General features: G+C 66.2%; 94 protein-coding genes and 3 pseudogenes (2 of these 97 cut by a window edge). 35 read left to right on the top strand and 62 right to left on the bottom strand.

Annotated features, from left to right (window positions below; all coding sequences use genetic code 11):
* From AC1RCO_RS06675 to AC1RCO_RS06640, 8 genes are all read left to right on the top strand, one after another.
* Positions 1-141, top strand: the 3' end of a protein-coding gene (locus AC1RCO_RS06675) for an ExbD/TolR family protein (RefSeq protein ID WP_011061113.1). It extends 285 nt beyond the left edge of the window; only the last 141 of its 426 coding nucleotides appear in the window; the start codon falls outside the window, past its left edge; the stop codon is at positions 139-141.
* A 3-nt stretch (positions 142-144) separates the two neighbouring features.
* Entirely contained in the window at positions 145-861 is a 717-nt protein-coding gene (locus AC1RCO_RS06670; RefSeq protein ID WP_011061114.1) for an energy transducer TonB family protein, read from the top strand.
* A 40-nt stretch (positions 862-901) separates the two neighbouring features.
* Positions 902-2,596, top strand: a complete 1,695-nt coding sequence (locus AC1RCO_RS06665; RefSeq protein ID WP_492617547.1) for a putative porin — start codon at positions 902-904, stop codon at positions 2,594-2,596.
* A gap of 17 nt (positions 2,597-2,613) precedes the next feature.
* Positions 2,614-3,261, top strand: coding sequence for a DNA repair protein (locus AC1RCO_RS06660; protein WP_236203334.1), 648 nt, complete (start codon positions 2,614-2,616; stop codon positions 3,259-3,261).
* Positions 3,262-3,281: 20 nt separating this feature from the next.
* Positions 3,282-3,767 (top strand): YbjN domain-containing protein, encoded by a 486-nt coding sequence (locus AC1RCO_RS06655; RefSeq protein ID WP_011061117.1) that lies wholly within the window; start codon positions 3,282-3,284, stop codon positions 3,765-3,767.
* Positions 3,764-4,720 (top strand): peptidylprolyl isomerase, encoded by a 957-nt coding sequence (locus AC1RCO_RS06650; RefSeq protein ID WP_123430849.1) that lies wholly within the window; start codon positions 3,764-3,766, stop codon positions 4,718-4,720. Before AC1RCO_RS06655 ends, AC1RCO_RS06650 begins: the two co-directional genes overlap by 4 nt.
* A gap of 174 nt (positions 4,721-4,894) precedes the next feature.
* Positions 4,895-5,872, top strand: a complete 978-nt coding sequence (locus AC1RCO_RS06645; RefSeq protein WP_011061119.1) for a LysR family transcriptional regulator — start codon at positions 4,895-4,897, stop codon at positions 5,870-5,872.
* A 580-nt stretch (positions 5,873-6,452) separates the two neighbouring features.
* Positions 6,453-6,965: a GNAT family N-acetyltransferase gene (locus AC1RCO_RS06640; protein ID WP_011061120.1), complete on the top strand. Its 513-nt coding sequence runs from the start codon at positions 6,453-6,455 to the stop codon at positions 6,963-6,965.
* Positions 6,966-7,099: 134 nt separating this feature from the next.
* Here the strand turns inward: AC1RCO_RS06640 and AC1RCO_RS06635 are convergent, their stop codons facing one another.
* On the bottom strand, positions 7,100-7,792 hold the full coding sequence (locus tag AC1RCO_RS06635; RefSeq protein ID WP_065363958.1) for an aspartate/glutamate racemase family protein: 693 nt from the start codon (positions 7,790-7,792) through the stop codon (positions 7,100-7,102).
* A gap of 78 nt (positions 7,793-7,870) precedes the next feature.
* On the opposite strand from AC1RCO_RS06635, the gene AC1RCO_RS06630 reads away from it, so the two are divergent.
* Positions 7,871-8,659, top strand: a complete 789-nt coding sequence (locus AC1RCO_RS06630; protein ID WP_492617546.1) for a helix-turn-helix domain-containing protein — start codon at positions 7,871-7,873, stop codon at positions 8,657-8,659.
* Between the two features lie 183 nt (positions 8,660-8,842).
* The gene (locus tag AC1RCO_RS06625) at positions 8,843-9,334 is read left to right on the top strand and encodes an SET domain-containing protein (RefSeq protein ID WP_015635490.1); all 492 of its coding nucleotides are present in this window, start codon (positions 8,843-8,845) and stop codon (positions 9,332-9,334) included.
* Positions 9,335-9,472: 138 nt separating this feature from the next.
* On the opposite strand, the gene AC1RCO_RS06620 is transcribed toward AC1RCO_RS06625, so the two are convergent.
* A complete protein-coding gene (locus AC1RCO_RS06620) occupies positions 9,473-9,691 on the bottom strand; it encodes a hypothetical protein (RefSeq protein WP_011061124.1) in 219 nt (72 codons plus the stop codon).
* 62 nt (positions 9,692-9,753) lie between these two features.
* Positions 9,754-11,181, bottom strand: a complete 1,428-nt coding sequence (gene ccoN, locus AC1RCO_RS06615; RefSeq protein ID WP_011061125.1) for a cytochrome-c oxidase, cbb3-type subunit I — start codon at positions 11,179-11,181, stop codon at positions 9,754-9,756.
* Between the two features lie 267 nt (positions 11,182-11,448).
* Between ccoN and AC1RCO_RS06610 the strand changes: the two genes are divergently transcribed.
* The gene (locus AC1RCO_RS06610; RefSeq protein WP_492617545.1) at positions 11,449-13,122 is read left to right on the top strand and encodes a nitrite/sulfite reductase; all 1,674 of its coding nucleotides are present in this window, start codon (positions 11,449-11,451) and stop codon (positions 13,120-13,122) included.
* Positions 13,119-13,613 (top strand): DUF934 domain-containing protein, encoded by a 495-nt coding sequence (locus tag AC1RCO_RS06605; RefSeq protein ID WP_011061127.1) that lies wholly within the window; start codon positions 13,119-13,121, stop codon positions 13,611-13,613. Before AC1RCO_RS06610 ends, AC1RCO_RS06605 begins: the two co-directional genes overlap by 4 nt.
* A gap of 139 nt (positions 13,614-13,752) precedes the next feature.
* On the opposite strand, the gene AC1RCO_RS06600 is transcribed toward AC1RCO_RS06605, so the two are convergent.
* Positions 13,753-16,110 carry a tetratricopeptide repeat protein gene (locus AC1RCO_RS06600; protein ID WP_492617544.1) on the bottom strand — a complete coding sequence of 786 codons (2,358 nt, stop codon included), beginning with the start codon at positions 16,108-16,110 and terminating at the stop codon, positions 13,753-13,755.
* A 212-nt stretch (positions 16,111-16,322) separates the two neighbouring features.
* Here AC1RCO_RS06600 and AC1RCO_RS06595 point away from each other — a divergent pair, with 212 nt between their 5' ends.
* Positions 16,323-16,994, top strand: coding sequence for a DUF3313 domain-containing protein (locus AC1RCO_RS06595; protein WP_011061129.1), 672 nt, complete (start codon positions 16,323-16,325; stop codon positions 16,992-16,994).
* Positions 16,995-17,047: 53 nt separating this feature from the next.
* Here AC1RCO_RS06595 and AC1RCO_RS06590 read toward each other — a convergent pair whose 3' ends face one another.
* The 18 genes from AC1RCO_RS06590 to AC1RCO_RS06505 all read right to left on the bottom strand — a co-directional run bounded on the left by AC1RCO_RS06590 (position 17,048) and on the right by AC1RCO_RS06505 (position 38,801).
* On the bottom strand, positions 17,048-18,025 hold the full coding sequence (locus AC1RCO_RS06590; RefSeq protein WP_019095210.1) for a DUF3829 domain-containing protein: 978 nt from the start codon (positions 18,023-18,025) through the stop codon (positions 17,048-17,050).
* The gene (locus AC1RCO_RS06585) at positions 18,022-19,659 is read right to left on the bottom strand and encodes a molecular chaperone DnaJ (protein ID WP_492617543.1); all 1,638 of its coding nucleotides are present in this window, start codon (positions 19,657-19,659) and stop codon (positions 18,022-18,024) included. Before AC1RCO_RS06585 ends, AC1RCO_RS06590 begins: the two co-directional genes overlap by 4 nt.
* Before the next feature lie 125 nt (positions 19,660-19,784).
* Positions 19,785-22,292, bottom strand: a complete 2,508-nt coding sequence (locus AC1RCO_RS06580) for a spermidine synthase (protein ID WP_492617542.1) — start codon at positions 22,290-22,292, stop codon at positions 19,785-19,787.
* Between the two features lie 270 nt (positions 22,293-22,562).
* Entirely contained in the window at positions 22,563-24,149 is a 1,587-nt protein-coding gene (locus AC1RCO_RS06575; protein WP_011061132.1) for an arylsulfatase, read from the bottom strand.
* Positions 24,150-24,238: 89 nt separating this feature from the next.
* A complete protein-coding gene (locus AC1RCO_RS06570; protein ID WP_103290287.1) occupies positions 24,239-25,264 on the bottom strand; it encodes an HAD family hydrolase in 1,026 nt (341 codons plus the stop codon).
* Positions 25,261-26,589, bottom strand: coding sequence for a BatD family protein (locus tag AC1RCO_RS06565; protein ID WP_492617541.1), 1,329 nt, complete (start codon positions 26,587-26,589; stop codon positions 25,261-25,263). Before AC1RCO_RS06565 ends, AC1RCO_RS06570 begins: the two co-directional genes overlap by 4 nt.
* Positions 26,586-28,178: a VWA domain-containing protein gene (locus AC1RCO_RS06560; protein WP_492617540.1), complete on the bottom strand. Its 1,593-nt coding sequence runs from the start codon at positions 28,176-28,178 to the stop codon at positions 26,586-26,588. Before AC1RCO_RS06560 ends, AC1RCO_RS06565 begins: the two co-directional genes overlap by 4 nt.
* Position 28,179: 1 nt before the next feature.
* Positions 28,180-29,178: a vWA domain-containing protein gene (locus AC1RCO_RS06555; RefSeq protein WP_492617539.1), complete on the bottom strand. Its 999-nt coding sequence runs from the start codon at positions 29,176-29,178 to the stop codon at positions 28,180-28,182.
* Positions 29,165-29,743 (bottom strand): DUF4381 domain-containing protein, encoded by a 579-nt coding sequence (locus tag AC1RCO_RS06550; RefSeq protein WP_492617538.1) that lies wholly within the window; start codon positions 29,741-29,743, stop codon positions 29,165-29,167. Before AC1RCO_RS06550 ends, AC1RCO_RS06555 begins: the two co-directional genes overlap by 14 nt.
* A complete protein-coding gene (locus AC1RCO_RS06545; protein ID WP_401399964.1) occupies positions 29,740-30,690 on the bottom strand; it encodes a DUF58 domain-containing protein in 951 nt (316 codons plus the stop codon). The genes AC1RCO_RS06550 and AC1RCO_RS06545 overlap by 4 nt, the downstream gene beginning before the upstream one ends.
* 11 nt (positions 30,691-30,701) lie before the next feature.
* Positions 30,702-31,682, bottom strand: coding sequence for an AAA family ATPase (locus tag AC1RCO_RS06540; RefSeq protein WP_072441949.1), 981 nt, complete (start codon positions 31,680-31,682; stop codon positions 30,702-30,704).
* A gap of 23 nt (positions 31,683-31,705) precedes the next feature.
* Positions 31,706-32,290, bottom strand: a complete 585-nt coding sequence (locus tag AC1RCO_RS06535; RefSeq protein WP_492617537.1) for a hypothetical protein — start codon at positions 32,288-32,290, stop codon at positions 31,706-31,708.
* Entirely contained in the window at positions 32,287-33,060 is a 774-nt protein-coding gene (locus AC1RCO_RS06530; protein WP_342403802.1) for a DUF2092 domain-containing protein, read from the bottom strand. Before AC1RCO_RS06530 ends, AC1RCO_RS06535 begins: the two co-directional genes overlap by 4 nt.
* A 12-nt stretch (positions 33,061-33,072) precedes the next feature.
* Positions 33,073-34,113: a transporter family protein gene (locus AC1RCO_RS06525; RefSeq protein ID WP_019095219.1), complete on the bottom strand. Its 1,041-nt coding sequence runs from the start codon at positions 34,111-34,113 to the stop codon at positions 33,073-33,075.
* 10 nt (positions 34,114-34,123) lie between these two features.
* The gene (locus AC1RCO_RS06520; RefSeq protein ID WP_492617536.1) at positions 34,124-35,077 is read right to left on the bottom strand and encodes a SphA family protein; all 954 of its coding nucleotides are present in this window, start codon (positions 35,075-35,077) and stop codon (positions 34,124-34,126) included.
* Between the two features lie 12 nt (positions 35,078-35,089).
* Positions 35,090-36,487, bottom strand: coding sequence for a DUF1254 domain-containing protein (locus AC1RCO_RS06515; protein WP_492617608.1), 1,398 nt, complete (start codon positions 36,485-36,487; stop codon positions 35,090-35,092).
* 55 nt (positions 36,488-36,542) lie between these two features.
* Entirely contained in the window at positions 36,543-38,000 is a 1,458-nt protein-coding gene (locus AC1RCO_RS06510; RefSeq protein ID WP_011061144.1) for a DUF1254 domain-containing protein, read from the bottom strand.
* 9 nt (positions 38,001-38,009) lie between these two features.
* Positions 38,010-38,801 (bottom strand): hypothetical protein, encoded by a 792-nt coding sequence (locus tag AC1RCO_RS06505; RefSeq protein WP_072441943.1) that lies wholly within the window; start codon positions 38,799-38,801, stop codon positions 38,010-38,012.
* 398 nt (positions 38,802-39,199) lie between these two features.
* Between AC1RCO_RS06505 and AC1RCO_RS06500 the strand changes: the two genes are divergently transcribed.
* From AC1RCO_RS06500 to AC1RCO_RS06460, 9 genes are all read left to right on the top strand, one after another.
* Positions 39,200-39,643 carry an SRPBCC family protein gene (locus AC1RCO_RS06500; protein WP_220224338.1) on the top strand — a complete coding sequence of 148 codons (444 nt, stop codon included), beginning with the start codon at positions 39,200-39,202 and terminating at the stop codon, positions 39,641-39,643.
* Positions 39,644-39,686: 43 nt separating this feature from the next.
* A complete protein-coding gene (locus AC1RCO_RS06495) occupies positions 39,687-40,370 on the top strand; it encodes a type 1 glutamine amidotransferase domain-containing protein (RefSeq protein ID WP_019095224.1) in 684 nt (227 codons plus the stop codon).
* A 653-nt stretch (positions 40,371-41,023) separates the two neighbouring features.
* Positions 41,024-41,524, top strand: a complete 501-nt coding sequence (tpx, locus tag AC1RCO_RS06490) for a thiol peroxidase (protein WP_011061148.1) — start codon at positions 41,024-41,026, stop codon at positions 41,522-41,524.
* 177 nt (positions 41,525-41,701) lie between these two features.
* Entirely contained in the window at positions 41,702-43,021 is a 1,320-nt protein-coding gene (locus AC1RCO_RS06485) for an MdtA/MuxA family multidrug efflux RND transporter periplasmic adaptor subunit (protein ID WP_053151414.1), read from the top strand.
* The gene (locus AC1RCO_RS06480) at positions 43,018-46,116 is read left to right on the top strand and encodes an MdtB/MuxB family multidrug efflux RND transporter permease subunit (RefSeq protein WP_492617535.1); all 3,099 of its coding nucleotides are present in this window, start codon (positions 43,018-43,020) and stop codon (positions 46,114-46,116) included. The genes AC1RCO_RS06485 and AC1RCO_RS06480 overlap by 4 nt, the downstream gene beginning before the upstream one ends.
* 37 nt (positions 46,117-46,153) lie before the next feature.
* A complete protein-coding gene (locus tag AC1RCO_RS06475; protein WP_019095226.1) occupies positions 46,154-49,261 on the top strand; it encodes an efflux RND transporter permease subunit in 3,108 nt (1,035 codons plus the stop codon).
* The gene (locus AC1RCO_RS06470) at positions 49,258-50,751 is read left to right on the top strand and encodes an efflux transporter outer membrane subunit (protein WP_019095227.1); all 1,494 of its coding nucleotides are present in this window, start codon (positions 49,258-49,260) and stop codon (positions 50,749-50,751) included. Before AC1RCO_RS06475 ends, AC1RCO_RS06470 begins: the two co-directional genes overlap by 4 nt.
* Positions 50,752-51,018: 267 nt before the next feature.
* Positions 51,019-53,094, top strand: coding sequence for a putative bifunctional diguanylate cyclase/phosphodiesterase (locus tag AC1RCO_RS06465; protein WP_065363983.1), 2,076 nt, complete (start codon positions 51,019-51,021; stop codon positions 53,092-53,094).
* A 208-nt stretch (positions 53,095-53,302) separates the two neighbouring features.
* Positions 53,303-54,049 carry an SDR family oxidoreductase gene (locus tag AC1RCO_RS06460; protein ID WP_015635506.1) on the top strand — a complete coding sequence of 249 codons (747 nt, stop codon included), beginning with the start codon at positions 53,303-53,305 and terminating at the stop codon, positions 54,047-54,049.
* A 225-nt stretch (positions 54,050-54,274) separates the two neighbouring features.
* Here AC1RCO_RS06460 and AC1RCO_RS06455 read toward each other — a convergent pair whose 3' ends face one another.
* The 6 genes from AC1RCO_RS06455 to AC1RCO_RS06430 form a co-directional block, all read right to left on the bottom strand.
* The gene (locus tag AC1RCO_RS06455) at positions 54,275-54,829 is read right to left on the bottom strand and encodes a hypothetical protein (RefSeq protein WP_220224339.1); all 555 of its coding nucleotides are present in this window, start codon (positions 54,827-54,829) and stop codon (positions 54,275-54,277) included.
* Between the two features lie 58 nt (positions 54,830-54,887).
* On the bottom strand, positions 54,888-55,670 hold the full coding sequence (locus AC1RCO_RS06450) for a PoNe immunity protein domain-containing protein (RefSeq protein WP_492617534.1): 783 nt from the start codon (positions 55,668-55,670) through the stop codon (positions 54,888-54,890).
* A 14-nt stretch (positions 55,671-55,684) separates the two neighbouring features.
* The gene (locus tag AC1RCO_RS06445) at positions 55,685-56,740 is read right to left on the bottom strand and encodes a hypothetical protein (protein WP_492617533.1); all 1,056 of its coding nucleotides are present in this window, start codon (positions 56,738-56,740) and stop codon (positions 55,685-55,687) included.
* Positions 56,741-57,035: 295 nt separating this feature from the next.
* Positions 57,036-58,445, bottom strand: a complete 1,410-nt coding sequence (mapR, locus tag AC1RCO_RS06440) for a GntR family transcriptional regulator MpaR (RefSeq protein WP_011061157.1) — start codon at positions 58,443-58,445, stop codon at positions 57,036-57,038.
* Between the two features lie 157 nt (positions 58,446-58,602).
* On the bottom strand, positions 58,603-60,018 hold the full coding sequence (gene ccoG, locus AC1RCO_RS06435) for a cytochrome c oxidase accessory protein CcoG (protein ID WP_011061158.1): 1,416 nt from the start codon (positions 60,016-60,018) through the stop codon (positions 58,603-58,605).
* 208 nt (positions 60,019-60,226) lie between these two features.
* Positions 60,227-60,460 (bottom strand): DUF3203 family protein, encoded by a 234-nt coding sequence (locus tag AC1RCO_RS06430; RefSeq protein WP_011061159.1) that lies wholly within the window; start codon positions 60,458-60,460, stop codon positions 60,227-60,229.
* Between the two features lie 265 nt (positions 60,461-60,725).
* On the opposite strand from AC1RCO_RS06430, the gene AC1RCO_RS06425 reads away from it, so the two are divergent.
* Positions 60,726-61,229: an MgtC/SapB family protein gene (locus tag AC1RCO_RS06425; protein ID WP_011061160.1), complete on the top strand. Its 504-nt coding sequence runs from the start codon at positions 60,726-60,728 to the stop codon at positions 61,227-61,229.
* Between the two features lie 57 nt (positions 61,230-61,286).
* Here the strand turns inward: AC1RCO_RS06425 and AC1RCO_RS06420 are convergent, their stop codons facing one another.
* Entirely contained in the window at positions 61,287-61,451 is a 165-nt protein-coding gene (locus AC1RCO_RS06420) for a hypothetical protein (protein WP_019095231.1), read from the bottom strand.
* A gap of 201 nt (positions 61,452-61,652) precedes the next feature.
* Between AC1RCO_RS06420 and AC1RCO_RS06415 the strand changes: the two genes are divergently transcribed.
* The 3 genes from AC1RCO_RS06415 to glgB all read left to right on the top strand — a co-directional run bounded on the left by AC1RCO_RS06415 (position 61,653) and on the right by glgB (position 69,337).
* Complete coding sequence (locus AC1RCO_RS06415; protein ID WP_065363987.1) at positions 61,653-63,641, top strand: alpha-1,4-glucan--maltose-1-phosphate maltosyltransferase; 1,989 nt, start codon at positions 61,653-61,655, stop codon at positions 63,639-63,641.
* A 120-nt stretch (positions 63,642-63,761) separates the two neighbouring features.
* Positions 63,762-67,109 (top strand): maltose alpha-D-glucosyltransferase, encoded by a 3,348-nt coding sequence (gene treS / locus AC1RCO_RS06410; protein WP_072441935.1) that lies wholly within the window; start codon positions 63,762-63,764, stop codon positions 67,107-67,109.
* Positions 67,106-69,337, top strand: a complete 2,232-nt coding sequence (gene glgB / locus AC1RCO_RS06405) for a 1,4-alpha-glucan branching protein GlgB (protein WP_019095234.1) — start codon at positions 67,106-67,108, stop codon at positions 69,335-69,337. The genes treS and glgB overlap by 4 nt, the downstream gene beginning before the upstream one ends.
* Positions 69,338-69,455: 118 nt before the next feature.
* Here the strand turns inward: glgB and AC1RCO_RS06400 are convergent, their stop codons facing one another.
* The 22 genes and pseudogenes from AC1RCO_RS06400 to AC1RCO_RS06295 form a co-directional block, all read right to left on the bottom strand.
* Positions 69,456-70,145 carry an alpha/beta hydrolase gene (locus AC1RCO_RS06400; RefSeq protein ID WP_123397400.1) on the bottom strand — a complete coding sequence of 230 codons (690 nt, stop codon included), beginning with the start codon at positions 70,143-70,145 and terminating at the stop codon, positions 69,456-69,458.
* Positions 70,146-70,250: 105 nt separating this feature from the next.
* Positions 70,251-71,057: an endonuclease/exonuclease/phosphatase family protein gene (locus tag AC1RCO_RS06395; RefSeq protein WP_011061165.1), complete on the bottom strand. Its 807-nt coding sequence runs from the start codon at positions 71,055-71,057 to the stop codon at positions 70,251-70,253.
* 83 nt (positions 71,058-71,140) lie between these two features.
* The gene (locus AC1RCO_RS06390) at positions 71,141-71,899 is read right to left on the bottom strand and encodes a PIG-L deacetylase family protein (RefSeq protein WP_492617532.1); all 759 of its coding nucleotides are present in this window, start codon (positions 71,897-71,899) and stop codon (positions 71,141-71,143) included.
* 282 nt (positions 71,900-72,181) lie between these two features.
* Positions 72,182-72,847, bottom strand: coding sequence for a glycosyltransferase family 2 protein (locus tag AC1RCO_RS06385; protein WP_072441934.1), 666 nt, complete (start codon positions 72,845-72,847; stop codon positions 72,182-72,184).
* Entirely contained in the window at positions 72,844-73,443 is a 600-nt protein-coding gene (locus AC1RCO_RS06380; protein WP_011061168.1) for a class I SAM-dependent methyltransferase, read from the bottom strand. The genes AC1RCO_RS06385 and AC1RCO_RS06380 overlap by 4 nt, the downstream gene beginning before the upstream one ends.
* The gene (locus tag AC1RCO_RS06375; RefSeq protein ID WP_492617531.1) at positions 73,440-74,198 is read right to left on the bottom strand and encodes a PIG-L deacetylase family protein; all 759 of its coding nucleotides are present in this window, start codon (positions 74,196-74,198) and stop codon (positions 73,440-73,442) included. The genes AC1RCO_RS06380 and AC1RCO_RS06375 overlap by 4 nt, the downstream gene beginning before the upstream one ends.
* Complete coding sequence (locus AC1RCO_RS06370; RefSeq protein WP_492617530.1) at positions 74,195-75,211, bottom strand: acyl-CoA dehydrogenase family protein; 1,017 nt, start codon at positions 75,209-75,211, stop codon at positions 74,195-74,197. Before AC1RCO_RS06370 ends, AC1RCO_RS06375 begins: the two co-directional genes overlap by 4 nt.
* A 2-nt stretch (positions 75,212-75,213) precedes the next feature.
* The gene (glgX, locus tag AC1RCO_RS06365; RefSeq protein ID WP_011061171.1) at positions 75,214-77,373 is read right to left on the bottom strand and encodes a glycogen debranching protein GlgX; all 2,160 of its coding nucleotides are present in this window, start codon (positions 77,371-77,373) and stop codon (positions 75,214-75,216) included.
* 113 nt (positions 77,374-77,486) lie between these two features.
* Positions 77,487-77,786 (bottom strand): DUF2934 domain-containing protein, encoded by a 300-nt coding sequence (locus AC1RCO_RS06360; protein WP_015635523.1) that lies wholly within the window; start codon positions 77,784-77,786, stop codon positions 77,487-77,489.
* 21 nt (positions 77,787-77,807) lie between these two features.
* The gene (locus AC1RCO_RS06355; RefSeq protein WP_492617529.1) at positions 77,808-80,588 is read right to left on the bottom strand and encodes a malto-oligosyltrehalose synthase; all 2,781 of its coding nucleotides are present in this window, start codon (positions 80,586-80,588) and stop codon (positions 77,808-77,810) included.
* Positions 80,585-82,666, bottom strand: a complete 2,082-nt coding sequence (malQ, locus tag AC1RCO_RS06350) for a 4-alpha-glucanotransferase (RefSeq protein ID WP_492617528.1) — start codon at positions 82,664-82,666, stop codon at positions 80,585-80,587. The genes AC1RCO_RS06355 and malQ overlap by 4 nt, the downstream gene beginning before the upstream one ends.
* Positions 82,663-84,459, bottom strand: a complete 1,797-nt coding sequence (gene treZ / locus AC1RCO_RS06345) for a malto-oligosyltrehalose trehalohydrolase (protein WP_492617527.1) — start codon at positions 84,457-84,459, stop codon at positions 82,663-82,665. The genes malQ and treZ overlap by 4 nt, the downstream gene beginning before the upstream one ends.
* Positions 84,460-84,472: 13 nt before the next feature.
* Positions 84,473-86,041: a glycogen synthase GlgA gene (gene glgA, locus AC1RCO_RS06340; RefSeq protein ID WP_011061176.1), complete on the bottom strand. Its 1,569-nt coding sequence runs from the start codon at positions 86,039-86,041 to the stop codon at positions 84,473-84,475.
* A gap of 558 nt (positions 86,042-86,599) precedes the next feature.
* The gene (locus AC1RCO_RS06335; protein ID WP_492617526.1) at positions 86,600-87,553 is read right to left on the bottom strand and encodes a D-2-hydroxyacid dehydrogenase family protein; all 954 of its coding nucleotides are present in this window, start codon (positions 87,551-87,553) and stop codon (positions 86,600-86,602) included.
* 15 nt (positions 87,554-87,568) lie between these two features.
* The gene (locus tag AC1RCO_RS06330) at positions 87,569-88,579 is read right to left on the bottom strand and encodes an alpha/beta fold hydrolase (protein ID WP_492617525.1); all 1,011 of its coding nucleotides are present in this window, start codon (positions 88,577-88,579) and stop codon (positions 87,569-87,571) included.
* A 179-nt stretch (positions 88,580-88,758) separates the two neighbouring features.
* The gene (locus AC1RCO_RS06325; RefSeq protein ID WP_011061179.1) at positions 88,759-89,196 is read right to left on the bottom strand and encodes a YqaA family protein; all 438 of its coding nucleotides are present in this window, start codon (positions 89,194-89,196) and stop codon (positions 88,759-88,761) included.
* Positions 89,193-89,642, bottom strand: a complete 450-nt coding sequence (locus AC1RCO_RS06320) for a DUF411 domain-containing protein (protein ID WP_492617524.1) — start codon at positions 89,640-89,642, stop codon at positions 89,193-89,195. Before AC1RCO_RS06320 ends, AC1RCO_RS06325 begins: the two co-directional genes overlap by 4 nt.
* 154 nt (positions 89,643-89,796) lie before the next feature.
* Positions 89,797-90,795, bottom strand: a complete 999-nt coding sequence (locus AC1RCO_RS06315; RefSeq protein WP_065363996.1) for a copper resistance protein B — start codon at positions 90,793-90,795, stop codon at positions 89,797-89,799.
* Entirely contained in the window at positions 90,785-92,533 is a 1,749-nt protein-coding gene (locus AC1RCO_RS06310) for a copper resistance system multicopper oxidase (protein ID WP_492617523.1), read from the bottom strand. Before AC1RCO_RS06310 ends, AC1RCO_RS06315 begins: the two co-directional genes overlap by 11 nt.
* An 85-nt stretch (positions 92,534-92,618) precedes the next feature.
* Complete coding sequence (locus AC1RCO_RS06305) at positions 92,619-93,074, bottom strand: SRPBCC family protein (protein WP_011061183.1); 456 nt, start codon at positions 93,072-93,074, stop codon at positions 92,619-92,621.
* 79 nt (positions 93,075-93,153) lie between these two features.
* Positions 93,154-93,684, bottom strand: a pseudogene (locus tag AC1RCO_RS06300) (methyl-accepting chemotaxis protein); the annotation flags it as partial.
* 327 nt (positions 93,685-94,011) lie between these two features.
* Positions 94,012-95,085 (bottom strand): annotated as a pseudogene (locus AC1RCO_RS06295) (cache domain-containing protein); the annotation flags it as partial.
* Between the two features lie 505 nt (positions 95,086-95,590).
* Between AC1RCO_RS06295 and AC1RCO_RS06290 the strand changes: the two are divergent.
* Positions 95,591-96,127, top strand: a complete 537-nt coding sequence (locus AC1RCO_RS06290; RefSeq protein WP_065363999.1) for a hypothetical protein — start codon at positions 95,591-95,593, stop codon at positions 96,125-96,127.
* Between the two features lie 46 nt (positions 96,128-96,173).
* Here the strand turns inward: AC1RCO_RS06290 and AC1RCO_RS06285 are convergent, their stop codons facing one another.
* On the bottom strand, positions 96,174-97,169 hold the full coding sequence (locus AC1RCO_RS06285) for an aldo/keto reductase (RefSeq protein ID WP_065364000.1): 996 nt from the start codon (positions 97,167-97,169) through the stop codon (positions 96,174-96,176).
* A gap of 118 nt (positions 97,170-97,287) precedes the next feature.
* Between AC1RCO_RS06285 and AC1RCO_RS06280 the strand changes: the two genes are divergently transcribed.
* Positions 97,288-98,202, top strand: a complete 915-nt coding sequence (locus tag AC1RCO_RS06280) for a LysR family transcriptional regulator (protein ID WP_065364001.1) — start codon at positions 97,288-97,290, stop codon at positions 98,200-98,202.
* 94 nt (positions 98,203-98,296) lie between these two features.
* On the opposite strand, the gene AC1RCO_RS06275 is transcribed toward AC1RCO_RS06280, so the two are convergent.
* Positions 98,297-98,425 carry a hypothetical protein gene (locus tag AC1RCO_RS06275; protein ID WP_011061188.1) on the bottom strand — a complete coding sequence of 43 codons (129 nt, stop codon included), beginning with the start codon at positions 98,423-98,425 and terminating at the stop codon, positions 98,297-98,299.
* 171 nt (positions 98,426-98,596) lie between these two features.
* Between AC1RCO_RS06275 and AC1RCO_RS06270 the strand changes: the two genes are divergently transcribed.
* Entirely contained in the window at positions 98,597-98,785 is a 189-nt protein-coding gene (locus AC1RCO_RS06270; RefSeq protein ID WP_015635538.1) for a hypothetical protein, read from the top strand.
* Positions 98,786-98,802: 17 nt separating this feature from the next.
* Here the strand turns inward: AC1RCO_RS06270 and AC1RCO_RS06265 are convergent, their stop codons facing one another.
* Entirely contained in the window at positions 98,803-99,183 is a 381-nt protein-coding gene (locus AC1RCO_RS06265) for a hypothetical protein (RefSeq protein WP_011061190.1), read from the bottom strand.
* 296 nt (positions 99,184-99,479) lie between these two features.
* Between AC1RCO_RS06265 and pvdQ the strand changes: the two genes are divergently transcribed.
* On the top strand, positions 99,480-101,813 hold the full coding sequence (gene pvdQ / locus AC1RCO_RS06260) for a bifunctional acylase PvdQ (protein WP_492617522.1): 2,334 nt from the start codon (positions 99,480-99,482) through the stop codon (positions 101,811-101,813).
* A 50-nt stretch (positions 101,814-101,863) separates the two neighbouring features.
* Here pvdQ and AC1RCO_RS06255 read toward each other — a convergent pair whose 3' ends face one another.
* Complete coding sequence (locus AC1RCO_RS06255) at positions 101,864-102,877, bottom strand: FecR family protein (protein ID WP_011061192.1); 1,014 nt, start codon at positions 102,875-102,877, stop codon at positions 101,864-101,866.
* A gap of 151 nt (positions 102,878-103,028) precedes the next feature.
* Here AC1RCO_RS06255 and AC1RCO_RS06250 point away from each other — a divergent pair, with 151 nt between their 5' ends.
* Both AC1RCO_RS06250 and AC1RCO_RS06245 read left to right on the top strand, forming a co-directional pair.
* On the top strand, positions 103,029-103,298 hold the full coding sequence (locus AC1RCO_RS06250) for a PepSY domain-containing protein (protein WP_011061193.1): 270 nt from the start codon (positions 103,029-103,031) through the stop codon (positions 103,296-103,298).
* A gap of 201 nt (positions 103,299-103,499) precedes the next feature.
* Positions 103,500-104,537 carry an Ldh family oxidoreductase gene (locus AC1RCO_RS06245; protein WP_011061194.1) on the top strand — a complete coding sequence of 346 codons (1,038 nt, stop codon included), beginning with the start codon at positions 103,500-103,502 and terminating at the stop codon, positions 104,535-104,537.
* Between the two features lie 58 nt (positions 104,538-104,595).
* Here the strand turns inward: AC1RCO_RS06245 and AC1RCO_RS06240 are convergent, their stop codons facing one another.
* Positions 104,596-104,916 carry an ElaB/YgaM/YqjD family protein gene (locus tag AC1RCO_RS06240; protein ID WP_011061195.1) on the bottom strand — a complete coding sequence of 107 codons (321 nt, stop codon included), beginning with the start codon at positions 104,914-104,916 and terminating at the stop codon, positions 104,596-104,598.
* 197 nt (positions 104,917-105,113) lie between these two features.
* Here AC1RCO_RS06240 and AC1RCO_RS06235 point away from each other — a divergent pair, with 197 nt between their 5' ends.
* Positions 105,114-105,368, top strand: a complete 255-nt coding sequence (locus AC1RCO_RS06235) for a hypothetical protein (RefSeq protein ID WP_011061196.1) — start codon at positions 105,114-105,116, stop codon at positions 105,366-105,368.
* Here the strand turns inward: AC1RCO_RS06235 and AC1RCO_RS06230 are convergent.
* Positions 105,340-106,275 (bottom strand): LysR family transcriptional regulator, encoded by a 936-nt coding sequence (locus tag AC1RCO_RS06230; protein WP_492617521.1) that lies wholly within the window; start codon positions 106,273-106,275, stop codon positions 105,340-105,342. The genes AC1RCO_RS06235 and AC1RCO_RS06230 overlap by 29 nt on opposite strands.
* 84 nt (positions 106,276-106,359) lie before the next feature.
* Here AC1RCO_RS06230 and AC1RCO_RS06225 point away from each other — a divergent pair, with 84 nt between their 5' ends.
* On the top strand, positions 106,360-107,280 hold the full coding sequence (locus AC1RCO_RS06225) for a carbon-nitrogen hydrolase family protein (RefSeq protein WP_011061198.1): 921 nt from the start codon (positions 106,360-106,362) through the stop codon (positions 107,278-107,280).
* On the opposite strand, the gene AC1RCO_RS06220 is transcribed toward AC1RCO_RS06225, so the two are convergent.
* A complete protein-coding gene (locus AC1RCO_RS06220; RefSeq protein WP_011061199.1) occupies positions 107,273-107,824 on the bottom strand; it encodes a GNAT family N-acetyltransferase in 552 nt (183 codons plus the stop codon). The two genes, AC1RCO_RS06225 and AC1RCO_RS06220, sit on opposite strands and share 8 nt — an antisense overlap.
* A 144-nt stretch (positions 107,825-107,968) precedes the next feature.
* Here AC1RCO_RS06220 and AC1RCO_RS06215 point away from each other — a divergent pair, with 144 nt between their 5' ends.
* Positions 107,969-108,865 (top strand): LysR family transcriptional regulator, encoded by an 897-nt coding sequence (locus AC1RCO_RS06215; RefSeq protein WP_492617520.1) that lies wholly within the window; start codon positions 107,969-107,971, stop codon positions 108,863-108,865.
* Positions 108,866-108,874: 9 nt separating this feature from the next.
* Here AC1RCO_RS06215 and AC1RCO_RS06210 read toward each other — a convergent pair.
* The 4 genes and pseudogenes from AC1RCO_RS06210 to AC1RCO_RS06195 form a co-directional block, all read right to left on the bottom strand.
* Positions 108,875-110,305: pseudogene (locus AC1RCO_RS06210) on the bottom strand (aldehyde dehydrogenase family protein).
* A complete protein-coding gene (locus tag AC1RCO_RS06205; protein ID WP_492617519.1) occupies positions 110,302-111,498 on the bottom strand; it encodes an iron-containing alcohol dehydrogenase in 1,197 nt (398 codons plus the stop codon). Before AC1RCO_RS06205 ends, AC1RCO_RS06210 begins: the two are co-directional and overlap by 4 nt.
* A 99-nt stretch (positions 111,499-111,597) precedes the next feature.
* Positions 111,598-113,079, bottom strand: a complete 1,482-nt coding sequence (locus tag AC1RCO_RS06200) for an APC family permease (protein WP_401332778.1) — start codon at positions 113,077-113,079, stop codon at positions 111,598-111,600.
* Positions 113,080-113,371: 292 nt separating this feature from the next.
* Positions 113,372-113,963, bottom strand: the 3' portion of a protein-coding gene (locus tag AC1RCO_RS06195; protein ID WP_492617518.1) for a LysR family transcriptional regulator. Its footprint extends 317 nt past the window's final position; only the last 592 of its 909 coding nucleotides appear in the window; its start codon lies off the right edge, out of view; the stop codon is at positions 113,372-113,374.

The following is a 113,963-nucleotide window of genomic DNA, read 5'->3' as shown; positions in this document are numbered from 1 at the left end:
GCGCAGAACCCGGACTTCCCGATCATCGTCCGTGGCGATGCCACGGTGCAGTACCAGAAGGTCATCGAAGTCCTCGACCTGCTGCGCCGCCTGGAGTTGTCCCAGGTCGGCCTGGTCACCGGCAAACCGAGCCAGGGCTGAGCCATGAGCGCACATCAACCGTTCGAGCTGCCGCCGGTACAGAACAAGCCGCGCGCCCTGCGCCTGCTCAAGTGGGGCGCGGGGCTGCTGCTGGGTGCCGTGGCGGCCTGGCTGCTGTGGCAGTGGGCCAATGACATGGCCGGGGTGCGCCGGGAAGCGCCGAAGGTGCCGACCATCATCCCGCTGCCGCCTCCGCCGCCTCCACCCCCACCGCCGCCGGAGAAACCCAAGGAGCCGGAGCCGGTGGAAGAAAAGATCCCGGAGCCCGAACCCACGCCCACCCCCGAGGAGGTCAAGCCGGAGGAGGAAGCACCACCATCGCCGGCGGACGATCTGGCCAACCCGATGCAGATCGATGGCGACGCCCAGTCCGGCAACGACGGCTTCAACGTCGGTGCCGGCAAGGGCGGCGGCATGGCCGGCGCCGGTGGCGGCGGGCTGGGCACCGGGACCTACAAGCAGTACCTGGCGGCGACCTTCCAGCGCGCGCTGCGCGAAGACCCGGAGTTGCGCAAGAAAGCCTATGCCTTGCAGGTGGACCTGTGGCTGGGCGCCGACGGGCAGGTGACCCGCGCCGAGCTGGCCGGCTCCAGTGGCAACCCCGAGACCGACCAGCAAGTGCTGGCGGCGCTGCGGGCCACGCCGCGCCTGAAAGAGCGCATGCCGGCCTCCCTGACTTTGCCGGTACGCCTGTCCCTCAAGGGCCGGCGACCGGAATGAGCGAACCCCTATTTGCAGTTTCTACAGGAGTTGTGTGCAGATGATTTCCACCGTGAATCGATTGACCCTGGCGCTCGGCATGGTCGCCCTGACCCTGGCCGGCCAGGCCACGGCCGCCGCGGCCGCGCCCTCGGAGAACGCCACGATCAACCTGATCCGTCTGTTGGTGCAGCAGGGGGTATTGAAGCAGGAGCAGGCCGACGGGCTGATCGCCCAGGCCGAGAAAGAAGCCCAGCAGGCCCGCGCGGCCACCGCCGTGGCGGCAACCGGCCCGGCTGCGGCGCCCGGTGATGTGCGGGTGCAATACGTGCCGGCCATCGTCCGCGACCAGATCCGCGATCAGGTCAAGGCCGAGGTCATGGCCACCGCCAAGCAGGAAAACTGGGCCCAGCCCAACACCTTCCCGGACTGGATCTCGCGCATCAGCTTCGACGGCGACATCCGCCTGCGCGACGAGTCGCGGTTCTTCGCCGACAACAACAGCAACGAGATCGTCGACTACGCCAAGCTCAACGACAGTGGCCCCTACGACGTCAACAAGGACACCAACAGCAAGCTGCCGCCGCTGCTCAACACCCGCGAGGACCGCGACAACCTGTTCCGCCTGCGCGCGCGCCTGGGGATGAAGGCGGTGATCTCGCCGGAATGGACCGCCGGCATCCGCATCGGCACCGGCTCGGACAACAATCCGGTGTCCACCACCCAGACCCTGGGCGGCGGCTTCGGCAAGAAGGACATCTGGCTCGACCAGGGCTACCTGACCTGGAAGGCCACCCAGGACCTGACCCTGACCGGCGGGCGGATCGCCAACCCGTTCTATGCAACCGACATGCTGTACTCCAACGACCTCAATTTCGACGGCGTGGCGGCGATCTTCAACCACAAGCTGAGCAGCGACTGGGGCCTGTTCGGCACCCTCGGCGCCTTCCCGGTGGAGTACACCAACGACACCGCCACCAGCAACGGTTTCGACAAGAACGAGAGCGACACCAAGTGGCTGTTCGGCGGGCAGGTCGGCGCCAACTGGAAGATCAACCGCAGCAACAGCCTCAAGGGCGCCCTGGCCTACTACCGTTTCGACGACATCGAAGGCCAGCGCTCCAGCCCTTGCGCGCCCTGGGCCGGGGCCCCGGGCTGCGACACCGATGGCTCGCGGGTCGCCTTCATGCAGAAGGGCAACAGCGTGTTCCTGCTGCGCGACATCACCCCCAACCCGGCCACGCCGGGCCTGACCCCGCAGCCGCAGTTCGTGGGCCTGGCCTCGAAGTTCGACGTGCTCGACCTGAACCTGGCCTGGGACACCGAATTGCCGGACGACCTGCGCCTGCGCAGCCAGACCAACTTCATTCGTAACCTGGCCTACGACAAGGGCGAGATGCTCAAGCGCAGCGAGGGCGAGATCGTCAACAACATCAACAGCCAGGGCCAGTTCGAAAGCGGCGGCAACGCGCTGATGGTGCAGTTCACCCTGGGCAACGCCCTGGAAATGAAGAGGGCCGGGGACTGGAACCTGCTGGCCGGCTACAAGTACATCCAGCCCGACGCCTTGCCCGACGGCTTCAACGACTCCTCGTTCCACCTGGGGGGCACCAACGCCAAGGGTTATTTCGTCGGCGGCAACTACGGCATCGACAAGAACATCTACGCCACGGCCCGCTACATGAGCGCCTCGGAAGTCTACGGGCCGCGCTACGAGGTGGACGTCATGCAGCTTGAACTCAACACGCGCTTCTAAGCATCAGGAGGAAGGTTATGAACAGCCGAGCGAGGGCAGGGGTGGTCAGCCTGTTAGTGGCCTGGGGCGTGCTGGCCAGCGCCAGTGCTAGCGCCGAGGGCATGGAAGAACGCCTGCGCACCCAGTTGCGCAGCACCACCCAGCAGTTGCAGGCGCTGCAAAGCGAGCAGGCCCAGGCTGCGGCGGCGCGGATTGCCGCCGAGAACGCGGCCAAGCAAGCCCAGGCCGAGGTCAAGCAACTGACGGCCGAGCTGGCCAAGACCCGCGGCGTGGCCGAGCAACTGCTCGGCCAGCAGCAGAACCTGCAAAGCCAGGCCCAAGCCCAGGCGGCGGCCAGCAGCGAGCAGTTGGGCAAGTTCAAGAAAGCCTACGAGGACCTGTTGGTGCTGGCCCGGGGCAAGGAGGCGGAGCGGGCGAAACTGCAGGCGCAATTGAGCGAACGTGACACACAAGTGCAGCAATGTGCGGTCAAGAATCAGCAGATGTACGGCATCGCCAAGCAGATCCTGGCGGCCTACGAAAACATCGACGTGGCCGAGGTGGTGAAAATCCGCCAGCCCTTCGCCGGCAGCGCCCGGGTCAAGTTCGAGGAACTGGCCCAGGGCTTTGGCGACGAGCTTTACCAGACCCAGTTCGACGCCCCGCGGGCGGCGAGCACCCACTGATCACCAGGGAAGAGATGACCATGACCTTGATTAACAGCGTCACCACCGAAAGCCTCACCGACCTGCTGCAAGGCGCCGGCTACCGGGTCAACCAGACCGAACAGAACGGCATCGTGCAACTGCTCAGCGCCAGCCAGGGCATCGGCTACGCCGTGCGCTTCGGTAACCCGGGCAGCGAAGCCGGGCACTACGTGGACTTCACCTACAGCTGCGCGCTGCGGGTGCAGGGCGAATTGCCGGCCGGGCTGGCGGAGCTGTGGAACGCCTCGCGGCGCTTTGCCCGGCTGTCGCTGCAGGGCGAATTCCTGGTGATGGAGATGGATGTGGTGGTGGCCGGCGTCGGCGAGACCCACCTGCGCAGCCAGCTGGAGCTGTGGGATCGGTTGCTGCAGGAGTTCATCGTCTACCTGCGCGAATACAGCCAGCAGGCGGCCCAGTTGCAGGCCCAGGCCGAAGCGCCCCAGGCGGCGCAAAGCCAACCCCGGGAAGAGGCGGCCACCCTGTGAAAAAGCCCACCCTGGTGGTCGGTGCCGGGGCACTGACCTTGCTCGGCCTGGCGCTGGGCCTGGCCCTGCGCCCGGGCAACGACCCGGTGGCGGCGCAGCAGCCGGCCCCGACCCTGCTGCAACAACAAGTGGCGTCTACACCCGCCGTGGCGCGCCTGGGCAATCAGCAGGTGGCGGCCGAGGAGCTCAAGAGCCTGTTCGCCAGCCTGCCCGAGGAATCCCGGGGGCAATTGCGCGGCAATCGCCCGGCGCTGGAAGCCTGGATTCGTTCACGGCTGGCGGAAAAGGCCGTGCTGGAGCAGGCCGATGCCCAGGGCTGGCGCCAGCGCCCGGAGGTGGAGCAGCAGACCCGCGCCGCCACCGAACAGATCGTGTTTCGCGACTATCTGCAGTCGGTCAGCCAGGTGCCGGCGGACTATCCCAGCCCGGCGGAGTTGCAGCAGGCCTATGACAGCGGCAAGTCGGCGTGGATGACACCGCCGTTGTACCGGGTCAGCCAGATCTTCCTCGGGGTCGCCGAGCCCCAGGCGGCCGAGCAGGTACGCCGCCAGGCGCAGGAGCTGAGCCGCAAGGCCCAGGCCGCGCCGGGGGAGTTTGCCGCCTTGGCGGCGCAGTACTCCCAGGACCGGGACAGCGCCCAGCGCGGTGGCGACTCCGGCCTGCAGCCCTTGCAGCAACTGCTGCCGGAGGTGCGCAGCGCGGTGGCCCGGCTCAAGGTGGGCGGGGTGTCCGAGGTGGTGCAGAGCGCGGCGGGTTTCCACGTGCTCAAGCTCACCGAACAGCAGCCGGCACGGACTGCCAGCCTGGACGAACTGCGTGATCGCCTGACCCAGGCCCTGCGTGCCCAGCGCCAGGAGCAGATCGCCAAGGCCTACCTGGAAGGCATGCTCAACACTGCGACCCTGAGCATCGATGGCGCGGTGTTGAACCAGGTCCTGGAGGACAAGCTGTAGGAGCTGGCTTGCCAGCGAAGGCGATCTCACAGGCCCCTTCGCCGGCAAGCCGGCTCCTACGAGGCAATACGCAGCACCGGCAACTGTAGGAGCTGGCTTGCCCGCGAAGGCGATCCCACGGCCCCGCCGTCCGCCCGCCAAGGAAGCAACACTCAACAAGACAGGGAGTCATCAATGTCATTTCTCGAACCCGCTCCACTCCAGGGCTTTGCGCCATACACCGCGCCCCAGGAACCCCGGGAAGCCTGGCTGGCCCTGGCCGCCGGCATCGAACCTGCGGTGGCCCAGTATTTTCTGGTCAGCGCCCGTTGCGGCTGCTTCATGCAGGCGGCCCGCAGCCTGAACATCAAGGCCACGCTGCTGCGCAAGCAACTGGCGCAGTTGGAGGAGCACCTGCGTCGTTCGCTGTTCTGCTACCAGGGCAATGCCTTGAGCCTGAGCCGCGAAGGCCTGCAACTGCAGGCCCAGCTGATTGCCCTGGCCCACCAGCGGCGGCTGCCGGTGATCGAGCAACCCCTGATCCGCGTGGCCGTGGCGGAAACCATCCTCCACGACATCCTTGGCCGTGACCTGATCGCCTTGCTGCGGCGCAACGCCAGCGCCCGGCTGGAAATCATCTCCATCGACAGCGACCTGTCCCTGCAGGCCCTGAGCGCCGACCTGGTGCTGTGGCTGGCGGCCGAGGACTCACCCCTGCCGGGCCCCAGCTTCGCCACCCGCGAACCCATGCCCCTGGCGCGCATCGACTACCTGCCGCACATCGCCAAGCGCTACTCCCGGGTCGCGGCCCGCCCCGACAGCCTGGACGACCTGGCGGACTACATGCTGGTGCAGTGGCAGCACGACCGTCATATCGAGCCGTTCCGGCCCTGGAACAGCCTGGTGGAACAGCGCCTGGCCGGGGTGGTGCAGGTGCATTCCTATGAACTGATGCTGGAGATGATCCGCTGCAGCGCCTGCATTGGCCTGCTGCCGCAGTACATGAGCCGCTTCGACCGCGGCCTCACCGCCTTGCCGGGCCTGTTCGAGGAAAGCATGCAGCGCCGCGCCTGGCTGGCGGTCAATGCCCAGGTGGAGCATGAAGAGCAGGTACAGCAACTGGTGGAACTGATCCTCAACACCTTCAGCGAACGCCAGGACTGGTTTGTCTGAACGGACCCGCCCGCTCTTGCAGAGATTCACTCCCACGCCCACGAGCGGGCACCCACCGCGACTCCATGCAGGAGCCGGCTTGCCGGCGAAAGGGCCCGCCAGCCCTGCGCCGGTTCCGGAAACGCCTTCGCTGGCAAGCCAGCTCCTACCAGGGGCACCCACCGCTATTCCATGCAGGAGCCGGCTTGCCGGCGAAGGGGCCCGCCAGCCCTGCGCCGGTTCCGGAAACGCCTTCGCTGGCAAGCCAGTTCCTACCAGGGGCACCCACCGCTATTCCATGCAGGAGCCGGCTTGCCGGCGAAAGGGCCCGCCAGCCCTGCGCCGGTTCCGGAAACGTCTTCGCTGGCAAGCCAGCTCCTACCAGGGGCACCCACCGCTATTCCATGTAGGAGCCGGCTTGCCGGCGAAGGGGCCCGCAAACCCTGCGCCGGTTCCGGAAACGCCTTCGCTGGCAAGCCAGCTCCTACGGGGGGGCCTGCGAGGCGGTTCCTTGCCGGCGAACGAGCACCATTGCCCTCGTCATCCAGAGGCGCATGCCCGTACACTCGATGGCCACTTCGACTTCAAGGATGACCTCGCCATGCCCAACGCCCATCCCACCATCGTCATCGAGCGGTGCAACGAAGCTCATATCGACGGCCTGACGGCGCTGTACAGCGAACCCAGTGTGGCGGCCCAGACCCTGCAACTGCCTTACCAGTCCCGCGAGTTGTGGCGCAAGCGCGTCGGGCTGGGGCAGGAAAACGAGGGGCTGGTGGCCCTGGTTGCCCTGCACCAGGGTGCGGTGATCGGCAGTTGCAGCCTGCTGCAGGTGGCGCGGGTGCGCCGGGCCCATTGCGCCGATATCGGCATGGGCGTATCCCCGGCCTGGCAACGCCAGGGCATCGGCAGCCGCCTGCTGGCGGCCGTGCTGGAGGTGGCCGACAACTGGATGAACCTGCGCCGGGTGGAGTTGACGGTGTATGCCGACAACCAGGCCGCCATCGGCCTGTACCGCAAGTTCGGCTTCGAAACCGAAGGCCAGCTGCGCGACTACGCCGTACGCGACGGCGGTTATGTCGATGTGCTGAGCATGGCGCGCTTGCGTCGTTGAGACCGGGTTCGTGTAGCCGCTGCCGCAGGCTCGGGCCGCGTTCGGACGATCGGCTCCGCAGCAGAGGCAGGGATCCTGTGGCCGCCCGAGGTTCGGCAGGCGATCGCCATGCAAGGCCCTGCGGGCCCTGACGTTCACTCCAGCAAAGCGAAATCCACCGCCGCCCGGGCATGCAATTCGGTGGTGTCCAACAGGGGCAGGGCGCTGTGCTCGGGCTTGAGCAGCAGGCCGATTTCCGTGCAGCCGAGGATGATCGCCTCGGCACCACGGGCCTGGAGCCCGTCGATCACGTGTTGGTACAGCCGCCGCGAGCTCTCGCTGACAACGCCCACGCACAGCTCCTCATAGATGATGCGGTGCACCGCCTGGCGCTGCGCTACATCGGGCACCAGCACCTTCAGGCCCTGGTCTTCCAGGCGGCCTTTGAGGAACGCCTGCTCCATGGTGAAGGCTGTGCCCAGCAGCCCCACGCTCAGGGTGCCGGCTGCCTGGGCGGCCTGCACCACGGGGTCGGCAATATGCACAAAGGGCACTCCAATGGCGGCCTCTATCTGCCCGGCGACCTTGTGCATGGTGTTGGTGCAAAGCACCACGCATTCGGCGCCGCCGGCTTCCAGGCGCCGGGCTGCCTCCACCAGGATCGCCGCCGCGTCGTCCCAGCGCCCGGCATGCTGGGCCTGTTCGACAGGCCCGAAGTCGACGCTGTACATTAACAGCCGCGCTGAACGCAGCGGCCCCAGTCGATCGCGAACCTGCTGATTGATCAGGCGATAGTATTCGGCGCTGGACTCCCAGCTCATGCCGCCGATCAGGCCGATGGTGCGCATGGGCAACTCCTCTGTGGTGCGGTTGGGTAAGCCTCAGTTTCACGCCGCCACGGGTGGCGATCTATCAGGAAATTTCACATGCCCCAGGTGCTCGAACATCGCCTGCTGGACGGCCGCCTGCTGCTGCAACTGCTGCCGGCCGCGGCCTACAGCGCCCGCGATCCGGCCCAGTGGCAGACCTTGGGGGTGACCCTGGAACGCCAGCGCGGGGTGCATGCCATCGACTCCGACCGCCGCGAGGATTTCGATACCTGGCCCGGCACCCTGGCCCTGACGCCCGCAGGCATTGAGGTGTTTTCCGAATCCGCCATGGGCGGCGAATACCTGCTGCTGCGCTGGCAGGGCGCGACTCCGCTGGTTCCTGGCCAGCGCCGGATGCAGAGCCCGGGGCATGCCCGCGCCCTGGCCCTGGGGCGCGAAGCCAGGCGCCTGCTGCTGGCGCCCGAGGCCGATGAGCTGGCCCTGGAGCAATGCGCGCTGGCGTTTCTGGGGCTGGCCCAGCCCGGTCGGGCGGCGCCAGCCCCGGCCCCGGAGCTGGGGCAGGTGCTGCAACAGATGGCCGATGAATACGCCCGGCCCCTGTCACTGGCGCAACTGGCCCTGACCTACGGCCACAACGAACTGCGCCTGCTGCGCGACTTTCGTCGTGCTGTAGGCATCACGCCCCATGCCTGGATCACCGAGGTGCGTCTGCAAGCGGCCCGGCGGCTGCTGGAGCACACGGATCTGCCCCTGGCGGCGGTTGCCCAGGACTGTGGTTTTGCCCATCAGTCCCACCTGGGCAGCGCCTTGCGCCAAGCCACCGGCCTGACGCCGCGTCAGTACCGGCTGCAGTTTCAGTGCCGAGCGGTGGATACTGCGCTGTAGATTTTGCCTGGTAATGCCTTGCCAGTGATCGTCGCCAGCGGCCCGCAGGATCATCATCGGTGGGCGCAGCTACAGGGCTCGGCGAGCCGGCGGGCAAACAACTCAACGCCCGACACCGGCATCTGCCATGCTCAGGGCCGGCGACCTGCTGTTCTCAAAGGTCGAAGCCAGGGACACAGCACAATGGACGATATCCAGCAACTGGGCGAGATGCTGCGCCACTACGCGGCCAGTGAAGCCCACAAGAAGCAGTTGTTCGACAGCCAGTCGGTAGTCTGGGCGCGTCGCATTCATCAATTGTTCGGGCAGATCGAAGACTGGCTGGCGCCGGTGTTGCTGCCGGACCTGCTGGCGTTGCAGCGCGAGCCCTATGTGGCCTTCAGCCCGGCGGTGCCGCTGGAGGTCTCGACCTTCAAGAGCGAGAAGCTGACCATCCATATCGCCGGCAAACCGGTGGAGTTCGTGCCGGATGTGATGGGCCCCCAAGGGCAGATTTCCCTGGCGGTGATCGGCCTGACTGCGGCGCGGCTGGGCAGCGTGTCCCTGGTCGGCGAGGCTTCGGGCGGCTGGCAATGGCGCAAGACCAACGGCTTGAAGGACCCTGACGTCTTTGCCTTTGACGGCAATTTCCTCGCCGCTCAGTTGCAGAGCCTGATCCCCCGCGAGCGCGCCTGACCCGGCCAATACTCCCACTGTAGGAGCTGGCTTGCCAGCGAAAGCGATGCCCGGGATTGCGCGAGGCGTGCTGGCCCCTTCGCCGGCAAGCCGGCTCCTACAGGGGATTGCTGGCGCTGGCTTGCCAGCCAAAGCGCTCTACATATCCAGGTTTATCCAACCCGGCTTGGCTTCCTCCGGCGCCACGGCGTTGATTTTCTTGCCCGTGGCCAGCTCCACCCGGCGGGCTACGTCGGGGTCGTCGGCGAAGGGGATCAGGCTGGCGTCGTCCAGGCTCTTGGCACTCTGGTGACGCAGGCAGTACTCGATGCAGAGGTAGAGAAACGCCACCCCCAGCAGGTTGAGCAGTATATCCATGGGTTTTCAGGCTCCCTGAAACGCAACACGCCGGCCACGGGGGCCGGCGTGGGGCAGGTGGGTCAGGCGATCCGGGCGTCGCTCAGCGCCAGGCGCTCATCGGCAACGCGCACGGTGCGCCAGGTGTTGTAGGCCATCAGCAGCATGCCGCTGAGGAAGAACACGCCGCCGGCGAAACGCACCACGAACCCCGGATGGCTGGCCACCAGGGCCTCGACGAAGGAGTAGGTGAGGGTGCCGTCTTCGTTCACCGCGCGCCACATCAGGCCCTGGGTGATGCCATTGACCCACATCGAGGCGATGTACAGCACGGTGCCGATGGTGGCGAGCCAGAAGTGCAGGTTGATCAGCGGCACGCTGTACATCTGCTCGCGGCCGAAGACTTTGGGCACCATGTGGTAGATGGCCCCGAAGGTGATCATCGCCACCCAGCCCAGGGCACCGGCGTGTACGTGGCCGATGGTCCAGTCGGTGTAGTGGGACAGGGCGTTGACGGTCTTGATCGCCATCATCGGGCCCTCGAAGGTGGACATGCCGTAGAACGCCAGGGACAGCACCAGGAAGCGCAGGATCGGGTCGGTGCGCAGCTTATGCCAGGCCCCGGAGAGGGTCATCATGCCGTTGATCATGCCGCCCCAGCTCGGGGCCAGGAGGATCAGCGACATGGCCATGCCCAGGGACTGGGCCCAGTCCGGCAGCGCGGTGTAGTGCAGGTGGTGCGGGCCGGCCCAGATGTACAGGGTGATCAGCGCCCAGAAGTGCACGATGGACAGGCGATAGGAGTACACCGGGCGCCCGACTTGCTTGGGCACGAAGTAGTACATCATCCCGAGAAAGCCCGTGGTCAGGAAAAAGCCTACGGCGTTGTGCCCGTACCACCACTGGACCATGGCGTCGGTGGCCCCGGAATACACCGGGTAGGACTTGAACCAGTCCACCGGGATCGACAGGTGGTTGACCACGTGGAGCATGGCGATCACCAGGATGAAGGCGCCGAAGAACCAGTTGCCGACGTAGATGTGCTGGCTCTTGCGCCGCACCACGGTGGTGAAGAACACAATCGCGTAGGCGACCCAGACCACCGCCATCCACACCGCGCCGGCGAATTCGATCTCGGCGTATTCCTTGGTGGTGGTGTAGCCCAGGGGCAGGGTGATCAGCATGATCACGATCACCGACTGCCAGCCCCAGAAGGTGAAGGCGGCCAGGGTGTCGGAGTACAGCCGCACCTGGCAGGTGCGCTGGACCGCGTAGTAGCTGGCGGCGAACTGCGCGCTGCCGGCGAAACCGAAGATCACCAGGCTGGTGTGCAGCGGCCGCAGCCGGCCGAAGGTGCTCCAGGGCAGGTCGAGGTTCATCTCCGGCCACACCAGCTGCGAGGCAATCCACACCCCCATGGCCATGCCGATCACGCCCCATACCACTGTTGCGACGACGAATTGGCGAACCACCTTGTAGTTGTAGGCCTGTCCGATTGTTGCTGAGTTCATGGTCAATGCTTCCACGGTTGCAAAGTCTTGCCAGGCCACCCGGTCTGGCACGGGGTGCACTGTAGGAATCAGCGGGGAAACAAAACAGGCTCAGAAAAACCACATTAATACGGATCAGATTTTCCTCATGCCTACGGTGGTGCAGCCTTGGCTGATATGGTTTTTTAGTTTTTACCTGAATCTGTAACGCTCTGCGCCGTACGCGCATAGTCGCCCCCTCACAACACGCGCCGTTTAGAGCACGATCAGCTTCGATGAGGTAGGGACATGTATCAGTACGACGACTATGACCGGGCCCTGGTGCTTGAGCGGGTGGCGCAGTTTCGCGACCAGGTCGAGCGCTTCATGGGCGGCCAACTGAGCGAGGAGGAGTTCCTGCCCCTGCGCCTGCAGAACGGCCTGTATATGCAGAAGCACGCCTACATGCTGCGGGTGGCGATTCCCTACGGCACCCTCAGCGCCCGGCAGATGCGTACCCTGGCCAGCATCGCCCGGGACTTCGACCGCGGCTACGGTCACTTCACCACCCGGCAGAACCTGCAGTTCAACTGGATCGAGCTGGCCCAGGTGCCGGATATCCTGCAGCGCCTGGCCGAAGTGGAGATGCACGCCATCCAGACTTCCGGCAACTGTGTGCGCAACATCACCACCGAAGCCTTTGCCGGGGTGGCCGGCGACGAATACCTGGACCCGCGCCCCCTGGCGGAGATCCTGCGCCAGTGGTCCACCATCAACCCGGAATTCCTGTTCCTGCCGCGCAAGTTCAAGATCGCCATCTGCTCGGCCAAGCAGGACCGCGCGGCGATCATGATGCATGACATCGGCCTCTATCTTTACCGTGCCCGCAACGGCGAGATGCTCCTGCGGGTGATAGTCGGCGGCGGCCTGGGGCGCACGCCGATCCTCGGCCTGCAGATCCGCGACGGGCTGCCCTGGCAGCACTTGCTGTCCTATGTCGAAGCGGTGCTGCGGGTCTACAACCGCTACGGCCGGCGGGACAACAAGTACAAGGCGCGGATCAAGATCCTGGTCAAGGCCCTGGGCATCGAGGCCTTCGCCAGGGAAGTGGAGGAGGAGTGGCAGCACCTCAGGGACGGCCCGGCGCAGCTCACCGAGGACGAATTCCAGCGGGTGGCCAGCGCCTTTGTGCCGCCGATCTACGAGCGCCTGGCGGACACCGACCTGGAGTACGGCAGCCACCTGGCCGAGTCCCCGGCCTTCGCTCGCTGGGTGGCGCGCAACGTGCACCCGCACAAGGTGCCGGGCTACACCTGCGTGGTGCTGTCGACCAAGCCGGGCCCGGCCTCGCCACCCGGTGACGTCACCGGCCAGCAGATGGAAGCGGTGGCCGACTGGTCCGAGGACTACGGCTTTGGCGAGATCCGCATTGCCCACGAACAGAACATCGTCCTGCCGGATGTGCCCAAGTCGCGCCTGTTCGAGCTTTGGCAGCGGGCCTGCGAGCATGGCCTGGGGACCGCCAACGCCGGGTTGCTGACCGATATCATCGCCTGCCCGGGCGGTGACTTCTGCGCCTTGGCCAACGCCCGTTCGATCCCCATTACCCTGGCCATCCAGCAGCGCTTCGACGACCTGGACTACCTCCACGACCTGGGGGACATCAGCCTGAACATTTCCGGCTGCATGAACGCCTGCGGCCATCACCACATCGGCAATATCGGCATCCTCGGCGTCGACAAGAACGGCAGCGAGTGGTTCCAGGTCACCCTGGGCGGGGCCAAGGGCCGTGACAGCGCCCTGGGCAAGGTGATAGGCCCGTCCTTCAGCGCCGAGGAAATCCCCGAAGTGATCGAACGCATCATCGCCACCTTCGTACGCTACCGGGAAAGCGACGAACCTTTCGTCGAGACCCTGCAGCGCATCGGCCTGGAGCCGTTCAAGGAGCGGGTCTATCCCAAGACCGTGGAGGCGCTGGCATGAACAACCTGCTGCGTTTGCACGAAGGCGAAGCCCAACGGGTGGAAGACGATGCCTGGAGCCTGGTGCGCGGGGTCGACGACGCATTGCCGGACGGGCCGCTGATTCTGCCCCTGGCCCTGTGGCTGATGCGCCGCATCGAGCATCACCCGGCCCGGGACGGCGTATGGATAGGCCCGGATGACGAAGTGGAAAGCCTCAAGCCCTGGCTCAAGCTGATCCCGCTGATCGCCGTGGACTTCCCCAGCTTTCGTGATGGCCGGGGTTACAGCCAGGCCTACCTGCTGCGCACTCGCCTGGGCTGGATGGGCGAATTGCGAGCGATTGGCGATGTGCTGCGCGACCAGTTGAGCCATATGCGCCAATGCGGTTTTGACAGCTTTGCCGTGCGTGAAGACAAGTGCGCGCTGGACGCACTCAAAGGGTTGGCGGGGATGAGCGTGCTCTATGGCCGCTCGGTGATCGAGCCGCGGCCGCTGTTCCGTCGGCGCTGAAGGTGGCGCGCGGTTGCGCTGGTTAATGCAATTTCTAGAATAAATAGTCGTTTAAAATCAATAGATTAAAATTTATAGTTAATCCTGTTTGATTGGTTTTAGGGGGGCTCGGGTAACCGAGCCCTCCTTGCCACCCTGCCTATTGCAACGCCGGGTCCCCGGGGTTGAGCTGCTTCCATTGCTGCATCAGTGCCAGGGCCTTGGGTTCCTGGCCGCTCTCCAGGTAGTACTGGATCAGGCTCAGGCGCGCATTGCGCTGGGTCGGCTGGCGCTGCAGCAGGGCTTGCAACTGACGGTTGGCAGCGTCCTGCTGGCCACTGTCGTGCAGGGCCACTGCCAGCACATAGGCGTACTGAGCATTCTGCGGTTCCAGCTCGGCGGCCTTTTTCAAGGCGGCCATGGCCCGGGCAGTGTCGCCCCCACGAATCAGGCTCAGGCCCCGGGTGTGCTGCAGCAGCGCCGACTCCGGGTGCTGTTGCAGGGCCTGGGCCAGCAGTTGCTGCGCCTCCTGGCTGCGGCCATTGGCTTCCAGCCACTGCCCCAGGGTCACCAGGGCCGGGAAGAAGTCGCTGTCGCGGCGCAAGGCTGCGCGCAGGTAGGGTTCGACCTCGGCACCGCGCCCGCTGGCCTGGTAGAGCATGGCCAGGTTGAGGTTGGCTTCGGCCCGCTCCACGAGGCTCAACTGCACCGCTTCATATTCGCCAAGGGCTTTGTCCCAGGCCCCTTGAGCCGGGCCCAGGCCACTGCGCGCGGCGCCCAGCAGGTCGCGAGCCGCGGTGATCCGCACGGCCTTGACCGGGTCTTGCAGCAGGGGCACCAGCAGCGGGCCACGTTCGGCTGGCGGCACCAGGGCGCTGGTGGCTTGCACCGCGCTTTCGCGCACCTGGGGGTCCGCATGCCCGAGGGCCTGGGTAGCCAGTTGCAGTGCCTGGGCACTGGGATAGTTGGCCAGCTCGGCCAGCAGGGTGGCACGCCGGATCGGTGGCAGATCGCTGCGCTGCAGTTGTTCCTGCAACGCCTGGGCTGCTCCTGGGTGGCCGCCGCGGATCAACCACAGGCTGTCGTCGTAGCGTGGTGGCTGGGGTGGGCTGTTGGCGGTCCATAACCGGAACTGCCGGCTGATGCGTTCGCCGGCCTGTTGCCCCTGGTGGCAGCTCAGGCAGGCATCGGCCGTGCCAAGCTTCTGCGCCCGCAGCGGGTTGGGCAGGCTGAAGCTGTGGTCATGGCGATAGTCATTGCCCATGTAGACCTTGCCCGGCATATGGCAGTCCACGCATTGCGCACCGGGCTGGCCGGGGGTGTGCCGGTGATGCTCGGGGGAATCGTAATCCTTGGCCTGCAACCCGCGTCCGTCGATGCCGGCTGCCGCGCTCTTGCCGGCGGGGTTGTGGCATTGCAGGCATACGGCGTTGCCCGGGGCCTTGAGCTGGGTGCTGTGGGGGTTGTGGCAGTTGCTGCAGCGCACCCCTTTGTCGAACATCTTGCTCTGGGCGAAGGAGCCGTATTCGAACACCTCGTCCTTGATCTTGCCGTCCAGGGCGTACAGCTCCCGGGTCAGGGCGCTGGGCAGGTAGTCATCCATCAGGCGCTGGCCGACGTGGTAGCCGTCGCCCAGGGGCGCGCGTCGGGCGTGGCAGCGGGCGCAGGTCTCGATCTCCTGGGTGGCGCTTGCGGCCTTGAGGTCCACGGTGAAGCCGGCGTTGGCCAGGGTGGCCTTGCTGGCCGTGGCCTGCAGGTGGTTGGAGGCCGGGCCGTGACAGGCCTGGCAGCCAACGCCGAGGCTGTTCCAGTGGCTGTCGAAACGTTCCTGGCTGGCGCTGAAATTGCGCTGGTAGCCGGTGGTGTGGCATTCCACACACATGAAGTTGGCGTTCTGGCTGGGCTTGCTCCAGTGCAGCGGGTTCTTGAAGTTAACGCCCTGGCCCGGATACAGGTGGAACCACTGCTGCTTGCGGGTATCCCAGGCCACGCCCAGGGCTTGCAGGCGCCCCTGGCCGACCTCGATCAGGTATTGCTGCAAGGGCTCGATGCCGAAGGTGTAGGCCACCTTGAAGTCCGCGGGCCTGCCGTCGGCGCCGGGGGTGTTGACCCAGAACTCGGTCCCGCGGCGAAACAACCGGGTGCTTTCGCCTTCGGCCTTGAAACGCTGTTCATTGAAATTGCCCAGCACCGTCTGCGGGTTGGCCTCTTGCATCGCCAGTTGATGGTGCGAGCCTTGCCAGTCCCTGGCCTGGGCCTGGTGGCAGCCCTGGCAGGCCTGTTCATCGACGTACTGGGCGACCGGTAGCGCCGGCACGGCCTTGGGCTGGGCGGGGGGCGGGGCCGCAGCCACCTGCGGCGCCGCCAGCCGGGGCGGTTCGGCCAGCAGGAACCAGACGAGAGCGCCGAGCACCAGCAGCAACAGCAGGGCGCCGAAGGGGAACAGGTAGCGGTGGGGCGAAGGTGCAGTTGAAGCAGGGGGTGTCGAGCGTGGGTTATTCTTCTTCGGCTTGGGCATTGCGACGTCCGTATCCAGAATGCGGTGCCTTGATCGGCACTCTCAGGCTCGATGGAGCTTTGACGGCAGCTGCCGGTCTGTCAAATCCGGGCTGTGAATCAGCCCGCAAGCCGTGACAAACAACCCGCGCCGGCGGGGCAAAGCGCCGGCTTTTGGCTATACCTTAATTTCCCCTAGCCAGTCCCTGGCTGCTGCACCTACAGGAGTTACACATGAAGCTTGCTCTGACCCTCAGCACGCTGTGCCTTGCCACCCTCGGGATGGTGGGCTGTTCCAGCAAAGTGCCCCAGCCTGACGAGTACTCCGGGTTTCTCAGCGACTACAGCCAGCTCAAGGAAGCCAAGTCGCCCTCCGGCGTGGAGGTGATGCGCTGGATCGATCCCAAGCTCAAACTGAGCAACTACAGCAGCGTGTACATCGAACCGACCCAGTTCTACCCGCAGCCGCAGCCGACGGCGAAGATCCCCCAGAGCACCCTGACCGCCATCACCCGTTACTACGACCAGGCACTGCAGCGCGAGGTGAGCAAATCCCTGCCACTGGCCACCGGCCCGGGCCCGGGGGTGATCGTGGTGCGCGCGGCGATTACCGCAGTCACCAGCAAGACCGAGGGCCTGAAGCCCTATGAAATCATTCCCGTGGCCCTGGTGGCGGCGGCGGTGAGCACCGCCAGTGGCATCCGCGACCAGGAAACCACCCTGGCCACCGAGGCGGCGTTCCTGGATGGCAGCACCCACGCGGTGATTGCCGAAGTGGTCCGCAAAGGCACCGGCAAGCCCCTGGAAAACGACACCCAGGTGATGCAGGCCAGCGACGTGAAGAACGTCATCGACGGCTGGGCCTATGACATGCACCAGTCCTACCTGCAACTGAAGAAAAAGTGACCGACCGTTGATGGCCGCGGCATCTTGAAAGGTGCCGCGGCCATCGTTCGGTTTCAGTACTGGCTGCGCGCCAGTTTGTTGTAGTGGTAGAGCATCTGGTCGTAACCCTGGGTCACTGCGTGGTAGTCGTCGCTCAGGCGTTGCGGCTCGGCATGTTGCTGCCAGTCGCGGTGCAGGGTGTCCAGCGCCTTGAGGTACTGTTCGCCGGGCTGGGCGATCAGTTGCCAGAGGTACAGCACCTGCTCGGTGTTCTTGTCCGGCTGGCCTGTTTTCAGGTACTGCTGCCGAGCGTCCCAGGTCTGGCGCAACTGCCGGGTGACCTGCGCCAGTTGGTCCGGGGTCAGGCTTTGCTGGCGTACGCCTGCCTCGACAAACTCCACGGTGCTGCGGGCCTGGATCATGTAATCGAGCAATGCCCAGTGGGCATTGCGCCCCAGGCGCTGCTCCAGGCGCAGCAGTTGCTGGCTGCGCGGTTCGATATCCAGGGCCGGGAGCAACCGGCGCACGGCGTTGGAAGCTTCCAGGTAAGCCTCGCTCTGTTGCGCCAGTTGGCGGGCAAACTCATCCAGTTGCGCCTCGGTCAGGGGCCGCCCGATGCCCATTTTGCGCATGAAGGAATCCTTGGTCAGGGCCGCGAAGGGCCCGAGCACTTGCAGATAGCGCACGGTGGCGGGGAGCAAAGGGCTGTCCGGGGCCAGGACCTGCAACTTGTCGGTGATCCTGCCGGGGCAGTTGAGGCGGTACAGCGCGTCGATGTCCTGGTGGCTGTAGGCATACAGGTCGTAGGCTTCGGGCGCCTTGGCCCGGGGCGCACCCTCGGCCATGAAGGCCTGGTGGGCCAGGCGCCAGGGTACATCCACCTGGTTCATGCAATTGACGATCGGCGCCAGGGCATTGGCCTGGGCGGTGCTCGGGCTGTCCTGGTGGTCCAGCCACAGGTCGAGGCGCCCCAGGGGCTTGCTGGCCCCGGCCAGGCCGACCAGCGTCAACCCCAGAACCAGGCCGATGGGCAGCAACCAATTGGGGTTCATGGCTGCCTCTCCTGGCCGTACCACTGGCGGGCGGTGGCCGGGGCCGCGCAGCCCTCGGCATTGGCGGGCATGCGCGCGCACAGGCGTTCGCTCCATTGCTGCAGGCCTTGGTTGGGGTTGAGCGTGCGCTGGCTGGTGAACAGCTGGAGGCTGCCCAGGCCTGCCACCAGCACCATGCAGCCCAGGCCGATCAACAGCCGCCGGCGCCAGGGAGCGGGTTTTTCCCAGGAAGCCTGGGCCTTGAGTTCGCGGCGCCGCAGGCTCGCCACCCCCAGCAGCACGGCCAGGTAAGTGGCGGCGCTGACCGGGCCGCAGAAATATCCCAGGGCACTGCTGATCAGCAGGGCCGGCAGCAGGTCGCGCAGGACCAGCACCTCACGATCCGGGTCGAGCCAGTGCGGCAGGCGTGCGCCGAGTGCCTGGTCGCGTACCCAGAGGCGGTGAGCCAGAGGCTGCCAGAGCCACCCCAGCAGGGCCCCGGCGCCGGCAAAACAGGTGCTCCAGAACAGCGTCACGCCAATGATTTCCCCCAGGCTGCCGGCTTGCGGCGCATAGCGGGCCACGGCCCCCGCCAGGCAGGCGAGGACAATGCCCAGGTACATGGGCCAGGCGTTGAAAGCGAACTCCCAGTCGCGCCAGAAGAACGGCGTGCCGCCGGGCATGCCGGCCGATACCTCGGGGTGATTGGCGTGCAGCCGCGAGCTCAGTTGGCGGCAGCAGGCCCAGTCATCGGGGCGCAGGCGCCGGGCGAAGTTGCGCCGGCGGGTGAAACTGATGGGCGCCAGCAGCAGGTAGGCGGCGCGCTGTTGCGGGCTGGCCGGCGCCTGGGTGGCCAGGGCCTGCTGGCGGGCAATGAATACCGGTGCTTCGTCACGGGCTTTGAGGCGCTCCCATTCCAGCGCCGGACAGGCGTTGTCCGCACCGTTGTGCCAGCCCTGGCCGGCACACACCGCGGCGAACCCCGGGCTGGACCAGTAGGGGCTGTTGAGCAGCAGCTCCACCAGTTGCAGGTTGAACCACTGGCCCTGGTCCAGGCTGTTCAGCCAGGGCTGCTGCTGGCGTTGCGCGTAGGCCTGGAGCAGAGCCTGGTCGTCGCGCTGGGCCAGGGCGTCCTGCAGGGGCTGCAAGAGCTTTTCCTGGCACTGTTCCAGCAATGCATCGATCAGGTACTCCGGCAGTTCCAGGCGCTGCCAGGCGCTGAGCCAGTGGAACGTGGCAAAGGCCCAGGCCAGCAGCTGTTGCGATTGGTCCGGGCGTTCCACGCAGTGGCGCAACAGGCCCAGCTCGAACTCCAGCAGGCAGTCGCTCTGGATCGCCTGCTGATAGCGCAGGTCCAGTTGCTCGATGCGGATGCCCTCCAGCAAGGGGGCGACTCGCTGCGCCGGCGACAGCGGCTTTGGGCCCTGCGGCGCCTGCCCGGCCAGCGGCATCGGGTCTTCGTCCGAATGTGGATCCTGCTCCTGCATGCCCAGCCACCGGGCTTGCTCCAGCGCCGATTCATAGGCTTCGCGCAGGCGCTGGAACGCCACCGGGTCTTCATCCGGGCGGGTCTGCTTGAGCAGCCTGGCGTAGTGGCGTTTGATGGTGCGGGTATCGGCGGTGGCCGGCAGGCCGAGCAGGGTCCAGCAACTCATTGGGCGGTACGACTCCATGAAAGACCGCCGCGCCCGGGCAGTGGCGCGCTGAAACTGCGCACCCTACCGGTTTCCTGAAAAAAAGTCCCAGGCCGCATGCAACGGCCCGGGATGGGCGCTTCAGCTCACTGGCCGACGAACCAGCGGTAGTAGGGGTTGCCGCCATCGACCTGGAGCAGTTCGCGGATCTCCCGGGCCCAGGCTTCGCGGTCGCCCTCATAGGCGTGCAGGCTGGCGCGGTAGAACTGCATCAGGTTGCGGCTTTCCTGGTTCATGCGCTGGCGAAACTCGGGGCTGACATTCACCAGCACCGGTGGATGGCGCAGGTTCAGCAGCTCCGGCAGAACCCGGTTGATTTCCCGTGGCCGCACCCAGGGGGCGTACTCGATGCGCGGTCGGTCATCGGTGACCGCCGGGGCATCGCCGGCAAAGTGCTGCAGGCCGTCGCGGTCGCTGACCCAGGTGGCCAGCAGCGCCTGGGTGGAATTGACCCCGACTTCCCCCAGGGCGCTGCGCACGCTGTCCTGGGCAAAGCGCCGCTCGATCCTGGCCGCGTCCAGCTCGATGGGGTCCGGGGAACCCACCAGCAGCATCTCGTGGAACTCGCTGGTCCACATTGTGGCGTAGGGGAAGACCTCGAGGAAGCTCTGCACCAGGGCGCGGGAGTCTTCGGTGTTCTGGGTCGGCAGGGGCAGCCACTGGGCCACCAGGCCCTGGGTGTTGAGGCGCCGCGCGGCCAGTTGGTAGAAGTCCCGGGAGTACAGGTTGACCACCCCGGCAGCGGAGGGCGGCGGCGGTTCCAGGGTGATCAGGTCATAGTTCTGCGGGCTGCGCAGCAGTTCCTGGCGCCCGTCCTGCAGGCGGATCTGAATGCCCGGGTCGCTGGCGGCATTGAAGTTGCCCTGGAACAGCGGCGCGGCTTCCAGTACCGCCGGTAGCAATTCCGCCACCACCCGCTGTTCCAGCCCCGGGTAGCGCAGCAGGGCCCCGGCGGTGATCCCGGTGCCGAAGCCGATCACCAGCGCCGAGCGCGGCTCGCCGTTGTGGATCAGCAGCGGCAGCAGGGCCTGGATGCGCATGTAGCGCAGTGACGGCATGGCATCGCCGGTGTTCGACACGCCCTGGATATACAGGCGATGGAAGCGCCGCTCGGGCTGGCCCTGGGTCACCACCGCCACCGTGGCGCCGCGGCCTTCCTGGTAGAAACTCAGTTCGGCGTGGCGGGCCCCGGGCAGGAGTTGCGCCAGGCGCTGGGGCGGGGTCAGCAGGGCCACGGCCAGGGACAGCAGCCCCAGGGCAACCACCCCCTGGCGCCGGCCCTTGTTCACCCCGGGGCCCTGGCGCACGGCAAGCAGGCCCACCAGCGCTGCGATCAGCGCCAGCAGCCCCAGGGTGCGCACCAGCCCCAGCCAGGGGATCAGCACGAAGCCGCACAGGGCCACGCCAATGATCCCGCCCAGGGTGTTGCAGGCCAGCACGGCGCCAACGTCGCGGCCCACTGCGCGGCCGTCACAGCACAGGCGCAGGGCCAGGGGGAAGGCCGCCCCCAGCAGCAGGGTGGGCACGAACACGATGCACAGCGCGGCCACGGCAAAGCGCCCGCTCATGCCCAGCAGCGGGCTGCCCCCCAGGCTGAGGATGAGGGCTTCGACCTGGGTCTGGGCGAGGATCAGCCAGCGCCCCAGCAGCGCCATTTCCAGCAGGGCCAGCAGCCCGGCACCGGCAATCAGCAGGCCGAACAGGCCCCAGGGGTCACGTACCCGGTCGGCCCGCGGGGCCATCAGGCTACTGCCCAGGAACAGCCCGCCCAGGTAGGTGGCCAGGACTACCGCAAAGGCATAGGTGCGGGTGCTCATGAACGGCACGATGGACTGCGACCAGACCACCTCGTAGCCCAGGGCCACGCCGCCGGCGAAGCTGTACAGCAGCAGGGCCAGGCGTGCCGGTCGCGGGTTGCGGGCCAGCTTTGCCGGCGCGCTGGCGGGCAGGGCCTGCTGTTGTTGCAGGGCCAGGGCACCGAGGGCCGCCAGCAGGTTCAGCAGCGCGGCGGCCAGGGCGCTGCCGCGCACGCCGAGGGTGGCAATCAGCACAAAGGCGCTGAGCAGGGTGCCGGCAATTGCCCCGGCGGTGTTGGCTGCGTACAGCCTGCCACCGGCGCGGCCCAGTTGCCCCGGGTCGGCCGCCAGGGCTCGCACCAGTACCGGCAGGGTGCCGCCCATCAGCACCGCCGGGGCGCCCACCAGCAGCAGTGGCAGGCCCCAGGCCAGCAGGCCCAGGCGCAGGGCCAGTTCAGCGAAGGGTGCGGCGGCGCCGGCCAGGGCCAGGGTCGCGCCCACGGCCGTCAGCGCCACCAGCAATTCCAGCAGCGCGTACAGGCGCCAGGGATTGGCCACCCGGTCGGCCAGGCGGCCGAACAGCCAGCCGCCCAGGGCCAGCCCGGCGAAGAAGGCGCTGATACCAGTGGTGATGGCATAGACCTCGACCCCCACCACCAGGGACAGTTGCTTGATCCACAGCACCTGGAAGATCAGCGCCGCAGCGCCGGAGACAAATAACAGCAGTGCCGGAAACCACTGCGCGCGGGTATCGAGGCTGTGGCTGGCAAGGTGTGGCCGCGAGAGGGGAGAACTCATGTTCCATGGCCTTATGCAGAAATCGAAATGCCCTACGGATGGGCAGGTGCCGGAGTCCCGGCGAATGCGGACTCAAGCGTAGTACAAGACTGGCGGACGTCTTCGTCGGCAAGCCGACTCCTACAGGGAATATGCGTACCCGCCCGTAGGAGCTGGCTTGCCAGCGAAGGCGTTGGCGAGGATGACGCAGGGCTTGCGGGCCTCTTCGTCGGCAAGCCGACGCCTGCTGTGTGGGGGGAGAGGCCACCCGGTGGGCCGGGCGGCGTCGGGTCATTGGGCCGGTTGAGCCTTCATTTTCTCGGCGATCTTGGCATCCACCGCGGCGCGGATCTGGTCGATGCTGAAGCTCGCCGGTTTCTGGCTCGGTGGGTATTCGATGAAGGTCTCGAGGAACTTCGCCGACTTGGTCACCGCCACCCCGGCCAGGTAGACGTTCTTGGTGTTCCAGTCATAGAACTGGTCGGACACCACGTCCGCCCGCTCGTAGGGGTCCATCCGCAAGTTGAGGATCTTCGGTACCCGCAGGCATACGAACGGCTCGCTCCAGACCCTGAACCCGCCGGGCTGGCGCTGTTCGCAGAACACCACTTTCCAGTTGTCGAAGCGCATCGACACCAGCACCCCGTCATCGTTGAAGTAGTAGAACTCGTGGCGTTCCCCCTTGGGCTGCTGGCCGGTCAGGTAGGGCAACTGGTTGAAGCCGTCCAGGTGCACCTTGAAGCTGGCGCCACCAGTGGTGGGGGCCCAGCCCTTGAGCAGCTTGTCCTTGACCCCGCTGTCGCCGGCCGCCGCCAGCAGGGTGGGGAACCAGTCGAGCCCCGAGAACATCTCGTTGGAGACTTCCCCGGCCTTGACCTTGCCCGGCCAGCGAACCATCGCCGGCACCCGGTAGGCGCCTTCCCAGTTGGAGTTCTTCTCGTTGCGAAATGGCGTGGTCGCTGCATCCGGCCAGGAGAACTGGTTGGGCCCGTTGTCGGTGGTGTAGACGACGATGGTGTTGTCGGCAATCTTCAGGTCGTCGAGGGTCTTGAGCAGTTTGCCCACATCGTTGTCGTGCTCGACCATGCCGTCGGCGTATTCGTTGCCGGGCATGCCGCTCTGGCCCGCCATGGACTCGCGCACATGGGTGAACACGTGCATGCGCGTGGTGTTCATCCAGACGAAGAACGGCTTGTCGGCCTTGGCCTGCTTCTCGATGAAGGCCTGGGCGGCGGCGGTGGTTTCGTCGTCGATGGTCTCCATGCGTTTCTTGGTCAGGGCGCCGGTGTCCTCGATCTTGCCGTCGGCAAAACTGTGGATCACCCCGCGTGGTGAGTTGGCCTTGACGAAGTCCGGGTCGTCCTTGGGCCAGTAGGGGCGCTCGGGCTCCTCTTCGGCGTTGAGGTGGTAGAGGTTGCCGAAGAACTCGTCGAAACCGTGGGCGGTGGGCAGGTACTCATCCCGGTCGCCCAGGTGGTTCTTGCCGAACTGGCCGGTGGCGTAGCCCTGGGACTTCAGCGCCTGGGCGATGGTGATGTCGCGTTTTTGCAGGCCCACCGGGGCCCCGGGGATGCCCACCTTGGACAGCCCGGTGCGCAGCGGCGTCTGCCCGGTAATAAAGGAAGAGCGCCCGGCGGTGCAGCTGTTCTCCGCGTAGTAGTCGGTGAACAGCATGCCTTCCTTGGCGATGCGGTCGATGTTCGGTGTCTTGTAGCCGACCACGCCCATGGAATAGGCGCTGATATTGGTCTGGCCGATATCGTCGCCGAAGATCACCAGGATATTGGGTTTCTCTGCCGCCCCGGCAGTTGCCGAGAACGCCATCACCGCGGTCGCCACCAGGGCGGCCTTGGGTAGCCACTTGCGTATGCGAGTCATCTGACTTGCTCCTTTGTCGGGTTCGCTCGCCTGGGGCGAGCCACGTTGAGTGCTGTCCTGCCTTGCGTCTGTTGTTGCTTCTCCTGTGGTCATTGCGCTTGCTCGGGTGCCAGGGGCTCGAAGGGGTAGATCCGCCGCCATTCGGCGGCCATGTCCACCAGCGTCCAGCCGTGCTGCTGTGCTTGATCCAGGGCCTGGTCCAGGCGCCCGACCTGGGACTTGCGGTCGTAGGCCCACTCGCGCGCTGCGTCGGTGTGGTGCACCAGGGCCATGAACCGCTTGCCACTGCCGGCGGCGGTCCACTGCAGCATCTGCAGGTCGCCGTCGGAGTTGCCGAAGGCCAGCAGCGGGCGCCGGCCGATGATCCCGTCGATGCTTTCCGGCTTGCCCGGGCCGTCGTCGTTGTGGGCCAGCTTGGCGGTGCGCAGGATCGACGGCTGGCCGTCCTGGAACTGCCACTGGGTGACGAAGTTGCTGCCGATCACCTGTTCCGGCGGGATGCCGTAGGCGCTTTCGGCGAAGGCGCGCATGAAGGCGGTGTCGCCGCCGGAGACGATGTAGGTCTTGAAATCCTGGCTGCGCAGGTAGTCGAGCATTTCCAGCATGGGCTGGTAGATCATCTGGTTGAACGGCCGCCCGGTCTTCGGGTGGCGGGCCTCGGCCAGCCAGCGCCGGGCATTGTCGATAAAGGCCTCGCTGCTGATGCCGGTATGGGTGGCGCCGATGATCTGCAGCAGGCCGTGCATGCCGCTGGCGGCCAGGGCCTGGTGATCACCTTCGAGCACGGCCTGGAACGGCTGGCGGGTCTTCCACTCGGGGTGCTGGGGCGCCAGGCGCTTGATTTCGTCGAAGGCGAACAGCACCTCGAAATAGGCCGGCTGCTCGCTCCACAGGGTGCCGTCGTTGTCGAACACGGCAATGCGCTCGGCGGGTTTCACGTAGTCCGGGCTGCCCTGGGTGGTCACCGCCTGAACGAAGGCGAGAATGCCCTGCTTGCTCGGGCCGTCCTTCCACGAGGGCAAGGGGTCGCTATTGGCCAGGGCCAGCAGCGGGGCGGCCAGCAACAGCAGCAGGAGGGGCAGGTGGCGCACGCGCCAGGGGGCTGGAAGTGTCATGGGAAATCCTTCTCGTGACGGGGGTTGAGGGGGCGCAGGCCGTGGCCTTGAGAAGGGGCTTGCGGCGTACCTTCGGCGTGCAGCGCCGGCAACGCCTGGCGCAGTTGCTCCAGCGCCGCACCGGCGTGGGGCGTCGGGCCATAGCAGGCCTGCAGCAGGGCGCGCAGGCGCGGGCCCAGGCTGGCCAGATCGAGGCGGCCGCTGCTGCGCCGACACCACAGGTACAGGGCACCCAGTTGCGGCGGCTGCTGCTTGAGCTGGCCCGGCACCTGTTCCCAGGCCCAGGCGGCGGAGCGCTCCCAGGCGGCCTGGCGGGCGGCCCGCCAGTGTTGCCAGGCCTGCTGCCCGCGTTGCCACCAGGGGCGGCCCAGGTACAGCGCCACAACGCCCAGCGCCAGCAGCAGGGCCAGGCCGACCAGGTACTGGGAAATGCGCCAGGGGTTTTGCCGGCCCAGGGCCTGGAGATCGTCGCGGATGGAAAACACCGGTTGATAGCGGCTGGCGGCCGTGGCCTCGAAACTCAAGGCCGGCAACTCGCTGACCTGGGCCCGATGCGCCTGGCTGTTCCACCATTTGATCCGCAGCGCCGGCAGTTGGTAGTGCCCGGGGCGCTGGATCCTGTAACTCAGGCGATCGATGCGCTGGCCACCGCTGATATGCCCGCGACCGTCATCCAGGTTGCTGATGCGCGGGGCCACCGGGTAGGTCTCCAGGCCGGCCACGGCGGCCGTGTGCGGCGGCGGCAGGGACAACCCCGGCGGGCCGTCGGCCTGCAGGGTCAGTTCGCGGACCAGGGTGTCGCCCACCGCCGCTGGTGTCGTGGACAAGCGCAGGGTCTGGGTCAAGCGCAGATCATCGGCCACCAGCACCGTTTCCCCCGGGGCGAAGCCCGGCGGCTGGCTGGCGCTGAAGGCCAGGGGCGGGGTCTGCGCCGACTGTTCGGCGCTGGCCTGGGCCGGGGTGGCGCGCACCACCAGGGGCGGGATCTGGAACGAGCGGGCCTGTTGCGGGGTGATCCGGTAGCGGTAGCGCACGCCGAAGAACGGCTGCCCGTCGAGGGTCTGGTTCAAGTGCTCGGCTTCGCCGTCGGGTGCCAGCACCAGGGCCCCGGGCAGTTGCAGCTCCGGCAGGGTCGCGGCCTGGGTGAACCAGGTATTGGTCAGCACATCGACCTGCAACTGCAGGGTTTGCCCGACCATCACCGAGGTATCGGGCTGCAACTGGGCCTGCACCCGCAACTGCGGCTCTGCCGCCAGCGCCTGCCAGCCCCAGAGCATCAGCCCAAGCGCCATTGCCCACAGCCCTCTCAACGCTACAGGGTTCATGGCGTCACCTGCGGCGTGGTGTTGTCGAGGTCCTGCAGGCTGAACTTCTGCTGCAGGAACGCCGCCGGGGAGGTGCTGAGGTTCTGCAGCCAAAGCTCGTCGCTGGCGGCCTGCTGGGTCTCGACCTTCTTGCTCTGGCCCTTGCCCGCAGGCTTGTCGAACCTGATGGCATCGGGCTTGACCTCGGGGGCGTTCTGCTGCGCGCTCTCGGTGTCTTTTTTCAGCGCCTGGGCCAGAGCCAGGTTGGCGCGGGCCTCGGCAAACCGGGGCTGCAACTTCAGGGCTTGCTGATAGGCGGCGATGGCCTCGTCGAACTTGAAGCGCCGCACATGGATATTGCCCAGGTAGAAATACGCCGCGGCGCTGTCCAGGCGGGCGAAGCTGGCCAGGGCCAGATCGAAGTCCGCCGCTTTATAAGCCGCGATGCCTTTCCAGTAGGGGTCGGTGAACAGCGCGGCGGCGGCCGGGTAGTGGCTGTGTTCGAAGGCCCAGCGGCCTTGCTGGTCGGCGCTGAAGAAGGCGTCGGCCAAGGTATTGGCCCGGGCCGTCGGCGCTTGCAGGCTCAAGCCCAGGCCCAGCAGCAGGGCACCCAGCCAGTTCAGGCTCCAGCCGCGGCGCACGCAGCAGAACGCCAACAGCAGCAGTGGCCAGCACAGCCAGTAGCCGGCGTCTTTCCATTGCAGTTGCCGGTCGGGGGCGCTGGCCGCGGTGAAATGCTGCTGGGCATGCAACTGCACCCAGTCCAGGTCGTCGTCATTCAGGGTCAGGCTGCCCAAGGGCGCGTCGCTGGCGGCGGCCAGTTGCTTGAGCGCGGCGCTGTCGAAACGCCCCAGTTGCGGGCGGCCGTCACTGTCGGTGAGCGGCTGGCCGCTGGCGTCGCGGATGATCCCGCCGTCGCTGCTGCCGGCCGCGAGGATCAGTACCTGCAAGGGGCTGCCGGCCAGTTGCTGTTTGATCGCCGCCAATTGCGAGGTGTCGGCGCCGTCGCTGATCAGCAGCAGGCTGCCGGGGCTGTGCTCGGCCTGGAGCAGGCGCTGGGCTTGGCGGATCACCCCCAGCACATCCTTGCCCGGGCGCTGGATCAGATCGCTGCCCAGGGCCTGGATGAAGCTGTCGAGCAAGGCCGGGTCGTCGCTGGCCGGCAGTACCAGGTGGGCGCTGCCGGCGTAGGCGATCAGCCCGGTGCGGGCGCCACGGCGTTGCTGCACCAGTTGCTGCAACTTGTGCTTGGCGGCCTCCAGGCGGCTGGGCGGCAGGTCGCTGGCGTTCATCGAGGGGGACAGGTCGAGGGCGATGATCAGCGGTGCGCGGTTGTGCAGGAAATCCGGGCGGTCCTGTTCCCAGGTGGGGCCGGCAGCGGCCAGGGCGCCCAGCACCAGCAGCGCGCTGAGCAGATGCACCGGCCGCAGGCGCTGGGAGTCCTGCGGGGTGACCAGCAGGTGCGTCAGCAGGTGTGGGGCAATGGTGCCCCGCAGGCGAGCCTGCAGGTCATGCCGGCGCTGCCAGAGCCAGGGCAGCAAGGCCCCGGGAATGATCAGCAGCAGCCACAGTGGGCGCAGCAGGTGCAGGTCGCTGAGGTTGATCTGCATTTCAGGCCTCCTGCGGCGGGCGAACCCGGCTCGGGCGCAGGCGCGGCGCCAGCCAGGCCAGCAGGTGATACAGCACCAGCAGGCCCAGGGCCGCGCCCAGGGGCCAATGGAACAAATCGCGCTTGGGCTGGTGGCGCAGGGTCTGCACTTGATGGGGGGTGAGGCGGTCGAGGGTGGCGTAGACCTGGTCCAGGGCGCTGCGGTCCTCGGCGCGGAAGTAGCGGCCACCGGTGGTCCGGGCGATCTGCTCCAGGGCCGACAGGTCGACCTTGGCTTCACCTTCGGCGCTGGGGTCCCCGATGCCGATGGTATGGATCACTACGCCTCTGGCTGCGGCCATGGCGGCGGCGTGTTGTGGGGTGATGGCGCTGCTGGTGTCGTTGCCGTCGGTGAGCAGGATCAGCACTTTTTCTGGTTCATGGGCCTGTTCCAGCAGCTTGAGCGCCAGGCCGATGGCGTCGCCAATCGCGGTGTTGGGCCCGGCCATGCCGATCCCGCTGTCTTCGAGCAGCAGGCTCAGGCTGGCGTGGTCCAGGGTCAGGGGCGCCTGGGCAAAGGCGCCGCTGCCGAACACGATCAGCCCCAGGCGATCGTCCTTGCGCCGCTGGATAAAGCCCTGGACCACTTCTTTCACTGCGCTCAGACGGTCGATCCGCTGGCCGTTGGCGTCGTTGAAATCCTGGGTCTGCATCGATTGCGAGAGGTCGATGGCGAGCATCAGGTCGCGTACCGGCCGCTGCTGTTCGAGGGGAGGCTCGACCCACACCGGCCGCGCCACCGCCAGCACCAGCAGGGCCCAGACCAGCAGGTTGAGCAGCAACTGCCCGCGGTTGCGGCGGCTGCCGGACGGTTGCGGCGCCTGGCCGACCGCGCGGCTCATGGCGGCGAAGAACGGCACCCGCACCGCGCTGCGGGCCTCGCGGTAGACGGGCAGCCAGCGGTAGCCGAACCAGGGCAGCGGCAGCAGGAGCAACAGCCAGGGAGAGTCAAACTGCCACATGATGCTGCTCCACCCAGGTGCGGCACTGCTCGAACAACTGTTGTTGCTGTGCGGGCGAGAGGGCCTGCAATTGCGCCTGGGGAGCGTAGGCCAGCAGGGCCAGTTGCTGGCTGAAATCATCGGGCAGCGGTAGCGGGCAATGCTGTTGCAGAAAGGCCTGCCAATCCGCCCCTCGCAGCGCCGCCACCCCCCGCGGGCCTGCAGGCGCTGGCTTGCCCGCGAAAGTGCCGCTGGCTGTGGCAAGGGCTTCCCCGGCAAGCCGGCGCCCACGGGATGCGTGGGGGGCAGGGGGCATGGACAGGGCCACGCGCTTGAGCAGTTCGGGCAAGGCGCGCAGGGCATGGATGCGCTCGTTGCTGGCTTGCAGCCGGGCCAGTTGCGCCAACGCTTCGCGCCGATAGGCATCCCGGCGCCAGCGCCAGTAGCGCCGGGCGCCCCAGGCCAGGGCGCCGAGCAGCAGCAGGGCCAGCAGCACGGCCCAGCCCCAGGTCTGCGGCAGGTAGGCGGGCGGTGGTGGCAGGGGCATTTCCTGCAACTGGTCGATGCTGGGGAGGGTCGGGTTCATCGCCGCGGCGCTCCCAGCCTGCCCAGCTCGCTGCGCAGTTGTCCCAGGGCCTCCTGGGCCGTGCTGAACATCATCAGCGGCACCTGGCTGCGGCGCAGCAGGCTGGCCACGTCCTTGAGCCGGCCACTGAGGAAGTCCCCCAGGGGCCGGTGCACCTGGCGCGGCTCCACCGCCAGTTCCACTTGCAGTTGGCCCTGGGTCACCAGCAGTCGGCCGTTGTGCGGCAGTTCCAGGGCCAGGGGGTCATAGACCTGCAGGGCGATCACGTCGTTGTGCCGGGCCAGTTGGCGCAGGTACTGCAGGGTGCGCGGGCTGGTGCCGGCGAAGTCGCTGACGATACAGACCAGGTGGTCGTGGGCGGCGAGGTTCAGGCATTGCTGCAGCACCCGGTCCAACTGCGCGTCGCCCTCATGGTCGGGGTTGCCGGCGTGCAGTTGCTGGTTGTGCTGGACGATCCGGCTGCACAGGGCTTCCACCCGCTTGCGGCTACGCAGCGGGGCGAGGCTGTCGATGCCCTGGTCGTTGAACACCAGGCCGCCGACCCGGTCACCGGCCTGGAACACCATCCACGCCGCCAGCGCCGCCAGTTCTGCGGCCAGGGCCGACTTGAAGGCCCGCCGCGAGCCGAAGAACATCGACATGCGCTGGTCCACCAGGATCAGTGCCGGGCGGTCGCGCTCTTCGGTGAAGGTACGCACCACCGCCTTGCCGGTGCGCAAGGTGGCGCGCCAGTCCAGGTGACGCAGATCGTCGCCGGGCTGGTAGCGGCGCAGTTCGTCGAAGTTCAGGCCGCGCCCGCGCAGGCGCGAGGCGTGGTTGCCGGCGAGGATGCTGGCTTGTGGCTGGCGGGCGACAAAACTCAGGGAACGGGCCTGGAACTCCAGGGCCATCAGCTGGCTCAGGGCGACATAGACCTGCCCGTCGGCTTCGTGCAGTGGCGTTGCCATGGCGGTTCTCCTCAGGCCGGGATGGCCACGCTGTCCAGCAGCAGGTCCAGCACCTGATCGGCGCCGACGCCGTCGGCCACCGCGTCGTAGCTCAGTTGCAGGCGGTGGCGCAGCACCGGGTGCAGCACCCTGCGCACGTTGTCCGGGCTGACGAAATCCTCGCCCTGCAGCCAGGCATCGGCGCGGGCGCAGCGGTCCAGGCCGATGCCGCCCCGGGGGCTGGCGCCGATGGCGATCCAGCGCCCCAGGTCCGGGTGATAGTCGGCGGGGTGGCGGGTGGCGTTGACCAGGTCGATCAGGTAGCGGTCGATGGCCGGGGCCACGGCCACCGCGCCGACTTCGCGGCGGGCATCGAAGATCACCTGCTGGGACAAGGCAAAGCCCGGCACCCCGGGCGTGGCGCTGCCCAGGGCCTGTTCCTCGGCGCGCAGCAGGCGCAGCACCTGGCTTTCGTCCTCGGGCTGGGGGTAGTCCAGCAGCACCTTCATCAGGAAGCGGTCCATCTGCGCTTCCGGCAGGGGGTAGGTGCCTTCCTGCTCGATGGGGTTCTGGGTCGCCAGGACGATGAACAGCTCGGGCAGGGCATGGCTGGTGCCGGCCACAGTGATCTGCCGTTCCTCCATGGCTTCCAGCAGCGCTGCCTGGACCTTGGCCGGAGCGCGGTTGATCTCGTCCGCCAGGATCAGGTTGCCGAACAGCGGCCCGGGCTGGAAGCGGATCTGGTTCTGCCCCTGTTCCTGGTGCAGCACTTCGGCGCCGGTGATGTCCGAGGGCAGCAGGTCGGGGGTGAACTGGATGCGCCGCATGCTGGCCTCCAGGTGCCGGGCCAGGGCCTTGACCGTGCGGGTCTTGGCCAGCCCAGGCAGGCTTTCCAGCAGCAGGTGGCCGTTGCCCAGCAGGCCGATGACGATCTGCCGGATCACCGCTTCCTGGCCCAGCACCGCTTCGCTGATGCTGGCTTGCAGGGCCTGTATATCGTTACGTGCGCTCATGCTCGGTTCCTTGTGCATAGCCATTACCAGGGGGCCGCCACGACCACGTAGCGCAGGCTGCCGCCGATGTATTGCGGCTGGTACCAGGTGTTGCCGCAGTGTTGGTAGGCCACGCCGCTGGCCACCACCGAAACGCAGTCCGGCGGCACGTTGTCGACCTGGGTGCCGAGGGCGAATGCCGCGGCGGTGGTGGCGCCGACCACCGCCGCTGCGGCCCAGGGGTGGTACCAGTCATCGCCGTGATCGGGGGGTGGTGGCGGTGGCCCGGGCGGCCCCGGATAAGGCTGGGGCCCTGGCCCTGGATAGGGGTGTGGCTCAAGGCCCGGGCCGGGATAAGGATGCGGGCCGGGCCCTGGTCCTGGCCCGGGATGGGGCTGCGGATAGGGATGGGGCTCGGGATGCGGCGCCGGTTGCGGTGGCTGGGGCATGGGGTGCGGCATCGGCCGCGGCTGGGGCATGGGCCTCGGCGCCGGGCCGCCCCCACCGTGGGGCACGACGAAGGTGCGGGCACCGCCGCCACCGCCGCGCAATTGCCAGGCCTGGGCCGCGGACACTTGCAGCAGGCCAAGGGTCAGGACGCTGCACAGCAACCAGTGATTGCGCTTCATGGCTGTACCTCCCCTTGTGCTGCGCTGCGCTCCAGGCGCCGCAATGGCACCTGAGTGGCGCCGGCCGGGGGCTTGAAGGCGAAGCTTGCGGCACTTGGTGCCGACTTGAGTTGCCAGCGGTAATCGACACTGTGGCGCGGCTGCTCGGGGCTGTCGCGGCGGCTGATGACCAGGCGGCAGGGCAAGGGCCGGGGCCCTTCGCGCAGCCACAGCTGCCAGTCGATGTCGCTCTGGCGGAAGGCGTAGTGGGCGCAACGCTGGTCGCCCAGGGTCTCGCTGGCGATGTACAGCGCCGACGTCAGGCCGACCTTCTGCGCGGTGTCGGCGTCCCAGCGGAACAGGTCCGCCAGGGGCAGTTCGATGCCGTAGCTGTCGCTCAGGCGCTGTACCAGAGCGTCGATGCTGGCGGGCGCCGGGGCTCGGGCATAGTAGGGGCCGCGGCTGTCGTAGAGGGTGAAGGCTTCGCCGTCGTAGTACAGGCTGCGCCGCGCGCCCTGGCTTTCGACACTGACCCGCAGCCTGTCGGGTCGCTGGGCCAGCAGTTCGGTGTGGTGGCGAAATTCCACGGCCTGGCCGCTTTCCAGCAACTGGTCGGTGACGCTGTCGGCCTGGATCGCGAACTCGCGCAGGCTGCGCAGGTAGCTGCCCATCTGCTGCAGGGCGCCGAGGGCACGAGGTTCCAGCTCATCGGCGGCGTGCAGCGGGGCACCGGCCCAGAGCAGGCCGAGCAGGGCGGCCAGCACAGCAGAGAATCGGGCACGGTCGGACATGGCGGGCTCCGTTCAGAACATGAAAGTGGGAATGACCGGGATAAAGGACAGGCGAAAATTCCAGCGGCTGCCGATCTGGTCGTCGGGGTGGATCGCCGAGTACTGGACTTCGCCGGAGATCCTCACCGGCAACTTGCCGACGTTGAAAATGCGCCCGGCACCCAGGCCGATGGGGAAGGTCACCTTGTTACCGCCGTCGGCCTTCCAGTTGACGGTGATATTGGGGGTCATGCCGATCCGCCATTGGGCCGGCCCCGGCAGGGCGCGCTGGATGAAGTACTGGATGTTGCTCAGGCTGACGTCCTTGCGCCGTCCGTCGCCGGCCACCGACCACCAGTGCTGGGGAAACACCCCCAGGGTCCAGTCCGGGCCGAGGTAGGCGGCGACGAAGGCCGGGCCCAGGGAGTACTTGCCGGTGCCCAGAACGTCCTGCTCGGCGGTGGGAAACATCGCCGTTGGCCCCACGCCCCAGACCAGCTTGCCGCCGCCGGCAAAGCGCAGTGGCTCCTTGGGGGAGAACACCCCCACGTAGGCCAGGTCGCCGAAGCCGCTGGTGCGCTGGAAGGGGTCTTCGATCAGCGCTGGAAAGTCCCGGTCGCTCAGCACTTCATAGGGGCTCAGGCCCACCAGTTTGCCGGCCTTGCGGTTGACCGGGGCGCTGACATAGCTGATGGGCAGGCGGTTGATCAGGTTCCAGTCTTCCCCCAGGGAGATCGGAAAGGTGGGCATGAAGCTGTATTTGCCCAGGTAACGCGTGCCGTTGCTATGGGGGCCCTTGAGGGCGGTGTAGTCGAACTGGTTGAACAGCAGCACCAGGTTGCCCACCGGGTTGTCCATCAGCTTGGCGATCTGCTCGGTGGAGGGTTCGCAGCCGGCCTTGACCACTTGCTTGAGGTCGATATCGAAGTTTTCCTGCAACTGCCGGCAGGTCTCGGGATCGCCCTTGGCCGCCGGGCGCTTGCCGTCTTCCCCCAGGGCTGGCAGTTCGTTGGCAAGGGCCGCGAGGCTGCCCAGCAGGGTGGAGCACAGGGCCAACTGGCAAGCGATACGCATTGGCGTGCTCCTAGAAAAAGGCCAGGGTCAAGTTGACGCTGACGCCGTTGCCCTCGGGGCGGTTCTTGGTGTCGAACTCGGGGATCCAGCGCGCGCTGATGTTGGCCTGGGCGTCGGCGAACTTGCCGCTCCAGCCCAGGGTTGGCCCGGCGCCCACGGAGCGCCCGCGATAGCCGTTGAGTTTGTCTGCGGTGGGGCCCTGGTCGTCGCTGATCTGCTGGATGTAACCGACCACCAGCCCGGCGTTCCAGCCGCTGCCGAAGCCGTGGGTCCACAAGCCATCGAGGCGCAGGATGTCGCCGTTGCGGTAGTCGGCGGCGTCGTTGCGGGTATAGAACTCCAGGGCGCCCATCAGGCTGAATTCGCCGCCCTTGCCGTCCAGATGGGTGAAGGCGATGGTCGGCATGAAGGTGTAGTTGTTCTGCCCGGGGTTGGCCAGGCGGTTGTCGTTGTAGGCCCCGGTGGGCAGGTAGATCGGCAGCGACAGGGCGATATGGTCGCGCTCGTTGATGTGGTAGCCGGCGGCGATCGGCGTGACCAGCAGGTCGGCGAACTGGGTGCCGCTGTCCTGGGTACCCACCGTGCGCCCGCGGGGGCCGGTGAGGCTGGCCTGGATGTCGGTGTACTGCACCGGCACGCCGATGGCCGAGGCGTAGTTCCAGCGGCCCTTGCCGGTGTCCCAGACCCGGGTGAAGTTGCCCATGGTGTAGGACACCTTCATTTTCAGCCCCGAGCTGAGATCGCCGATGATCGGCACCTGGCCGCTGCCCTTGAGCTCGCCGTCGTAGTAGATGCTGGTCAGGGACATCACCCAGCCCGGTTCCGGGGGGATGATCCCGGCATTGGAGTAGATCTGCTGGCCGGTGATGGGCCGGCCGACCCCGCCTTCGGCGGCATGCAGCAAGGGGCTGGCCGCCAGCAGGCAAAGGGCCAGGGATGAACGCAGGGGCGAAGGGCTGGGCATGACGGGCTCCGCTTATTGTTGTTCAGGGGCGACCGGCGTCAGCGGCGGCATCTTCCACTGGCCGTTGCTGACGTCGGGTTTGGGCAGGTAGATCCGCAGCACCCCGTAGAAGGGGCCGTCGGGGGCCGGCAGCCAGTTGCTTTGCAGCTCCTTGGCCGGCGGCTGGTGCTGCACATGGAGGGTCAGGCCGCCGTCGGCGTCGGTTTTCAGCGAGGGCAGCATGCGTGAGTTGATCAGGTAGCGTTGCAGCGGGTTGGCCACCAGCAGCTTGCTCTTGCCGTCGTACATCGTCAGCGACCAGAAGGCATTGGCCGGGGGCAACTGGCCCTTGGCGAAGTGCAGGCGGTAGCGGTGCTGGCCGGCGTTGAGCGGCTGGCCCTGGTCATCGACGAAGTAGCCGATATAGCTGGCCTCTTCGGCGGAGTTGCCGAAGATCCCCATGTTGGCCCCGGCGTAGCGGTACAGGTAGTTGTCCTGCAGGTGCTGGCGGCTGCCGAACAGGTCGCCACTGGTGATCTTGTGGGTATCGACCTGTTCTTTCTTGAAGGCGGCGAATTCGGCCTTGCCGTCGCTGATGCCGTCTTCCAGGGCCTGCTTTTGCGCGCTGCCCAGCTCTTTGAGGGGGAAGGGCTGGCCGGGAATGATGCCGATGCTGGCCAGGCGTGCCAGCAGGTCCTTTTCCTCGGGCTGGGGCTGGGCGAAGGCCAGCATGAAGTTCAGGTAGCCGAACAGTTCCGGGCTGTCGCTCATGGTGGCGGTGGGCGGGGGCCAGTGGATCGCTGCCGGCGCCGGGGGCGGCGGCCGGCCGAGGAACTGGCTCAGCGCCTGGACCTGGTAGCTCTGCTGGATCTTCTGCACCTGCTCCAGGTCTTTTTCATCGAACAATTGGGTGCGGTACAGGGCGTAGACGATGTTGCTTTCACTGTGCAGCACCTTGTCGATACCGGCTGGCGTGGGGCCTTGCCAGTCAGGCCCGGCGATCAGGTAGTGGCCGCCCTGGTTGCCGGTGCTGCGGGTGCCCAGGTAGTCGAAGTTCTGGGTGTAGAGGTCGATCAACTGCACCGAGTAGTAACGCTGGGCATCGATGGCCGGCAGGCTCAGTACCTGGGGTTCGGCCCGCAGGTCGAGCCAGGCGAAGGAGTAGGGGGTGTCCGAGTTGGGGGTGACGAAGGCCGTGTCCTTGGGACTGAAGACCTGGGCGGTACCGCCGATGCGGTTGAACGGTGCCTTGAAGTTGGGCCCCCCCTGATCCACGGCCTGGGTGTAGAGGGTCTTGTACATCTCCACCACCGGAAAGCCGTAGAGGTACGCCTGCTTGGCGATACCCCGGGCCTGCTCCGCGGTCGCGCTGAAGGCGCCCAGGGACGGGCCGCTGAGGACCAGCGTCAAGACCCCGAGCAAGCCGGGCATCACAGCCTTGATGATCATCGTTCGAATCCTTGCGCCAAAGTCAGGGGGGCAGGCGTTACTGCACCAGGGTGATGTCATCGAGTTTCCAGCGCTTGTCGAAGTAGGCCTCGGTGGGGGCGTAGAGCCGGAAGTAGCTGAACCAGTGCTTGCCCGGCAGGGTCTGCACCCAGTTGCTTTCCAGGCCCTTGGGGGCGCTGGGGCCGAAATACAGGTCCAGGGAGCCGTCGGGGTTTTTCTTCAGGTCCTGGCGCGATGACAGATCGGCCTTGCGCTGCGGGTTGTCGATCAGGCAGCGGCTGGCACTGTCGTAGACGGTCAGCGACCAGAACTGCCTGGCCGGCGGGTTGCTGCCCAGGTGCAGGCGATAGTGCTTGCCGCCGTCCAGCCACTGGCCGTTGTGGTCGGTGTAGGCGCCGAGGTAGGTCTGGCCCAGGCCCGGGGTCTTGGACACCATGCCCTTGGTGTTGGTGACCGCTTCGTAGAACCAGGCGCTGCGTTCCCACAACTGGTCGTAATAGGCCACGCGCTGGGACGGGTCGGCGATGTTCAGCACCTTGTCCCATTGCCGGTCTGGCCAGTACTGGGCATCGGCGAAGCGCTTGGCGAAGGTATTGGCCTGGGCGATCAGCTCACCCATGCGCGCGCCCTGTTCCAGGGCCTGGCGCTGGTGCTCGTTGGGGTTGAAGGGCTTGTCCTTCTCGATGCCGAGGCTGGCGAGCATGGCCATGTAGAAGCGGTCGCGCTCGTTGACCGGCTCCTGCTGGATGATCTGGTGCAGGCGCTCCCAGTAGGCCATGCCCCGCGGCTGGGTGCCGGACCAGGGCTTGCCGCCGGGGGACAGCAGGCGGGTCGCCGGCGGCGTCGCGCGCTGGGCGTAGGGGTACATCTTGAATTGCTGCACCAGCGCCTTGCCCTTGGCCGGGTCCGGGTCGAGCACGCGAAAGCCCACCAGCACGTTCATGGTTTGCGACTTGGCCAGGTAGTACTGGTCGGCGTCGGAAGGTTCCGGATGGCCCGGCGGCAGCACCAGGTACTTGCCGCCCTTGCCCTGGTCCGGGCCGGTCTGGCCCATGTCGGTGATCGCCCGTTGCCAGAAGTCGCCGACTCCACCGGCGGTGGGGCCGGGCGGCAGCTCGACGACCATCGGCCCGGTCTGGTTGAGGTCGACAAAACCCAGGATGTAGGGCGTGGTGGCGTTGGCGGTGATCACCCCGAGCTTGTCTTCGTAGCTTTCCAGGACCATCAGGTCGCCATTGCCGGCGTGCAGCTTATCGCGAAATTCCCCCTGCCACTGGGCGTAGGACACCAGCGGCAAGGCCCACAGGTAGCTTTGCGTGGCCTGCTGGAAGTCCAGCTCGGCAAACAGCCCGGCAATGGCGGCCCGGGCTGGCAGTTCGCCATCCATCTTGATCGCCGTCAGGCGGCTGTTCTGCGGCTCGGGCTGGGCGCCGACCCCGCAACTGGCGGCCAGGAGCAACAGGCTGAAACCGGCAGTGCGCAGTAGTGGCTGCATGGCGCGTCCTTATTTTCCGAAAGTGACATTGATCCCGGCGAACAGGGTGAACTGGGGCATGCCGTCGCCTTTGCGCTCCACGGTCCACTGCGGCTCGACGAAGGCGTTGAGAATGTTGTCACCGGCTTTCCAGGCCTTGCCCACCCCCAGGCCGATGGGGATGTAGTGGGTGTTGTTCTTCAGGTCGAAGGTCCAGGTGCCGGTGGAGCGCAGGTACCAGCCCCGGGGCAGGTTGTGGATGATGAAGGGCTGCAGGGTGGCGCTTTCGACATGGGCGCGGTCATGGTCGCCGGCAAATGAACTCTGGTACTGCACCAGGGCCCCCAGCAGGCCCCGGGGCGAGGCATCGATGGCCACTGCGGCCAGCCCGGCCTGCCATTTGCCGGTGCCCAGTTCGTCCTGTTCGGCGGTGGGTGCGGTGATCTGCGGGCCGATGCCCAGCTGCACGCCGTCGGTCTTGAGCAGGAAGATATCGAACAGGTTGAGGTCGCCGATGCCGGTGCTGTAGCCGTGGTGCGGATCGGGGCGGGTACTGACCGGCAGGGTGGCACGCAGCAGCTGGGGGACGCCGATGAAATCCGAGGGAGCGATGGGCAGGGTGCCCCGCAGCAGGGTGTCGTTGGTGTGGGCATTGCTGTCGTACAGGCGCGGGGTGTAGTAATCCTGCAGGTTGAGGCCGGGTGCAAGGTTCAGCGGGTTGTTGCTTTTGTTGGCGGTTTCCGCGTTGTCGGCCAGGGCCGGCAGCGATGAGCTCAGGGCGACTACGGCCCAGACGGCGGGCGCAAAAAATGCTCTGGACATGCAGGTTCAATCCTTTTGCGAACGGTCACCGAGCGGCACTTCTTGAGCCGTGGGTCAACTGATAGTGTTTCTCTCTAATACCCGTAGGAATTGTCTGATGACGCTAGCAGCTAACCTTCGCTTAGCCAGTCGAAAGGGTTAATTCGTTGGTTTTTGTGCACAGGATCACTGCCGGGCTGTGGACAGGCAGTGCGTGGCGGGCGGCCCTTTGAAGGTGAGCGTCGGCGAATCTTTCTTAAAGTGCTTTGTGATTATTTCAATTTAGTTTGTAGGGTTATAGTGATTGATTTTTTATGTGTATAAAAACTATTAAAAACAATGAGTTATTTGTTTTTAATGAAGTTGTTTGTAGTTTTTTGTGGGTGCCTTCTCAACAAAATCAGCAAGGATGAACCAGAATGCCCGTGGTCGAACGCACGACTTTCCTGGCCGGATACAGCCCGCAGCAGGTGCTGGATTTCTGCCTCGAAGGCGCCAACTTTCCAAAGATTTTCCCCGAGCGTGTCACGCCCTTGGGGGACCTCGATATCAATGACCTGCGCATCAGTGTCGGGCGCCAGTTCAGCTTCCTGCACTGGATGTTCGGTGTCATACCGGCGAAATGGACGGTGGTTATACGTGAGGTCGGCGATCGGCATTTTGTCGACGAGATGCTCAAGGGGCCGCTGCGGGCCTTTCGCCATGAGCACCGGGTCGAGGCCGCCGAAGGGGGCACCCTGTACACCGACCGGGTGACCTACAGGGCCATCGGTGGTGCACCTTTGGAGTGGTTGATGGTCAACGCCTACATGGCGCGGATTTTCGATGCCCGGCACCGCAACATGCTGCGGTTGCTCGGTTGATTGCCGTGCCTTGCCCTGTTTTCCAATGCCAAGGAGCATGCCCATGAGCAAGAAGATACTGGTGGTCCTGACCAGCGTGGCCAAATACCCCAACCTGGCCCGCGCCACTGGCCTGTGGCTGGGTGAGGCGGTGCATTTCGTGAAGAAAGTCGAGGCGGCGGGCTTCGAGGTGGACTACGTCAGCCCCAAGGGGGGCTACGTACCCATCGACCCCCATAGCCTGGCCATGGCAGACGACACCGACTGGCAGTGGTACCAGGACAGCGCCTTCATGAGCCGCCTGGGCTCGACCCTCAAGCCTTCCCAGGTCAGGGCCGGGGACTATGTGGCGATCTATTACGCCGGTGGCCACGGCGTGGTCTGGGATTTTCCCGATAACCCGGAACTGCAGGCCCTGAGCCGGGAGATCTATGAGCAGGGGGGCTATGTCAGCTCGGTGTGCCATGGCGCGGTGGGCTTGCTCAACATCAAGCTGGGCGACGGTAGGCTGCTGATCGCCGGCAAGCAGGTCACCGGTTTCTCCAATGAAGAGGAGAAACTCGCCGAACTGGACCAGTACGTGCCCTACCTGACGGAAACCGAACTGGTCAAGCGCGGTGCCCTTTACCAGAAGGCCGCTGCACCCTGGGCGCCGTTCGCGGTGGAGGATCAGCGCGTGATCACCGGGCAGAACCCGGCGTCCGGCGGCCCGGTGGCCGATCTGCTCCTGGCGCACCTCAACAAATAACCGTAGGAGCCGGCTTGCCGGCAAAGAGGCCGTTAAGGCTTGTGCACGGCTAGAAATCGCTTTCGCTGGCAAGCCAGCTCCTACACCGAAACACCCAGATTCGCCCCTGTAGGAGCCGGCTTGCCGGCGAAGGCGGCCTTGAGGCTTGCTCAAGTCTCGAAATTGCTTTCGCTGGCAAGCCAGCTCCTACACCGAAACACCCAGATTCACCCCTGTAGGAGCCGGCTTGCCGGCGAAGGCGGCCTTGAGGCTTGCTCAAGTCTCGAAATCGCTTTCGCTGGCAAGCCAGCTCCTACACCGAAACACCCAAATTCGCCCCTGTAGGAGCCGGCTTGCCGGCGAAGGGGCCCTTGAGGCTTGCGCAAGTCTCGAAATCGCTTTCGCTGGCAAGCCAGCTCCTACACCGAAACACCCAGATTCGCCCCTGTAGGAGCCGGCTTGCCGGCGCGAAGGGGCCCTTGAGGCTTGCGCAAGGTCTGAAAGCGCCTTCGCTGGCAAGCCAGCTCCTACAACCGGTAATGCCGGTGTCGGGGTGGGTTGTTGGACAATTTGCCCGTGGGGCATAGGTGCCCGGGCCGTTTCATGCTTAACTTCGGCCTCTCAGGAATTTCTCATTGCTGTTCCATCATCACTGTTCAATAAGGACTCCGTTCATGGCTCAAGTCACTCTCAAAGGCAACCCGGTGCAGGTTAATGGCCAACTGCCGCAAGTCGGTTCCAAAGCCCCAGCGTTCACCCTGGTGGGCGCAGGCCTGGCCGATGTTTCCCTGAGCAGCCTCGCCGGCAAGCGCAAGGTGCTGAACATCTTCCCAAGCGTCGACACCCCGACCTGCGCCACCTCGGTGCGCAAGTTCAACGCCCAGGCCAACGAGCTGGCCAACACCGTGGTGCTGTGCATCTCTGCCGACCTGCCATTCGCCCAGGCACGCTTCTGCGGCGCAGAAGGCCTGGAAAACGTGCAGAACCTGTCGACCCTGCGTGGCCGCGAGTTCATCGAGAACTACGGCGTGGCCATCGCCGACGGCCCGCTGGCCGGCCTGACTGCCCGCGCCGTGGTGGTGCTGGATGAAAACGACAAGGTACTGCACAGCGAGCTGGTCAAGGAAATCGCCGAAGAGCCGAACTACGACGCGGCCCTGGCCGTGCTCAAGTAACAGGTTTTACAATTATTCACGGCCTGGCTCTGTCCAGGCCGTTTTTATTTGTGCTTCAGTGGCTTAGCACCGCTCCTTGAAACGTCAGTCAAAGGTAAATTGCCGGTAAAGGCGCTTTGCTAAAACGGTTCCAGTGCTTATCTTTCAGCCTTCTCAAAGAAGCCTCCCACGCGCCCAATGGTTGATCACTCCATGCAATCCTCTGTCTCCCGCAACTCCCGTCGCTGGCTGTTCGGCCTGTTCGTCCTGCTGCTGGTCGTTGGCCTGTGCTGGAAATTCTGGCCGGCCAGTACCCACCAGGAGGCCGCCGGGCAGAAAGCCGCGGCCGGGCATACCGGGCGCAGCGGTAGCATGCGCCCCGGTTTCGGCGGCGCCAGCGGGCCGATCCCGGTGCGGGTGTCACCGGTGACCCAGGGGGATTTCGCGGTGTACTACAAGGCCCTGGGCACGGTGACGGCACTGAACACCATCAACGTGCGCAGCCGGGTGGCGGGAGAACTGGTCAAGGTCAATTTCGAGGAAGGGCAGATGGTCAAGGCCGGCGACCTGCTGGCACAGATCGATCCGCGTCCGTACCAGAACGCCTTGCTCCAGGCCGAAGGCACCTTGCTGCAGAACCAGGCCCAGTTGAAGAACGCCCAGGTCGACCTTGAGCGTTACCGCGGCCTGTACGCCCAGGACAGCATCGCCAAACAGACCCTGGACACCGCCGCGGCGCTGGTGGGGCAGTACCAGGGTACGGTCAAGACCAACCAGGCGGCGGTCAACGACGCCAAGCTCAACCTGGAATTCACCAACATCCGCGCGCCGATCGCCGGCCGCCTGGGCCTGCGCCAGCTGGACGTGGGCAACCTGGTGGCGGCCAACGACACCACCGCGCTGGTGATCATCACCCAGACCCAGCCCATCAGCGTGGCCTTCACCCTGCCGGAAAACAGCCTGGAAACCGTGCTCGCTCGCTACCACAGCGGCGCCAGGCTGGCGGTGGAAGCCTGGGACCGCGGTGACGTGAAGCTGCAGGCCACAGGCGTGCTGCAGAGCCTGGACAACCAGATCGACACCACCACCGGCACCCTGAAGTTCAAGGCGCGCTTCGATAACCGCGACCAGGGCCTTTTCCCCAACCAGTTCGTCAATGTGCGGCTGCTGGCCGATACCCTGAAGAACGTGGTGCTGGCGCCCTCGGCGGCGATCCAGTTCGGCACCAACGGCACCTTCGTCTACGCCCTGGATGGCGACAACAAGGTGAAGATCCGCCAGCTCAAGGTGGGCGCCAGCAACGGCGACTCGACGGTGATCCAGGACGGCCTCAAGGCCGGCGACCGGGTGGTGATGGAAGGCACCGACCGCCTCAAGGACGGCAGCGAGGTGGAAGTGGTCAACGACAGCATCGACGTGCCCACCACCCCCACCGAACACCTGCAAGGGCAGCCCGCCGGGGCACCGGCCGCAGACGGCAAGCCGGTTGATGGCAAGGCGAAAAAGGTCGGCGCATGAATTTCTCGCGGCTGTTCATCCTCCGTCCGGTAGCCACCACCCTGAGCATGCTGGCCATTGTCCTGGCCGGCCTGATCGCCTATCGCCTGCTGCCGGTGTCGGCCTTGCCCCAGGTGGACTACCCGACCATCCGGGTCATGACCCTGTACCCCGGGGCCAGCCCGGACGTGATGACCAGCGCGGTCACCGCGCCCCTGGAACGCCAGTTCGGGCAGATGCCCGGCCTGACCCAGATGGCCTCCACCAGTTCCGGCGGGGCCTCGGTGCTGACCCTGCGCTTCAGCCTCGATATCAATATGGACGTGGCCGAGCAGCAGGTGCAGGCGGCGATCAACGCTGCCACCAACCTGTTGCCCAAGGACCTGCCGGCGCCGCCGGTGTACAACAAGGTCAACCCGGCGGATACCCCGGTGCTGACCCTGGCCATTACCTCCAAGACCATGCTGCTGCCCAAGCTCAATGACCTGGTGGATACGCGCATGGCGCAGAAGATCGCCCAGATCAGCGGCGTGGGCATGGTCAGCATTGCCGGCGGCCAGCGCCAGGCGGTGCGGATCAAGGTCAACCCCGAGGCCCTGGCGGCCAACGGGCTGAACCTGGCGGACGTGCGCGCCCTGATCGGCGCCTCCAACGTCAACCAGCCCAAGGGCAACTTCGACGGCCCGACCCGGGTCTCGATGCTCGACGCCAACGACCAGTTGACCTCGCCCAAGGACTACGCCGAGCTGATCCTGGCCTACAACAATGGCGCGCCGCTGCGCCTGAAGGATGTGGCCGAGATCGTCGATGGCGCCGAGAACGAGCGCCTGGCGGCCTGGGCCAATGAAAACCAGGCGGTGCTGCTCAATATCCAGCGCCAGCCCGGGGCCAACGTGATCGAGGTGGTGGACCGGATCAAGGCGCTGCTGCCGAGCATCACCGACAACCTGCCGGCAGGCCTGGACGTCACCGTGCTCACCGACCGTACCCAGACCATCCGCGCTTCGGTCAAGGATGTGCAGCACGAGCTGTTGATCGCCATCGCGCTGGTGGTGATGGTGACCTTCCTGTTCCTGCGCCGGGCCAGCGCCACCATCATTCCTTCGATTGCCGTGCCGCTGTCGCTGATCGGCACCTTCGGCGTGATGTACCTGGCCGGCTTCTCGGTGAACAACCTGACCCTGATGGCCTTGACCATCGCCACCGGCTTCGTGGTGGACGATGCCATCGTCATGCTGGAGAACATCTCGCGCTTCATCGAGGAGGGCGACAGCCCGATGCAGGCAGCGCTCAAGGGCGCCAGGCAGATCGGCTTCACCCTGATCTCCCTGACCCTGTCGCTGATCGCGGTGCTGATCCCGCTGCTGTTCATGGCGGATGTGGTGGGGCGGCTGTTCCGCGAGTTCGCCATCACCCTGGCGGTGGCGATCCTGATTTCCCTGGTGGTGTCCCTGACCCTGACCCCGATGATGTGCGCGCGGCTGCTCAAGCGTGAGCCCAAGCCTGAAGAGCAGGGGCGCTTCTACCGCGCCAGCGGGGCCTGGATCGACTGGCTGATCGAAAGCTACGGGCGCAAGTTGCAGTGGGTACTCAAGCACCAGTTCCTGACCCTGATGGTGGCCATCGGCACCCTGGGCCTGACCGTGTTCCTTTATATGGTGGTGCCCAAGGGCTTCTTCCCGGTGCAGGACACCGGGGTCATCCAGGGCATTTCCGAGGCGCCGCAGTCGGTGTCCTTCGCCGCCATGAGCCAGCGCCAGCAGGATCTGGCCAAGATCATCCTGCAGGACCCGGCGGTGCAAAGCCTGTCGTCCTACATCGGGGTGGACGGCGACAACGCCACCCTCAACAGCGGTCGCCTGCTGATCAACCTCAAGCCCCACAGCGAGCGCGACCTGAGCGCAGCCCAGGTGATCGCGCGGATCCAGCCCGAGGTGGACAAGCTGCTGGGCATCCGCCTGTTCATGCAGCCGGTACAGGACCTGACCATCGAGGACCGGGTCAGCCGCACCCAGTACCAGTTCAGCCTGTCGTCGCCGGATGCCGAGCTGCTGAGCCTGTGGAGCAATCGCCTGGTGCAGGCCCTGGCCCAGCGTCCGGAGCTCACCGACGTGGCCAGCGACCTGCAGGACAAGGGCCTGCAGGTGTTCATGGTGATCGACCGTGACGCCGCGTCCCGGGTCGGGGTTTCGGTGTCGAACATCACCGACGCCCTGTACGACGCCTTCGGCCAGCGCCAGATCTCCACCATCTACACCCAGGCCAGCCAGTACCGAGTGGTGCTCCAGGCCCAGGCCGGCGAGCGCATCGGGCCCCAGGCCCTGGAGCAGATCCACGTCAAGACCACCGACGGCGGCCAAGTGCGGCTGTCGAGCCTGGCCCATGTCGAGGAGCGCCAGGCGCAACTGGCCATCGCCCATATCGGCCAGTTCCCGGCGGTAATGATGTCCTTCAACCTGGCTCCGGGCGTGGCCCTGGGCAAGGCGGTGGACGTGATCGAGCAGGTGCAGCAGGAGATCGGCATGCCGGTGGGCGTGCAGACCCGCTTCCAGGGCGCGGCGGAAGCCTTCCAGGCCTCGCTGTCGAGCACCTTGCTGCTGATCCTGGCGGCGGTGGTGACCATGTACATCGTGCTCGGCGTGCTCTATGAGAGCTACATCCACCCGGTCACCATCCTCTCCACCTTGCCCTCGGCGGCGGTGGGGGCCTTGCTGGCGCTGATCCTCAGCGGCAACGACCTGGGCATGATCGCCATCATCGGCATCATCCTGCTGATCGGCATCGTCAAGAAGAACGCGATCATGATGATCGACTTCGCCCTCGACGCCGAACGCCACCAGGGCATGGCCCCGGAACAGGCTATCTACCAGGCGGCGCTGCTGCGTTTCCGGCCGATCCTGATGACCACCCTGGCGGCGCTGTTCGGCGCCGTGCCACTGATGCTGGCCACCGGTTCCGGCGCCGAGCTGCGCCAGCCCCTGGGCCTGGTGATGGTGGGCGGCCTGCTGGTGAGCCAGGTGCTGACCCTGTTCACCACGCCGGTGATCTACCTGTACTTCGACCGCCTGGGCCGGCGCTTCGGCAAGCGTGAAGACGCCCAAGAGGTGGAGGCATGAAGGGCCGCAGCCTGCCTCAAGCCTGGAGCGTGTCGGCATGAACCTCTCCGGCCCCTTCATCAAGCGCCCGGTGGCGACCATGCTGTTGTCGCTGGCGATCATGCTGCTGGGCGGCGTCAGCTTCGGCCTGCTGCCGGTGGCGCCGCTGCCGCAGATGGACTTCCCGGTGATCGTGGTCCAGGCCAGCCTGCCCGGGGCCAGTCCCGAGGTCATGGCCTCCACCGTGGCCACGCCCCTGGAGCGTTCCTTCGGCGCCATCGCCGGGGTCAACACCATGAGCAGCCGTTCCAGCCAGGGCTCGACCCGGGTGATCCTGCAGTTCGACCTGGACCGCGACATCAATGGCGCGGCGCGGGAAGTGCAGGCGGCCATCAACGCTTCGCGCAACCTGCTGCCCAGCGGCATGCGCAGCATGCCCACCTACAAGAAGGTCAACCCGTCCCAGGCGCCGATCATGGTGCTGTCCCTGACCTCCGATGTGCTGGAGAAGGGCCAGCTCTACGACCTGGCCTCGACCATCTTGTCCCAGAGCCTGTCCCAGGTGCAGGGCGTGGGCGAGGTGCAGGTGGGCGGCAGCTCCCTGCCGGCGGTGCGCATCGAGCTGGAGCCGCAGTTGCTCAACCAGTACGGCGTGGCCCTGGACGACGTGCGCAACGCCATTGCCAACGCCAACCAGCGCCGGCCCAAGGGCTCGGTGGAGGATGACCAGCGGCTGTGGCAGATCCAGGCCAACGACCAGTTGGAAAAGGCCCGTGACTACGAGCCGCTGATCATCCACTACAACAACGGCGCGGCCCTGCGCCTGAAGGACGTGGCCAAGGTCAGCGACGGCGTCGAGGACCGCTACAACAGCGGCTTCTTCAACGACGACGCGGCGGTGCTGCTGGTGATCAACCGCCAGGCAGGGGCCAACATCATCGAGACGGTGAACGAGATCAAGGCTCAGTTGCCGGCGTTGCAGGCGGTGCTGCCGGCCAGCGTCAAGCTCAACCTGGCCATGGACCGCTCACCGGTGATCAAGGCCACCCTGCACGAGGCCGAGATGACCCTGCTGATCGCCGTGGCCCTGGTGATCCTGGTGGTGTACCTGTTCCTCGGCAACTTCCGCGCCTCGCTGATCCCGACCCTGGCGGTACCGGTATCCCTGGTGGGCACTTTTGCCATCATGTACCTCTACGGTTTTTCCCTGAACAACCTGTCGCTGATGGCGCTGATCCTTGCCACCGGGCTGGTGGTGGACGATGCCATCGTGGTGCTGGAGAACATCTCCCGGCACATCGACGAAGGCATCGCGCCGATGAAAGCGGCGTACCTGGGGGCCAAGGAGGTGGGCTTCACCCTGCTGTCGATGAACGTGTCGCTGGTGGCGGTGTTTCTCTCGATCCTGTTCATGGGCGGGATCATCGAGAGCCTGTTCCGCGAGTTCTCCATCACCCTGGCCGCGGCCATCGTGGTATCGCTGGTGGTGTCCCTGACCCTGACCCCGATGCTCTGCGCGCGCTGGCTCAAGCCCCACACCCCGGGCCAGGAGAACCGCCTGCAACGCTGGAGCCGGCGCAGCAACGACTGGATGATGGGCAAGTACGCCACCAGCCTGGACTGGGTGCTGCGGCACAGGCGCCTGACCCTGCTCAGCCTGCTGCTGACCATTGGCGTCAACGTGGCCCTGTACGTGGTGGTGCCCAAGACCTTCATGCCCCAGCAGGACACCGGCCAGTTGATCGGTTTTGTCCGCGGCGACGACGGCCTGTCCTTCAGCGTGATGCAGCCGAAGATGGAAATCTTCCGCCGCGCCGTGCTCAAGGATGCGGCAGTGGAGAGCGTGGCCGGCTTCATCGGTGGCAACAACGGCACCAACAACGCCTTCATGCTGGTACGCCTGAAGCCGATCAAGGAACGCAATATCTCGGCGCAGAAGGTCATCGAGCGCCTGCGCAAGGAAATGCCCAAGGTGCCCGGCGCGCAACTGATGCTGATGGCCGACCAGGACCTGCAGTTCGGCGGCGGCCGCGAGCAGACCACCTCGCAGTATTCCTACATCCTGCAAAGCGGTGACCTGGGCGAGTTGCGCCAGTGGTACCCGAAAGTGGTGACGGCGCTGCGCGCCTTGCCTGAGCTCACCGCCATCGACGCCCGGGAAGGCCGTGGCGCCCAGCAAGTGACCCTGATGGTGGACCGCGACCAGGCCAAGCGCCTGGGGGTGGACATGGACATGGTCACCGCGGTGCTCAACAACGCCTACAGCCAGCGGCAGATCTCCACCATCTACGACAGCCTCAACCAGTATCAGGTGGTGATGGAGGTCAACCCGAAATACGCCCAGGACCCGATTACCCTGAATCAAGTGCAGGTGATCACCGCCGACGGCGCGCGGATTCCGCTGTCGGCCATCGCCCACTATGAGAACAGCCTGGAAGACGACCGGGTCAGCCATGAAGGGCAGTTCGCCTCGGAAAGCATTTCCTTCGACATGGCCGAGGGCGTGACGGTGGAGCAGGGCACCGCCGCCATCGAACGGGCGATCGCCAAGCTGGGCATGCCCGAAGACGTGATCGTCAAGATGGCCGGCACCGCCGATGCCTTCGCCGCCACCCAGAAGAGCCAGCCGTTCATGATCCTCGGCGCGCTGCTGGCGGTGTACCTGGTGCTGGGGGTGCTCTATGAAAGCTACATCCACCCGCTGACCATCCTCTCCACCTTGCCCTCGGCCGGGGTTGGCGCCTTGCTCTCGATCTATGTGCTGGGCGGTGAGTTCAGCCTGATCTCGCTGCTGGGGCTGTTCCTGTTGATCGGGGTGGTGAAGAAGAACGCGATCCTGATGATCGACCTGGCGCTGCAACTGGAGCGTCACCAGGGCCTGGACCCGTTGCAGTCGATCCGCAGCGCCTGCCTGCAACGCCTGCGGCCGATCCTGATGACCACCCTGGCGGCGATCCTCGGCGCCTTGCCGTTGCTGCTGGGCGGGGCCGAAGGCTCGGAAATGCGCCAGCCCCTGGGCCTGACCATCATTGGCGGCCTGGTCTTCAGCCAGGTCCTTACCCTCTACACCACCCCGGTGGTCTACCTCTATCTCGATCGCCTGCGCCACAAGTTCAACCACTGGCGTGGGGTCCGTACCGATGCTGCTCTGGAAACGCCGCTATGACCGACCAATCGTCCCGTCCCGTTACTCTGCTGTCCGCCCAGCGCCTGGCCATGGCCCGGGGCTCGCGGGCCTTGAGCCTGGGCCTGTGCGTGCTGCTGCTCAGCGCCTGCGCCATCGGTCCCGACTACCAGCGCCCGCAGGTGGCCGAGCCGGTGCACTACAAGGAAGCCGAAGGCTGGCGCCAGGCCAACCCCAGCGACGCCCTGGCCCGTGGCGCCTGGTGGGAGCTGTACGGCGATGCCCAGCTCAATGGCCTGATCGACAAGCTCAACAGTTCCAACCAGAGCGTGGCCCAGGCCGAGGCACAGTTCCGTCAGGCCCGGGCCCTGGTGCGCAGCTCCCGGGGTTCGTTCTTTCCCAGTGTCGACCTGAGCGCCGGCAAGACCCGCGCCAGCCAGGGCACCGGCAGCAGCAGTTCGGCCCTGAGCAGTTCCAGCAGCGGCATTCGCGACACCTACAACACCCAGTTGGGGGTGAGCTGGGAAGCGGACGTGTGGGGCAAGTTGCGCCGTGACCTGGAAGCCAACGAGGCCAGCGCCGAGGCCAGCTTCGCCGACCTGGCGGCCATGCGCCTGAGCCAGCAGTCCGAGCTGGCGCAGAACTACCTGCAACTGCGGGTGATCGATGAGCAGAAGCGCCTGCTGGAGGCCACGGTGGCGGCCTATCAGCGCTCCCTGACCATGACCCAGAACCAGTACCAGGCCGGGGTCTCCGGCAAGGATGCGGTGGCCCAGGCCCAGACCCAGCTCAAAAGCACCCAGGCCGACCTGATCGACCTGATCTGGCAGCGGGCGCAGTTCGAGAACGCCATCGCCGTGCTGATCGGCGTGCCGCCGGCAGAGTTCAACCTGGCCGAGAGCAAGACCATCCCCGTGCTGCCCCAGGTGCCGTTGGGCGTGCCGTCGCAACTGCTGGAGCGGCGCCCGGACATCGCCTCGGCGGAGCGTTCGGTGATTGCCGCCAACGCCAAGATCGGCGTGGCCAAGGCCGCCTATTACCCGGACCTGACCCTGAGCCTGGCCGGCGGCTACAGCAGCAGCACCTACGCCGACTGGATCAGCCTGCCGAACCGCTTCTGGTCGGTAGGGCCGAAACTGGCCATGACCCTGTTCGACGGCGGCCAGCGTTCGGCGGAAGTGGACCGCACCGAGGCGGTGTACGACCAGACCGTGGCCAAGTACCGGCAGACCGTGCTCGACGGTTTCCGCGAGGTGGAGAACTACATGGTCCAGCTCAAGGTCATGGAGGACGAGGCGGGGGTGCGCCAGCAGGCCCTGGATTCGGCCCGCGAGGCCCTGCGCCTGACCGAGAACCAGTACAAGGCCGGGCTGATCGCCTACCTGGATGTGGTCACCAGCCAGACCACTGCCCTGAGCAACGAGCGTAGCGTGCTCAGCCTGTTGCAGAGCCGGCTGATCGCCAGCGTGCAGTTGATCGCCGCCATGGGCGGTGGCTGGGATGGCCAGCTGCAGGCCAGCGAGCAGAAATAGGCCCTTGAAGGCCTTGCAGCAAGGTGGCTGCAAGGCCTGCTCGACAGCCGCAGGCAGGGCGTATCCGGAGCCGTTTGCAACTGCTCGCGACTTCCCGCAAAGCCCATGCCCACAGGGCTTGTAGGGGTATGAGACAGCCGAAAACGGCGTTCTGTCCGACTAATGGCTTTTTGCTAACTTTGTAGATGCGTTCTTCCACGCAATCAGTACAATCTGCGGTTTTGCCCGCCGCGCAGGGATGTCGGCACAACGGCCAAGAGACGCCTCATGCTCATCGGTAGCTACTCCTCCGCACTGGTCCTGATCTCCATTTTCGTGGCGATCCTCGCTTCCTATACTGCCCTCGACCTGACCGGGCGCATTGCCACCACCACCGGCCGTGCCGCTTATCTATGGATGATGGGCGGAGCCCTGGCCATGGGCGTCGGTGTGTGGTCCATGCACTTTATCGGCATGCTGGCCTTCAGCCTGCCCATCGACCTGGGCTACGACATCCAGCTCACCGCCTTGTCGCTGCTGATCTCGATCCTGTCCTGCGGCTTTGCCCTGTGGCTGGTGAGCCAGCCGCGGCTGCCGCTGTGGCAGTTGCTGTTCGGCGCGCTGATCATGGGCTCGGGCATCAGTGGCATGCACTACACCGGCATGGCGGCCATGCGCATGCAGCCGGGCATCGACTACGACCCGAGCCTGTTCGGCGCCTCGCTGCTGATTGCCTTCGGCGCGTCGCTGGCGGCGCTGTGGATTGCCTTTCGCCTGCGCCAGAACACCCCCTACGTACGTCTGGCCCGGACCGGCGCGGCGATTGTCATGGGCTTTGCCATCGTCGGCATGCATTACACCGGCATGGCCGCGGCGCGTTTCGCCGATGGCAGTTTCTGCGGCGCCCTGGGCAACGGCCTGAGCGGCAAGGGCCTGGACAACCTGGTGCTGATCACCACCCTGGCGGTGCTGATCATCGCCTTGCTGACCTCGGTGCTGGATGCGCGGCTGGAAGCCCGCACCGCGGTGCTGGCGCAATCGTTGACCGAAGCCAACAAGGAACTGACCCAGCTGGCGCTGCACGACACCCTGACCGGGCTGCCGAACCGCATTCTGCTGGCCGACCGCATTGACCAGGCGATGCACCGGGTCACTGCCCATGGTGGCTGTTTTGCGCTGATGTTCATCGATCTGGACGGTTTCAAGCCGGTCAACGACGCCTTTGGCCACCACATGGGCGACCAGTTGCTGCGCGAAGTGGCCCAGCGCCTGCGCGAGGATTTGCGCAGCGAAGACACCCTGGCGCGGATCGGCGGCGATGAGTTCGTGCTGCTGGTGCAACTGGCCGAGCCGGACGATGCCCTGCGCCTGGCGGCACGCCAGGTGGGGCTGGTATCGCGCTCGTTCCGGGTGGCCGAGCACGACCTGCAGATTTCCGCCAGCATCGGCATTGCGGTGTACCCGGGCAATGGCCTGAGTGCCCAGGAACTGCTGATGAACGCCGATGCGGCGATGTACCACGCCAAGGGCACCGGCAAGAATGGCTACAGCTTTTTCGATGCCTCGATGAACAGCAATGCCCGGCGCCAGCTGCAATTGCTGCAGGATCTGCGCAATGCCCTGGAGCATCATCAGTTCCGCCTGCACTACCAACCCAAGTTCGACGCTGCCAATGGCCTGCCGGTGGGGGCCGAGGCGCTGCTGCGCTGGGAGCATCCCCAGCATGGCCTGTTGCTGCCGGACAAGTTCATCGAACTGGCGGAAAAGACCGGGCTGATCATTGCCATCGGCGAGTGGGTGCTCAACGAGGCCTGCCGGCAGATGCGCGAGTGGTACGTCCAGGGCTACACCGACTGGCGCATCGCGGTGAATCTCTCGGCCTTGCAGTTCTGCCATGCCGGGCTGGTCAGGAGCGTGGCCAATGCCCTGGAACGCTACCACCTGCCGGCCAACAACCTGACCCTGGAAATCACCGAAACCACGGCAATGAACGACGCCGATGTCAGCATGCTTGTCCTGCAACAGCTGGCGGACATGGGGGTGGACCTGTCCATCGACGATTTCGGCACCGGCTATTCCAGCCTGATGTACCTCAAGCGCCTGCCGGCCAACGAGCTGAAGATCGACCGCGGCTTCGTCCGCGACCTGGAGCACGACAGCGACGATGCCGCCATCGTCTCGGCCATTGTCGCCCTGGGCCAGGCATTGGGCCTGCGGATCGTCGCCGAGGGCGTGGAAACCGGGGTGCAGCAGACATTCCTCACCCAACTGGGCTGTGATTCCCTGCAAGGCTATTTCCTTGGCCATCCGCTGCCGCCCGAAGGTTTCATGCAGGGCATCCACCGGGGCGAAGAAAAAGCCTGAGCCTCTCGCCTTGCCGGCTGCGGTCGCGATCTGGCGGCAGTTCGCAGGGATATGGCCGCCGCCCAAGCCCCAGCCGGTTTGCGCCGTCGGTGCGCGGGGCTACCGTGCACTTCTACTGGCTTGATGTGGCACATTTGCGCAGTTTTCATCGCCGCCCGCGCGGTGTTTAATGGCTCGCGTTGAAATGTTCAGTGAGGGAGTCGGCAGCATGGATAAAGTCATCGTCATCACCGGTGGCGGAAGGGGTATAGGCGCCGCCACGGCAGTGTTGGCCGCGCAGCAGGGATTCAAGGTGTGCATCAACTACCAGGCCGACGAGCAGTCCGCCCTGCAGGTGCTCGAACAGGTTCGCGCCCTGGGCGTGCAGGCCATTGCGGTGCGCGCCGACGTCAGCATCGAGGATGAAGTGATCGGTCTGTTCCAGCGGGTCGACAGCGAACTGGGGCGGGTCACGGCCCTGGTCAACAATGCCGGGACCGTGGGCCACAAGTCGCGGCTGGATGAAATGTCCGAATTTCGCATCCAGAAGATCATGAAGACCAATGTCATGGGGCCGATCCTCTGCGCCAAGCACGCGGTGCTGCGCATGTCGCCGCGCCATGGCGGGCAGGGCGGCAGCATCGTCAACGTCTCCTCTGTGGCGGCGCGCCTGGGTTCGCCGGGGGAATACGTCGACTACGCCGCCTCCAAGGGCGCCCTGGACACCTTCACCATCGGCCTGTCCAAGGAAGTGGCGGGCGAGGGCATCCGCGTCAACGCGGTGCGCCCGGGCTATATCTACACCGACTTTCATGCCCTGAGCGGCGATGCCGACCGGGTCAGCAAGCTGGAATCGGCAATCCCCATGGGGCGTGGCGGGCGTCCTGATGAAGTGGCCGAGGCGATTGTCTGGCTGCTGTCGGACAAGGCCTCCTACGCCACCGGCACCTTCGTCGACCTGGGCGGCGGCCGCTGAGCCCCCGCAAGTCCGCGGCCTATCCCGTAGGAGCCGGCTTGCCGGCGAAGGGGCCCTCAAGCCTTGCGCCGACCTTGCAGACGCCTTCGCTGGCAAGCCAGCTCCTACAGCCCCCTCCGAGCTTGTGGTCTGCCGTGTAGGAGCCGGCTTGCCGGCGAAGAGGCCCTTGAGTCTTGCGCCGCGCTTGCGGACGCCTTCGCTGGCAAGCCAGCTCCTGCGGTTTCCTCAACGGGCGCGGCGGCGGCCGGGGCCGATCAGCAGGGCCAGCAACAGCCCCAGTACGTTGATGCCAAAGCTCATCAACTGTGGCATCAGGAACCCCTGGGTTTCCCCCGGGCGGTTGCAGCTGTAGCCATATCCATCGCCTTGTTCATGGGCCCAGACGCCCGGTGTGGCGCTCACGTCCACGGGCGCCGAAGGTGCGGGTTCCTCATTGGAGAACCCCAGGTTCGAATGGCTCGCGCTGCGCCTTTCCAGCTGTTCGATGGCCTGCAACTGGGCGTCGTTGCAGCGGTTCTGCGCCCAATTGCCGACCACCACCAGGACGGACAGCAGAAGCAGCAGCGGCACCGGGTAATAACGCCGGGTCCGCAGCAGGGGCGCCACCACCAGCCCGGCCAGGAAACCCGCCAGTAGCAGATTGACCCAGAACCACGGGCCGCCTTCCCAGCTCGGTGGTATCAACTGCACCAGCAGCGGGGGCAGCACAACGCGGGCGAACAGCAGGCACAGGGCGGCTGCGAGCAGGGTGATCAGCAGGGTCTTGATCCAGGATTTCATGGGCAATGCATAACCTTTAAGAAGGGGCGGTAAACGGGGTCTATCAGTGCTGCGCCAGCTATTGGGGCATCGGCGGCGGGGTAAAGCGCCGGGCGTATTCGAGCATCTCCCGGGGGAAGACCATGTGCGTTACCGCGCTGTCGTCCAGGCCGAACAGGTAGGCCACTGCCGCCGCTTCAAAGGCCCAGTAGCCGAAGTAGGAACCCTCGTCGCCGTCCAGGTGGCTGTCGTGCCATGGGGCCTGTTCGAACGCCTCGTACCACTGGTTACAGTACTCCACCAGCAGTTCCCGGGGTTCCTCCGGATCTTCGGTGTAGATGGCCCGGATCAGGGGCGTGGAGACGTCGTGGAACCACTGATCAACGTCTTCACGATCCGGCAGGTAGGCCTGGAGCAGGTCCTCGATCAGGGTGTCCTGGCCGCCAAAGCCGGCACGGTCCTGCAGCAGCACCAGACGCGGCAGCAGGTCGCTGCGTTGCAGCAGGATGCACAGGCTGATGACCTGGACATATTCCTCGTACTCGTCGGGGTAGTCTTCGATGTTCAGCGGCGCGATATCCGGCCGTTCTTCATAAACCCCCATCTTGCGCTGGTAGTCCTCGTAGCCTTCGATCACCCCATCCAGCTCCCGGGCCAGTTGCTCCATGGGTGCACCGCCGGTGTAGCCCAGGATCAGGTGGTGCAGGCGCGCGCTGCGCACATTGGAGGCCTTGAGGGAGGCTTCCTGCTCGGGGCTGTCGGCCATCATCGAGTGGGTCTGCCAGTGGGCCTCTTCGCCGGCCAGGCTTTCGAGGAAGTCGTGGTACTGCTTGTGGCTGAGAAACACTTGTCTGCGGTTCATGTCGGTGCCTTGGCTCAGTACACGGGAATCAGGGTGAAGGGCGCCTTGCGCTGCGAGGTTTCCAGCAGCAGGGTCGGCAGGTCGACTTCGGCGGGCTCCAGGTCAAGCTGCTCCAGCTCTTCTTCCAACTGCTGCGCACCCGCGGGCAGGGCAACGATTGGCCGGCGCAGGTAGGGGCGTGGGTCTTCGCCGTAGTAGACCTTCACCGGGCCCTCGGGGATGCCTTCCAGGCGGGCAAAACCTTCCTGGTCGAGGTTGCCCTCGGCTTGCGAGCCGTCACTGAACACCGCTCGGTAGGCGGCGCCGGACACCGGCTCCAGGTTGGGGTAGTGCAGGTTCAGTTCCAGCCAGTGGCCCTCACCGGTGAGGTGTTCCAGGCCCTGGTTGATGTCCTGGGCGAGGCTTGCGGCGTCGTGGGCCCCGGGTTGTGGCGCGGCGGTGAGGGTCGTTGGGCGCGGTTCCGGGGACGACTGCGGCTTGGGCGCCAGGGCCGGGCCGCGGCTGTGGGCGGCGGCCGAGTTGTTGCGTTGCTCGGCGATCCAGGGGGCGATGCGTTCTTGCACCGAGACCATGAGGAACTCGGTGTGTTCGCAGGCTTCGTTGAGGTTGTGCAGCACCAGGCGCTGCTGCTGGGGCGTCAGGCCGTTGAAGGTGCTGGAGGCGCTCACGCCGCGGATGATCTCGGGCAGTTCCTCGGCCAGGCGCACGGGGTCCAGGCACTTTTCCAGCAACTGTTCGGGGCTGGTCTTCAGGCGGCAGGCCAGCAGGGTGTGGCGGATCAGGTCGAAGAGCTTTTCGGCGTGGCGCTGGGGGGCGCGGTTGATCAGGCGCAAAAGGATCTTCAGGCCTTGCCCGGGGCCGGGAATCCAGCCGATCAGGGCCAGGGCCAGGTCGAAGAAGGCGTCTTGCTCGTCCTTGGGGTTGTTGATGGCGTCCAGTTCGAAGATCGCCTGGATGCAGTCGTAGGCGTTGAGTTCCTGGGTCAGCAGTGGCAGGCGGCCGCGTTCGATGGCCTTGATCAGTTCGGCCTTGGCCTCTGGGTAGTCGTCGTAATACAGGTCTTCGACCATGACGTGTTCCTTTCCCTGGAAAATTGGAGCGCGGATGCTGAATGAGTTGAGGGGAGGTGGCAAGGGGATTTGGTTCTGTCATGCGGCGCGTGGGATGGGGTACATATCCATTCCGGCGGGTGCGGCTACTTGCGGTTCCGCTCTTGCAGCGACTCACTCGGCCTGGAGATTGCGCGGTGTGTACCGCTCCGTAGGAGCCGGCTTGCCAGCGAAGGCGTCCGCTCAGGCGCTGCATGGCTTGCGGGCCTCTTCGCCGGCAAGCCGGCTCCTACAGGTGCGGGTGGGGCGGTTGTGCTTAAAAGGACCGAATGATCCGCCCCAGGGTTTCCATGGCCTTTTCCGCGGCTTCGTTCCACGGGCTGCCATAGTTCAGGCGGATGCAGTTGCGAAAGCGCTGGGTCGGCGAAAAGATCGGTCCGGGGGCGATGCTGATGCCTTGGGCCAGGGCCATCTGGAACAGTTTCAGCGAGTCCATCTGCGGCGGCAGCTCCAGCCACAGGAAGTAGCCGCCGGCCGGCTGGCTGACCCGGGTCTGGGCCGGGAAGTAACGGGCGATCGCCGCCAGCATGGCGCTCTGCTGTTCTTCCAGGGCATAGCGCAGCTTGCGCAGGTGGCGGTCGTAGCCACCGTGCTGCAGGTAGTCGGCAATCGCCGCCTGGGCCGGCATCGAGGCACACAGCGAGGTCATCAGTTTCAGCCGTTCGATCTTCTGCGCATAGCGCCCGGCCGCGACCCAGCCGATGCGGTAGCCCGGGGCCAGGCTCTTGGCGAAGGAGCCGCAGTGCATCACCAGGCCCTCGGTGTCGAAGGCCTTGGCCGGTTTCGGCGCCTGCTGGCCGTAGTACAGCTCGGCGTAGACGTCGTCTTCGATCAGCGGCACCTGGTGCTGGCGCAGCAGCTCCACCAGCTCCTGTTTCTTCGCCTCGGGCATGCTCGCGCCCATGGGGTTCTGGAAGTTGGTCATGCACCAGCAGGCCTTGATCGGGTGCCGCTCCAGGGTCTGGGCCAGCACCCCGAGGTCGATGCCGTCGCGCGGGTGCACGGGGATTTCCACCGCCTTGAGCTTGAGCCGCTCCAGCACTTGCAGGCTGGCGTAGAAGGCCGGAGCCTCGATGGCCACCAGGTCGCCGGGCTCGGTCACCGCTTGCAGGCACAGGTTCAGCGCCTCCAGGGCGCCGTTGGTGATCAGCAACTCCTCCATGGGCAGCATCAGCCCGGCCACCATGTAGCGCAGGGCGATCTGCCGGCGCAGCTGCGGATTGCCCGGCGACATGTCGGTGACCACCACCCGCGGGTCCATCTCGCGGCTGGCGCTGGCCAGGGAGCGCGACAGGCGCTGCAGGGGGAACAGGGTCGGGCTGGGGAACGCCGAGCCGAAAGGCACGGTGCTCGGGTCCTTGATCGAATCGAGCACCGAGAACACCAGTTCGCTGACATCGACTTCGGTGGATTCATTGACTTCGCTGCTGATCACCGGCTCCGAGAACGGGCTCGGCGCGTGGGCATTGACGAAGTAGCCGGAGCGCGGGCGGGCGCGGATCAGGCCGCGACGCTCCAGCAGGTAATAGGCCTGGAACACCGTCGACGGGCTGACCCCGTAGGTCTGGCTGGCGTAGCGCACCGAAGGCACACGCTGGCCCGGCCCCAGGACCCCGGAGCGGATCAGTTCGGCGATGTCATCGGCGAATTTTTCGTAGCGTTTCATCTGCGGTTGAGGATCCAGTCTGGTCATCGGGTCGACATATCTGCGGTGGCGAGGGAGTGACGAACGCCGCCAGCGGGCTGGCGGCGGGTGTCCGGTTCATTGGCTCCGGGGCCGGCCCCGGGGGGAGCCGGCTCCCTCGCCAGGGCATTCTAGAGGCTCAGCGGTTCATCGGCGCGACAAAACGACTCTTGGCCACGGCGTAGACGCCGGGGTCATCGCTGTCGCTGACCTTGAAACTGATGGCCTGGGAGCTGCTCTGCGCCTTGTCCTGGGTCATCGCCACGGACACCGGCAGGTCGGTGATCTCACCGGGGGCCAGACTCAGCTCGGTCTTGCCCTGCAGCTCGAAGCCTTCGCCATCCACCAGGGCCAGGTGGTACTGCTGGCGTTCCTGGGTCTTGTTGATGATCTTCAGGCTGTAGATGTTCTCGATCTGGCCCAGGGCGTTCTCGCGGAACAGGCCGCGGTCCTTGCTCACGTCCAGGGACACCATCGGCCGCTGCACCAGGGCCAGGGCCAGGGCGCCGATCATCACCAGCAGCACCAGGCTGTAGCCCACCAGGCGCGGACGCAGCAGGTGGGTCTTGCCGCCTTGCAACTCGTGTTCCGAGGTGTAGGCGATCAGGCCGCGGGCGTAGCCCATCTTGTCCATGATCGAGTCGCAGGCGTCGATGCAGGCAGCGCAGCCGATGCACTCCATCTGCAGGCCGTCGCGGATGTCGATTCCGGTAGGGCAGACCTGTACGCACAGCTGGCAGTCGATGCAGTCGCCCAGGCCGACATCGGCAGGCTTCACATCACGCTTGCGCGGGCCACGGCTTTCGCCGCGCACCGGGTTGTAGGAAATGGTCAGGGTGTCCTTGTCGAACATCACGCTCTGGAAGCGCGCATAAGGGCACATGTGCATGCACACCGCCTCGCGCAGCCAGCCGGCGTTGATGTAGGTGGCCGCGGCGAAGAACAGCACCCAGAACAGGCTCAGGCCGCCGATCTGCAGGGTCAGCAGTTCCTGGGCCAGGGGGCGGATGGGGGTGAAGTAGCCAACGAAGGTCAGGCCGGTGAGCAGGCTGATGCCCAGCCACAGGGTGTGCTTCATGGCTCGGCGGGCCAGCTTGTTCAGGCCCCAGGGCGCGGCCTGCAGCTTGATCCGCTGGTTGCGCTCGCCCTCGGTGACCTTTTCGCACCACATGAACAGCCAGGTCCACGAGCTTTGCGGGCAGGTGTAGCCGCACCAGACGCGGCCGGCGAACACGGTGATGGCGAACAGGCCGAAGGCGCAGATGATCAGCAGTGCCGAGAGGAGGATGAAGTCCTGGGGCCAGAAGGTTGCGCCGAAAATGTGGAACTTGCTTTCGGCCAGGTCCCAGAGCACGGCCTGGCGGCCACCCCAGTTGAGCCACACGGTGCCGAAGAACAGCAGGAACAGGAAACCTGCTCCGCTCATGCGCAGGGTACGGAACAGGCCGCTGAAACTGCGGGTGTAGACGTGTTTGTCAGTGGTCTTCGTCTTCATCTGTGTAGGGCGTGAAGGTTCGAAGGTTTCTACTAATCGGACGGGGATTCTTTCGCTCATGGTCGTTCGCTCATCAGCCTCCATCAGGCCGGGCAACTATGACCACGGATCTGTTTGCATAACAGACTCAGGTATTTGATAAAAAACCGGATCAGATGGCCCTTTGCAGCGCCCCTGCGACAACTTGCCGTACCCCCTCAGGTGCCACCAGGGAGGGCTGCAGGCCGTGCTGGCACAGGGCCGCGGGGCGGGCCCTGATCCAGGTCAGTCAAATCACCGAATCACCTTCACTGGCTTTCAGATGGCGCCGGCCGTCGGTGGCGCCTGCTACGGTCAATGCGTCGGCTTCTGCTTCGGTGATGTAGACCCGCTCGCCGCCCAGGTCCACCGCCGACATCGACTTGGCGCTGTCGGTGATGATGGTCACGGCGCTGGCCGGGAGGTGCTGGTGCAGGGTTTCGGTGTCGAAATAGCAGGTCTGGTTTTCGATGCGCAGGCTCATGGCGGTTACCTCAAGGCAATGGCTATACAGGTTAGGGCGCAGGGGCTGGCCAGGGTTCGACCACGGCGATCAACGGTGGCTGGGCAGGCGCTGGCGCAGGCTTGTGCAGGAACTGGCTGGCCAGCGAAGGCGTCCGTGGGGTTGGCAGCCGGCTTGGGGCCTCTTCTCCGGCAAGCGGTTCCTGCGGTGGGGGTGATGGCGGCACCTTTTGCTGGCGAGCGCGGTCCATCGCTCAGGAACCCGCGAAGGGACGAGGAGCGATCGCATGAACACCTGGTGGCAAGAAGTCTGGCTGACCCTGCAAGACGAATTCGCCGATATCGGCGATGCCCGGCAACTGACCCAGATCACCCTGCGGCTGCTGGTGGCGGCCCTGCTGGGGGGCATTCTGGGCTTCGAACGCGAGCACCAGGGCAAGGCCGCCGGGGTTCGCACCCATATGCTGGTGGCCATGGGCGCGGCCCTGTTCGTGCTGGTGCCGAGCCTGTCCGGGGCCCAGGCCGATGCCATGAGCCGGGTGCTCCAGGGGGTCATCGCCGGGATCGGTTTTCTCGGCGCCGGGACCATCCTCAAGGGCCGTGAAGAAGACCAGGGCCAGCACGTCAAGGGCCTGACCACCGCCGCCGGGCTGTGGATGACCGCAGCCATCGGTGTGGCCGCCGGCATGGGCCGCGAGGCCACGGCGGTGCTCAGTACCTTGCTGGCGCTGATGGTCTTCAGCCTGATGCCGCTGATTGTCCGGCGCCTGGAAAAGCGCCAGGACGGCTGATGCTCCGGGCCTCCCCACGCGGCTGTCTATGCTTGCTGGCTGGGCGGGCGCCCGGGCTCAGGCGCTGACCACCACCGGCGGCATGGTAGTGGGCGGGTCGCCCTTGGGTGGCGGGGTGCTTTCCGGCGGTTCCTGCTCCGGGATCGGCTCAGGCTCGCTGGGGGGCAGGGTCGGTTGGTCGATGTTGGGATCGGGGGTTTCTGCCGGGATCGGGATATTCATCGCGCTGGCCTCCTTTGTGCTTGCAGATGCACGGGCTCTTCTGGTGGACCGCAGCGGCGCGGATTTGATTCCCGCCGCTTGGCCGACCAATCGCGGTGAACTTTCGCCGCAGGCTTTGGCTCGGAACCTAAGTGCATTGATTCACCGGGGCCGCGGCCCCGCCACCAGAGCGTCGAAGACGTGAAAAAGGGGTGATGCTCGATGACTGTAGAAAAACCGACCGAACAGCAATACCAGGCGCACCTGCCGTTGTCCCAGGCCCTGCTGCTGCCGCGCATTGCCATCGAGAGCATCCGCCCGGTGCTCGACGGCGGCCAGTTCGCGGTCAAGGCGGTGGCCGGCCAGGAGGTAGAGGTGGCGTGCAAGGTATTCGCCGACGGCCACGACAAACTGGCGGTGCGGGTGCGCTGGCACAACGAGCAGCAGGACAGCTGGGCCAGCCAGGCCCTGGAAGACCAGGGCAACGACGGTTGGCAGGGGCGTTTCACGGTGCCCGAAGTGGGGCGCTACCGCTTCTGTATCGAAGCCTGGATCGATCAGTTCGCCAGCTTCTGCTACGAGCTGGAGAAAAAGCACCTGGCCGGGGTTGCGGTCAGCCTGGAGCTGCAGGAGGGCCGCAGCCATGTGCAACAGGCCGCCGAGCGCAGCGAAGGGCCGCTGCGCGAGCAGTTGCTGGCGTTGCAGCGCGAGCTGTCCGGGTTGCTGGAGGCCGAGCAGGTGGCGCTGTTTCTCAGCGAGTCCAGCGCGCGCCTGATGGCCGAGGCCGATCACCGGCCCTACCTGAGCCTGAGCCCCGAGTACCCGCTGGATGTGGAGCGGCTACAGGCCCAGTTCGCCAGTTGGTACGAGCTGTTTCCCCGCTCGATCACCGACGATCCGGCCCGCCACGGCACGTTCAACGACGTTCATTCGCGGCTGCCGATGATTCACGACATGGGCTTTGACGTGCTGTATTTCCCGCCGATCCACCCCATCGGCCGCAGCCACCGCAAGGGGCCCAACAACTCGCTGAGCGCAGGCCCCGACGATCCCGGCAGCCCCTATGCAATCGGCAGCGAGGAGGGCGGCCACGAGGCCATCCACCCGCAACTGGGCAGCCGGGAGGACTTCCGCCGGCTGCTGGCGGCGGCCGCCGACCACGGCCTGGAGATCGCCCTGGACTTCGCCATCCAGTGTTCCCAGGACCACCCCTGGCTCAAGCAGCACCCGGGCTGGTTCAACTGGCGCCCGGACGGCACCATCAAATACGCCGAGAACCCGCCGAAGAAGTACCAGGACATCGTCAATGTCGACTTCTATGCCGCCGAGGCCATTCCCAGCCTGTGGCTGGAGCTGCGGGACATCGTCATCGGCTGGGTCGAGGAGGGGGTCAAGACCTTTCGCGTGGACAACCCCCACACCAAGCCGCTGCCGTTCTGGCAGTGGCTGATCGGCGAAGTGCGCCGCCAGTATCCGGAGGTGATCTTCCTCGCCGAAGCCTTCACCACCCCTGCGATGATGGCGCGCCTGGGCAAGGTCGGTTACACCCAGAGCTACACCTACTTCACCTGGCGCAACACCAAGAGCGAGTTGTCCAGCTACCTGGCCGAACTCAACCAGCCGCCGTGGCGCGACTGCTTCCGCCCCAACTTCTTCGTCAACACCCCGGACATCAACCCGCAGTTCCTGCATGACTCGGGGCGCCCGGGGTTTCTGATCCGCGCGGTGCTGGCCACCATGGGATCCGGGCTGTGGGGCATGTATTCCGGGTTCGAGCTGTGCGAATCGGCGCCGGTGCCGGGCAAGGAGGAGTACCTGGATTCGGAGAAATACCAGATCCGCCCCCGGGACTTCTCGGCGCCGGGCAACATCATTGCCGAGATCGCCCAGCTCAACCGCATCCGCCGGCAGAACCCGGCGCTGCACAGCCACCTGGGGCTCAAGCTGTACAACGCCTGGAATGACCACATCCTGTATTTCGGCAAGCGCAGCGGCGACAACTTCGTGCTGGTGGCGGTCAGCCTCGACCCGTTCAACCCCCAGGAGGCGCATTTCGAATTGCCGCTGTGGGAAATGGGCCTGGCCGATGACGCCCAGACCCAGGGCGAGGACCTGATGAACGGCCACCGCTGGACCTGGTACGGCAAGACCCAGTTCATGCGCATCGAACCGGCGCAGCCCTTCGGCATCTGGCGCATCACCGCCACGTAGGAGCCGGCTTGGGCCCATGGGCCTTGTGCAGGCCCGGCCGACGCCTTCGCTGGCAAGCCAGCTCCCACGGTGGGGCGTGGTTTGTGGCAGCTGCGAATTCAATTTTTTCAGGAGCCCGACATGGCCAAGAAACCTCGCCCCACGACCTTTATCAAGGACCCGCTCTGGTACAAGGACGCGGTGATCTACCAGGTACATGTGAAGTCCTACTTCGATTCCAACAACGACGGAATCGGCGATTTTCCCGGGCTGATCGCCAAACTCGACTACATCAAGGACCTGGGGGTCAACACCATCTGGCTGTTGCCGTTCTACCCCTCGCCGCGGCGCGACGATGGCTACGACATCGCCGAGTACCGAGGGGTCAGCCCCGACTACGGCACCCTGGCTGACGCCCGGCGCTTTATCGCCGAGGCCCACAAGCGCGAGCTGCGGGTGATCACCGAGCTGGTGATCAACCACACTTCCGACCAGCACCCCTGGTTCCAGCGGGCACGCAAGGCCAAGCCGGGTTCGGCGGCGCGCAATTTCTACGTGTGGTCCGACGACGACCAGAAATACGACGGCACGCGGATCATCTTTCTCGACACCGAGAAGTCCAACTGGACCTGGGACCCGGTGGCCGGCCAGTACTTCTGGCACCGCTTCTACTCCCACCAGCCGGACCTCAACTTCGACAACCCCCAGGTGATGAAGGCCGTGCTCTCGGTGATGCGCTACTGGCTCGACATGGGCATCGACGGCCTGCGCCTGGACGCCATTCCCTACCTGATCGAGCGCGATGGCACCAACAACGAGAACCTGCCGGAGACCCATCAGGTGCTCAAGCAGATCCGCGCCGAAATCGACGCCAACTATCCGGACCGCATGCTCCTGGCCGAGGCCAACCAATGGCCGGAAGACACCCAGCTGTACTTTGGCGATGTCACAGGCAGCGACGGCGACGAGTGCCACATGGCCTTCCACTTTCCGCTGATGCCGCGCATGTACATGGCCCTGGCCCAGGAGGATCGCTTCCCCATCACCGACATCCTGCGCCAGACCCCGGAGATCCCGGCCAACTGCCAGTGGGCGATCTTCCTGCGCAACCACGATGAACTGACCCTGGAAATGGTCACCGACCGCGAGCGCGACTACCTGTGGAACTACTACGCCGCCGACCGCCGGGCGCGGATCAACCTGGGGATCCGCCGGCGCCTGGCACCGCTGATGGAGCGTGACCGGCGGCGCATCGAGCTGCTCAACAGCCTGCTGCTGTCGATGCCCGGTACCCCGACCCTGTACTACGGCGACGAGATCGGCATGGGCGACAACATCTACCTGGGGGACCGGGATGGCGTGCGTACGCCGATGCAATGGTCCATCGACCGCAACGGCGGTTTCTCCCGGGCCGACCCGGCCAGCCTGGTGCTGCCGCCGATCATGGATTCGCTGTACGGCTACCCGTCAGTCAACGTCGAGACCCAGTCTGGCGATCCCCATTCTCTGCTCAACTGGACCCGGCGCATGCTGGCGGTGCGCAAGCAGTCCAAGGCCTTTGGCCGTGGCACGCTGAAGATGCTGTCGCCGAGCAACCGACGGATCCTGGCCTATACCCGGGAATACACCGGGCCTGACGGCAAGCAGGAGATCATCCTGTGCGTGGCCAACGTCTCGCGCAGCGCCCAGGCCGCGGAGCTGGACCTCTCGGCGTTCGCGGGCATGGTGCCGGTGGAGATGCTCGGCGGGAACGCCTTTCCGCCCATTGGCCAGCTGAATTTCCTCCTGACCCTGGCGCCCTACGGTTTCTACTGGTTCGTCCTGGCGGCGGAAAACCAGATGCCCAGCTGGCACGTGGAACCGGCCCAGAGCCTGCCGGATTTCACCACCCTGGTGCTGAAGAAACGCCTCGAAGAATTGCTCGAAGCGCCATCGCGCACCACCCTGGAGCAGGAAGTACTGCCCAACTGGCTGCCCAAGCGGCGCTGGTTCGCCGGCAAGGACAGCGCCATCGACCAGGCGCGGATCGCCTACGGCGTGCGCTTTGGCGACCCGCAGCACCCGGTGCTGCTCAGCGAGATCGAAGTCACCAGCGCCGGGCGCAGCGAGCGCTACCAGTTGCCGTTCGGCCTGTTGGCCGAAGAGCAGATCAACAGCGCCTTGCCCCAGCAACTGGCCATGGCCCGGGTGCGTCGCGGGCGCCAGGTGGGGCTGATCACCGACGCCTTCGCCCTCGACAGTTTCGTGCGCAACGTGCTGCTGGCGCTGCAGGGCACCACCTGCCTGGACAGCGAGCAGGGCCAGATCCGTTTCGAGGCCACCGCGCAGCTGGCGGCGCTGGGCCTGGGGGCCGACGCCGAGGTGCGCTACCTGTCGGCGGAGCAATCCAACAGCTCGGTGGTGGTGGGCGGCAGCCTGGTGCTCAAGCTGATCCGCAAGGTGGCGGGGGGCATTCACCCGGAACTGGAAATGGGCGCCTTCCTCACCGCTGCCGGCTTTGCCCACATCTCGCCGCTGCTGGGCTCGGTGCTGCGCCGCGATGCCCAGGGCGAAGACCATCTGCTGATGATCGCCCAGGGCTACCTGAACAATCAGGGCGATGCCTGGGAGTGGACCCAGAACAACCTCGAGCGGGCGATCCGCGACGAGCTGGCCGAGGCCATGTCCGAGCAGGAGCAGCACTACAACGCCTTGGGCGAGCTCCAGGATTTCGCCGGCCTGCTGGGCCAGCGCCTGGGGGAAATGCACCTGCTGCTGGCGGCCCCCAGCGACAATCCGGATTTCGCTCCCGAGCAGGCCACCGCCAAGGATGCCCAGGCCTGGAACCAGCAGGTTGCCGAGCAACTGGAGCGCGGGTTGCAACTGCTTCAACAGCACCAGGCCGAACTCGCGGCAGGGGAGCAGAAATTGCTCGGCAAATTGTTGCAGCATAAGGCGCTGATCCTGGGTCACATCCAGCAACTGGCCAAACAGTTGGTGGGGGGCGTGCGGATTCGTGTCCACGGCGACCTGCACCTGGGGCAGGTACTGGTGATCAAGGGCGATGCCTACCTGATCGACTTCGAGGGCGAGCCGGCCCGGCCCCTGGCCGAGCGCCGCGGCAAGCACAGCCCGTACAAGGATGTCAGTGGGGTCCTGCGTTCCTTCGACTACGCGGCGGCCATGGCCCTGGAGGCACCGGCGGTGGACGGCGCGCAAGGCGCGGCGGCGGGGCGGCGCAAAGTGGTCACGCGCTACCTGGCCGAGGCGCGCCACGCCTTTGTCCAGGCGTATCGGCTGGCGACGGCTAATCTTGCCCATGGCTGGCAGGACCCGGCGGCCGCGGATGCCGCCCTGGCACTGTTCAGCCTGGAGAAGGCCGCCTACGAGCTGGCCTATGAAGCGGAGAACCGTCCCGCCTGGTTGCCCGTGCCATTGCACGGCCTGGTGGGGCTGTTACGTGAACTGAAACCCTTTTCCGATATTGAGAGTGGTGGAGAGCAGTCATGAGTTTCTCGAACAAGGAACAGGGAAAGCAGCAACCGGCATTGCTTCCTTCGGCCAAGGCCATCGACGCCCTGGTACGGGCCGAACACCGCGATCCATTCGCCATTCTCGGGCCCCACGGCGATGGCGCCGGCGGGCAATTCATCCGCGCTTTCCTGCCCGGGGCGCTGAGTGTGCAGGTGCTCGACCGCGACCAGCAGCAGGTGCTCGGCAGCCTGCAAGCCGGTGAGGTGCCGGGGCTGTTTGTCGGGCACTTTCCCGAGGCCCGGCCCTATCTCTTGCGCATTCAATGGGCCGGGGGCGAACAGGTCAGTGAAGACCCCTACAGCTTCGGCCCCCTGCTGGGGGAGATGGACCTGTACCTGTTTGCCGAAGGCAATCACCGCGACCTCAGTTCCTGCCTGGGGGCGCAACTGACCACCGTGGACGGCATCGACGGCGTGCGTTTTGCGGTCTGGGCACCGAATGCCCGGCGGGTCTCGGTGGTGGGCGACTTCAATATCTGGGACGGGCGCCGGCACCCGATGCGCCTGCGCCATCCCTCCGGGGTCTGGGAGCTGTTCATCCCGCGCCTGCAGGCGGGCGAGGCCTACAAATACGAGATCCTCGGGCCCCAGGGCATCCTGCCGCTCAAGGCCGACCCCATGGCCCTGGCCACGCAGTTGCCGCCGGACACCGCCTCCAGAGTCGCGCCGCCCCTGACCATCGACTGGCAGGACCAGGAGTGGATGCTGGCCCGTGGCGAGCGCCAGCGGGTGGACGCGCCGCTGTCGATCTATGAGCTGCATGCCGGTTCCTGGCAGTGCGAAGTGGACGACCTTGGAGAAGTGGCCCGCCAGTACAGCTGGGCCGAACTGGCCGAACGGCTGATTCCCTACGTCAAGGACCTGGGGTTTACCCATATCGAGCTGATGCCGATCATGGAGCACCCGTTTGGCGGCTCCTGGGGCTACCAGCCGCTGTCGCAGTTCGCCCCCAGCGCCCGCTACGGCAGCCCGCAGGATTTCGCAGCCTTCGTCGACGCCTGCCACCAGGCAGGCATCGGGGTGATTCTCGATTGGGTGCCGGCGCACTTTCCCACCGATACCCACGGCCTGGCGCAGTTCGACGGCACTGCACTGTATGAGTACGGCAACCCCCTGGAAGGCTTCCACCAGGACTGGGACACCCTGATCTACAACCTGGGGCGTACCGAAGTGCACGGTTTCATGCTGGCTTCGGCGCTGCACTGGCTCAAGCATTTCCACGTCGACGGCCTGCGGGTGGATGCCGTGGCCTCGATGCTCTACCGCGACTATTCGCGCAAGGCCGGGGAATGGGTGCCGAACCGCCACGGCGGCCGAGAAAACCTCGAAGCCATCGATTTTCTGCGCCACCTCAACGACGTCGTGGCCCTGGAGGCCCCGGGCGCCCTGGTGATCGCCGAGGAGTCCACCGCCTGGCCCGGGGTCAGCCAGCGCACCGATCAGGGCGGCCTGGGCTTTGCCTATAAATGGAACATGGGCTGGATGCATGATTCCCTGCATTACATCCAGCAGGACCCGGTGTACCGCGCCCACCATCACAACGAACTGAGCTTTGGCCTGGTGTACGCCTGGTCCGAGCGTTTCATCCTGCCGATCTCCCACGACGAAGTGGTGCACGGCAAGCACTCGCTGATCGACAAGATGCCCGGCGATCGCTGGCAGAAGTTCGCCAACCTGCGGGCCTACCTGAGCTTCATGTGGGCCCATCCGGGCAAGAAGCTGCTGTTCATGGGCTGCGAGTTCGGCCAATGGCGCGAGTGGAACCACGACCAGCAACTGGACTGGTACCTGCTGCAGTACCCCGAGCACCGCGGGGTGCAGCAACTGGTGGGGGACCTCAACCGCCTGTATCGCCAGTACCCGGCGCTGCACGACCAGGACGACGTGCCCCAGGGTTTCCAATGGCTGATCGGCGACGATGCGATCAACAGCGTCTATGCCTGGTTGCGCTGGAGCAAGAGCGGCGAACCGCTGCTGGTGGTGGCCAACTTCACCCCGGTGCCACGCCAGGGCTATCGCGTCGGCGTGCCGGTGGCGGGGCGCTGGAGCGAGTTGCTCAACAGCGATTCGCAACTGTATGCCGGCTCCAACTACGGCAACGGTGGCGAGGCCTTCAGCGAAGAGCAGAGCAGCCATGGCCAGGCCCTGTCCCTGGTACTCAACCTGCCTCCGCTGGCCGTACTGATCCTGCGCCCTGACAGTTGACCCAGGCGTCCTGTAGCCGCTGCCGAAGGTTGCGAACGGTCTGGGCGGCGCTCCGTCGCTGGGGCGCGGGGTTTGCGAGGTCGCCAACGGCTCGTCTGAAGATCGCCCAGTCAACCGGTTACAGGGAGTCGGCGGCCTCGGCGATCAGCGCGGCTACGGGCCCGGGCTGGGAGGCGAGGGAGGCGTGGCTGGCGTCCAGGTGAATGATCTTGCGGGCGTTGAGCCGGGCGGCCATGCGCTCCTGGTTCGCAGGGGCGATCATGCGGTCGGCACGGGACACCTGGTACCAGGAAGGTTTGTCGCGCCATGCCGGGGCCCCCAGGGCGTCGCCGAAGGTGCTGGCCAGCGGCGCCTTCTGGGTCAGGCCCATGACCAGTCCTTCCTGGGGGCTGAGATCCTGGCAGAAGCTCTGCTGGAAACGCTCCGGACGCACCCAGAGGTAGCCGTCGCTGTCGGGCGCCAGATTGGCGGCGGCTTCAGGCGGGAACTCCTGGGTCAGGCCACCGGGGCTTTCACCCTGGTCCGGGGCGAAGGCGGCGATGTACACCAGGCCCGCGACGTTTGGCGCATGCCCGGCCTGGGTGATCACCGCGCCGCCGTAGGAGTGCCCCACCAGCAGCACCGGCCCCGCTTGCTGGGCCACCAGCTTGCGGGTCCGTTCGACGTCCTCGGCGAGGGAGGTCAGGGGCAGTTCCACGGCGCGGATCTTCTCGTAACCGCGGTTCAGCAGTTCGACGATGACCCGGTTCCAGTGGGCGGCACCGCCCCAGAAACCGTGGACCAGGACAATCGTGGGTTGCTCGCTCATCGCTTGACTCCTTCTCTGGGCTCAAGGTTGGCCCGGAGGCGGGCGCCCCCAGGCTCGGGTTCGGGGAAAAGCATGGTCGACTCTGGCGGGAATACGGCTATTTATTCATGAATTCTGATGTGCGGCCCCAGGCGGCAGGTGCACTTCCACCGCCAGCGGCAGGTGATCGGAGAGGTGGGTCCAGGGCTTGTTGCCGAGGATCTGCGGGCGGTGGCTGTGGGCGTTGCGCAGGTAGACCCGATCCAGGCGCAGCAGTGGCCAGCGTGCCGGGTAGGTCTTGGCCGGGCGGCCATGATGGCGTTCGAAGGCTTCGTGCAGGTCGTTGCGCCGGCCCAGGGTGGCGTTGCCGTGCATCTGCCAGTCATTGAAGTCGCCGGCGATGATCACCGGTGCCTCCTCGGGCAGGGATTCGAGCAACTGGCCCAGCAGCGCCAGCTGCAACTGGCGATGGCTTTCCAGCAGGCTCAGGTGCACGCAGATGGCGTGGACCTCGGCGTGGCCGGGCACATCCAGCACGCAGTGCAGCAGGCCCCGGCGCTCGGGGCCGGTGATCGAAACATCGAGGTTGCGGTACTGGCGGATCGGAAACTTCGACAACAGGGCGTTGCCGTGATGGCCGTCGGGGTACACCGCGTTGCGCCCGTAGGCGTAGTCGCTCCACATGCTGTCGGCGAGAAACTCGTACTGTGACTGCTGAGGCCAGTTGTCCAGGCGCGAGGCATGGCGCTCGTGCTCGCCCAGCACTTCCTGGAGAAACACCAGGTCGGCCTGGGTACTGCGCACGGCCTCGCGCAGTTCCGGAAGAATGAAGCGGCGGTTCAGGGCGGTGAAGCCCTTGTGGGTGTTGACGGTCAGAACGCGTAACCGCTGGACCGCCTCGGGGTTGGGCTGGCGGGTGGAATCGCTGCTCACGCGGGCTCCTTGGAATCAGTGGCGGTTACAGATGGGACTGGCGACCGGTGCGTGCGTTCAGCTTATTTTCCACCCGCGCAGGCCTACATCAGGATGATCTCGTAGGGCAGGCGCAGGCGCTCCAGCAGCACCGGCGACAGCGACGGCTCCAGGCCGATCTCCGGCTCGCCCTGCAACTGGCTGGCATAGGCGTGGGCGGCGTGGCGCTTGCGGGCCACGGTCCAGGTGTCCAGGCGCAGCTTGCGCGCACGCTGCCAGGGGATCTGGTGCTCCTCGCGGGCCGTCCAGTGCCAGGCCCAGATCGGAATCTCATGAAAACGCGCACCCACCAGGCTCGCGGCCTTGGCCGTGGCCCGGCCCACGGCTTCGTGGTCGAGGTTGCCATCGGCGCGCCAGGTGCTGAACACCACGTCGGTGTCGCGCAGGTAGCGGCAGATGAAGGGCACCAGCTGCTGTTCCCGTTCGCTCAAGGCGCTGTCGGCAAAGCCGCCGCGAATCCACTTCAGGCTGTGCAGGGGCAGGCCCAGGCGACGCAGGGCTTCGGCGCTTTCCTGGGGCCGGAACACGCTCAGGCGGCGCTTGGGCCACAGCTCCGACCCGGGATGGCTGGCGCTGCCGTCGCTGATGGAAATCAGTTGCAGAGGGTGGCCGTGGTGGGCCAGCACTTGCAGCAGGCCGCCGCTGGCGACCACTTCGTCACCGGGGTGAGGGGCGACTATCACTGCCCGGGAGCCGGCCGGAACCAGGTTGGCCAGATTGATGGCCGGCACCTCGGCCAGGCTGCGGGCACTGTTCCAGACTTGGCTGGGCCAGTTGCTGTCGATTGCGGGTATGGCTTTCATGGGGTGTCACATCCCTGTTTTCCGGGCCACGGCAGTAGCGGTTGAACCTCCGTTCAGTCGCGACCCTGGGTTTGCACGCACGCTGATTCCTTGGCACCTGCCTCAGCGTGAAGTACCGGTGCCCCATACCTTTGGAGCACCGCGATTCGGGGGTAATCATACACAGCCTGGAGCTTTCCACGCAGTGCCAGCCCAGGCTTATTTGCTGATTACCAAGCCCGTCACAGGGTAGACGGCAATTCTCCCCCCGGGGAGGCGCACTGACCAATGCCATGCTGTACTTCACAGCCCTGCGCAAGGTTCGTTCAGGCCCTTGAGGTAATCGCCGAACCCACCTTTGGCCCGCGAATCCAGGCGCCCGCTGGTAATCACTTGCGGATGCCGGCTCCAGGCGATGCTGGCGCCGCAGCGCTGCAACTGCCGCACCAGCTGCACATCCTCGTGGCAGGCCAGGGCCTCGAAGCCGCCGGCGCGGACATAGGCTGCAGCGCTGATGCCGAGGTTGGCGCCATGGATGTGCCGGTGGCCATCGCTGTCCTGGTAGGCGTCGTGATAGCGGATCCGGGCCTGGGGTTCGAAGCCTTCGCTCCAGCGGTCGACGGTGACGGTGCCGCAGACGGCGTCGGCGCCCAGGGCCAGTTGGGCCACCAGCCAGTCTTCGGGTACGCGGCTGTCGGCATCGGTACAGGACAGCCAGCGGGCGCCGGCCTGCAGCAGCAACTGCGCGCCCGCGGCCCGTGCCCGTCCGACATTGCGCACCTGCAATTGCAGGTGTTGCACGGCGAACTGGCGGGCAATGTCCAAAGAACCGTCGGAGCAGCTGTCGAGCACCACCAGGATCGCCACGTCTTCATTGAGCTCGGGGTGGCTGGCGGCTTTCAGGGCGCAGCGCAGGCAGTCGGCCAGCAGTTGCTCCTCGTTATGGGCGGGTATCACCACTCCGATCATCGCAGGCCCTCCAGGGTCGCGACCGAATCCGCTTCGCGGCCCCAGAGGTCGAGGAGAAAGTCCGCTTCCTGGTGCTCCAGCAAGCGTGGCAGTTGCAAATGGCGATGGAGCAGTTCGTGCACTTGTCCGGCATCCAGGGGGCACTCGGCAATGGGCGGGCGCCAGTGGCAGGCCAGTAGCTGGCCATCCGCGGCCAGGGAGCCCAGGGCACGTGCCACCAGTTGCGCCAGGTCGGCGGCGTCCAGGTAATAGCCGATCTCGCTGATGACGATCAGATCGAAGGGCCCCTTGGGCCAGTCCTGGGGCAGGCGGCCGTGTTCCACCCGGGCGTGGGGGAAGGAGCGCAAGCGCTGCCGGGCCAGGTCCACCGCATTGCGCGCGGTGTCGTAGGCCAGCAGGCTGTCGCAGCGGCTGGCCAGTTCGGCGCTGAGTTCGCCGTTGGCACAACCGGGTTCGAAAATGCTCCGGTAGTGGCGGCGCGGCAGGCTGGCCAGGGTGATTGCACGTTTGCGCTGTTCATACCAGCGCTGGCGAAAGGCCCAGGGGTCCTGGTCCCGGGCGAACAGCCCTTCGAAATAGCGACTGTCGACACTCATAGGAACACCACCTCAAAAGGTTGCAGCAGACGCTCGATGATGTGCGGTGCCAGCACGGGCGCCAGGCCGATCTGCGGGTCGCCCTCCAGTTGGCTGGCAAAGGCTTGGATGGCATGGCGCTTGCGGGCCACCTGGGCAGGGCTGAGCAGCACCTTGCGGGCCCGCTCCCAGGGCAGCTGCCGGCCCTCGGGATCGGCCCAGTGCCAGGTCCAGATCGGCAGTTCCTTGAGGCTTGCGCCCGTGGCCCGGGCGGCCAGGGCGCTGGCCCGGCCCACGGCTTCGTGGTCGCAGTGGCCGTCCTCGCACCAGGTGCTGAACAGCACGTCACCGGCGCGCAGGCAACCCTGGATGAACTGCGTCAGGGCGGCTTCGTCCCGGGCGACGCGGCTGTCCTCGAAGCCCGCGCGCAGCCAGGTGAAGCGCTGCAGCGGCAGGCCCAGGCGGCGCAAGCCTTCGGCGGACTCCTGGGGCCGTACCTGGCTCAGGCGCTGTACCGGCCAGCGCCGGGAGCCGGGATGGCTGGCGCAACCATCGGTGACCGAAATCAGCAGCAGCTCGCGCCCCTGCGCCGCCAGCAGTTGCAGGAGGCCGCCACAGCCGAGGATTTCATCGTCCGGGTGCGGGGCCACAATCACCGCCCGCGCTCCTTGCGGGACCAGGGTTCGAATATCCACCGCGGCCATGGCCTGCAGTTGCGAGGAAGCCTGCCAGGCCTGCAGCGAGGTGCCGCGACCGACAATCGGATTGGCTTTCACAGTTGCCATCCTCCCGGGTCCGCTGCAGCGTGGGCGGCGTTGGCCAGCTGTTGCCCGAGAATGGCCAGGTCACGCTCGGCATGGCTCTGGCGGATGAACACCGGCAGGTCCGCCAGCAGCCGGGCGAAGTGCCGGTCCAGGCAATAGGGGCTGGCGCCCAGCGCCCGGCCGACGTGGTGCAGCACGCTGTCGACGCTGGCCTCGGTCACCGCCCGGGCGCGCCGGGCCAGCAACTGGCAGTTGGCCTGGGGCGCCTGATCCAACTGCCGGGCACTGTGGCGCAGCACGCAGGCGGCCTGATGCAGGGCGCTGTCCACTGCCCCCAGGTGGGCCAGGGCATGGGGCTCGTCGCGTTTGGCGCAGTGTTCGCGCAGGGGGTGTGCGATGGCCTGGGCGGCCCCCAGCCAGCAGGCGGCGATGCCGATGGCGCCTTGCCAGAAGCCCGGGCGCTGCAGGTAGTCATCCGGCCCGCCGACCCATTGGCCACGAGCCTCGTGGAAGTCAACCCGCTGGCTGCCGGTACTGGCCATGCCCACCGCTTGCCAGCTGCCGCTCTCGACCTGCACCCCGGGCTGGGCCAGGGCCACCGCCACCAGGCGTTGGTGGCCGTCGGCGTCCCAGGCGGTGAGCAGGGCATGGCTGAGCACCTCGGCCCCCGAGCACCAGGCCTTGGTGCCGCTGAGCCGGCAGTGCGGGCCATCGGCAACGGCGTGCACCCGGGCCTGGGGCGGCTCCGCGGCCCAGGTGCCCCAGGTGGTGCCGGGGGGCACGGGGCAGCCCAGTTCCGCCATGATCGCCAGGGCGTCGGTGTGCCCCTCGTAGAGCTTGCACAGGCCCAGGTCATGGCCGGCGACCCTGGCCAGGGCCTGCCAGCGTTGCAGGGTGGCGCCCCCGGCGGGCAGTGGCAGGCGGTCGAGCCCGGCGCCCACCAGGGCGTCCAGGCACAGGCCCAGGGCGCGGGTGTCGGCATGCCCCAGGTCGGGGGAGTGATGCAGGAAGCCTTGCAGGTCCATGTTCAGTCTTCTTCCTCATGTTGCAGTTCGAACAGCAGCAGGGAGCGCCCGGTCACCGAATACTCGTGGCCGAAGGCAAAGCGTTCCTGGCCGCGCACCGCCGGCTGGTTGGTGTCGAGCATGCAGGTCCAGAACTCTCCGGCGGGCACCTCAGGCAGGCGGAAGTTGACGATGTCGTGGTGGGCGTTGACCACCAGCAGCAGCGTGGCATCGGCCCCGGGGCGGCGGATCCCGGTTTCCTGGGCGCGGCCGTCCAGCAGCATGCCCAGGCAGCGACCATGGGGGTCCTGCCAGTGCTCGGTGGTCATCTCGCTGCCGTCGGGAGCCAGCCAGGTGACGTCCTTGACCCCGATGTCCTCGTTGTAGCTGCCCACCAGGAAGCGCCCGCGCCGCAGGATCGGGTAGCTCAGGCGCAGCTTGATCAGGCGCTTGACGAACTTGAGCAGGGACTTGCCGTCGTTATCCAGCTCCCAGTTGACCCAGCCGATCTCGCTGTCCTGGCAGTAGGCGTTGTTGTTGCCGTGCTGGGTGCGGGCGAATTCGTCGCCGGCCACCACCATCGGCGTGCCCTGGGCCAGTAGCAGGGTGGCGAAGAAGTTGCGCATCTGGCGCAGGCGCAGGGCGTTGATCTCGGGGTCGTCGCTGGGGCCTTCGACGCCGTGGTTCCAGGACAGGTTGTTGTTGCTGCCGTCCTGGTTGTTCTCGTCGTTGGCTTCGTTGTGCTTGTCGTTGTAGGACACCAGGTCGTGCAGGGTGAAACCGTCGTGGGCAGTGACGAAGTTGACCGAGGCGTAGGGCCGGCGGCCGCGCTGGTTGAACATCTCGCCGGAGGCGGTCATGCGCCCGGCAAAATCCGCCAGCTGGCCGTCATCGCCCTTCCAGAAGGCCCGCACCGTGTCGCGAAAGCGATCGTTCCATTCCACCCAGCCCGGCGGGAAGTTGCCCACCTGATAGCCGCCGGGGCCGCAGTCCCAGGGTTCGGCGATCATCTTCACCTGGCGCAGCACCGGGTCCTGGCGGCAGGCCACGAGGAAGCTGTGGCGCTCGTCGAAACCGTCGTGGTAACGCCCGAGAATGGTCGCCAGGTCGAAGCGGAAGCCGTCCACGTGCATTTCCGTGGCCCAGTAGCGCAGCGAGTCGGTGACCATCTGCAACACGCAGGGGTGGCTCAGGTCCAGGGTGTTGCCGGTGCCCGAATCGTTGATGTAGAAGCGCTTGTCGTCGGGCATCAGGCGGTAGTAGGAGGCGTTGTCGATGCCGCGCATGGACAGGGTCGGGCCTTGCTCGTTGCCTTCGGCGGTGTGGTTGTAGACCACGTCCAGGATCACCTCCAGCCCGGCTTCGTGCAGGTGGGCGACCATTTCCTTGAATTCGGCGATCTTGCCGCTGGCCAGGTAGCGCGGGTCGGGGGCGAAGAAGGCGATGCTGTTGTAGCCCCAGTAGTTGGTCATGCCCTTGTGCAGCAGGTGCTGGTCGTTGACGAAGGCGTGGATCGGCAGCAGCTCCACCGACGACACCCCGAGCTTGCGGATGTGCTCCAGCACGTCGTCCACCATCAGCCCGGCGAAGCTGCCCCGCAGGTTCTCGGGCACCGAAGGGTGGCGCATGGTGAAGCCGCGCACATGGGTCTCGTAGATGATGGTCTTGTCCCAGGGCACGCTGACCCGCTGGTCGTTGCCCCAGGTGTGGGCCGGGTCGATGACCTTGCACTTGGGCACGAAGGGCGCGCTGTCGCGCTCGTCGAAACTGAGGTCGGCATCCGGGTGGCCGATGGTGTAGCCGAACAGCGCCTCGGACCATTTCAGCTCGCCCACCAGTTGCTTGGCATAGGGGTCGATCAGCAGTTTGTTGGGGTTGAAACGGTGCCCGTTGGCCGGGTCGTAGGGGCCGTGCACGCGGTAGCCGTAGATCAGCCCCGGGTGAGCGTCGGGCAGGTAGCCGTGGAAGATTTCGTCGGTGTATTCCGGAAGTTCGATGCGTTCGAGTTCCACTTCGCCGGCATCATCGAACACACAGAGCTCGACCTTGGTGGCATTGGCCGAGAACAGCGCGAAGTTAACCCCCAGGCCGTCCCAGGTGGCGCCGAGGGGGAAGGGCAGGCCTTCACGAATGCGCGAGGGTTCGCTCTCGGGAGTGGCGGCGGGCTGCTTGGATCTGCTCATGGTTGCTCCTGCAGTGAGACGGTGACGGGCCGGGCCCTTTCTTCAGGGCGAACGCGACCCTTATGGCGCGCGGGCGCGCCACGGGTTGACGAGGACGAGATGGCCGGCGGGTGTCAGTTGGCCGGCGGTTTGCGCGGCGCCCGGGGCTTCTTCGCCGCCGCGGGTTTTTCTCCCGGGGGCACTACCACGGCGGCGGCCGACTTGGCCTTGGGCTTGGCCGCGCTCTTGGCGGCGGGCTTTCCGGTCGCAGGCTTGGCCTTGCCGGCCTTGGGTGGCGTGCTTGGAGCCAGGGCTTCGGCCTCGGCGAGCTTGCGGGCCATGTCCCAATGCCGGGCTTCCTGGCCCTCTGGCTTACCTTCCGACTCCCAGATCTGATAAGCGAATTCACGAATGCGTTTGTCGTCGGTACTCATCGCAATGCTCCTGGACTGAATTCAAGGTTGAATCAAAAGGTTGAGCGCAAAGTCTTGCAGTGCGGCGCTAAGCATCAGCTCCCTGTGGGGTGTGACTGCCACCGTGGAAAAAAGTCCATTCAGCTTTTGCCCCGAGGCGTCGAACGGTAGCTGCACCCGGGTATCGCCCCACAGCGGCGCCTCGATCAAGGGCATTGCGCGATCCCCCAGCAGGCCGGCGACCCGCACCGGCACTATCACCACTGCCCGTTGTGCACCGTGCTCGCGCATGAACGCCAGGACCCGCCCGGCATGCTGGCCAAGCACCGGCAGCGGCTGGTAGCGGCCCCGGCGAAACAGCTCCGGGTACTGGCCACGCAGGTTCAGGGTGCGGGCGATCAAGGCCTGCTTGATGCGTCCGTCGTGCCACTGGGCCAGCCACTGGCGTGGTTCGCCGCCGCGCTCCAGGGCCGCCTGCCGGGCCGGGTAATCCACCGGCCGGCGGTTATCCGGGTCCACCAGGCTGAAATCCCAGAACTCGTTGCCCTGGTACAGGTCGGGGACCCCAGGCACGGTCATGCGCAGCAAGGTTTGCGCCAGGCTGTTGAGAGCACCCGCCGGGGCAATGGCCCGGGCCGCCGCGGCAATCGACTGGCGCAATGCCAGGCCCTGGGGCGCCAGCAGCAGGGCCTGGACAAAGGCCTGCACGGCCTCTTCGTATTCTGCGTTGGGCGCCGCCCAGCTGCTTTGCAGCTTGGCCTCGCGCAGGGCCTTGAGCTGCCATTGCCAGATCCTTTGTCCATAGCCTTGCAGGGCCGCCTGATCCTCGGCAGCCAGTTCCAGGGGCCAACTGCCCAGCAGGGTCTGGTAAAGGATCAGTTCGTCCCCCGCCGAAGGCGCATCCGCCTGCTGGCGCAGGGGCGCGGCCAGGGTGCGCCAGTGCTCCACCTGGGCGGCATACCAGGGGGCCCGTTCGCTGAGCACTGCCAGGCGCGCGCGGCTGTCCTCGCCCCGTTTGTGATCGTGGGTGGCGCTGGTCAGCAGGTTGTCGGGGAAGCTGGCCAGGCGTTGCTGGCAGGCCGTGTGGAAGGCGGCGATCGGCGCACTGAACTGTTCGCTGTTAAAGCCCACGTCGTTGCGCGCCAGCAGTACCGCCGAGCGGTAGAAGGCGGTGTCTTCCACGGCCTTGGCCGCGGCGGGCGAAGTCAGTTGCTGGAAACGCACGCAGGCGTGGCGCAGCAGCTTGCGCCCACGGCCCGGTGGCTGCTGGCGCCAGCCCTGGCCGCCGAGCCAGCGCTCCAGGCAGTCGAGCACCGGCCTGTCGGCCTCGCCCAGGCTCTGTCGCGCGCCGTCCAGGGCCTGCTGGAACAACTGCTGGTCCTGCTGCCCGCGGCCACAGGCGCTGATATAGGTGCGGTACACCGGGAAGTGCACGATCAGTTCCTGCAAGGCGCGGCGGATGGCCCCCAGGGTCAGGTCGCGGCTCATCAGGTCCAGGCGCGCCACCTGCAACAGGGCCTGGGCCACGCTTTCAAAATCGCTGGCCAGGGAGCCGTTGAGAATCTGCTGACGGGCCAGCAGTGCCTCTTCGGCGAACGCCGCGGGGCGCTGGCTGTGCCGGCTCCACAGTTCGGCCAGTACCGGCTGGCCTGCAGGGGCCTGCTGCAGCAGCGACAGTTGGTTCATGAACTCATAGCCGGTGCTGCCATCTACGCCCCAGTCGCGGTGCAGGGTTTCCCCGGCGCCGAGGATCTTCTCGACGTAGATCGGCAGGTGCTGGCCCGGGCGCAGGCGGTCGATCCGGCGCCGCAGCTTGCGGCAATAGCTGCGCGGGTCGGCCAGACCGTCGATATGGTCGATGCGCAGGCCGTCCACCAGGCCACGCTGGATCAGCTCGAAGATCTTGCCGTGGGTGGCTTCGAACACCGCCGGGCGCTCGACCCGCAGCCCGCCCAGCTCGTTGACGTCGAAGAAGCGTCGCCAGTTGATGTCGTCGGCGGCGGTGCGCCAGCTGGCCAGGCGATAGCTCTGTTGCTCCAGCAGATGGTGCAGGCGCTGGAAACCTTCGTCGTGGCGTGAGTCGTAGCCTTGCAGGTGGGCGGTGACGGCCTGGTGCAGCGCCGGTTGCTGCAACAGTTGGCCCAGGGCCTGCTGCAGCGGTTGTGCCTGGGCGTGGGCGTCGCCGCTGAAACGCAGGGCGGCAAAGCTGTCGGCCAGGGGCTTGAGGGCCTGGGCGGCATCCGGCGGGCCGGCGAGGCGCAGCAGTTCCCCGAAGTCGGCGGGGCAGATGGGGAAACAGTGTTCATAGTGGCGAACATGGAAACCGCAGCGATCGTCGTCCAGCTGCAGTTGCAGGCTGCCTTCCTGCAAGGCCTGCCCATAGTCGCTGCCGAGGAAGGGCAGCAACAACTGGCCTTCCATCAGCGGGTCCGGGGAATGCCACTGGATATCGAAGAACTCACCGTACGGGCTCAGGCGCCCCCATTGCAGCAGGTCCAGCCACCAGGGGTTGTCATTGCCGCCCACCGCCATGTGGTTGGAGACGATATCCAGGATCAGGCCCATGCCGTGCTGGCGCAGGGCATCCACCAGCCGTACCAGGGCCGCCTCGCCCCCCAGCTCGGGGTTGACCCGGGTGGGGTCCACCACGTCGTAGCCGTGCATGGAACCGGCCCGCGCGCAGAGCAGTGGCGAGGCGTAGAGGTGGCTGAGGCCCAGGCCGGCAAAGTAGGGCACCAGGGGCAGCGCATGATCCAGGGTGAAGCCCTGGTGAAATTGCAGGCGCAGGGTGGCCCGTGGCATTGGCGTGGCTGGCGGGCTCATCGGTCACGCTCCAGGGCCTGCTGCCGGGCACAGGCCAGCAGCTCCAGGCGCCGCGCAGCGTCGCTGTCATCCAGCAGGTGCCGGCTGGCAGTGGCCAGGCGCCGGCGCCAGTTGGGGTGGCTGTCGAGGGTGCCGGGCAGGTTGGCCTGTTCGTCGATGCCCAGGGCGTCCTCCAGGGGAAGCAGCACCAGGGGCGCCCGGGTGTGGCCGAGGAAACGCACGCTGGCGTCTACCACCTGGTCGGCCTCGTGGCTTTCCTCGCGAAAGTTCTGCGGATCCTGGGCCAGGGCGTGGCGCAGGCCGTTGCGTTCGTGCTGGCGATGTTCGCGCCAGTGCCGCGCCGCCGCTTCGTCCACCAGGCCCAGGCGCTGGTTCCAGTCGATATCGCGGCCATGCCACCAGCCGTTGAGGGGCGGCAGGTCATGGGTGCTGGTGGTGGCCAGGGCATTGTCCGGCCAGTCGAGGATGGGCTTGAAGTGGCAGCCGTGGTCCTGTTCGAACAAAAGCACACGCATGCCGAGCATGGCCCGGGCGGCGAGTTTTTCCCGCAGCCCGTCGGGCACTGTGCCCAGGTCTTCGCCCAGCACTATGGCCTGGTGGCGATGGGATTCCAGGGTCAGCAGGCGCAGCAGGTCGTCCACCGGGTAATAGAGGTAGGCGCCATCGCTGGGAGGCGCGCCCAGGGGAATCACCCACAACCGTTGCAGGCCCATCACATGGTCGATGCGCAGGCCCCCGGCATGGGCGAAGTTGGCCCTGAGCATTTCGATGAAGGCGCGGAAACCGTGGCGTTGCAGGCCTTCCGGGGAAAAGGCCGATATGCCCCAGCTCTGGCCCTGGCGGTTGAGGATGTCCGGTGGCGCGCCCACCGTCAGGTTGGCCAGTAACTGCTCCTGCCGGCTCCAGGCCTGGCTGCCGCCGCCGTCGGCGCCCACCGCCAGGTCGGCGATCAGGCCGATGCCCATGCCGCCGCTGCGGGCCGCGCTTTGCGCTCGCTCCAGGCTGCGGGCGATCAGCCACTGGCAAAAGGCATGGAAGCCGATTTCGTGGGCCTGTTCCTCGGCGAAATGAGCCAGGGCCGGGCTGGCCGGATCACGCCACTGCGGCGGCCAGTGACGCCAGTCCAGTTCCTCGCCACGGGCGGCGCGCTGGGCCTGGATGGCTTCGAAGCGGCAGTGGTTTTCCAGGGCTTCGCCGGCTGCCCGGCGGTAGCTGGCGAAGTCCTCGTGCAGCGGGTGCTCGCCCTGGCAGAAGCCTTCATACAGCGCCCGCAGTGCCTGCAACTTGGCCTGGGCCGCCAGGGGCCAGTCGATCAGCGGCAACTGTTCCAGGTCCTGCAGTTGTTCGCCCAGGCCACAGGCTTCGATCGCGGTGCGCCAGGCGCGGTCGCCGAGGATCGCGCCAGGGGCGGCATACAGGCTGTTGAGAAACAGCCGGCTGGAAGGCGAATAGGGGCTGTAGCGCAGCGGGTCGCTGCTGAACATGGCGTGCAGCGGGCTGATGGCCAGGGCATCGGCGCCGCGTTCGGCGGCCTGGCGCGCCAGTTCTTCCAGGGCCTGGGTATCGCCGAAACCGCCATCGCCGGGGCGGCGCAGGGCGTACAGCTGCACGCTGAGGCCCCAGGCCCGCGGGGTGGGCTGGTGCACGGCGTCGGCCACGCTGAAGCAGCGTTCGGGGGCCACTGCCAGGACAAAGTGTTCGTCGTCGATACTCACGGCGTGGTAACCCACCGGAATCGAGCCCGGCAGCCGGCTCTCGGCATCCAGGTCCAGGTGCAGCGGGCTGCCATCCTCCAGCCGCAGGAGACAGGCCGTGTGCGGGGGGAAGTAGCGCGCCAGGTCCAGGCTCTGGCCGTGGTCGGCGGTCAGCAGCGGTGGCAGGTGCCGGCTCTGTTGCACCCCTTGCAATTGCAGCAGGCTCTGTTCGACCTGCTGCGGGTCTTCGGCCGGATGCCCCAGGCCGGCCAGGACAGCCCGCAGGACCCGGTCCTCGACCTTCTGGGCACGGCCGTTGGCATCGATCCAGTCCACTGCCAGGCCGGCGCGGCTGGCAAGCAGTTCCAGTTGCGCATCGCTCATAGGCATTCTCCATCTGGGTCGGTCGGGGAAGAGGTGGGGGCCAGCAGCACCAGCACGCTGTAGGCAGGCAGTTGACCCTGGCACCAGTGCTTGAGGGTGTGCGGCGGATATTCGAAGCACAACTGCGGTGCGGCCTCGGCGGCCAGTTCGACCTGATGCGGGCCGAGGTTGAGATCGATGCGCAACAGGCTGCCGTCCCCCAGGCGCCAGCGCGCACTCAGCGCGCCCTCGGCCAGTACCTGGCAGCCCAGGGCCCGGGCGCCGGGCAGGCGCGGAACCAGCTCGCGGTGGCGGATCTGCAACAGGCTGCGGTACAGCTCGCGGGTGGCCTCGGCCTGCCGGGACTGGGCCTGTGGGCGCGAGGCCTGGAAGGTCGAGGCGGCGTTGGGGTCGGGAATGCGCTGGCGCTGCCCGGCGTCGGCGAAGGCACTGAAGGCGGCGAATTCGTTGCGCCGGCCCTCGCGCACCGCTTCGGCCAACTGGCCCTGGTGGCTGGTGAAGAACAGGAATGGTTCCTGGGCGGCCACTTCGTCGCCCATGAACAGCAGCGGAATCATCGGTGACAGCAGCAACAGCACCGTGGCCGCGTGCAGGGCCTGGGTCGGCGCCAGTTGGTTGAGGCGTTCGCCAAAGGCCCGGTTGCCGATCTGGTCATGGTTCTGCAGAAACAGCACAAAAGCGCTGGGCGGCAGGTGCCCGCTGGGTTCGCCGCGGGCCTCGCCATGGCGGTTGGCATGGCCCTGGAAGGCGAAACCCTGGCTCAGGCAGCGGGCCAGTTGCTCAGTGGGCTGCTCGGCGAAGTCGGCGTAGTAGGCGTCGGTTTCGCCGGTCAGCAGCACATGCAGGGCGTTGTGGCCGTCGTCGTTCCACTGTGCGTCGAAGCCTTGTTGCAGCAGGCTGGCCTGATTGAACTCGTTCTCCAGGTTGAGCCACACATGGCGATCGGGTGGCACTGCCTGGCGGACCCGCTGCGCCAGTTGCCGCAGGAAATCCGGATCGTCGATGGCGTGTACCGCGTCCAGGCGCAGGCCGTCGAAACGGTACTCCAGCAGCCACATCAGGGCGTTGTCGATAAAGAACTCGCTGACCTGCGGGCGTCGAAAGTCGATGGCAGCGCCCCAGGGGGTGTGCAGGTCCTGGCGAAAGAAGCCCTGGGCGTACTCCTGCAGGTAGTTGCCGTCGGGGCCGAAGTGGTTGTAGACCACATCGAGGATCACTGCCAGGCCCAGGCCATGGGCGGCATCGATCAGCGCGCGCAGCTCGTCGGGCGAACCATAGGAGGCTTCCGGGGCGTAGGGCAGCACGCCGTCGTAGCCCCAGTTGCGTTCGCCGGGAAACTCCGCCAGGGGCATCAGCTCGATGGCGGTCACCCCCAGTTCCACCAGGGCCGGCAGGGCTTGCTGCACCGCCTGATAGCCGCCCATGACCCCCACGTGGAGTTCGTAGATCACCGCCTCGTGCCAGGGCCGGCCGCGCCACTGCGGGTGCTGCCATTGATAGCCCTCGGGGTCCACCACCAGGCTTGGCCCGTGGACATCACCGAGCTGGGCCCGGGACGCCGGGTCGGGGACCTGGATCCGCTCGTCGATATTGAAACGGTAAGCGCTGCCCGCGGGGCAGCGCGCCTGGGTCATGAACCAGCCTTCGGGCTGGGGCTGCATGGGCAGCGACTGGCCGTCCGCCAGTTCGACGCTGACGCAGCGCGCATCCGGCGCCCACAGGGCGAACCGGGTGTGCTCGGCATCCAGCAGCCGCGCGCCATGAGTCCAGGTGTGCAGCGTGCTTGAGGGCATCGGTCCTTGCCTCTTACTGTCGGGCGGCCTGTCCCAGGGCCTTGGCCACCAGTTGTTCGTAGAGTTCGGCGTAGGGTTCCACCGCCTTGCACCAGTTGAAGGGCGCGGCCATGGCCCGGCAGCGCATGGCATTGAGCAGCGCCGGGTAGGCGAACACCTTGAAGGCCCGGGTCAGGGCTTCCTGGTAGCTGGCCACGGTGGATTCGTCGAAGAGGAAACCGGTGACGCCATTCTCGATGGTGTCTGCCAGGCCGCCGGTGTTGCGCGCCACCGGCAGCGAGCCGAAGCGCTGGGCATACATCTGGCTCAGGCCGCAGGGCTCGTAGCGCGAGGGCATGAGCAGGAAATCGCTGCCGGCGAACATGCGCCGGGCGTCGGTCTCGTTGAAGCCGATGTGCACCCCGATGCGGCCGGGGAAGCGCCGGGCCAGGGCGCGCATGGACTGTTCTTCCTCCGGCTCGCCGCGGCCGATGATGGCGATCTGGCCGCCGGACTGCACGATGAACTCGGCCACCGCTTCGGTCAGGTCCAGGCCTTTCTGGTAGACCAGCCGCGAGACCACGGCAAACAGCGGGCCGCTGGAGGCGTCGAGGCCGAACATCTGCCGCACATGGGCGGCGTTGGCTGCCTTGCCGTCCCAGTCGCCGATGCTGAAAGGCGTGAGCAGGTGGGCGTCGGTGGCGGCGTCCCAGCTTTCATCGATGCCGTTGGGGATGCCGCTGAGCAGGCCCTGCTGGGTCTTGCTGGCGAGGAAGCCGTCGAGCCCGCAACCGAAGGCCGGGGTGGTGATTTCCTGGGCATAGGTGGCGCTCACCGTGGTGATGTGGCTGGCGTAGGCCATGCCGGCCTTGAGGAACGACAGCTTGCCGTAGAACTCCATGCCTTCCTGTTGCAGGGCATGCTCGGGGATGCCCAGTTCCGGGCACGAGGCCAGGCTGACCACGCCCTGATAGGCCAGGTTATGAATGGTGAACAGGGTCGGCGTGCGTTGCCCGCGCCAGTGCATGTAGGCCGGCGCCAGCCCGGCGGGCCAGTCATGGGCGTGCACCAGGTCGGGGCACCAGTGGATCTGCGCCAGGTTGGCCGCGATGTCGGCGGCGGCCAGCCCCAGGCGGGCGAAGCGGATATGGTTGTCCGGCCAGTCGCGGCCGTTGTTGGCGCCGTAGGGCGTGCCTTCGCGCTCGTAGAGTTCCGGGCAGATCAGCACGTAGATCACCAGGCCGTCGGGCATGTCCATGCGCCCGATCTTGCAGGCCGGCAGTGCCGCGTGGCCACCCAGCTCCCCGATGATGTGGATCGGGTTCTCGCTATGCAGCACCTGGGGGTAGCCGGGGATCAGTACCCGCACATCGTGCAGGTGGGCCATGGCCCTGGGCAGGGCGGCAGAGACGTCGCCCAGGCCGCCGGTCTTCACCAGGTCGGCGATTTCCGAGGTGACGAACAGCACTCGCTTGCGGTTGGGATTGGGCCGCGCCAGCGGCAGCACCGTCTTGTTCCCAGGGACCGGAACCGAGGGGGCGGCGCGGTCGCCGGCCTGCTGTTGAGGGTGATCTCCCTGAGTGTCCAATACGGCGCTGATCATGTGTCTCTCCCGTTTTATTGATCTGTTCTGGTGTCTCGAGCGCCGCGCGTGGCCAATTCCTGTGGCCGGGCGCAAACGCGCCACACGTCGATCAGCCTGCGCTGCTCGAGCGTGGAAGCAGAAAGGGTGGAGGAGCCGTTGCAAGGAATGCACCAGTGGCAGCGACCCTACCTTTAACCTGACCTTGGGCCGAAGCGAAAAGTTTCGACTTTTTCTCGGCGAATGTGACTGCCCGGTCACAGTGCGAAATTCAGTCTAGGACAGAACCTAGAGCGGTGCCGGGGGAGGTGGGTGTTTCCCGGGGTTGGCAGGGCGGGCGGCGAACGCGTCCCGACGAAAGGTCGGCCATGCACTGCCCGGGAGCGGGGCCGTTGCGGCCCGGGGGCGAAAATGGGGAGGGGCTGCCAGCGGCCGGTGCCGTTGTGGTGCGGCGCCGCCCAAAGAACGGGCACAGGCGGGCTCCTGCGCCCAGCGTCCCTGCGAGCCTGGTCGCCGCCGAGCCTGCGAGGCTGCGAAAAGCTGCGCAGGACCTTGCCTGGCGATCGCCACGGGGGGCTTTCAGTTGAGCAGGCGGATCGGCTGGCCGGCGTGCCAGGCTTGCAGGTCTTCGATCATCTGGCCGAAGAACTGCTGGTAGTTCTGCCGGCTGACATAGCCGACATGGGGCGTGGCCAGAACATTGGGCAAGCGCCGCAAGGGGTGGTTGGCAGGCAAGGGTTCCTGCTCGAATACATCCAGTGCGGCCCCCGCCAGCCGGCCCTGTTCCAGGGCGGCAATCAGCGCGGCTTCATCGACAATCGGCCCGCGGGCGGTATTGACCAGCAGCGCCCCGGGCTTCATCCACGCCAGGGCCTGGGCGTCCACCAGGCCGCGGCTGCGCTCGCTGAGCACCAGGTGCACCGAGAGCACATCGGCCTGTTCGAACAGTTGCTGCTTGTCGACATGGGTCACGCCGGCCGCGGTCGCGCGTTCAGCGGTGAGGTTCTCGCTCCAGGCAATCACCCGCATGCCGAACACCTGGCCGAATTGCGCCACCCGTTGGCCGATGCTGCCCAGGCCGAGAATGCCCAGGGTCTTGCCGTGCAGATCGCCCCCCAGGCCCTGTTGCCAACCGCCTGCGCGCAGGGCGCAGGCTTCGCTCAGCAGGTTGCGGCTCAGGGCCATGAGCAGGGCCCAGGTCAGCTCCGGCGCGGCGTGCTTGTAGCTGTCGGTGCCGCACACCTGGATCCCCAGGGCGCTGGCCGCCTTGAGGTCGATGGCGGCGTTGCGCATGCCGCCGGTGAGCAGCAGCTTGAGCTGCGGCAGGCTGCGTAGCAGGGTTTCATCGAACCGGGTGCGCTCGCGCATCACGCAGATCACCTGGAACGGTTGCAGGCGCCGGGCCAGGGTGGCGGGGTCTGCCGGGTAGTCGTGAAGGAAGCTGACCCGGCTGATGCTATCGAGCACCGACCAGTCCACTACCTCGCGCGCTACGTCCTGCCAATCATCGATTACCGCAATCTCTAGTGCCATGTTCGGGCTCCTGGCTCAGGGTTGCTTCAACCAGCCCAGCAGGGCCTGGTGGAAAGGCTCGGGTTGTTCCATTTGCGGTGCGTGGCCCAGCCCCGGGAACTGCACCAGGGTCGAATGGGGGATGCGCTGCGCCACCTGCCTGCCCAGGTCCTGGTAGTGGCCGATGCGCGCCTTGACCTCGGGCGGCGCGATATCGCTGCCGATGGCGGTGGTGTCGGCGGTGCCGATCAGCAGCAGGGTCGGCATCTTCAGGTCCTGGAATTCGTAGTACACCGGCTGGCTGAAGATCATGTCGTAGATCAGCGCCGAGTTCCACGCCACCAGGCGCTTGCCGGGGCCCTGGTTGAGGCCGGCGAGCATGTCCACCCAGCGCTGGTACTCGGCCTTCCAGCGGCCGGCGTAATAGGTCTGCTGCTCGTAGCGGCGGATACCCTCGGCGGTCTGCTTCAGCTCGCGCTGGTACCACTGGTCGACGCTGCGCCAGGGCACGCCCAGGGCTTTCCAGTCTTCCAGGCCGATGGGATTGACCAGGGCCAGTTGCCGTACCTGATCGGGGTATTGCAGGGCGTAGCGGGTGGCCAGCATGCCACCGGTGGAATGGCCCAGCAGGCTGGCCTGGTTGACGCCAAGTTTGGCCAGCAGTTGATGGGTGTTCTGCGCCAGTTGCTGGAAGCTGTACTGGTAGTGTTCGGGCTTGCTGGAGGTACAGAAGCCTATCTGGTCCGGGACTATCACCCGGTAGCCTGCGGCGCTCAGAGCCTTGATCGAGCCCTCCCAGGTGGCGCCGCAGAAGTTCTTGCCATGCATCAGTACCAGGCTGCGCCCGTTGGCCGTGCTCTGGGGCGGTACATCCATATAGCCCATCTGCAGTGCCTGGCCCTGGGACACAAAGCTGAAGTGCTGCAAGGGATAGGGGTAGTCGAAGCCCTGCAGTTCGGGACCGTAGACCGGCGCCTGGGCCGCGAGGGCAGGCAGGGCCAGGGGCAGCAGCAAGGCACTGAGCCAGCGAGGGGTAGCAAGGGGCATAAGGACACTCCGCAAGGTTGCGGGCGATGCTGTAGCCGCCGGATTAGGGCGACGTTAAGCCACAGGCAAACCCTGGGCGTCGGCTTGCCGACAAGGAAGGCCTTGAGGCAGGTGGTTGCGGGGGCGGGCGCTTTCGCTGGCAAGCCAGTTCCTGCGCGGTGATGGGGAGCTGCGGGCGCTCAGCCGATCCAGCCCAGGGTCAGCCACGCCAGCACGGCGTAGCGCGCGCCCTTGGCCAGGGTGACCAGCAGCAGGAAGCGCTTGAGGGGTTCGCCCATGACGCCGGCCACCAGGGTCAGCGGATCGCCGATCAGCGGCATCCAGCTCAGCAGGAGCGTCCAGTGGCCATAGCGTTGGTAAGGCCCCCGGGCCCGCTCCAGGTGACGCGGGCTGACCGGAAACCAGCGGCGCTCCTTGTAGTGTTCCAGGCGCTGGCCCAGCCACCAGTTGACCAGCGAGCCCAGGACATTGCCCAGGGTCGCCACCAGCCACAGCCCGAGCACTGCCAGTTGGCTGTTGTGCAGCAACCCCACCAGCAGCGCTTCCGATTGCAGGGGCAGCAGGGTGGCGGCGCCGAACGCCGCCAGGAACAGGCCGAAGTAGGCGCCGAAGATCAACGGGCCGGGTAGTCCGCGACGACCACGTCCTTGCCCTCGCGGGTCAGGCCGATGACCTGGAAGGCATCGGCGTCCATGCCGTCCATTTCCATCCCGGGGGAGCCCATGGGCATGCCCGGGGCGGCGATGCCCAGCAGGTCATCGCGCTTGCGCAGGGCCAGCACCTGTTCGGCCGGCACGTGGCCCTCGACGAACTTGCCGTCGATCACCGCGGTATGGCAGGAGCCCAGGCGCGGGGCGACGCCGAGCCGCTGCTTGACCGCGCTCATGTTGCTTTCCACGTGGTCGGTCACGGCAAAGCCGTTGTCCTGCAGATGCTCGATCCACTTTTTGCAGCAGCCGCAGTTGGCGTCGCGGTGCACGTCGATGGGAATCAGTTCTCCAGCCTGGGCCAGGGAGCTGATCAGCAGGGCGGACAGAGCCGCCAGACGCAGTGAGGTGTTCATCGAAAGTCTCTTTGTCGCTGATCAATAAGGAAGGGTGGCATGGCCGGCCACCCGCGGTTGCACGCTCGGGGTGGTGCATTTTGCGGTTTTTTTCGCTGGCCGCCGCTGGCTTTTGTTTCAAGGTGATACCAAGGCCGGCCAGCGGTTGTGGCCTTCAGAACCACAGGCGCAGGCCCAGGACCAGGCGCGGGTCGTTGTCCAGCTCGGCCTCGTCCCGGGCGTAGTCGGCGCTGCGGCCGTAGCTGCGGTTCCAGGTCACCCCTATATAGGGAGCGAACTCGCGGCGGATCTCGTAGCGCAGGCGCAGGCCGATCTCGCTGTCCGCCAGGCCTGCGCCCAGGCCCCGTTGCCGGTCATTGCGGCTATAGAGGTTGACCTCGGCGGAGGGCTGGAGGATCAGGCGCTGGGTCAGCAGCAGGTCGTAGTCACCCTTGAGGCGCAAGGCGGCCTGGCCGTCCTCGCCGAGGTAGGCGGTGACCTGGCTTTCAAAGTTGTACAGGGCCATGCCTTGCAGCCCCAGGGCGGCCCAGGTCTGCGGCGTGCCGGGCTTGAAGTCCTGGCGCAGGCCGCCCACCAGGTCCCACCAGGGGCCAATGGCATGGCCCCACAGGGCTTGCAGCTCGGCGTGCTCGGTGACGCCCCGGGTGCGTTCGCCTTCACTGCGCAGCCAGAGCCGGTCGCGGTCGCCACCGACCCAGCCCTCGACCTCCCAGGCGACGCTGCCGCCCGGGTCGGCGTCCTGCCATTCCAACTGGTCCACCAGCAGGAAAGTGTTCAGCGACGGGCCGTGGATGTGGCCGCTGGGGCCCTGGTAGACCGCCGCCCGATCGGCATCGGTCAGCACCGGGATCGGTGTGCGGCTTCGTGTGGGGGCTGGCGCCTGCATGCTGGGCATCTGCGAGTGGTCCATGGCACCCATGGCGTGGCCGGGCATGGTGGAGGGGGCCACGCCGGGTGTCGATTGGCCCTGTGTCGGCGCCTGCATGCCGGGCATCTGCGAGTGGTCCATGGCGCCCATGGCTGTCCCAGGCACGCTGGAATGGCCCATGCCCGGCATCGATTCGCCCTGTGCCGGTGCCCAGGGCCAGGCCAGCAGGAGCAGGGCCAGGCCAACGCCGGGCTGCCGGGTGAAGCGGAGGTAATCAAGCTTCATGGTGGCGTTCCTCCTCGACCCGGACTTCGCGGAACATGCCGCTTTCCATGTGGTACAGCAGGTGGCAGTGATAGGCCCAGCGCCCCAGGGCATCGGCGGTGACCCGGTAGCTGCGGCGGGTGCCCGGTGGCATGTCGATGGTGTGCTTGCGCACCTGGAAGCGGCCGTGTTCGTCCTCCAGGTCGCTCCACAGCCCGTGGAGGTGGATGGGGTGGGCCATCATGCTGTCGTTCACCAGTTCGATGCGCAGCCGCTCGCCATACCGAAGGCGCAGGGGTTCGGCTTCGGCAAAGGGAATGCCGTCGAAGGACCAGGCGAACTTTTCCATGTGCCCGGTCAGGTGCAGGGTCAGGGTCCGGCTCGGTTCGCGACCGTCGGGGTCGGCGAAGGTGCTTTTCAGGTCGGCGTAGCGCAGCACCCGGCGGCCGTTGTCGCGCAGGCCGATGCCCGGATCGTCCAGGCGCGGCATGGGGTTCACCGCCTGCATGTCCACCAGGGGGTTGTTGGTTTCCGAGGTCGGGTGGCTGATCGCGGTATTCATCGCGCCGTGATCCATGGCGGCCATGGCGCCATGGTCCATGCCCGGCATTGCCCCGTGATCCATGGTACCCATGGCCATGTCCGTCATGCCCAGCAGCGGTCGCGGGTCCATGGCCGGTGCCTCGGCCACGAGCCCGAGGGCGCTGGCCAGGGTGCCCAGGGCATAGCCGCTGCGGTCCATGGCCTGGGCGAACAAGGCGTGGGCTCCGGCACCGGGTTGCACCAGCACGTCGAAGGTTTCGGCCACGGCAATGCGCAGTTCATCCACGGTCACGGGCACCACGTGCTGGCCGTCGGCGGCGACCACGGTCATCTGCACCCCGGGAATGCGCAGGTCGAAATAGCTCATGGCCGAGGCATTGATCACTCGCAGGCGCAGGCGTTCGCCGGGGCGGAACAGCCCGCACCATGGCTGGCCCGGGGCCTGGCCGTTGAGCAGGAAGGTATAGGTGGCGCCGCTGACATCGGCGAGGTCGGTGGGGGTCATGTTCATCTGCGCCCACATGCTGCGTTCGGCCAGCGTGGCCGCCCAGCCGTCGCGGCCGACGTCCTCGATGAAGTCGCCCAGGGTGCGCTTGTGCTGGTTGTAGTAGTCGGACTGTTTCTTCAGGGTGCGCAGGATCTGCCCTGGCTCCTCGTCGCTCCAGTCCGAGAGCAGCACCACGTAGTCGCGTTCGTAGCTGAAGGGCTCCGGTTCCCGGGCGTCGATCACCAGCGGGCCATACACCCCCAGTTGTTCCTGCAGCCCGGAATGGCTGTGGTACCAGTAGGTGCCGTGCTGCTTGACCGGGAAGCTGTAGCGGTAGAGCCCGCCGGGCTCGATGCCCTCGAAGCTCAGGCCGGGCACGCCGTCCATGTCGGCCGGCAGGATGATCCCGTGCCAGTGGATGGAACTGGGCCGGTCCAGGCGGTTGCGCACCCGCACAGTCACCCGGTCGCCTTCGCGCCAGCGCAGCAAGGGCCCGGGCAGGCTGCCGTTGATGGCCATGGCCTTGCGTGGCCGGCCGCTGAAGTTCACCGGCAACTGCTGGATGCACAGGTCGAAGTCGCTGCCGGCCAGGACCTCGGGCTGGCCCGGGCTGCTGATGGCCCAGACCGGGTTGCGCCACAGGCCGAAGCCGGCTAGCACACCACCGGCAGCCAGGGCCTTGACGAAGGTGCGGCGGGAGGGGCTGTGGAACGAGGAGGGGCGCGGCATCGGAGGCTTCCAGTCAGTCAGCGGATTGGAGCGGACTCTAATCGGCGCTGGCTGTCAGGAAACTGAGGTGGGCATTACAGATTTGTCAGTCGTCGGGCTGTTCCAGACGCTGCTTGAGGTTGCCCAGGGCCTGGCTCGAAAGCTGCTCCATGCGTGCTCGCAGGCCACTGAGCTGCAGGTCGGTGGCGTATTCCAGGGTGCGCCGGAACAGTGTGCCGTCGCCCTGTTTGCTCAACAGATAGTGGATCGAACCGTCCAGCGCGGCGGAACTGAACAGGGTCTTGAACTCCTTGGGAAACACCGCCACCAGCACCCGGTAGCTGATGGGCAGTTGCACCCCCAGCAGGTCCATGGTTTCACTGAAGCGGTGGCCGGCGGGCAATGAACCGCACAGGCCGGTATCGGCACGCAGGCTGGAAGGGTGCCACTCCGGCCAGCGGTCCGGCTGCGTCACGTAGTAGTAGACGGTGTCGATGCTGGCCTGGATAAACAGTTCGTGGCTGATCTGTTCATGCAACAAATGTGTTTGGCGCTGACCCATGGGGCACCTCACGTCCTTGTGACCGGAGCCTGAAATATAGCCCCGCCCCGGCGGGCTGCCAGGGGCGGGGGCAGACCGTTCAGCGGACTTTGAAGCGGCTCATCAGGTGGCTGACCTGGGCATTGGCCTGCAACAGGCTCTGGGTGTTGCTTTCCCCGGCCCGGGCGCTGTCCACCAGCTCCTCGACCATGTGTCGGATGCTCACCATGCTGCGGTTGATTTCCTCGGTCACGGCGCTTTGCTGTTCGGCGGCGGTGGCGATCTGGGTGCTCAGGCTGTTGATCTGGCTCACCGAGTCGGCCATTTCGTCGAGCCCGCTGTTGACCCGCGCCGTGGCATCCGCCGCTGACTGGCAACTGGCCTGGGTGTTTTCCATGGCGCTGACCGAGGAACTCACGCCCTGGGTCAGGCGCGCGAGCATTTCGTTGATCTGCGAGGTGCTGTCCTGGGTCCGCGCGGCCAGGGCCCGCACTTCATCGGCGACCACGGCGAAGCCGCGGCCCTGTTCTCCGGCCCGGGCGGCCTCGATCGCGGCGTTCAGGGCCAGCAGGTTGGTCTGCCCGGCGATGGCGCCGATCACCCCGAGGACCTCGGTGATGCGCTGGGCGTCGGCTTGCATGGCCTCGACCTTGTGGGTGGCATCGGCGACTTCGTCGATCAATGCGATGACGCTGCCGGAAGCTTCGCCCACCACCACCCGGGAACGTTCTGCGTGTTCGTTGGCGCGGCGGGTGAAGTCTGCGGTCTGGGCAGCGTTGGCGGCAACGCTGTCGGCGGTGCTGCTCATTTCGGTAATGGCGGTCACCGTCTGATCGGTTTCCGAGGCATGGCGCAACAGGATCTGCTGGCTGTGGGCCGAGCTCTGCTGCAACTGCCCCAGGCTCCCGGCCATGGCCTCGGTGGCCTGGGTGACCTCGCCGATCATCTGTTGCAGGTACTGGATAAAGCGGTTCACCGAGTGGCCGATGGCCCCCAGTTCGTCCTCGGCGCGGATCACGATGCGCCGGGTCAGGTCGGCGTCGCCGGTGGCCAGGGCGTCGATATTGCCCTTGAGGATCTTCATACGCTGCACCAGCTGGCGGATCGCATAGACCTGCAGCAACACCAGCAGGATCACCATGGGGATCTGCAACAGGCTCAGGGTACTCAGCACGTCGTCGCGCTGGGCGGTGATCAGCTGGGTCGGCAGGGCGCTGGCGAGAAACCAGGGCGTGCCTTCGATGGCGCGCATGAAGAAGGTGCTGGGCACCCCGGCATTGTCGAACTCGACGCGCCGTGCCCCCTGGTCAGGTTGCTGCAGGGCGGCCTGGACCTGGGCGGCGAAGGGGGAGCCGGGGCTCAGGTCGCGGATGTTCTTGAGCACGATCGGGCCGTTGATCCGCGAGCTGTTGCTGATGATCTTGCCGTCGGCTTCGACGATCAGCATCTCGGCCTTGAGTGCCTGTTCCTGGCGCGCCACCAGGTCGTTGAAGAAACCCAGGGTCACGTCGATGGTGGCCACGCCCCAGGGCTGGCCGTCGCGGCGGATGGCCATGGCGCAGTTGGTGCGCGGCTCGGCGCTGGCATCGTCCTTGTAGGCCGCAGCCCAGGCGCACTGGCCGGGGGCGGTCTGCATGCCGCCCAGGTACCAGGGCTGCTCGTAGTAGTTGGGCGCCGGGTCGCTGTTCCAGAAGGTGTTGACCACCAGTTTGCCGGAGGCGTCACGGTGCCAGAAGGTGCTGTGTTTGTTGCGCCCCGGGGTGCGCTGGCCGGGCAGGGGCCAGATGCCGCCGCCGAAGACTTTCTGTTCACCGTACTGGTCCACCAGGCCCGGCAGGACCTTGTCGATGCTGTCGCTGTCGAGCAGGGGAATGGTCTGGGTGATGCTGCGTTGCTGGGCCTGGACCTTGTTCAGTTCGCCCTGGATGCGCTGCGCCACTTCGGCGATGCGGTTGAGGGCTACCTGTTCTTCGGTATGACGCAGCTTGGGCGCTACCAGTTGGCTGATGCCCACCACTGTGAGTATCAGCATCAAGACAATGAACAGGACCAGAAACAGCGTGTAGCGGGCTTGAATCGTGCGCAAAGCGGGCATGGGACCTGTCCTTACCGAGCGATTTTTATTATTCGGGAATGCGATGCGTTGTCAGGGCATCCACAGGATGTCGGCGCGGTTTTTCCGCTCTTTAGTACGATCGTCCAAAAAAAGGCATGCCCTGGAAAAAAAACTGCGCCACGGGATGGTGGGGCAGGGCAAAGGCGCCCGGTCAAGGGCAAGGCCAGGCATGAAAAGATGACGCTTTGATGTGCGGGAAAACTTCCCGGGCCTTTTAAACAGGGCCTTTGCGGTAATTGTGTCGAGTTTGTACAAAAATTGTAAACTCAGGAAATAAAGCGTTGTTGGCGCTTGCCACGGCGTTGATACTTGCGCCCATTCAGATGTTTCAACACGGCTTACATCCTTGTTCAGGTGCCTTGTCAGAAGTTTCATGGCGCTGAAAAAGGTGATTGGAAGGCCGGACTACAGGAGTTACAGCATGGCAATCGGATACGTCGGCGGCTGGACCAGCAAGGCGGGGCTGCTGGTTCGCGAGGATGGTGGAACGCGTTCGACCAAACCCGTATCACAGAGCGTCAAGGTCCGGCAGATGCTGGCCCTGGTGGGGAGCGACCCGACAGTACTCAACACCCGCAAGATGGACGAACTCAAGCTGCACAAGCAGATCAAGGGGTTCGATCCTACTAATGTCACCTCCAAATCGCTTGGAAGCATGAGTACCTTCCTCAAGAACAATGGCCTGATCAGTGATGTGACGGCACTGAACTTGATCAATGCCGGCGACCAGTTTGACCGCTTCGGTATTCCCAAGGATCCGGAGCAACCGTTTAATGCCCTGGAGTACTTCGCGATGAAGCTTGAGGATATTCAGAGCAATAACCTCAAGGGCAACAAGTACGCCAACTACCTGATCCCCGAGTACAAGAAAGCCATCTATGTACTTCAGGGGCTACAGAACTATGGCAAGGGCAACGGCACCACGGTGACTGACAAGAACGTCTCCGCCAAGGCCTGATTCCAATGGCGCGCACTGCCTGCCGGTGCGCGCCACAGCTCTGCTTTCAACGCCCCAGCAAGCCCATTACCTCTTCGGCATACCGGGTTCCGGCGGTGGTCTGCGGGCTGAAGATCTGCTCCAGTGACGCCAGTTCCTCGGCGCTCAGCCTCACCTCCAGTGCCGCCACGTTCTCCTCCAGATACCGCCGTTGCTTGGTTCCGGGAATCGGAATCAGGTAATCGCCCTGAGCCAGCACCCAGGCCAGGGCCAATTGCCCGCTGCTCACCCCCTTGTCCGCCGCCAACTGCTGCACCTGTTGCACCAGGCGCAGGTTGTGCTGGAAGTTTTCGCCCTGGAAACGTGGGTTGAAACGCCGGTAGTCGTCGGCGGCGAAGTCTTCCGGGCTTTTCAGGGCCCCGGTGAGAAAACCCCGGCCCAGTGGGCTGTAGGGCACGAAGGCGATGCCCAGGCGCTGGCAGGCGGCGAGGCAGCCGTTGTCTTCCTGATCCCGGCTCCATAGCGAATATTCACTTTGCAGGGCGCTGATAGGATGCACCTTGTGCGCCCGCTCCAGGGTTGCCGCCGAGGCTTCGCTCAGGCCCAGGTAGCGCACCTTGCCGGCCTGGACCAGCTCGGCCATGGCGCCGACGGTTTCCTCGATGGCCACGTCCGGGTCGACCCGGTGCTGGTAGTACAGGTCCAGGGTGTCCACCCCCAGGCGCCGCAGGCTGCCGTCGATGGCGGTGCGGATGTATTCCGGCCGGCCGTCGACCCCGCGGGCCGCCGGGTTGGCCGGGTCGCGGACAATGCCGAACTTGCTGGCCAGGAACACCTGTTCGCGCTTGCCGCGAATGGCCCGGCCGATCAGCTCTTCGTTGCTGTGGGGGCCGTAGATGTCGGCGGTATCGAGCAGGTTGATGCCCAGTTCCAGGGCCCGATGCAAGGTGGCGACGGCTTCCCGGGGATCGTTGCCGGTGGTGTAGAAATCGCTCATGCCCATGCAGCCCAGGCCAATGGCGGAAACCTGCGGGCCGTCCTGGCCCAGTTGTCGAGTGCGCATCGATGAATGCTCCGGTAAGGGGAAAGAGCCTGCAGTGTGCTACTCGACAAAAAACCGATAAACAGGCTAAAAGCGCTATCACTATTATTGAATTCTAAATAATCCGCAGGTTTGCTCCATGGATCGTTTCAACGCCATGCGCGTCTTTACCCGTATCGTCGAGCTGGGCGGCTTTGCCAAGGCTGCCGACAGTCTGCAGATGCCGCCGGCGTCGGTGACCATTCTGATCAAGCAACTGGAGGCCCATCTGGGGGTGCAGTTGTTGCACCGCACCACCCGACAGGTCAGCCCGACCCTGGACGGAGCCGCCTATTACCAGCGTTGCGTACGCTTGCTGGCGGACCTGGAGGAGAGTGAGGCGGCATTCTCCCTGGCTCGGCACAACCCCCGTGGCCTGTTGCGTGTCGATATGCCGGTGGGCATCGGCCGGTTGCTGGTGATGCCGGCGCTGCCGGAGTTTTCCGCGCGCTATCCGCAGATCGAACTGGAGATCGGCCTCAATGACCGCCCGGTGGACCTGATCCGCGAGGGCGTGGACTGTGCGCTGCGCGGCGGCCCAGCCCTGGACGAGAGCCTGGTGGCGCGGCCGCTGGCGCAGTTGCAGCAAGTCACCTGTGCCAGCCCCGGGTACCTGCGCCAGCGGGGGGTTCCCCGTACTCCGCAAGAGCTGCAAGGGCATCAGATGGTGGAGTATTTCTCCAACGTCAGCGGCAAGCGTTATGGTCTGGAATTCTTCTTCGCCGGCCAGTTGCAGCCGGTGCAGTTGCCCAAGCGGGTGGCGGTGAACAGCGCCGATGGCTACCTGGCGGCCTGCGAAGCCGGCTACGGGCTGATCCAGACCCCGTACTACCACGTTGCCCGGCAGTTGCAGGACGCGACCCTGCAGCGGGTGCTGGAGGACTACCCGCTGCCTGCATTGCCGCTGACCGCGCTGTACCCGCCCCAGCGGCACCTGTCGACCCGCCTGCGGGTATTCATCGATTGGCTGGTGGAGCTGTTCGCCCGCCCGGGCAATCACATTTCTTGCCCCTGAATGGTCGGGCGCCAGACAGCAAAACGCCCGCGACAAGGCGGGCGCTGGTGGCGAGATCGGGCGGCTCATGGGGCCGATGGGCTGTCCGGATGACTCAGCGGTGATAGTAGCCCGGGCCGCCGTCGTAGTAGCGGTGGTGCCCGCCATCGTGGGGCATGATGATGCAGCCCGACAGGGTCAGCATGGCCAGCAGGGGAATCAGCAGTGTGATTCGACGAAACATGGATCAATCCTCAAAGGGCTCGGGGAACACGGCAGGACGACAAGGAAGAAAAAACTCCTTCGCGCCTGTACCATGTGACCCCGATTTGCCCGGCTCATCCCCGAATCCGGGTATGTGCTTGGCATCGATCTTGATACACGGCAGATACAATTTCAGCTTCAGGACCCGGCAATGACTCAGAAACAACGCTTGATCTACTCGATTCTGATTTCCCTGGTGGTACTGGGAATCATGCTTGGCCTTTCCTACCTGCAGAACAACGGCATCATCAGCGAGAAGCTGTTCCAGTACATCGCCATTGGCGTGGCGGTGGTCGTGGTGGTGATCAACGGCGTGATGCGCCGCAAGGTCAAGCCCTGAGCCCAGGCTCGACGGCCTCAGGAGAGACCGTCGAGCACCGCTGCGGCCTGCTGGTGCAGGCTGTAGCTCTTGTCTGCATTGAGGGTCAGTACACCCTCGCTGCACAGCCGCTTGAGCACCTCCCGCACACTGAGAAAGGACAGGGGAATGTCCAGTTCCAGCAGTTGGCTGTGGATGCCGCGCACCCCCAGGGAGCGGTCGCTCTGGGCCGCAGTGAGCAGGGCGTCGATGACTTTCAGGCGAATCAGGCTGGTACGCAGGCCGAAGCTTTTGAGCAGGTGCTTGATTCGTTCATTACTGTTGCGCTCGGCGTTCTTGCCGAAGACACCGGCGCCGGCATTCAGGGAAGGCGTGCTGTTCACGGTGTTGCCGTCCATTGGCAGTTGCGGGTTGTACATGCAAAAACTCCTTATCAGAGCCTGATCAGGAAAAGAATGATGGATGCTCTAGTAACTAGACGAACGAGCACGGCAAATCATGAAGTCCTGAATGTAGAAAATTTGTCGGTATCAGGTCGCTGACATGTGATGGCGGGGCTTTTGGCCTTTGCGGATTAAATTTTTTTCAAGCATTTCGTCTTTATGGGCAGGCAGGCGTCGGGTGATCCGTGCGCGGCTGGATTCCCAGACTGGCGGCGTTGCCAACCGCTCCTGCACACCAGTCCTGGTTCTGTATTTTTGCATCAGGAGTCGGCGTGATCATTTCCAGGCAGTTACCGAGTTTTTGCCTTGCAGCCCTGTTTCTAAGCTTCAGCGGTGGCGCCCATGCCTTGGCACAGCCCGAGCAGACCCGCGCCGAGATTCGCCGCACCAGTTTTGGTGTGCCGCACATCCGTGCCGACGACGAGCGCGGCCTGGGCTACGGCATCGGCTACGCCTACGCCCAGGACAACCTGTGCCTGATGGCCAATGAGGTGCTGACGGTCAACGCCCAGCGCTCGCAATACTTCGGCGCCGAGGGCCAGACCCTGGAACAGCGCGACAACCTCAGCAGCGACCTGTTCTTCAGCTGGCTCAACACTCCCCAGGCCGTGGCGGCCTTCTGGCAGGCCCAGACCCCGGCGATGCGCGAGCGCATGCAGGGTTACGTCGAGGGCTACAACCGCCAGCTGGCGGAGCGCCAGGCCCAGGGCCTGCCCGAGCAATGCCGGGGTGACTGGGTGCGGCCGCTGGCCACCTCGGACCTGGTGAAACTGACCCGACGCCTGTTGGTGGAAGGCGGTGCCGGGCAATTCGCCGAGGCCCTGGCCGGGGCCACGCCACCTGGAGCCACGGCCCAGGCCGGGCTGCCGGCCGAGCACTGGCAACTGGCGGCGGCACGCCAGCAGCGTTTCGCCCTGGACCGTGGCAGCAACGCGGTGGCCATCGGTAGCGAGCGTTCGTTCAACGGCCGTGGGCTGCTGCTGGCCAACCCGCATTTCCCCTGGGTCGGCGGCATGCGCTTCTACCAGATGCATCTGACCATTCCCGGGCAACTGGATGTGATGGGCGCGGCCTTGCCCGGCCTGCCGCTGATCAATATCGGCTTCAACCAGCACCTGGCCTGGACCCACACCGTGGACGCCTCCAAGCACTTCACCCTGTACCGCTTGCAACTGGACCCCAAGGACCCGACCCGCTACCTGCTGGACGGCCGTTCGCTGCCCCTGGAGCGCCAGACCCTGACCGTGCAGAGCAAGGGCCCGGACGGCCAGTTGCAGCCGCGTACGCGCACGCTCTACAGCTCGGTCTTCGGCCCGATCGTGCAGTGGCCGGGGGAACTGGACTGGGATCATCAATATGCCTACAGCCTGCGCGACGCCAACCTGGACAACAGCCGGGTGCTGGCCCAGTGGTACGCGATGAACCAGGCCAGCAGCGTGGCCGGCCTGCAAGACAGCGTGCACCAGTTGCAGGGCATTCCCTGGGTCAACACCCTGGCGGTGGACGATCGGGGCCGGGCGCTGTACATGAACCAGTCGGTGGTGCCCAACGTCACCCAGGCCAAGCTGGCGCAGTGCAGTGATCCGCGGGCCGGCACCCGGGTCATCGTTCTGGATGGCTCGCGCAGTGCCTGCGCCTGGGATATCGACCCGGCAGCGGCGCAACCGGGGATCTTCGCCGCCAGCCAGTTGCCGCAACTGGCGCGCAACGACTACCTGCAGCATTCCAACGATTCGGCCTGGATGGTCAACCCGGCGGCGCCGCTGCAAGGCTTTTCGCCGGTGATCAGCGAGCAGGACGTGCCGCTGAAGATGCGCGCGCGCTTTGCTCTGGATCGCCTGAGCCGGATGCACAAGGCCCAGGTCAGTGACCTGCAGCACCTGGTCACGGACGATCAGGTGTACCTGGCCGGCCAGGTGATGCCCGATCTGCTGCAGTTCTGTGAGCAGGACCTGGGGGCGGATGCCCAGCGCCTGGGGCCGGTGTGCGCCAGCCTGAAAGCCTGGGACCGCAGCGCGGGGTTGCAGGCCGGCCTGGGCTTCGTGCACTTCCAGGGCATCATGCAGCCGCTGTTGCAGGACCCCAGCGTGTGGCGCGTGGCCTTTGACCCGAAAGATCCCCAGCACACCCCACGGGGCCTGGCCATTGGCCGGCCAGCGGTGGCCCGGGCACTGCGCGAGTCGATGCTGGCTTCGGCGCAGCAGGTCGCCGAGGCCGGGCTGGGGAGTGACGTTCGTTGGGGCGATATCCAGCAGGTCAGCCAGGGCGGCCAGCCGACCCCGGTGCCCGGCGGCCCTGAAAGCCTGGGGGTGTACAACGCCATCCAGAGCGTGCCGGCGGCCGATGGCAAGCGTGAAGTGGTCAGCGGTACCAGCTACCTGAACGTGGTCAGCTTCGACGAGCAGGGGCCGCGCGCCCTGGGGCTGCTGGCGTTCTCCCTGTCCAGCGACCCGGCCTCAGCGCATTTTCGCGACCAGACCGCTGCATTCGCCCGCAACCAGTGGAGCGTGCTGCCCTTTACCGAAGCGCAGATCCGTGCCGATGGCCAGTATCAGTTGCAGGTGATCGAAGAGCCGCGCAAGGGGGCGGTACTGGCGCGCCAGTAACGGTTGAGCGTGAGCATCAAGAGGAGGCCGCCCCGGCAACGGGGCGGCCTTCAGCTTTTTGGCGGGGACTGGGGCAGTGAGTTGATTACCGGGTTGCCATCGCGATTGCGCGTCAGGTAGACCGGCAGCACCTTGGGCAGCGAGGTCAGCAGGCTCTTGATTTCCCGGGTGTTGTAGATGCCGCCGACGCGGATCTTGCCGGTGTTGGCGTCGGCGACCTGCACCGGAGTGTCCAGGTAGCGGTTGATCAGCGGCAGGGCGTCGGTGAGGGCCAGGTTGTCCAGCACCAGCTTGCCTTCGCGCCAGGCCAGGGAGCTGTCGTTGCTGTAGGTCTGGCTGATCTGCGGCTGGTAGTCGCCGGCCTTGTAGCTGGCCTGCATGCCCGGCTCCAGGCGGAAACCTTCGCCGGGCAGGGCGGTGTTGCTGCTCACCAGGACCGAGCCCTGGAGCAGGGTGACCCGCACCTGGTCCTCGTACATCCACACATTGAACTGGGTGCCGGTGACCTTGACCTGGCCATTGGCGGCCTTGACCACGAACGGGTGGCTGGCGTCGTGGCTGACCTTGAAGAAGGCTTCGCCTTTTTTCAGGGTGACCCGGCGCTGGTCCTTGTAGTTGCTGTAGGTCAGGGTGCTGCCCAGGTTCAGTTGCACCTGGCTGCCATCGGCCAGGGTCACGCTGCGCAGGCTGTCGCCGGCTTCGAATCGCTGGTAGGAGGACGGCACCCAACCCAGTTCCCAGCCGCTGTAGGCGGCCAGGGGCAGGGCGCACAGGGCGATGGCCGCGGCCACGCCATACTGCTGCCAGGTGCGCCGGGGAACGAGCTTGACCGGTGCGGGGGCTGGTGCAGCAGTGAGGGTGGAGGGGGGCAGTTGATCGGCCACTTCCCATATTTCCCGCATCGCCTCGTATTCGAAGGCGTGCAGGGGGTCGGCATCATGCCATTGCTGAAAGGCCAGACGCTCCGCGTCGCTGCAGTCGGGTTCATGCAGGCGCATGCACCATTGGGCTGCCGCTTGGGTGATGGCGTCGTATTCGGCTTCTGAGAGGATCTGTTCGCTCATTGACTCTTCCTGATTTCCCGCATTCTACCCTCCGCGGCAAGTCTTGGAGAACAACCGTCATGGCTAATGAGCATCAAAGTGAACTTATTTTCATCTGGCACGCCCTAAAACCAGGCTCTGTATCGAAAGTGAATACACAAGGAGATGGACCATGTTGAAGAAGACGCTTGCCGCATTGCTTGCCACCGCCAGCCTGCTGGGCGCTGGAGCGGCCCTGGCCGACCGTCCGGGGGCCGGTTGGATCACCATTGAAAAAGCCATTGAAACCGCAAAGACCAAAGCCGGCTACGTGGAGATCTACAAGATCGAAGCGGACAACGATGGCTATTGGGAAGGCGAAGGGCGCAAGTCCGATGGCAGTGTCTATGAGTTTCGCATCGACGGCGCCTCGGGCAATGTGCTGCGCGACCAGAAGGACTGAGCCAGGCTGAAACAGCCCCCTGTGCCTTGCCACGGCAGCGCACAGGGGGCTTTTTCTTGCTCCAGGGGGATGGTTGTTCCGGCCATCCTGGCACCTTCCCTGCAAGGCGCCGGCAGTGGTTGACAGGGTTGGAGTGCGGCGTTGTTTAATCGCCAGGTTCACACGCTGTCGCCCCCTCCAATAATTACTCTGGAGCTTCAGATGTCTGCATCGTCCGTGGTTGTTGAAACACCGCCCCAATACCTTTCTTTACCGGCCCTGGTGCAGTTGCTGGAAACGATTTTCCAACGCCACGGCTGCCGTGCCGAAGTGGCCCGCTGCCTGGCCGAGAACTGTGCCGGCGCCGAGCGCGACGGAGCCCACAGCCATGGCGTGTTCCGCATTCCCGGTTATGTCTCGACCCTGGCCAGTGGCTGGGTCGACGGCCAGGCCGTGCCGGTGGTGGAGGATGTGGCGGCGGCCTTTGTCCGGGTCGACGCCGGCAACGGCTTTGCCCAGCCGGCCCTGGCTGCCGCCCGCGAGCTGCTGGTGAGCAAGGCCCGCAGCGCCGGTATCGCCGTGCTGGCTATCCGCAATTCGCACCACTTCGCCGCACTCTGGCCGGATGTCGAACCCTTCGCCGAGGAAGGATTGGTGGCCCTGAGCGTGGTCAACAGCATGACCTGCGTCGTGCCCCACGGCGCCGACAGGCCATTGTTCGGCACCAACCCGATCGCCTTCGCCGCACCCCAGGCCCAGGGCCAGCCGATCGTCTTCGATCTGGCCACCAGCGCCATTGCCCATGGCGACGTGCAGATCGCCGCGCGCAAGGGCGAGCGCCTGCCGCCGGGCATCGGTGTCGACAGCCTGGGCCAGCCGACCCAGGACCCCAGGGCGATTCTTGAAGGTGGCGCCTTGCTGCCGTTTGGCGGGCACAAGGGCTCGGCTCTGTCGATGATGGTGGAGCTGCTGGCGGCAGCCCTGACCGGGGGCAACTTCTCCTTCGAATTCGACTGGTCCGGCCACCCGGGGGCCAAGACGCCCTGGACCGGCCAGTTGCTGATCGTCATCGACCCGAGCAAGGCTGCCGGGCAGAGTTTTGCCGAGCGCAGCCAGGAGCTGGTGCGGCAGATGCATGCGGTGGGGCTCAAGCGCCTGCCGGGGGATCGCCGGCATCAGCAGCGCGAGCGTTCGCAGCACGCGGGCATCGCCATTCCCGCCGAGCAGCTGCAGCAATTGCGGGCGCTGGCCCAGGACTGAAGGCATGAAAAAGGCCAGGCCGCCATTGGCGTACCTGGCCTCAACGTTGCACGGGGGCTTAGGAACGACGGCCCAGCAACAGGCCTACCACCAGGCCGAAACCGGCGGAGATGGCCACGGTCTGCCACGGGTGGCCACCGATGTACTGCTCGGTGGCATCCACCACCGGCTTGCTGCGCTCGCGCACATTGCTGACCGAATCCAGCGCCTGCTTGAGCTTGAGGCTGACTTGCTGGCGCAGGCTCTCACCTTCTTCGCCCACCAGGCTGGCGCTGCCCTTGAGCAGCTTTTCCGATTCTTCGATCAGCGCCTGCAGTTCGCTGAAGGCCTGGTCCTTGATTTGATCGTTTTCCGCTTGCGCGGCAGATTTACGAGCCATGAAGTTTTTTCCTTGGAAATATCGCCGCTGGTGCACAACGCATCCGCCAGCGGCTACAGGTGAATGGGTAGCAAGCAATGGAGTCCGGCGCGGGGGCAAAAGTTGCAGTTGTTTTACGCCCCCTTGGCGACCCCGGGGTAAAACCCGTAGCCCCTACAGTGTAAGATGGCGCCTATTTTACGCAGCAGGAATTTCCCATGAGTTTCAATCTGGCTAACAAGACCCTGGCCGAGCGCGCCGCCATCGAGGACGAGAAGTCCCGTCTGTTCGACCTGTGGCAGAGCAACCTGGGCAAGGCCAAGGGCGAGGCCGCGCGGCTGTTCGGCGAGCGTGGCAAGCGCAAGGGCAAGTGGGCCGAGTGGGTCCGCGCCGAGCTCGACGGCATGTCGCCGCCGGAGTACTCGAACATGGTGCGCAGTGAAGTCAATCGCCTGATGGCGGCGAACAAGTAAGGGCAAAACTCTCGACAATCGCCTCGCGTACCTTCACCAGCAGCGGATCGGTCTGCGGGCTGGTGCGCCAGCCCAGCTCGATCGGGTAGCGCGGCAGGGCCAGGGGGCAGGGCAGCAACTGCAGCCCGGTGAGTTCGGCGATGCGCCGGGCGGCATGGGCCGGAATGGTCGCCACCGCCTGGCTGCCCTTGAGCAGAAAGGGCAAGGCGGCAAAGTGCGTGGTCGAGGCGCACACCTGGCGGCTCAGCCCCAGGTTGGCCAAGCCTTCATCGGTAATCCCGATAAACCCCTGGGACGACACCAGCAGGTGTTCCCGTGCGACAAACTCCTCAAGATTGATCTGCTGTTGCCCGGGGGCCAGGCTGGCCGGGTCTGCCAGGCACAGGTAATGGCCTTCCCCCAGCACCTGGCGGCTGAGCAGGCGTTCGGCAAAGCCGCCGGCACTGATGGCCAGGTCGACGCTGCGCTGCAACAGCGCCTCGGCGACGATCTGGCTGTGGCTCTGGCGAAAGATCAGCCGCAGCTTCGGCGCCCGCCGGGCCACGGCCTCGATCATCTGCCGGCCATAGGCAATCTCGAAATCATCCGACAGCCCCAGCGTTACCGAGCGGCCCTGATAGTCGGCGGTGTCGGGGGCGACCATGGCCAGGCTCTGGCGGCATTTGTTCAAGGCTTCGCTGACCACGGGCTTCAACTGATTGGCCTTGAGGGTCGGCGCCAGCCCGCGCCCGGTACGCACGAACAGCGGGTCGCCATACAGCTCGCGCAGCCGGCGCAGGGCAGCGCTCATGGCCGACTGGGTCACCCCCAGGCGCAAGGCGCCGCGGCTGGCGCTGGACTCGTCATGCAGCGCCTCGAAAGCCTTGAGAAGGTTGAGGTCGACACTGGCGATATTCATCTGGTTCATATCATTAAGCACTGGAGTGGGGTTTATCGATGATCAGGGGCGGCAGCAGAATGGGCAACACCTGATTGCTCAAGGAGTCATCCCATGCCCAAGTCCGTTGTCGCTGCCCTGCAGATCGGGGCCTTGCCTGAAGGCAAGGCCGCCACCCTGGAACAGATCCTCTCGTACGAGGCCGCCATCATCGAAGCCGGCGCGCAGTTGGTGGTGATGCCCGAAGCGCTGCTGGGGGGCTACCCCAAGGGCGAAGGCTTCGGCACCCAGCTGGGCTATCGCCTGCCGGAGGGTCGCGAGGCCTTTGCCCGCTACTTCGCCAATGCCATCGAGGTCCCCGGGGTGGAAACCGATGCCCTGGCCGCGCTGTCCGCCCGTACCGGAGCCAACCTGGTGCTGGGTGTCATCGAGCGCAGTGGCAGCACCCTGTACTGCACGGCGCTGTATTTCGACCCGCAGCAGGGGCTTTCGGGCAAGCACCGCAAACTGATGCCCACCGGGACCGAACGCTTGATCTGGGGCAAGGGCGACGGCTCGACCCTGCCGGTGCTGGACACCCAGGTCGGCCGGGTGGGCGCGGTGATCTGCTGGGAAAACATGATGCCGCTGCTGCGTACCGCGATGTACGCCCAGGGCATCGAAGTCTGGTGTGCGCCCACGGTGGACGAGCGGGAAATGTGGCAGGTGAGCATGCGCCATATCGCTCACGAGGGGCGCTGCTTCGTGGTCAGCGCCTGTCAGGTGCAGGCCTCGCCCGAAGAGCTGGGTCTGGAGATTGCCAACTGGCCGGCCCAACGGCCGTTGATTGCCGGCGGCAGCGTGATCGTCGGGCCCATGGGGGACGTACTGGCCGGCCCCCTGGTGGGCCGGGCCGGGCTGATCAGCGCGCAGATCGATACCGCCGACCTGGTGCGGGCGCGCTATGACTACGACGTGGTCGGCCACTACGCCCGCCCGGATGTGTTCGAACTGACGGTGGACCAGCGCCCCCGTCCCGGGGTGCGCTTTACCTGAGCCGGCGCCATTGCTCGCGGGTGATTTCCCAGATGTCCACGGGGAATCGCCCACTGACGAACTCACCGTCCTCGGAGCGGATCAGGCGCATGCCCGCGCGTTCGGAAATCCGCCGCGAGCCCTGGTTCGGCGCGGCCTTGGGCACCCGCATCAAGGGCCGTTGCAGTACCTCGAACCAATAGTGGTCCACCACCTTGCAGGCCTCGCTCATGTAGCCCTGGCCCTGCCACGGCGGGGCCAGCCAGAAGCCGCGGTTGTTGTCGGCTTCGTCCATCAGGCTGATGCTGCCGATCATCTGCCCGGGGTTGCTGCGCAGGCGCAGCGTCCAGTGCCATTCCGTGCCCCGGGCCATCGCCGGCAGCGCCATGTCCCGCAGGAAGCTCAGGGCGCCGTCGGCCGGGTAGGGCCAGGGCACCAGGGCGTTGAGGTAGCGCACCACCTCCCACTGGGGGAATAGCTGCTGGATGGCGTCGGCGTCCGCCAGTTCCAGGGGGCGCAGCAGCAAGCGTTCGGTGCACAGCGCGGGCGTGGGGTGTGAGTCCATTGGCAAGCGATCCAAGGTGGCAAGAAGGCGTTGCATAGTCCCTGCAATGTCATCGGTCACGCAAGCCGTGATGGATTTGACGCGGCCCGGGCGCTGCCGTTGAATAGCCCCCTGGTTCAGCCCCGCGACTCCTGGAAACCCCCTGTGCTTAGAAACGTCACCGACATGGACCTGCGCCTGCTGCGGATTTTCTCCGTAGTGGTCAAGTGCGGCGGTTTCACCGCGGCCCAGGCCGAACTGAACATGAGCCAGTCCAATATCAGCATGCACATCTCCAGCCTGGAAAAACGCCTCGGCTATCGGCTGTGCGAGCGCGGCAAGGGCGGCTTTCGCCTGACCGAGAAGGGCCAGCGGATCCTGGCGGCGGCCCAGGCGCTGTTCGGCGCGGTGGAGGCGTTCAAGAGCGAGGCCCAGGAGTTGTCCGGGCGTTTGGTGGGGGATCTGTACCTGGGGCTGGCGGACAACATCGCCACCTTGACCGCGGCACGCATCGACGCGGCCATCGCGCGCTTCTATCGCCGCGAGCACGACCTGCACCTGCATGTGTTCATCAATTCGCCCACCGAGCTTGAGCGGGCGGTGATCGACGGCCAGTTGGACCTGGCCATTTCCTATTTCAGCCGCAGCCTGCCGACCCTCGACTATCAGCCGCTTTACGCCGAGGAAATCGCCCTGTTCTGCGGCGCCTCGCACCCGCTGTTCCCTGTCCTGGAGCCAGAGCTTGCGCACATCAAGGCCTGTGACTGGATCAAGCACGGTTTCCTGCCCGCCAACCAGGTGCTGCCGGTAACGCCCCAGCGCGCCTCGGCCACCGCCTACCACATGGAGGCGGTGGTCCACGGGGTACTGGCGGGCACCCACCTGGGCTACCTGCCCAGCCACTATGCCCAGCCCTGGGTCGCGGCCGGGCAGATGCGCGTGCTGCACCCCGAGACGCTGCGCTACGAGGTGCAGCACAGCATGATCACCCACGCCGGGCATGCCCGTGGCGAAGCGCTGAAGGCCTTTATCGCCGACCTGCTGGCAGAGCATGGCGGCTGATCCCGCGCTTCAGCCCAGGCAGCGGGTCAGGTGCTTGATCGACTGATAGGCAGCCAGCCCCCAGGGGCCCAGTTCCCGCCCGATGCCGCTGCCCTTGGTGCCGCCCCAGGAGGTTTCGACGAACACCGCCTGCAGTGAATTGATCCACACGTGGCCCACGTCCAGGGCGGCGGCGACCCGTTCGGCGCGCTGCAGATCGGCGCTGATCACAGTGGCCACCAGGCCGAATGCGCTGTCGTTGGCCAGGGCCAGGGCCTGTGCTTCGTCACTGAAACGGCGCATGCACAGCACCGGGCCGAAGATCTCCTCTTGCCACAACCTGCTGCTGGTGGGCACATCGGTGTACACCGTGGGCGCCACGAACCAGCCCGGCCCGGGCAGGGCATGGCCGCCCACCAGGCATTCCAGGCCCTCGTTCCTGGCCTGTTCCAGGTAGGTGCACACTGTGCGCCACTGGGCCTGGCAACTCAGGGGGCCCATGTCCACTTACTGCTCCAGGGGGTTGCCGACCCGCATGGCCAGCAGGGCACTGCGCAACCGCTGCAGCAAAGCATCGGCAATCGACTCGTGGACCAGCAGGCGCGAGGTGGCCGAGCACATCTGCCCGGCGTTCCAGCAAAAGCCGCCGATGATCCAGTGCACTGCCTGGTCCAGGTCGGCGTCGGCGAATACCAGGATCGGCGACTTGCCCCCCAGCTCCAGCGTCAGTGGCCGGCAGAAGGCGGCGGAGCTGGCCATCACTCGCTGGCCGGTGGCAGTGCTGCCGGTGAACGACAGCTTGTCCAGCCCCGGATGCTGGCTCAGGGCTGCGCCGGTTTCGCCGGCGCCGGCCACCAGGTTCAACACGCCCGCCGGCAAGCCCAGGGCGTCGGCGATTTCGCCGTAGACCTGCTCGATCAGAGGCGTCACTTCCGAGGGCTTGAGCACCAACGTGCAGCCCGCGGCCAGGGCCGGGGCCAGCTTCCAGGCACTGGTGACCAGGGGGAAGTTCCAGGGCACGATCAGCCCCACCACGCCCAGGGCCTCGAACCTGCAGTGGGCACTGAAGCCCGGAGCCTGCAAGGGCACCGGTTGATCCTGGCGGGCGTCCAGCTGGGCAGCGAGGCCGGCGTAGTAGTCGAAGGTGGCGATGGCGTCGTCCAGGTCCAGTTCGGCTTCGTGCCGCGGCTTGCCGTTATTGCGCATCTGCAGGGCGATCAGCCCTTCGCGGCGTTGCTGCAGGTGCCGGGCGAAGCCTTGCAGGTACTCGGCTCGCCGGGCGCCGCTGAGGCTGCGCCACCCGGGCAGGGCCCGGCGCGCGGCCTGCACCGCCAGGTTCACCTGATGGGCGCTGGCCGCCGGTACCTGGGCCATGATTTGGCCCAGGGACGGGTCATGCACCGGCATCGGCGCGCCGTCGCCATCGACCCAGTGGCCGTCGATAAACAGGGCCGGTTTCATGGGCGGGCTCCTGGCAGGACGCCGTGCACGGCGTTGCGGAAGATCTGGCTGTAGTCGGCGGCGCTCAGCGGTCGGGCATTGGTGTCGGAGGACGAAATATCCGCCAGGGCCTGGGCCCCGACCCACTCGGCTTCATGGCTGTCCAGGCCGATATCCGCCAGGCAGTGGGGGATGCCCAGCTCGGCGCGCAGGGCCAGGATCCAGTCCAGGAACCCCTGGAAATCCCCCCGGGGCAAGTCCAGGTAACGGGCCAGGCGCCCGATCTCCTCGGCAATCACCGGCTGGTTGGCCACCAGCACATAGGGCAGGAGGACGGCATTGAGCAGGCCATGGTGACGGTGATAGCGGGCGCCCAGCGGGTGGGCCAGGGCGTGGACGCCACCCAGGCCCTTCTGGAAGGCCACCGCAGCCATCGCCGAGGCCACCAGCATGCCTTCCCGGGCGTTCAGGTCCTGGCCATGGCTCACTGCCCGGCGCAGGTGCTGCTGCACCAGGCGCATGCCTTCCACGGCAATCGCGCTGGACATCGGGTGGTACAGCGGCGAGCAGAACGCCTCGATATGGTGGGTCAGGGCATCCATGCCGGTGGCGGCGGTCAGCGCGGGCGGCAGGCCGCGGGTTAGCAGCGGGTCGAGGATCACGCAGGCGGGCAGCATTTCGGGGTGGCTGATGACCCGCTTGACCTGCTGCTGGCTGTCGGTCAGTACCGCTTCGCGGCCCAGTTCGGAGCCGGTGCCGGCAGTGGTGGGCAGGGCGATCAGGGGCGGCAGGCCCAGGCGCGGAAAGTCACTGAGGCTCGGGTAATGCTCGATCACCCGGGACCACTCGAAACGCTGCAGCCCTTGCGGGTCCACGGCGGCCAGGGCGATGCCCTTGGCGGCGTCCATGGCGCTGCCGCCGCCCAGGGCGATCAGCGAGTCGTGGCCGCCGGCCCTGAAGGCTTGGACGCCGCGCTGCACATCGTCCAGGCTCGGGTTGCTGGCCAGCTCGGCAAATACCGCAAAGCCCTGGCGGCTCTGCTCCAGATGCGCGGTCAACAGGCCAAAGGGTTCCAGTTCGAGCATGCCCGGGTCGGTGACCAGCAAGGGCCTGGCCATGCCCAGCAGGGCGCAGCGCTGGGCCAGGCCGTGCAGGGCCTCGGCGCCGCAGAAGATCTCGGTGGGGTAGTTCCAGTAGTGGATGGACGGGGGCATCGATGGTCTCCAGAAACATCAGGCGTGAAGCGGCCGGCGCAGCAGGCGCCGGGCCAGTAGCGGGCAGGGAATGCGCTGTCGCTGACAGCGCATGAGGATTCAGCCGCGGTCGGATGCGCTGCTGTCGCGGCGCAGGTAGGGCTTGGCCAGGACCATGTAGATCAGGCCCAGCACGGCCAGGGTCGAGAACACCAGCACCACTGCCCAGACCTGGAACCAGGGCGCTCCGGACGGCGCCAGGGATTCCCGGGGCCAGGCCACGTTGACGCTCTCGAACAGCAGCCAGACAAAGGCCGCGAGGTTCACCGGCAGGCCCCAGCGGCCGAGGTTGAAGACCCCGGCGTCGGGCCGCCAGCGGCCACGCAGGCGATGGATCAGGGCGCAACCGATCACGATCAGGAACACCATGAAGAAGCCCCCGCTGCCGAAGGCGATCAGGGTGCCCACGGCCGTGGCGTTCAGGCCCAGGGCCAGGCCGAAACTGGCGAACAGGGTGCAAAGGAGCATGGCGGCGAAGGGCACCTTGCGCCCATCCACCCGGCGCAGGAACGCCGAGGCGGGCAGGATCGAGTCCCGGGCCATGCCGAATACCGCGCGGCCGATATAGGTCTGCACCGAGACCACGCAGGCAATGAACGCCACCAGTACTACGCCGACGAAGGGCCGCTCGGCCCAGGCGCCAAAGGCATCCACCACCGCCGGGGTGACCGGGTCCACCACCTGGCCGGCCACCAGGCCCGCGGTGTCGGTGAACGACAGGGTCACGGCAAAGGCGGTGAGCATCACCGTCAGCCCCACCAGCAGCATCGAGCGCAGGATGGCCCGCGGCGTGGAGGTACGGGCATCGGCGGTTTCCTCGGACACCTGGGAGCAGGCATCGAAGCCGAGAAAGGCCCAGCCGCCCACTGCCATCGCGGTGACGAAGCCGCTCAGGTAGGTGCCATCGCTGCTGACGCTGTTACCCAGGCCTTCCAGCAGCAGCGACCAGGAGTGGTTGCGAAAGAACAGCAGCAACAGCACGCCGATGCCGATGGAGGCGATGGCTTCGGCGATGATCCCGGCGTTGACGAAGTACTTCAGCGGGTTGATCCCCAACAGGTTGACCCCCAGCCCCAACGCCAGCAGCACGGCGCCGCTGGCCACCTGGGCATTGGCCGAAGGCGGCGTGCCGGTGACGAACAGCCACAGCCAGAACCCGCCCAGGTAGGCCACGGTGGTCAGGGAAGCCAGGGCCGAGGCCAGGTACATGAAGCCGGTGAACCAGGCCCAGCGGTCTCCAGCCAGGCGCTTGACCCATTGATAGCATCCGCCGGCCAGGGGGTACTGCGAGGCGAGTTCGGCATAGACCAGCGCCACCAGCATCTGCAGGGCCAGGCACAGGGGCACGATCCAGACCCAGGACGGGCCGGTGCTCATGGCGCCCAGGGCCATCACCGAATAGATCCCCACCACTGGCGAGACCGTGGCAAAGCCCACGGAGAACGACGACCACAGGGACAGGCCGCGGTGCAGCTCCTGGCGATAGCCCTGGTGGTGCAGCAAGTGTTCATCGGTGCCCGGAGCGGGCAGGAAGTCAGTCATGGCGCACCTCGTTCAAGGGGCGGGCGCCACGATGCAGGCCGACGCAAGGGCGGCGTGATGGGGTAGTTGACATAGCGGTTCCTGGAGTCGGCAGATCAGATTGTTATTGGGATGGCCTTTAGCTGTTGTTTTTGGCGTACCGACATTGCCTGGCCTGCAGCAGCAGGCCAGGACGAGCTTACGGCGGGCAAACATCAAGATGAATACATGGATTGGTAAGCTGGCATCTGCATTTGCTGATGTTTTGCAGGGGCCGGCGACTGCCCGGCCAGCGCCAGGCATCGAGGGGATATCAGCGGGAAGCGTGGTGCTTGCCCAGCTCCAGCCGTTCACCGAGAAAGTCGACGAACACCCGCAGCTTGGGCAGCAGGTGACGGCTGCTGGGCCAGAGGATGGAGAACTTGCCGCGCTCTTGCTGGTAGTCGTCCAGTACCGCGACCAGCCTGCCATCGGCCAGGGCCCCGCAGACCACGAACTCGGGCACGTAGGCGATGCCCAGGCCCTGGGTGGCGGCGTGGATCAGCGATTCCAGGTTGTTGCTGGTCAGGGCACTGCCCAGCACCAGCGGCGGGGCTCCGTCGGGCAGGCGCAGGCTCCATTGCTGCAGCAAGCTGCCGCCGGGGAACTTGTAGCGCAGGCAGGCGTGCTGCTCCAGGTCCCGGGGCGTGCGCGGGGTGCCGCGCCGGGCGAAGTAGCCGGGGGCGCCGACCAGCACGAAGCCGAAGGGCCCCAGGTTCCTGGACTTGAGTTGCGAGTCCGGCAGCTCGCCACTGCGGATCACCGCGTCCACGCCTTCGGCGATCACGTCGATCAGCCGGTCGTTGAAGTCCAGGTCCAGCTCGATGTCCGGGTAGCGCGCGGAAAACTCCGGGAGGATCGGCAGC

This window comes from Pseudomonas sp. GW823-FHT03E05 (genome assembly GCF_058796855.1).
Note: the sequence above shows the minus strand (reverse complement) of the source record. Positions and strands in the feature narration are given on the sequence as shown.

Bases quoted from the DNA above. Each gene is read 5' to 3' on its own strand.
- AC1RCO_RS06425 (WP_011061160.1), top strand. From the start codon at position 60,726: ATGAACACCTGGTGGCAAGAAGTCTGGCTGACCCTGCAAGACGAATTC.
- AC1RCO_RS06485 (WP_053151414.1), top strand. From the start codon at position 41,702: ATGGTTGATCACTCCATGCAATCCTCTGTCTCCCGCAACTCCCGTCGC.
- AC1RCO_RS06570 (WP_103290287.1), bottom strand. From the start codon at position 25,264: ATGACACTTCCAGCCCCCTGGCGCGTGCGCCACCTGCCCCTCCTGCTG.
- ccoN (WP_011061125.1), bottom strand. From the start codon at position 11,181: ATGAACTCAGCAACAATCGGACAGGCCTACAACTACAAGGTGGTTCGC.
- AC1RCO_RS06310 (WP_492617523.1), bottom strand. From the start codon at position 92,533: ATGCCGCGCCCCTCCTCGTTCCACAGCCCCTCCCGCCGCACCTTCGTC.
- AC1RCO_RS06385 (WP_072441934.1), bottom strand. From the start codon at position 72,847: ATGATCGGAGTGGTGATACCCGCCCATAACGAGGAGCAACTGCTGGCC.
- AC1RCO_RS06630 (WP_492617546.1), top strand. From the start codon at position 7,871: ATGCCCCAGGTGCTCGAACATCGCCTGCTGGACGGCCGCCTGCTGCTG.
- AC1RCO_RS06400 (WP_123397400.1), bottom strand. From the start codon at position 70,145: ATGAGCGAGCAACCCACGATTGTCCTGGTCCACGGTTTCTGGGGCGGT.
- AC1RCO_RS06600 (WP_492617544.1), bottom strand. From the start codon at position 16,110: ATGCCCAAGCCGAAGAAGAATAACCCACGCTCGACACCCCCTGCTTCA.
- tpx (WP_011061148.1), top strand. From the start codon at position 41,024: ATGGCTCAAGTCACTCTCAAAGGCAACCCGGTGCAGGTTAATGGCCAA.
- AC1RCO_RS06545 (WP_401399964.1), bottom strand. From the start codon at position 30,690: ATGGCAACGCCACTGCACGAAGCCGACGGGCAGGTCTATGTCGCCCTG.
- AC1RCO_RS06660 (WP_236203334.1), top strand. From the start codon at position 2,614: ATGAACAGCCGAGCGAGGGCAGGGGTGGTCAGCCTGTTAGTGGCCTGG.
- AC1RCO_RS06670 (WP_011061114.1), top strand. From the start codon at position 145: ATGAGCGCACATCAACCGTTCGAGCTGCCGCCGGTACAGAACAAGCCG.
- AC1RCO_RS06225 (WP_011061198.1), top strand. From the start codon at position 106,360: ATGCCCAAGTCCGTTGTCGCTGCCCTGCAGATCGGGGCCTTGCCTGAA.
- AC1RCO_RS06585 (WP_492617543.1), bottom strand. From the start codon at position 19,659: ATGAGTTGCTGGACCCTGCTCGGCCTGCCGGCCACCGCCGATACCCGC.
- AC1RCO_RS06635 (WP_065363958.1), bottom strand. From the start codon at position 7,792: ATGCGCACCATCGGCCTGATCGGCGGCATGAGCTGGGAGTCCAGCGCC.
- mapR (WP_011061157.1), bottom strand. From the start codon at position 58,445: ATGAAACGCTACGAAAAATTCGCCGATGACATCGCCGAACTGATCCGC.
- AC1RCO_RS06445 (WP_492617533.1), bottom strand. From the start codon at position 56,740: ATGGTCGAAGACCTGTATTACGACGACTACCCAGAGGCCAAGGCCGAA.
- AC1RCO_RS06380 (WP_011061168.1), bottom strand. From the start codon at position 73,443: ATGAGTGTCGACAGTCGCTATTTCGAAGGGCTGTTCGCCCGGGACCAG.
- AC1RCO_RS06430 (WP_011061159.1), bottom strand. From the start codon at position 60,460: ATGAGCCTGCGCATCGAAAACCAGACCTGCTATTTCGACACCGAAACC.
- AC1RCO_RS06330 (WP_492617525.1), bottom strand. From the start codon at position 88,579: ATGCCCCTTGCTACCCCTCGCTGGCTCAGTGCCTTGCTGCTGCCCCTG.
- AC1RCO_RS06465 (WP_065363983.1), top strand. From the start codon at position 51,019: ATGCTCATCGGTAGCTACTCCTCCGCACTGGTCCTGATCTCCATTTTC.
- AC1RCO_RS06220 (WP_011061199.1), bottom strand. From the start codon at position 107,824: ATGGACTCACACCCCACGCCCGCGCTGTGCACCGAACGCTTGCTGCTG.
- AC1RCO_RS06390 (WP_492617532.1), bottom strand. From the start codon at position 71,899: ATGAAAGCCATACCCGCAATCGACAGCAACTGGCCCAGCCAAGTCTGG.
- AC1RCO_RS06315 (WP_065363996.1), bottom strand. From the start codon at position 90,795: ATGAAGCTTGATTACCTCCGCTTCACCCGGCAGCCCGGCGTTGGCCTG.
- AC1RCO_RS06500 (WP_220224338.1), top strand. From the start codon at position 39,200: ATGCCCGTGGTCGAACGCACGACTTTCCTGGCCGGATACAGCCCGCAG.
- AC1RCO_RS06275 (WP_011061188.1), bottom strand. From the start codon at position 98,425: ATGTTTCGTCGAATCACACTGCTGATTCCCCTGCTGGCCATGCTGACC.
- AC1RCO_RS06640 (WP_011061120.1), top strand. From the start codon at position 6,453: ATGCCCAACGCCCATCCCACCATCGTCATCGAGCGGTGCAACGAAGCT.
- glgA (WP_011061176.1), bottom strand. From the start codon at position 86,041: ATGATCAGCGCCGTATTGGACACTCAGGGAGATCACCCTCAACAGCAG.
- AC1RCO_RS06320 (WP_492617524.1), bottom strand. From the start codon at position 89,642: ATGAACACCTCACTGCGTCTGGCGGCTCTGTCCGCCCTGCTGATCAGC.
- AC1RCO_RS06415 (WP_065363987.1), top strand. From the start codon at position 61,653: ATGACTGTAGAAAAACCGACCGAACAGCAATACCAGGCGCACCTGCCG.
- AC1RCO_RS06590 (WP_019095210.1), bottom strand. From the start codon at position 18,025: ATGAACCCCAATTGGTTGCTGCCCATCGGCCTGGTTCTGGGGTTGACG.
- AC1RCO_RS06535 (WP_492617537.1), bottom strand. From the start codon at position 32,290: ATGAAGCGCAATCACTGGTTGCTGTGCAGCGTCCTGACCCTTGGCCTG.
- AC1RCO_RS06610 (WP_492617545.1), top strand. From the start codon at position 11,449: ATGTATCAGTACGACGACTATGACCGGGCCCTGGTGCTTGAGCGGGTG.
- AC1RCO_RS06475 (WP_019095226.1), top strand. From the start codon at position 46,154: ATGAACCTCTCCGGCCCCTTCATCAAGCGCCCGGTGGCGACCATGCTG.
- AC1RCO_RS06480 (WP_492617535.1), top strand. From the start codon at position 43,018: ATGAATTTCTCGCGGCTGTTCATCCTCCGTCCGGTAGCCACCACCCTG.
- AC1RCO_RS06575 (WP_011061132.1), bottom strand. From the start codon at position 24,149: ATGACTCGCATACGCAAGTGGCTACCCAAGGCCGCCCTGGTGGCGACC.
- AC1RCO_RS06230 (WP_492617521.1), bottom strand. From the start codon at position 106,275: ATGAACCAGATGAATATCGCCAGTGTCGACCTCAACCTTCTCAAGGCT.
- AC1RCO_RS06280 (WP_065364001.1), top strand. From the start codon at position 97,288: ATGGATCGTTTCAACGCCATGCGCGTCTTTACCCGTATCGTCGAGCTG.
- AC1RCO_RS06455 (WP_220224339.1), bottom strand. From the start codon at position 54,829: ATGAAATCCTGGATCAAGACCCTGCTGATCACCCTGCTCGCAGCCGCC.
- AC1RCO_RS06200 (WP_401332778.1), bottom strand. From the start codon at position 113,079: ATGACTGACTTCCTGCCCGCTCCGGGCACCGATGAACACTTGCTGCAC.
- AC1RCO_RS06265 (WP_011061190.1), bottom strand. From the start codon at position 99,183: ATGTACAACCCGCAACTGCCAATGGACGGCAACACCGTGAACAGCACG.
- malQ (WP_492617528.1), bottom strand. From the start codon at position 82,666: ATGAGCGATGCGCAACTGGAACTGCTTGCCAGCCGCGCCGGCCTGGCA.
- AC1RCO_RS06205 (WP_492617519.1), bottom strand. From the start codon at position 111,498: ATGCCCCCGTCCATCCACTACTGGAACTACCCCACCGAGATCTTCTGC.
- AC1RCO_RS06540 (WP_072441949.1), bottom strand. From the start codon at position 31,682: ATGAGCGCACGTAACGATATACAGGCCCTGCAAGCCAGCATCAGCGAA.
- AC1RCO_RS06565 (WP_492617541.1), bottom strand. From the start codon at position 26,589: ATGAACCCTGTAGCGTTGAGAGGGCTGTGGGCAATGGCGCTTGGGCTG.
- AC1RCO_RS06255 (WP_011061192.1), bottom strand. From the start codon at position 102,877: ATGAGCGAACAGATCCTCTCAGAAGCCGAATACGACGCCATCACCCAA.
- AC1RCO_RS06360 (WP_015635523.1), bottom strand. From the start codon at position 77,786: ATGAGTACCGACGACAAACGCATTCGTGAATTCGCTTATCAGATCTGG.
- AC1RCO_RS06240 (WP_011061195.1), bottom strand. From the start codon at position 104,916: ATGGCTCGTAAATCTGCCGCGCAAGCGGAAAACGATCAAATCAAGGAC.
- AC1RCO_RS06305 (WP_011061183.1), bottom strand. From the start codon at position 93,074: ATGGGTCAGCGCCAAACACATTTGTTGCATGAACAGATCAGCCACGAA.
- AC1RCO_RS06290 (WP_065363999.1), top strand. From the start codon at position 95,591: ATGGCAATCGGATACGTCGGCGGCTGGACCAGCAAGGCGGGGCTGCTG.
- AC1RCO_RS06530 (WP_342403802.1), bottom strand. From the start codon at position 33,060: ATGTCCGACCGTGCCCGATTCTCTGCTGTGCTGGCCGCCCTGCTCGGC.
- AC1RCO_RS06495 (WP_019095224.1), top strand. From the start codon at position 39,687: ATGAGCAAGAAGATACTGGTGGTCCTGACCAGCGTGGCCAAATACCCC.
- AC1RCO_RS06580 (WP_492617542.1), bottom strand. From the start codon at position 22,292: ATGAGTTCTCCCCTCTCGCGGCCACACCTTGCCAGCCACAGCCTCGAT.
- AC1RCO_RS06270 (WP_015635538.1), top strand. From the start codon at position 98,597: ATGACTCAGAAACAACGCTTGATCTACTCGATTCTGATTTCCCTGGTG.
- AC1RCO_RS06625 (WP_015635490.1), top strand. From the start codon at position 8,843: ATGGACGATATCCAGCAACTGGGCGAGATGCTGCGCCACTACGCGGCC.
- AC1RCO_RS06450 (WP_492617534.1), bottom strand. From the start codon at position 55,670: ATGAACCGCAGACAAGTGTTTCTCAGCCACAAGCAGTACCACGACTTC.
- AC1RCO_RS06460 (WP_015635506.1), top strand. From the start codon at position 53,303: ATGGATAAAGTCATCGTCATCACCGGTGGCGGAAGGGGTATAGGCGCC.
- AC1RCO_RS06555 (WP_492617539.1), bottom strand. From the start codon at position 29,178: ATGTGGCAGTTTGACTCTCCCTGGCTGTTGCTCCTGCTGCCGCTGCCC.
- AC1RCO_RS06515 (WP_492617608.1), bottom strand. From the start codon at position 36,487: ATGCCCGGCTTGCTCGGGGTCTTGACGCTGGTCCTCAGCGGCCCGTCC.
- treZ (WP_492617527.1), bottom strand. From the start codon at position 84,459: ATGCCCTCAAGCACGCTGCACACCTGGACTCATGGCGCGCGGCTGCTG.
- AC1RCO_RS06550 (WP_492617538.1), bottom strand. From the start codon at position 29,743: ATGAACCCGACCCTCCCCAGCATCGACCAGTTGCAGGAAATGCCCCTG.
- AC1RCO_RS06355 (WP_492617529.1), bottom strand. From the start codon at position 80,588: ATGAGCCCGCCAGCCACGCCAATGCCACGGGCCACCCTGCGCCTGCAA.
- AC1RCO_RS06655 (WP_011061117.1), top strand. From the start codon at position 3,282: ATGACCTTGATTAACAGCGTCACCACCGAAAGCCTCACCGACCTGCTG.
- AC1RCO_RS06335 (WP_492617526.1), bottom strand. From the start codon at position 87,553: ATGGCACTAGAGATTGCGGTAATCGATGATTGGCAGGACGTAGCGCGC.
- AC1RCO_RS06525 (WP_019095219.1), bottom strand. From the start codon at position 34,113: ATGCGTATCGCTTGCCAGTTGGCCCTGTGCTCCACCCTGCTGGGCAGC.
- AC1RCO_RS06285 (WP_065364000.1), bottom strand. From the start codon at position 97,169: ATGCGCACTCGACAACTGGGCCAGGACGGCCCGCAGGTTTCCGCCATT.
- treS (WP_072441935.1), top strand. From the start codon at position 63,762: ATGGCCAAGAAACCTCGCCCCACGACCTTTATCAAGGACCCGCTCTGG.
- AC1RCO_RS06665 (WP_492617547.1), top strand. From the start codon at position 902: ATGATTTCCACCGTGAATCGATTGACCCTGGCGCTCGGCATGGTCGCC.
- glgB (WP_019095234.1), top strand. From the start codon at position 67,106: ATGAGTTTCTCGAACAAGGAACAGGGAAAGCAGCAACCGGCATTGCTT.
- AC1RCO_RS06560 (WP_492617540.1), bottom strand. From the start codon at position 28,178: ATGCAGATCAACCTCAGCGACCTGCACCTGCTGCGCCCACTGTGGCTG.
- AC1RCO_RS06505 (WP_072441943.1), bottom strand. From the start codon at position 38,801: ATGTCCAGAGCATTTTTTGCGCCCGCCGTCTGGGCCGTAGTCGCCCTG.
- AC1RCO_RS06510 (WP_011061144.1), bottom strand. From the start codon at position 38,000: ATGCAGCCACTACTGCGCACTGCCGGTTTCAGCCTGTTGCTCCTGGCC.
- AC1RCO_RS06245 (WP_011061194.1), top strand. From the start codon at position 103,500: ATGTCTGCATCGTCCGTGGTTGTTGAAACACCGCCCCAATACCTTTCT.
- ccoG (WP_011061158.1), bottom strand. From the start codon at position 60,018: ATGAGCGAAAGAATCCCCGTCCGATTAGTAGAAACCTTCGAACCTTCA.
- AC1RCO_RS06605 (WP_011061127.1), top strand. From the start codon at position 13,119: ATGAACAACCTGCTGCGTTTGCACGAAGGCGAAGCCCAACGGGTGGAA.
- AC1RCO_RS06420 (WP_019095231.1), bottom strand. From the start codon at position 61,451: ATGAATATCCCGATCCCGGCAGAAACCCCCGATCCCAACATCGACCAA.
- AC1RCO_RS06370 (WP_492617530.1), bottom strand. From the start codon at position 75,211: ATGGACCTGCAAGGCTTCCTGCATCACTCCCCCGACCTGGGGCATGCC.
- AC1RCO_RS06595 (WP_011061129.1), top strand. From the start codon at position 16,323: ATGAAGCTTGCTCTGACCCTCAGCACGCTGTGCCTTGCCACCCTCGGG.
- AC1RCO_RS06620 (WP_011061124.1), bottom strand. From the start codon at position 9,691: ATGGATATACTGCTCAACCTGCTGGGGGTGGCGTTTCTCTACCTCTGC.
- AC1RCO_RS06470 (WP_019095227.1), top strand. From the start codon at position 49,258: ATGACCGACCAATCGTCCCGTCCCGTTACTCTGCTGTCCGCCCAGCGC.
- AC1RCO_RS06250 (WP_011061193.1), top strand. From the start codon at position 103,029: ATGTTGAAGAAGACGCTTGCCGCATTGCTTGCCACCGCCAGCCTGCTG.
- AC1RCO_RS06235 (WP_011061196.1), top strand. From the start codon at position 105,114: ATGAGTTTCAATCTGGCTAACAAGACCCTGGCCGAGCGCGCCGCCATC.
- AC1RCO_RS06520 (WP_492617536.1), bottom strand. From the start codon at position 35,077: ATGCCCAGCCCTTCGCCCCTGCGTTCATCCCTGGCCCTTTGCCTGCTG.
- AC1RCO_RS06645 (WP_011061119.1), top strand. From the start codon at position 4,895: ATGTCATTTCTCGAACCCGCTCCACTCCAGGGCTTTGCGCCATACACC.
- glgX (WP_011061171.1), bottom strand. From the start codon at position 77,373: ATGAGCAGATCCAAGCAGCCCGCCGCCACTCCCGAGAGCGAACCCTCG.